General features: G+C 72.0%; 82 protein-coding genes, 1 pseudogene and 1 riboswitch (2 of these 84 cut by a window edge). Of the genes and pseudogenes, 65 read left to right on the top strand and 18 right to left on the bottom strand.

The window, feature by feature from the left end; all coding sequences use genetic code 11:
- The 8 genes in view from cas7g to WMF19_RS01495 are tightly spaced (at most 58 nt apart) and all read left to right on the top strand, a layout consistent with a single transcriptional unit that may run on beyond the window.
- Positions 1 to 920: the 3' portion of a type I-G CRISPR-associated RAMP protein Csb1/Cas7g gene (cas7g, locus tag WMF19_RS01530; protein ID WP_437897444.1), read on the top strand. 358 nt of this gene lie to the left of the window's left edge; only the last 920 of its 1,278 coding nucleotides appear in the window; its start codon lies beyond the left edge, outside the window; its stop codon occupies positions 918 to 920.
- On the top strand, positions 920 to 2,611 hold the full coding sequence (gene csb2, locus WMF19_RS01525) for a type I-G CRISPR-associated protein Csb2 (RefSeq protein WP_437897443.1): 1,692 nt from the start codon (positions 920 to 922) through the stop codon (positions 2,609 to 2,611). The genes cas7g and csb2 overlap by 1 nt, the downstream gene beginning before the upstream one ends.
- Positions 2,604 to 5,606 (top strand): type I-G CRISPR-associated helicase/endonuclease Cas3g, encoded by a 3,003-nt coding sequence (cas3g, locus tag WMF19_RS01520; protein WP_437897442.1) that lies wholly within the window; start codon positions 2,604 to 2,606, stop codon positions 5,604 to 5,606. Before csb2 ends, cas3g begins: the two co-directional genes overlap by 8 nt.
- Positions 5,603 to 6,556, top strand: coding sequence for a type I-G CRISPR-associated protein, Cas3-extension family (locus WMF19_RS01515; protein ID WP_437897441.1), 954 nt, complete (start codon positions 5,603 to 5,605; stop codon positions 6,554 to 6,556). The genes cas3g and WMF19_RS01515 overlap by 4 nt, the downstream gene beginning before the upstream one ends.
- A 58-nt stretch (positions 6,557 to 6,614) precedes the next feature.
- Entirely contained in the window at positions 6,615 to 7,361 is a 747-nt protein-coding gene (locus tag WMF19_RS01510) for a radical SAM protein (protein ID WP_437897439.1), read from the top strand.
- Positions 7,358 to 8,434, top strand: coding sequence for a radical SAM protein (locus WMF19_RS01505; protein WP_437897438.1), 1,077 nt, complete (start codon positions 7,358 to 7,360; stop codon positions 8,432 to 8,434). The genes WMF19_RS01510 and WMF19_RS01505 overlap by 4 nt, the downstream gene beginning before the upstream one ends.
- A complete protein-coding gene (locus WMF19_RS01500; protein WP_437897437.1) occupies positions 8,431 to 9,423 on the top strand; it encodes a class I SAM-dependent methyltransferase in 993 nt (330 codons plus the stop codon). The genes WMF19_RS01505 and WMF19_RS01500 overlap by 4 nt, the downstream gene beginning before the upstream one ends.
- Before the next feature lie 11 nt (positions 9,424 to 9,434).
- Positions 9,435 to 10,040, top strand: coding sequence for an AAA family ATPase (locus WMF19_RS01495; RefSeq protein WP_437897436.1), 606 nt, complete (start codon positions 9,435 to 9,437; stop codon positions 10,038 to 10,040).
- A 40-nt stretch (positions 10,041 to 10,080) separates the two neighbouring features.
- On the opposite strand, the gene dnaX is transcribed toward WMF19_RS01495, so the two are convergent.
- The gene (dnaX, locus tag WMF19_RS01490) at positions 10,081 to 12,486 is read right to left on the bottom strand and encodes a DNA polymerase III subunit gamma/tau (protein ID WP_437897434.1); all 2,406 of its coding nucleotides are present in this window, start codon (positions 12,484 to 12,486) and stop codon (positions 10,081 to 10,083) included.
- Between the two features lie 395 nt (positions 12,487 to 12,881).
- On the opposite strand from dnaX, the gene WMF19_RS01485 reads away from it, so the two are divergent.
- From WMF19_RS01485 to WMF19_RS01470, 4 genes are all read left to right on the top strand, one after another.
- Complete coding sequence (locus tag WMF19_RS01485; RefSeq protein ID WP_272097344.1) at positions 12,882 to 13,205, top strand: YbaB/EbfC family nucleoid-associated protein; 324 nt, start codon at positions 12,882 to 12,884, stop codon at positions 13,203 to 13,205.
- Positions 13,202 to 13,918, top strand: a complete 717-nt coding sequence (recR, locus tag WMF19_RS01480) for a recombination mediator RecR (protein ID WP_272097343.1) — start codon at positions 13,202 to 13,204, stop codon at positions 13,916 to 13,918. The genes WMF19_RS01485 and recR overlap by 4 nt, the downstream gene beginning before the upstream one ends.
- Before the next feature lie 96 nt (positions 13,919 to 14,014).
- Positions 14,015 to 14,401 carry a RidA family protein gene (locus WMF19_RS01475; RefSeq protein ID WP_437897433.1) on the top strand — a complete coding sequence of 129 codons (387 nt, stop codon included), beginning with the start codon at positions 14,015 to 14,017 and terminating at the stop codon, positions 14,399 to 14,401.
- A 54-nt stretch (positions 14,402 to 14,455) separates the two neighbouring features.
- Entirely contained in the window at positions 14,456 to 16,753 is a 2,298-nt protein-coding gene (locus tag WMF19_RS01470) for a hypothetical protein (protein WP_437897432.1), read from the top strand.
- A gap of 113 nt (positions 16,754 to 16,866) precedes the next feature.
- On the opposite strand, the gene WMF19_RS01465 is transcribed toward WMF19_RS01470, so the two are convergent.
- The 3 genes from WMF19_RS01465 to WMF19_RS01455 form a co-directional block, all read right to left on the bottom strand.
- The gene (locus WMF19_RS01465; RefSeq protein WP_437897431.1) at positions 16,867 to 17,700 is read right to left on the bottom strand and encodes a hypothetical protein; all 834 of its coding nucleotides are present in this window, start codon (positions 17,698 to 17,700) and stop codon (positions 16,867 to 16,869) included.
- A gap of 151 nt (positions 17,701 to 17,851) precedes the next feature.
- Positions 17,852 to 18,844, bottom strand: coding sequence for an aminotransferase class IV (locus tag WMF19_RS01460; protein ID WP_437897430.1), 993 nt, complete (start codon positions 18,842 to 18,844; stop codon positions 17,852 to 17,854).
- A 14-nt stretch (positions 18,845 to 18,858) separates the two neighbouring features.
- Complete coding sequence (locus WMF19_RS01455) at positions 18,859 to 30,012, bottom strand: tetratricopeptide repeat protein (protein WP_437897429.1); 11,154 nt, start codon at positions 30,010 to 30,012, stop codon at positions 18,859 to 18,861.
- Between the two features lie 316 nt (positions 30,013 to 30,328).
- On the opposite strand from WMF19_RS01455, the gene WMF19_RS01450 reads away from it, so the two are divergent.
- Positions 30,329 to 31,219, top strand: a complete 891-nt coding sequence (locus WMF19_RS01450) for a 3-hydroxyacyl-CoA dehydrogenase family protein (protein WP_437897428.1) — start codon at positions 30,329 to 30,331, stop codon at positions 31,217 to 31,219.
- A 326-nt stretch (positions 31,220 to 31,545) separates the two neighbouring features.
- Here WMF19_RS01450 and WMF19_RS01445 read toward each other — a convergent pair whose 3' ends face one another.
- Together WMF19_RS01445 and WMF19_RS01440 are read right to left on the bottom strand one after the other, a co-directional pair.
- On the bottom strand, positions 31,546 to 31,929 hold the full coding sequence (locus WMF19_RS01445) for a nucleotidyl transferase AbiEii/AbiGii toxin family protein (protein WP_437901586.1): 384 nt from the start codon (positions 31,927 to 31,929) through the stop codon (positions 31,546 to 31,548).
- Positions 31,817 to 32,227: a DUF6922 domain-containing protein gene (locus WMF19_RS01440; protein ID WP_437897427.1), complete on the bottom strand. Its 411-nt coding sequence runs from the start codon at positions 32,225 to 32,227 to the stop codon at positions 31,817 to 31,819. The genes WMF19_RS01445 and WMF19_RS01440 overlap by 113 nt, the downstream gene beginning before the upstream one ends.
- A gap of 98 nt (positions 32,228 to 32,325) precedes the next feature.
- On the opposite strand from WMF19_RS01440, the gene WMF19_RS01435 reads away from it, so the two are divergent.
- The 21 genes and pseudogenes from WMF19_RS01435 (at position 32,326) to WMF19_RS01335 (ending at position 54,277) form a co-directional block, all read left to right on the top strand.
- Positions 32,326 to 33,147: an enoyl-CoA hydratase/isomerase family protein gene (locus tag WMF19_RS01435; RefSeq protein ID WP_272097335.1), complete on the top strand. Its 822-nt coding sequence runs from the start codon at positions 32,326 to 32,328 to the stop codon at positions 33,145 to 33,147.
- A gap of 1,187 nt (positions 33,148 to 34,334) precedes the next feature.
- Positions 34,335 to 34,542: riboswitch (cobalamin riboswitch) on the top strand.
- Between the two features lie 98 nt (positions 34,543 to 34,640).
- Complete coding sequence (locus WMF19_RS01430; protein WP_437901781.1) at positions 34,641 to 35,354, top strand: energy-coupling factor ABC transporter permease; 714 nt, start codon at positions 34,641 to 34,643, stop codon at positions 35,352 to 35,354.
- A 23-nt stretch (positions 35,355 to 35,377) separates the two neighbouring features.
- Entirely contained in the window at positions 35,378 to 35,701 is a 324-nt protein-coding gene (locus WMF19_RS01425) for a hypothetical protein (protein ID WP_437897426.1), read from the top strand.
- On the top strand, positions 35,691 to 36,440 hold the full coding sequence (locus WMF19_RS01420; RefSeq protein WP_437897425.1) for a CbiQ family ECF transporter T component: 750 nt from the start codon (positions 35,691 to 35,693) through the stop codon (positions 36,438 to 36,440). The genes WMF19_RS01425 and WMF19_RS01420 overlap by 11 nt, the downstream gene beginning before the upstream one ends.
- The gene (locus WMF19_RS01415) at positions 36,437 to 37,264 is read left to right on the top strand and encodes an ATP-binding cassette domain-containing protein (RefSeq protein ID WP_437897424.1); all 828 of its coding nucleotides are present in this window, start codon (positions 36,437 to 36,439) and stop codon (positions 37,262 to 37,264) included. Before WMF19_RS01420 ends, WMF19_RS01415 begins: the two co-directional genes overlap by 4 nt.
- Entirely contained in the window at positions 37,240 to 38,427 is a 1,188-nt protein-coding gene (locus WMF19_RS01410) for a CbiX/SirB N-terminal domain-containing protein (RefSeq protein ID WP_437897423.1), read from the top strand. The genes WMF19_RS01415 and WMF19_RS01410 overlap by 25 nt, the downstream gene beginning before the upstream one ends.
- Before the next feature lie 213 nt (positions 38,428 to 38,640).
- Positions 38,641 to 39,342, top strand: coding sequence for a TetR/AcrR family transcriptional regulator (locus tag WMF19_RS01405; RefSeq protein WP_437897422.1), 702 nt, complete (start codon positions 38,641 to 38,643; stop codon positions 39,340 to 39,342).
- Positions 39,339 to 40,076: an ABC transporter ATP-binding protein gene (locus tag WMF19_RS01400; RefSeq protein ID WP_437897421.1), complete on the top strand. Its 738-nt coding sequence runs from the start codon at positions 39,339 to 39,341 to the stop codon at positions 40,074 to 40,076. Before WMF19_RS01405 ends, WMF19_RS01400 begins: the two co-directional genes overlap by 4 nt.
- Positions 40,073 to 40,840, top strand: a complete 768-nt coding sequence (locus WMF19_RS01395) for a hypothetical protein (protein WP_437897420.1) — start codon at positions 40,073 to 40,075, stop codon at positions 40,838 to 40,840. Before WMF19_RS01400 ends, WMF19_RS01395 begins: the two co-directional genes overlap by 4 nt.
- Positions 40,837 to 41,643 carry a hypothetical protein gene (locus tag WMF19_RS01390; protein WP_437897419.1) on the top strand — a complete coding sequence of 269 codons (807 nt, stop codon included), beginning with the start codon at positions 40,837 to 40,839 and terminating at the stop codon, positions 41,641 to 41,643. The genes WMF19_RS01395 and WMF19_RS01390 overlap by 4 nt, the downstream gene beginning before the upstream one ends.
- Positions 41,644 to 41,776: 133 nt before the next feature.
- Positions 41,777 to 42,151 carry a DUF3209 family protein gene (locus WMF19_RS01385; protein WP_012232878.1) on the top strand — a complete coding sequence of 125 codons (375 nt, stop codon included), beginning with the start codon at positions 41,777 to 41,779 and terminating at the stop codon, positions 42,149 to 42,151.
- A gap of 67 nt (positions 42,152 to 42,218) precedes the next feature.
- Complete coding sequence (locus WMF19_RS01380; protein WP_437897418.1) at positions 42,219 to 42,956, top strand: FAD-dependent oxidoreductase; 738 nt, start codon at positions 42,219 to 42,221, stop codon at positions 42,954 to 42,956.
- A gap of 100 nt (positions 42,957 to 43,056) precedes the next feature.
- Positions 43,057 to 46,986, top strand: coding sequence for a phosphoribosylformylglycinamidine synthase (purL, locus tag WMF19_RS01375; protein WP_437897417.1), 3,930 nt, complete (start codon positions 43,057 to 43,059; stop codon positions 46,984 to 46,986).
- A gap of 134 nt (positions 46,987 to 47,120) precedes the next feature.
- Complete coding sequence (locus tag WMF19_RS01370) at positions 47,121 to 48,257, top strand: cobalt-precorrin-5B (C(1))-methyltransferase (RefSeq protein WP_437897416.1); 1,137 nt, start codon at positions 47,121 to 47,123, stop codon at positions 48,255 to 48,257.
- A 20-nt stretch (positions 48,258 to 48,277) separates the two neighbouring features.
- Entirely contained in the window at positions 48,278 to 48,973 is a 696-nt protein-coding gene (locus WMF19_RS01365; RefSeq protein ID WP_437901780.1) for a precorrin-8X methylmutase, read from the top strand.
- The gene (cbiE, locus tag WMF19_RS01360) at positions 48,970 to 50,298 is read left to right on the top strand and encodes a precorrin-6y C5,15-methyltransferase (decarboxylating) subunit CbiE (RefSeq protein WP_437897415.1); all 1,329 of its coding nucleotides are present in this window, start codon (positions 48,970 to 48,972) and stop codon (positions 50,296 to 50,298) included. Before WMF19_RS01365 ends, cbiE begins: the two co-directional genes overlap by 4 nt.
- Positions 50,295 to 51,095 (top strand): precorrin-2 C(20)-methyltransferase, encoded by an 801-nt coding sequence (cobI, locus tag WMF19_RS01355; protein WP_437897414.1) that lies wholly within the window; start codon positions 50,295 to 50,297, stop codon positions 51,093 to 51,095. Before cbiE ends, cobI begins: the two co-directional genes overlap by 4 nt.
- Positions 51,092 to 52,231, top strand: coding sequence for a cobalt-precorrin 5A hydrolase (locus WMF19_RS01350; RefSeq protein WP_437897413.1), 1,140 nt, complete (start codon positions 51,092 to 51,094; stop codon positions 52,229 to 52,231). The genes cobI and WMF19_RS01350 overlap by 4 nt, the downstream gene beginning before the upstream one ends.
- Positions 52,224 to 53,495: pseudogene (cobJ, locus tag WMF19_RS01345) on the top strand (precorrin-3B C(17)-methyltransferase). The gene WMF19_RS01350 and the pseudogene cobJ overlap by 8 nt, the downstream one beginning before the upstream one ends.
- 225 nt (positions 53,496 to 53,720) lie before the next feature.
- Positions 53,721 to 53,951, top strand: coding sequence for a hypothetical protein (locus WMF19_RS01340; RefSeq protein ID WP_437897412.1), 231 nt, complete (start codon positions 53,721 to 53,723; stop codon positions 53,949 to 53,951).
- Positions 53,948 to 54,277: a type II toxin-antitoxin system RelE/ParE family toxin gene (locus WMF19_RS01335; protein WP_437897411.1), complete on the top strand. Its 330-nt coding sequence runs from the start codon at positions 53,948 to 53,950 to the stop codon at positions 54,275 to 54,277. The genes WMF19_RS01340 and WMF19_RS01335 overlap by 4 nt, the downstream gene beginning before the upstream one ends.
- Positions 54,278 to 54,526: 249 nt before the next feature.
- Here the strand turns inward: WMF19_RS01335 and WMF19_RS01330 are convergent, their stop codons facing one another.
- From WMF19_RS01330 to WMF19_RS01290, 9 genes are all read right to left on the bottom strand, one after another.
- Entirely contained in the window at positions 54,527 to 56,752 is a 2,226-nt protein-coding gene (locus WMF19_RS01330) for a TOMM precursor leader peptide-binding protein (protein WP_437897410.1), read from the bottom strand.
- A 146-nt stretch (positions 56,753 to 56,898) separates the two neighbouring features.
- On the bottom strand, positions 56,899 to 58,053 hold the full coding sequence (locus WMF19_RS01325; protein ID WP_437897409.1) for an amidohydrolase family protein: 1,155 nt from the start codon (positions 58,051 to 58,053) through the stop codon (positions 56,899 to 56,901).
- Positions 58,054 to 58,130: 77 nt separating this feature from the next.
- A complete protein-coding gene (locus WMF19_RS01320) occupies positions 58,131 to 59,081 on the bottom strand; it encodes a BMA_0021/BMA_0022 family TOMM bacteriocin (RefSeq protein ID WP_437897408.1) in 951 nt (316 codons plus the stop codon).
- 123 nt (positions 59,082 to 59,204) lie between these two features.
- Entirely contained in the window at positions 59,205 to 60,596 is a 1,392-nt protein-coding gene (locus WMF19_RS01315) for a TfuA-like protein (RefSeq protein WP_437897407.1), read from the bottom strand.
- Positions 60,593 to 61,816 carry a YcaO-like family protein gene (locus WMF19_RS01310; RefSeq protein ID WP_437897406.1) on the bottom strand — a complete coding sequence of 408 codons (1,224 nt, stop codon included), beginning with the start codon at positions 61,814 to 61,816 and terminating at the stop codon, positions 60,593 to 60,595. Before WMF19_RS01310 ends, WMF19_RS01315 begins: the two co-directional genes overlap by 4 nt.
- Before the next feature lie 46 nt (positions 61,817 to 61,862).
- Positions 61,863 to 62,282, bottom strand: coding sequence for a hypothetical protein (locus WMF19_RS01305; RefSeq protein WP_437897405.1), 420 nt, complete (start codon positions 62,280 to 62,282; stop codon positions 61,863 to 61,865).
- 14 nt (positions 62,283 to 62,296) lie between these two features.
- On the bottom strand, positions 62,297 to 66,472 hold the full coding sequence (locus WMF19_RS01300; protein WP_437897404.1) for a TOMM system kinase/cyclase fusion protein: 4,176 nt from the start codon (positions 66,470 to 66,472) through the stop codon (positions 62,297 to 62,299).
- A gap of 52 nt (positions 66,473 to 66,524) precedes the next feature.
- Positions 66,525 to 68,282, bottom strand: coding sequence for a sigma 54-interacting transcriptional regulator (locus WMF19_RS01295; protein ID WP_437897403.1), 1,758 nt, complete (start codon positions 68,280 to 68,282; stop codon positions 66,525 to 66,527).
- A 285-nt stretch (positions 68,283 to 68,567) separates the two neighbouring features.
- Positions 68,568 to 69,044, bottom strand: a complete 477-nt coding sequence (locus WMF19_RS01290; protein WP_437897402.1) for a GNAT family N-acetyltransferase — start codon at positions 69,042 to 69,044, stop codon at positions 68,568 to 68,570.
- Between the two features lie 176 nt (positions 69,045 to 69,220).
- Here WMF19_RS01290 and WMF19_RS01285 point away from each other — a divergent pair, with 176 nt between their 5' ends.
- From WMF19_RS01285 to WMF19_RS01270, 4 genes are all read left to right on the top strand, one after another.
- Positions 69,221 to 70,198 carry an AraC family transcriptional regulator ligand-binding domain-containing protein gene (locus WMF19_RS01285; RefSeq protein ID WP_437897400.1) on the top strand — a complete coding sequence of 326 codons (978 nt, stop codon included), beginning with the start codon at positions 69,221 to 69,223 and terminating at the stop codon, positions 70,196 to 70,198.
- Positions 70,199 to 70,331: 133 nt separating this feature from the next.
- A complete protein-coding gene (locus WMF19_RS01280) occupies positions 70,332 to 71,402 on the top strand; it encodes a BPSS1187 family protein (RefSeq protein WP_437897399.1) in 1,071 nt (356 codons plus the stop codon).
- Positions 71,403 to 71,491: 89 nt separating this feature from the next.
- Positions 71,492 to 73,384: an FG-GAP repeat domain-containing protein gene (locus WMF19_RS01275; RefSeq protein WP_437897398.1), complete on the top strand. Its 1,893-nt coding sequence runs from the start codon at positions 71,492 to 71,494 to the stop codon at positions 73,382 to 73,384.
- Positions 73,385 to 73,494: 110 nt separating this feature from the next.
- Entirely contained in the window at positions 73,495 to 73,983 is a 489-nt protein-coding gene (locus WMF19_RS01270; protein WP_437897397.1) for a hypothetical protein, read from the top strand.
- A gap of 207 nt (positions 73,984 to 74,190) precedes the next feature.
- On the opposite strand, the gene WMF19_RS01265 is transcribed toward WMF19_RS01270, so the two are convergent.
- Positions 74,191 to 77,100: a protein kinase domain-containing protein gene (locus tag WMF19_RS01265; protein ID WP_437897396.1), complete on the bottom strand. Its 2,910-nt coding sequence runs from the start codon at positions 77,098 to 77,100 to the stop codon at positions 74,191 to 74,193.
- Between the two features lie 34 nt (positions 77,101 to 77,134).
- Entirely contained in the window at positions 77,135 to 78,985 is a 1,851-nt protein-coding gene (locus WMF19_RS01260; protein WP_437897395.1) for a hypothetical protein, read from the bottom strand.
- Positions 78,986 to 79,618: 633 nt separating this feature from the next.
- On the opposite strand from WMF19_RS01260, the gene WMF19_RS01255 reads away from it, so the two are divergent.
- The 24 genes from WMF19_RS01255 to WMF19_RS01140 all read left to right on the top strand — a co-directional run bounded on the left by WMF19_RS01255 (position 79,619) and on the right by WMF19_RS01140 (position 109,980).
- The gene (locus tag WMF19_RS01255) at positions 79,619 to 80,509 is read left to right on the top strand and encodes a calcium-binding EGF-like domain-containing protein (protein ID WP_437897394.1); all 891 of its coding nucleotides are present in this window, start codon (positions 79,619 to 79,621) and stop codon (positions 80,507 to 80,509) included.
- Positions 80,510 to 80,845: 336 nt separating this feature from the next.
- Entirely contained in the window at positions 80,846 to 81,640 is a 795-nt protein-coding gene (cobM, locus tag WMF19_RS01250) for a precorrin-4 C(11)-methyltransferase (protein WP_437897393.1), read from the top strand.
- A complete protein-coding gene (gene cobO, locus WMF19_RS01245) occupies positions 81,637 to 82,209 on the top strand; it encodes a cob(I)yrinic acid a,c-diamide adenosyltransferase (protein WP_437897391.1) in 573 nt (190 codons plus the stop codon). Before cobM ends, cobO begins: the two co-directional genes overlap by 4 nt.
- Positions 82,209 to 83,684 carry a cobyrinate a,c-diamide synthase gene (locus WMF19_RS01240; protein ID WP_437897390.1) on the top strand — a complete coding sequence of 492 codons (1,476 nt, stop codon included), beginning with the start codon at positions 82,209 to 82,211 and terminating at the stop codon, positions 83,682 to 83,684. The genes cobO and WMF19_RS01240 overlap by 1 nt, the downstream gene beginning before the upstream one ends.
- A complete protein-coding gene (gene cobU, locus WMF19_RS01235) occupies positions 83,681 to 84,277 on the top strand; it encodes a bifunctional adenosylcobinamide kinase/adenosylcobinamide-phosphate guanylyltransferase (protein WP_437897388.1) in 597 nt (198 codons plus the stop codon). The genes WMF19_RS01240 and cobU overlap by 4 nt, the downstream gene beginning before the upstream one ends.
- Positions 84,274 to 85,212 (top strand): adenosylcobinamide-phosphate synthase CbiB, encoded by a 939-nt coding sequence (gene cbiB, locus WMF19_RS01230; protein WP_437897387.1) that lies wholly within the window; start codon positions 84,274 to 84,276, stop codon positions 85,210 to 85,212. The genes cobU and cbiB overlap by 4 nt, the downstream gene beginning before the upstream one ends.
- Positions 85,209 to 86,771 (top strand): cobyric acid synthase, encoded by a 1,563-nt coding sequence (locus tag WMF19_RS01225; RefSeq protein ID WP_437897386.1) that lies wholly within the window; start codon positions 85,209 to 85,211, stop codon positions 86,769 to 86,771. Before cbiB ends, WMF19_RS01225 begins: the two co-directional genes overlap by 4 nt.
- A gap of 85 nt (positions 86,772 to 86,856) precedes the next feature.
- Complete coding sequence (locus tag WMF19_RS01220; protein ID WP_437897385.1) at positions 86,857 to 89,040, top strand: DUF362 domain-containing protein; 2,184 nt, start codon at positions 86,857 to 86,859, stop codon at positions 89,038 to 89,040.
- A gap of 223 nt (positions 89,041 to 89,263) precedes the next feature.
- The gene (locus tag WMF19_RS01215) at positions 89,264 to 90,955 is read left to right on the top strand and encodes an AMP-binding protein (protein ID WP_437897384.1); all 1,692 of its coding nucleotides are present in this window, start codon (positions 89,264 to 89,266) and stop codon (positions 90,953 to 90,955) included.
- A 96-nt stretch (positions 90,956 to 91,051) separates the two neighbouring features.
- Entirely contained in the window at positions 91,052 to 92,758 is a 1,707-nt protein-coding gene (locus tag WMF19_RS01210) for a DUF4135 domain-containing protein (RefSeq protein WP_437897383.1), read from the top strand.
- 66 nt (positions 92,759 to 92,824) lie between these two features.
- Complete coding sequence (locus tag WMF19_RS01205) at positions 92,825 to 93,214, top strand: DUF4280 domain-containing protein (RefSeq protein ID WP_272097284.1); 390 nt, start codon at positions 92,825 to 92,827, stop codon at positions 93,212 to 93,214.
- 3 nt (positions 93,215 to 93,217) lie between these two features.
- Positions 93,218 to 94,204 carry a type VI secretion system protein IglI family protein gene (locus tag WMF19_RS01200; RefSeq protein WP_437897382.1) on the top strand — a complete coding sequence of 329 codons (987 nt, stop codon included), beginning with the start codon at positions 93,218 to 93,220 and terminating at the stop codon, positions 94,202 to 94,204.
- A 6-nt stretch (positions 94,205 to 94,210) separates the two neighbouring features.
- Positions 94,211 to 95,101, top strand: coding sequence for a hypothetical protein (locus tag WMF19_RS01195; RefSeq protein ID WP_437897381.1), 891 nt, complete (start codon positions 94,211 to 94,213; stop codon positions 95,099 to 95,101).
- Between the two features lie 139 nt (positions 95,102 to 95,240).
- Positions 95,241 to 98,531 (top strand): type VI secretion system contractile sheath large subunit, encoded by a 3,291-nt coding sequence (gene tssC, locus WMF19_RS01190; RefSeq protein WP_437897380.1) that lies wholly within the window; start codon positions 95,241 to 95,243, stop codon positions 98,529 to 98,531.
- A gap of 33 nt (positions 98,532 to 98,564) precedes the next feature.
- The gene (locus tag WMF19_RS01185; RefSeq protein ID WP_272097280.1) at positions 98,565 to 99,134 is read left to right on the top strand and encodes a hypothetical protein; all 570 of its coding nucleotides are present in this window, start codon (positions 98,565 to 98,567) and stop codon (positions 99,132 to 99,134) included.
- A gap of 11 nt (positions 99,135 to 99,145) precedes the next feature.
- The gene (gene tssK / locus WMF19_RS01180) at positions 99,146 to 100,549 is read left to right on the top strand and encodes a type VI secretion system baseplate subunit TssK (RefSeq protein ID WP_437897379.1); all 1,404 of its coding nucleotides are present in this window, start codon (positions 99,146 to 99,148) and stop codon (positions 100,547 to 100,549) included.
- 9 nt (positions 100,550 to 100,558) lie between these two features.
- Positions 100,559 to 100,954, top strand: a complete 396-nt coding sequence (locus tag WMF19_RS01175) for a GPW/gp25 family protein (RefSeq protein ID WP_437327063.1) — start codon at positions 100,559 to 100,561, stop codon at positions 100,952 to 100,954.
- Positions 100,951 to 102,594 carry a hypothetical protein gene (locus tag WMF19_RS01170; protein ID WP_437897378.1) on the top strand — a complete coding sequence of 548 codons (1,644 nt, stop codon included), beginning with the start codon at positions 100,951 to 100,953 and terminating at the stop codon, positions 102,592 to 102,594. The genes WMF19_RS01175 and WMF19_RS01170 overlap by 4 nt, the downstream gene beginning before the upstream one ends.
- Before the next feature lie 2 nt (positions 102,595 to 102,596).
- Entirely contained in the window at positions 102,597 to 103,175 is a 579-nt protein-coding gene (locus tag WMF19_RS01165) for a hypothetical protein (protein ID WP_437590296.1), read from the top strand.
- A gap of 12 nt (positions 103,176 to 103,187) precedes the next feature.
- On the top strand, positions 103,188 to 104,801 hold the full coding sequence (locus WMF19_RS01160) for a type VI secretion system baseplate subunit TssF (RefSeq protein WP_437897377.1): 1,614 nt from the start codon (positions 103,188 to 103,190) through the stop codon (positions 104,799 to 104,801).
- On the top strand, positions 104,798 to 105,451 hold the full coding sequence (locus WMF19_RS01155; protein WP_437897376.1) for a hypothetical protein: 654 nt from the start codon (positions 104,798 to 104,800) through the stop codon (positions 105,449 to 105,451). The genes WMF19_RS01160 and WMF19_RS01155 overlap by 4 nt, the downstream gene beginning before the upstream one ends.
- Before the next feature lie 83 nt (positions 105,452 to 105,534).
- On the top strand, positions 105,535 to 105,795 hold the full coding sequence (locus WMF19_RS01150; RefSeq protein WP_272097272.1) for a hypothetical protein: 261 nt from the start codon (positions 105,535 to 105,537) through the stop codon (positions 105,793 to 105,795).
- 6 nt (positions 105,796 to 105,801) lie between these two features.
- Positions 105,802 to 109,464 carry a hypothetical protein gene (locus WMF19_RS01145; RefSeq protein WP_437897375.1) on the top strand — a complete coding sequence of 1,221 codons (3,663 nt, stop codon included), beginning with the start codon at positions 105,802 to 105,804 and terminating at the stop codon, positions 109,462 to 109,464.
- Between the two features lie 105 nt (positions 109,465 to 109,569).
- Positions 109,570 to 109,980, top strand: coding sequence for a hypothetical protein (locus tag WMF19_RS01140; RefSeq protein ID WP_437762123.1), 411 nt, complete (start codon positions 109,570 to 109,572; stop codon positions 109,978 to 109,980).
- A 59-nt stretch (positions 109,981 to 110,039) separates the two neighbouring features.
- Here WMF19_RS01140 and WMF19_RS01135 read toward each other — a convergent pair whose 3' ends face one another.
- A complete protein-coding gene (locus tag WMF19_RS01135; RefSeq protein ID WP_437897374.1) occupies positions 110,040 to 110,885 on the bottom strand; it encodes a hypothetical protein in 846 nt (281 codons plus the stop codon).
- Between the two features lie 189 nt (positions 110,886 to 111,074).
- Between WMF19_RS01135 and WMF19_RS01130 the strand changes: the two genes are divergently transcribed.
- The 3 genes from WMF19_RS01130 to WMF19_RS01120 all read left to right on the top strand — a co-directional run.
- Positions 111,075 to 111,713: a regulatory protein RecX gene (locus tag WMF19_RS01130; protein WP_437798355.1), complete on the top strand. Its 639-nt coding sequence runs from the start codon at positions 111,075 to 111,077 to the stop codon at positions 111,711 to 111,713.
- Between the two features lie 123 nt (positions 111,714 to 111,836).
- Positions 111,837 to 115,292: an ATP-binding protein gene (locus WMF19_RS01125; protein WP_437897373.1), complete on the top strand. Its 3,456-nt coding sequence runs from the start codon at positions 111,837 to 111,839 to the stop codon at positions 115,290 to 115,292.
- Between the two features lie 46 nt (positions 115,293 to 115,338).
- On the top strand, positions 115,339 to 115,343 hold the 5' end (the start) of the coding sequence (locus tag WMF19_RS01120) for a GAF domain-containing protein (protein ID WP_437897372.1). Its footprint extends 412 nt past the window's final position; the window shows 5 of its 417 coding nt (coding positions 1–5); it begins with the start codon at positions 115,339 to 115,341; its stop codon lies beyond the right edge, outside the window.

The raw sequence follows: 115,343 nt of genomic DNA, 5'->3' as shown, positions 1-115,343 counted from the left end.
GCATCGCCGACGCGCTCCTCCGCGACAGCGTGCTGGGCGGCATCCCGTTCCGCCACACGAATGTGGGCAAGGACGTCACCGACGCGCGCCCCACACACGCGACGGCCATGTTCAAGTACTGCCCGACAGCCCTCATCTTCGGCGTGTGGGACAGCACCGGGCCCAAAGGCGGACACGGCGCCAAGTTCCAGCGCTGCCTCGTCTCAGAGATCGTCGGAATCGACGTCACGACCGGCGTCAAGACGGCCAGCCGCATCGATCCCGCCGCCATCGAGAAGAAGGCAGGACCGGTGTTCAAGCACAAGGACCCGAGTCAGGACTGGACCATCGACCCGAAGGAGGCCAAGCTCGCCAACGGCGGCAAGCCCGTCGAGTTCTCTCGCAGCGGCGGCGAGGACAAAAAGGGCTCTCCGTCGGCCATCAACCACGGCAACATCGCGCCGAGCATCGACGCGGCGGCGGGCGGCGTCACGATGAGCCACGCCGTGCAGACCACCGTGCTCTCGCTCGGTGCCCTCCGCCGCCTGCGCTTCCAGACCACCTGCTCGGGCAAGCGCATCCCCGCCGAGCAACGCGACGCGGCCGAGACAGCGGCGCGCACCGCCCTCGCCGCGCTGGCCCTCGCCGCCGTCGTCTACCAGCGCGACCAAGGTTACGATCTCCGCTCACGCTCGACTCTCGTCGCGGAAGAGCCCCTCGTCTTCGAGCTCGTCGGCCGCACCGGCGGCGAACCGGTGCGCTTCTCCCTCTCGCGGGACAAGGCCGCGGCCCTTCTCAAGGACGCCGAGCAGAGGGCGCGGAAGCTCGGCCTGGGCTGGGATCCGACGCCCGTCACGCTCACGCCGGCGCCGAAGCTCGCAAGCCTCATCCGGAAGAGCCGCGAGTTGGCAGCGAGCGGCGAGGCCGAGGACAAGGGCTGATGCTCGCGATCGAGGTCGTCCTGCTGACCGGCCGCTATGTGGCGACCGCCGCCGACGACCGCGGCCGGGCCGAGTGGCCGCCGCACCCGGCGCGGCTCTTCTCGGCCCTCGCCGCGGCCCACTTCGAGGCGCTCGATCCATCGAAAGAGGAGCGCGCCACGCTGGAGTGGCTGGAGCGGCAAGGACCGCCCGAAATCGCGGCCCCCGAAGCCGCCGCGCGGGAGGTCGTGACCGTGTTCGTGCCGGTGAACGACACGTGCGTGGTCGACTCGCTCGACGACGAAATGCTCCTCGTGCGCGAGGCACGCGTGGAGCTCGACGTGACACGGGCGGAGGGCGGAAAGTCGCTCAGCGCCGCCGAAAAGAAGCTCGGCAGGGCCGAGGCGCGCTTCCTCGAGGCTGCGCGCAAGGCGCTCGCCCCCGTCCCGGCCGGCAAGGAAGGGAAAGAGGGGCCGGCGAGGGCAGCGTCAATCCTGCCCGAGCGACGGACGCGGCAGCCGCGCACCTTCCCGTCGAGCGCGCCCGCCGAGATGAATCCCGCCGCCGCGCGCATCGTCTTCGCGTGGCCGAACGCGAGGCACTCGCCGGAGCAGCGCGCGGCGCTCGACGCGCTCGCCGCGCGCGTGACGCGGCTCGGGCACTCCTCGTCGCTCGTGTCCGTCCGCGTGCACGACGATCGCCCCGAACCGACCTGGATCCCGGACGACGCCGGCCCGGGGCGCGCCGGCGACGAAGCGGTGCTCCGCGTCGTCGGGCCGGGCCAGCTCGCGGCCTTGTGCGAGACGTTCGAGCTCCAAGCCGACACGCCCGGACGGGTCATGCCCGCCTCGTTCCAGCGCTACGTCAGGCCACGCGCGGCCGGCACCGTCGCCTCGCCGGTGACCCTCTTCGGCGACGGGTGGGTCGTCCTGCGCCGGATCGCCGGCCCGCGCCTCCCCTCGGTCCGGGCTGTCGACGTCGCCAGGACGGTGCGCAAGGCCATGATGGCGGCGTACGGCCCCGGTGCGCCCGAGATCCTCTCGGGGCACCGCGCGTCCGGCAAGCCGAGCGAGCGCCCCCACCTCGCGTACGTCCCGCTGCCGTTCGTCGGCAGCGAGCACGCCGACGGCACGATTCTCGGCGTCGCGCTGGTCCTGCCGCGGGACGCGACGCGCGACGAGCGGGTCGCCGTCTACCGCGCGCTGGACGCCTGGGAGCGGGGAGCGCGCGACGGCGACGAGGAGACGCCGCGGCTGCCGGTCCACCTGGGCAGGATAGGCAAGCTCGTCCTCGCGCGGCTCGAAGAGCAGGTGTCCCCGTCGACGCTGAGGCCCGCGACCTGGTGCGCCGAAGCCACATTCTGGGCCAGCGCCACGCCGATCGCGCTCGATCGCAACCCGGGCGATCTCGGCGCGCGAGATCCGCAGAAGGAAGCCGCCGCCTATGCCGAGGCCGAGGCAACGCTCGCCGTCGCGTGCGAGCGGATCGGGCTGCCGCGGCCGTCGCGCGTGACGGTCCTGCCAGCAGCGCCCCTCGCGGGCGCTGACAAGGTCCGGCGGTTCCCGCCGTTCCTTGCAGGCAAGCCGCCCGTGCAGCGCGTGCTGGTACACGCGACGCTCACGTTCGACACGCCTGTGAGCGGGCCCATCCTGCTCGGTGCCGGGCGCTATTTCGGCCTTGGCCTGTTCCGGCCCCTGGGGGGACATGGCTGAGCTCTCGCTGAAGGATTTCGGTGCGTACTTTGAGGCGATCCACGGCACGACGCCGTTCCGATGGCAGAAGAGGCTGCTCGCCGAGGTCGTGCGCGATGGGCGCTGGCCCGCGTTGCTCGAACTGCCGACGGGCACGGGCAAGACAGCGGTGATCGACATCGCGCTCTTTCACCTCTCGCTCGACGCCGAGTCGCCGCCGGCGCGCCGCAAAGCTCCCCGGCGCATCCTGATGGCCGTGGATCGGCGGACGGTGGTCGATCACGCCTCCGAGCGCGCGAGGACGATTGCCGATGCCTTGGCCCGTGCGCGGACTGGCGTCCTCCGAACCGTGGCCGATCGGCTCCGGGCGCTCGCGGGACTGCGCAGGGACGAGGCGCCGCTCGCGCTCGCGCAGCTCCGCGGCGGCATGCCGCGCGACGACGCGTGGGCACGAAGGCCCGATCAGGCGCTCGTGGTCGTCTCGACCGTCGACCAAGTCGGCTCCCGGCTGCTCTTCCGCGGCTACGGCGTGAGCGACGTCATGCGTCCGATCCACGCGGGGCTGCTCGGCAACGACACGCTCCTGCTGCTCGACGAGGTGCACCTCGCCCAGCCGTTCCGCGAGACGCTGCTCTCGGTACGCCGGTACCGCACGTGGGCGAGCAGCAAGCTGCCGGCGAGCCGCGACTTGCCCAATCGCTGGCAGTTCGTCGAGCTGTCGGCCACGCCAGGCAGCAGGTCGACCATCCCGGAAGGCGAGCGCGTGTTCAGACTGAACGATGCCGATCTCCGCGACAAGCAACTCGCCAGGCGAATCCGGGCGAAAAAGCCGATCACCCTCGAGGAGGTGAAGGTGAACGGCGGGGAGGACGCGAGGCGAGCGGCCTTCGCCGAGGCATGCGCCGAGCATGCGCTCCGCTTCGCGGCGCCGGGACGCGTCGTGGGCATCATCGTCAACCGCGTCGCCACGGCGCGCGAGGCGGCCGCGGCGATCCGGAAGCGGACTGGCGGCAGCATCGATCCCTTCCTGGTCACAGGCCGCATGCGCCCCCTTGATCGGGACGATCTCGACGCCCGGCTCCGCCCCCTCGTGCGCTCGGGCCGCACGCGCAACGCGTCCGCGGCCCCGGTGGTCCTCGTCGCAACGCAATGCATCGAGGCGGGCGCCGACTTCGATCTCGACGTGATCGTGACCGAGTGCGCCTCGCTCGACGCGCTCCGGCAGCGCTTCGGCCGGCTCAACCGTCTCGGCGACATCACGGACGCGCGCGGGGTGGTGCTGGTGCGCTCGGACGCGCTCGCCGAAGATCACGTCGATCCGGTCTATGGCACCGCGCTCGCCGAGACGTGGACGTGGCTCGGCAAAGCAGCGCGCGATTTCGGCATCCAGGCGATGACGGCGGTGCTGCCCACCGGGAAGAAATTCGACAGGCTGCTCTCGCCCAGGGCGCACGCGCCCGTGATGCTCCCGGCGCACCTCGACGCGTGGGTGCAGACGAGACCAAGCCCCAAGGTCGATCCCGACGTCTCGCTGTGGCTCCACGGGATCGATCAACAGCATGCACCCGAGGTGCAGATCGTCTGGCGCGCCGATCTGACCGGAGCGCTGCTCGCGCAGGCGGCACGAGACGAGGACGCACGCGAGGCCGTGCTGAAGCGCGTCGAGGCGTGCGCGCCGGTCGGGCTCGAGGCGATCTCGATCCCCATCTATGCGGCGCGCGCGTGGCTCCAGGGCGGCGCGGCGCCCGATCTCGCCGACGTCGAGGGGCGCGCGGCCGGAGGAGAAGACGACGGGGAGCCTCGGAGCCGACGGCTCGCGCTCCTCTGGAAGGGTGACGAGAGCCGTGTCATCGGGCCCAGCGAGCTCTGCCCTGGCAGCACGATCGTCGTCCCGAGCACGTATGGCGGCCTCGCCGCCGACACCTGGGATCCTTCGTCCCACGCGCCCGTCTCGGACCTGGGCGATCGCGCCCGATGGCAGCAAACGGGGCGTCCGACGCTGCGGCTGCACCCGGACATCCTGCGACAGCACGCTGAGCTTGTCGGTCCTGGATGGCCGAAGATCCCCGTCCCGATCGTGAACGAGGATGCCGACGATCGCGCGGCCATCGACGCGTGGCTTGCGGAGATGAGCGCGGCGACGGTGCTGGCATCGTGGCTCGGCCGGGCGCTCAAGGCTCTCGCAGCGAAGGGCAGGAGGCGCCCTGCGCTGGTGCAGTTCGATACCGTGGCTCTGGCGGGCGAGGACGGAGAGCAGCGAGCCGAGCCGGGCTATTTCGCGCTCATCGGTCGCGTCCGCACGACCGACGAGGGGCCAGGCGACGTAACGACCGAGGAGGACACCTCATCGTACACGGGCGTCGAGGTGACGCTGCGGGAGCACCTCGGAGGCGTCGCGTCCTGGGCCAGGCGGTTCGCCAAGCAGTGCGGGCTCCCGCCCGAGGTCGTGCACGACGTCGCACTGGCGGCGCGCTGGCACGACGCCGGGAAGGTCGATCGGCGATTCCAGCAGATGCTCCACGGGGGCAGCGAGCATCGGGCGGCGGTGGCGCCGGAGCCGCTCGCCAAGAGCGCGCTCCTCGCCGCGGATCGCGCCGCGCGGGCCCACGCGCTCGCGCGCTCCGGATATCCGCCAGGAGCCCGTCACGAGCTCTCGTCCGTGGCGCTCCTGGAAACGAAGGAGGGCGCGCTGCTGCTCCGCAAAGCCGTTGACCGCGATTTGGTTCTGCATCTTATCGCCTCGCACCACGGCTGGTGCCGTCCGTTTGCGCCGGTCGTCGTGGACTCCGAGCCCGTCGAGCTCGTCCTGGACGCCGGGGACACGGTCGTGAGCGGTGCCTTCAGCAACCACGGCCTCGCGCGGCTCGACTCAGGTATCGCCGAGCGGTTCTGGCGGCTCGTGGAGCGCTACGGCTGGTTCGGCCTAGCGTGGCTCGAGGCGATCTTGCGGCTCGCGGATCACCGGCGGAGCGAAGAAGAGCAGCACGGCGATATCGGGACGAGGGACGAGCGATGATCGAGCTCCTGCTGACCGGACTGGACGGGAAGAACCCGCTGGCGTTCCTGGCGGCACTCGGTGTGCTCAACGCCCTCGCCGACCGGGCGAAGAACGGGATACCGGAGCCCAGGCTGGTCTGGCGCGCCGGCGGCACGTACCGACCGGCGATCGTGGGGGGGCTCGATCGCGGCGGGTTGCTCGACACGCTCGTACAGGACCTGGAGAGCTTCCGTGGAGAAGCCGCGATCGAACGGCTGCGCTATCGCAAGGACGGCGGCGGGGCCAAGGCGCACGACCTCAAGCCCCCTCCGCGCGAGTTTGCGAAGTACCTGAGCGACCTGGTGAGCGACGAACTGGTGAGCGACAAACTGCGGCGAAGCCTCGCCTTCGCCGCCGCGTTCGCGACGGATGTCGCGGTGGACAACAAAGGCAACACGAAGCCGACAGCGCTCCACTTCACCGCGGGCCGGCAGCAGTTCCTCGGGATGGTGAGCGAGCTCCTCCGAGGCGTGCGCGCTGAGGATCTAGAAGAGGCCCTGTTCGGGCCGTGGAAGTACGAGCGGCCGCTCCCGGTGTTCCAGTGGGACAACACGTCGGCGCGCGATTATGCGCTGCGCGCGAGCGATCCCTCGAAAGAGAAGAAGCTCGGCGTGCCCGGCGCGGACTGGCTCGCGTTCCGGGGCCTGCCGTTCATCCGGGTCGCTCCCGTGGGCGACCGGATCGTGACGACAGGATGCAGCGGCGAGTGGAAGACAGGCGCATTCCGATGGCCGATTTGGACGGTGCCGCTCTCACGCTCCGTGATCGGCTCTGTCTTGACGTCACCAGAGGTCTTCGAAGTGAATCCGAGCGTCCTGCGCGCCCGCGGCATCGCCATCGTGTTCGAGGCCGCGATTCGGCGGAGCGATCAGGGCGGTTACGGGAGCTTCGCCTCGGCGCGCATGGCGCGCCCGGCGCGGGGCAGCTGATCCGAGGATCTCCTTCATCCCCTCCCCACCCCGCCGTATCCTCCTCGCAGGAGGCTCCATGCCGACCGCGACGCGCCCCCAGAACGCCACGCTCACGGGAACGCTGCCGCTCGACCGCCCCACGGCGGAGCGGCCGCACCGGCTCTACGTGGCCACCTCGAACCACTGCAACCGCTCCTGCCCGTGGTGCTGCACCTGCTCGTCGCCCCGGGGGCAGACCTTCCTCGCCCTCGACCGCTACCTCGCGAGCTTCCCGGCCGAGGGCTTCTTCGAGGTGCAGCTCGAGGGCGGTGAGCCCACGATCCACCCGCACTTCGACGAGATGGTCCGCCTCGCCCGCGCCGAGCCCCGCTGCGCGCGCGTGGTCGTCGTGACCAACGGCGTCGAGATCCCGCGTGATCCGGCCGGCCTCGACGCATGGCTCCAGAAGCTCGGCGAGCCCGCCACGATCAAGCTCTCGGTGAACCACCACCTCCTCGAGAACGACGGCGACCTGCTCGCCCTCGCGCGCGCCCTGCGCGAGCGCCTCTCCGCGCTCGGCGGCGATCGCCAGCTCGTCCTGAATGTCCGGCTGCGCAAGACCGAGCCCGACGGCGACGCATGGGTCGTCGAGGCGGTGCGCGACGCGGGACTCATCGAGCTCGCCAACGTGTTCCACCTGCAACGCTATGGCTTCGCGCAGAAGCGCGACGACTGGGACGAGCCCTTCCTCGTCGGGACCCACTTCACGATGCTCAACCCGGACGGCAGCGCCTTCGGCCCAGACCTCATGGCGCGCTCCGACGCGATGAGGAGGCTACCGTGAGCGCCCGCCCCTTCCGCGAGGAATGGCGCCGCCTGAAGAGCCGCGCCTTCGATCTCAAGGGCAACAGCACGGCCGGCGACACGGTGCGCTTCGACCTCTGGGGCCGGCCAGTCGAGGTCTATCGCAACGCGAATTTCTCCATCTACAGCCGTCAGCCCTGCAACGCGAAATGCCACTTCTGCGTCGAGGAGCTGAGGCCAGCGTCGCGCGGGCGCAGCCTGTCCGTGCAGAAGACCGTCGAGGACGACGACGGGCGCTATTTCGATGCCATGGCGGCGTCCCTGGAAGCGCTCCGGCCGCTCGATCCGACGGTCTCGGTGACCGGCGGCGAGCCGAGCCACGATCCGCGATTGCCCCGCATCCTCGCGCTCGGGCAGGCCCACCGGGGCCGCAAGCGGACGCTCACAACGAACGGCTCGGGGCTGCTCCAGCAGCGCGAAGGAATGCGGGTGATCGACTGGATCGTCGACACCGGTATCCAGCACCTCAACATCAGCCGCGCCCACCCCGATCACGACAGGAACGCACGGCTGATGGTGATGAAGGACGGCCTCCGCGCCGACGAGCTGCGCAGCGTCGTGGCGGCGGCGACGGCGGGCGGCACCCGGGTGCGCCTCTCCTGCGTGCTCCTCGACGGGCAGATCGACGCCGTCGAGCCCATCGTGGATTACCTGCGCTTCGCCCGGTCGCTCGGCGTGGACAACGTGATCTTCCGGCAGCTGATGAAGACCGACCCGACAGCGGTGGTCGAGAACCACGTCGTCAAATACAGCGATCGCGCGCGCGTCCGGCTCGAGCCGCTCCTCGACGCGCTGAGCGCCGACGCACGGTTCTCGTTCGAGCGGCAGATCGTGGGCTATTACTACTATGTCGAGGTGTTCCGCTTCGAGGACATGGATGTCGTCTTCGAGGAGGCCGACCTCGCCCAGCTCGAGGAGACGAAGCGCTCGGGCCCGGGCATCGTCCACGAGCTCATCTTCCACCCCAACGCGAGGCTCGCCTCCACCTGGCAACCCTGGGACGGCGTCCTCGGCCCTCCCCCTTCGATGCGCGCCTCGCTGCCCACGTCATGACACCGCTCATCATCCCCCTTCCTTACATCGGCCGGAACCTGCTCTTCCTCGAGGAGGTACTGGACGAGCTCGCGGGGCACGGCACTCCTCACCCTCTCCTGTTCCGCGCGAGCGAGGCGGACAAGCTGACTCGCCTCCTCGAGCACGGCACCGACCGCGCCGGATACCCCGGAGAGAGGGCCTGGACCGACGGCCCGGATCAAGGGCGGCCGATTCGGCACGAAGACGTGATCTTCGCGACGAACGCCGATGAGATCCGGAGAGGGGAGCGGGAGCCCGAGCGGTCCACGTCGCTCAAGAAATTCGCCGTGATCGAGCGGCCCCTGTTCATCGCGCACGACGCCCGCTGCTTCGTCAAGCTGTGCGACCGGCAGTACGAGTACCGCGATCCGGCGCAGAAGCTAGCGGCGCTGCTCGCGCTGTTCCCGGTGAACCGGGTCGCGCCCATCCAGGGCTGGTTCTCCGAGGAGGACGGCCTCGCCTACCGCGCGCTGGTGCGCCCCATCCGGGGAGGCGCGATGGTCGAGGTGGGCTCGTGGAAGGGGCTCTCCACGGCGTACGTCGGGCGGCTCGCCGCAAAGAATGGAGTCGCGCTCCATTGCGTCGACACCTGGGGAGGCTCGAGCGACCAGTACGCCGACAGGTATCGCGCCATGCTCGCGGCGGAGGACGTGCCGGGCGCGTTCAGGGCGAACATGGCGGCGCTCGGGATCCAGCCGAACGTCCTCCGGATGGCGTCCACGGACGCGGCCGCGCGCTTCGCCGACGCCAGCCTGGATCTCGTGTTCCTCGACGGCTCGCACGATCGCGCGGCCGTGCTCGCCGATCTCGAGGCGTGGTGGCCCAGGCTCAAGCCGGGCGCCGTCCTTGCAGGCCATGACCACAACGAGGATCACGCGGGCGTCATGGAGGCCGTCGCTCACTTCATGTCCCGCGCCGGGCGAGCGATCGAGCGCAACGCTGGCTCGGTGTGGTGGGCGCGGCGCTAGGTGGGATGGCGATGAGCAAACCTCTCTTCGTGGCGACAGGGGCCTATTCGTGCGGCAAGACCACGACGCTCCGTCACCTCGCGTCCACGCGGGGCTACCGCGTGCACGGCGAGGCGCACCGGCGCGTGCTCGACGAGCTCGGCGCGCGCACCCACGGCCACGCGCCGGACGCGCCGTTTCGCCCGATCGACACACCGGAGCATCTCTGTCCGATGTGCCGAAAGCGAGAGTTCGCCGCGCGGGTGCTGGAGACCCAGAAGGCGATCGAGGCGGACGCGCGGGAGGGAGACTGGCTGGAGCGCGGGTACCTCGATCCGGTCGAGTACTACCTGCGCACGAGCGGAGAGGCGGAGTATCCCTGGCCGGAAGGCGAGCCCGCGTTCGAGCGTTATGCGCTGGTGTTCCTGTTCGCCGTGATGCCGGAGCTCCAGGAGCCGCGCTGGGGCAAGAGCGGAGAGGCGCGCGCCGCCGAGGCGGAGCGGATCAACCAGCGGCTCGGCGCGCTCTACCGCGCGGCGGGCTTCGAGGTGATCGACGTCGGCCCTGGCACGGTGGAGGAGCGGGCGGAGCTCCTGGCGAGCCGCGCGCGGCTCATCGGTGCCGCGCACCACGCCTGACTCGGCGCGCCAGGGCGCATGGCGCGCCGGCCCGGGGCCCTCACCCCTCTGCGAAGTCCTGAGCGAGCCGCACGTCCTTGAGCTCCGCGCCGAGCAGCTCGATCGCGGCCGTGACGAGCGGGTGGTCGGCCACGGCGCGCTTGGCAGCATCGATGCGGGCCTTGCGCTCGGCGGTCTCGACCTGGGCGAGCGACGGGCCGGCGCTGCCGCGGGTGATCGTCTCGAAGACCAGCTCGACGGGGGCGCCGAAGTGGGAGCCGAGGACGCGGGCGAGCAGCTCGCGGGACACCGGCTCGGTGGCCTGGCCGGCCAAAAACGAGTTCGCCTCGTAGCCGAGGGCGACGCGGGTCGGCGTGAGCTCCAGCACCGCCGCGTGCTCGAGGACGGAGGCGAGCGCCGGCCGCTGCACCCTGACCGCGGCGATCACCGCGCGCCAGGTGGCGAGGTCCTCGGCGCTCATCGCTGGCGGCGGCGGCACGCTCGACGCTGGCGCCGGGGTCTGCGCCGCGGGCGGCGCGCTCGACGCCGGCGCCGGGGTCTGCGCCGAGGGCGGCGCGCTCGACCTCGGCGTAAAGCTGGGCGCCACGAACGGCGGCGCGCTCTGCGGAACGGAGTACAACGCGCCACGCGGCGACGGTGGCGGAGCGCTGTCGGCGCGGTACGCGGGTGCGGCTGCGCCGCTCGCATACGGCGGCGCCTTCGCGAAGGCCGGCGCGGCGCCGCCGCTCGCGAAGCTGGTCGCGGCGCCGTGCACGCCCGGCGCGCCGTTCACGAACGGGACGACGTTGGCAGCCGACGCGCCGCTCGCCGCGACAGCGCCGTTCGCCGCCATGCCGCCGTGCGCTCGCGCCACCCCGCTCCCGCCCGGCGCGCCATAGACAGCCGCCGCACCGTTCGCCCTCGCCACGCCGTTCGCCGCCGCCACGCCGTTCGCCGCCGCGCCGTTCACCGCCGCCACGCCATTCGCCGGCGCCGCGCCAGTCGGTCTCCCCGCCATGCCCGCGCCCGCTGCGCCGCTCGCGAAGGCGACGCCGTTCGCCGGTGCGCCGGTGGCGGCCGCACCGTTCGCTCTCACCACGCCGTTCGCCGCCGCCGCGCCGTTCAACGCCGGCGCGTCGTTCGCCCTCGCCGCGCCGACCGCCGCAGCGCCCGACGCGCGCGCGTCCTCGGGCGCAGCCTCGGCCGAAGCCGCCCCGCGCCGGGGCGCAGGCGCTCCGCCGGACGGCGCGCCGGGCCGCTGCGGCCCGCGCTCCGGCGCGCCGCCGCCGCCACCCCCGCCGCCGCCTCCGCCGTTCAGGCGCCGCTCGAGATCGCCAAGGCGGCGCAGCAGCTCGTCGATCGGCAGGAGCGGCGGCCTCCGGGCGAGCCGGACGAGCGCCATCTCGAACGAGGCGCGCGGCTGGCCGCTCCGGGCGATGTCGTCGAACGCGCGCGAGAAGCCCTGGTGCAGCCGCGTGAGATCGTCCGCGTCCGCCCGCGCCGCGAGCGCGCGCGTGTCGGCGATCTCCTCGTCCGCGAGATCCAGGAGCGGCGCCGGATCCTCGCAGACCTTGGCCACCACGAGATCGCGCAGGTGCGCGAGGAAATCGCGGGCCACGTGGGGCAGATCGTACCCCTCCTGCGCGAGCTCGCCGACGATGCGCACGCACGCCGCCGGGTCGCCGTCCACGAGCGCGCCCGCGAGCCGGTGCAGCACGACGCGGTCGGCGACGCCGAGCACCTTCGCCACCCCCTCGGCCGTGATGCGATCGCCGCTCGTCCCCACCCACGCGATCACCTGGTCGAGCAGGCTCATCGCGTCGCGCATGCTCCCCGCCGCCTCCCGCGCGAGCGCGCTGAGCGCCGGGTCGTCGGCGGGGATCTTCTCCTGATCGAGCACCCAGCGGAGCCGCGCCGCGATCGCCTGCGCCCCGATGAGCTTGAAGTCGTAGCGCTGGCACCGGCTCAGGATCGTGACCGGGACCTTGTGCACCTCCGTCGTCGCGAAGATGAACTTCACGTGCGGCGGCGGCTCCTCGAGCGTCTTCAAGAACGCGTTCCACGCCGCGTTCGAGAGCATGTGGACCTCGTCCACGATGAAGATCTTGAACCGGTCGCGCGCCGGCCGGTACGGCAGGCTCTCCTGGAGCTTGCGCACCTCGTCGACGCCGTTGTAGCTCGCGCCGTCGATCTCCTGGACGTCGACGTCCGCGCCGATCGTGATCTCGGCGCACGGCGCGCACGTCTGGCAGGGCGTCGCCGTCGGGCCGCGGACGCAGTTCAGCGCCTTCGCGAGGATGCGGGCGCTCGTCGTCTTGCCGACCCCGCGGACGCCCGTGAAGAGGAACGCGTGGGCGACGCGATCCCGCGCGATGGCGTTGGCGAGCGTCGTGGAGACGTGCTCCTGTCCGACGAGATCCTCGAAGGACTGCGGGCGCCATTTCCGCGCGAGGACGACGTAGCTCATACGCTGCTCGACTAGCACCTTCTCGCGGGCGCGTCGCCGCAGCTGTGGCCGGTACGGAAGTCGCCCTGCATTCCGGAGAGTCTGCCAGAATTGCCGCACAAAATGCACCCCGCCCGCGCCGGGGCTGGAACCGGCCGGAACCAGCCGGAACCGCGCCACCGCACGCGCCAAGGAGGCCCTGGAGAGCGCGCCAACGAGCCCCCTGAAGAGCCGGAGGAGCCCGCTCGCGGCGGGCGGCCCCGGAGGGCGGCGCCCGTGGTGCCGCCGCGCGCTGCGTCGAACGGCCGCGCGCTGCGTCGGCGGGCCGCGCGTCCAGCGCCCCACCTCGCCCCCCGTTCCCCTCCCCTTCACGGTTGCGGCGCGGCGCGGTTCACGGCATAGACGCCGATCTGAATATGCAATTTCGCGGCGGAATGAACGAGCTGGTTCGCCAGGCGGCGCGCGTGCAGCGCAAGATCGACCAGGTGAAGGGCGAGCTGAAGGACCGCGAGGTGAGCGCGACCGCCGCCGGCGACAAGGTCACCGTCGTGGTCTCCTGCGAGGGCAAGCTGCGCCGGATCGAGGTCGACCCCGCCTTCCTCGCGAGCGAGGGCCTGGAGATGGCGCTCGACGCCATCGTGGCCGCATCGAACTCGGCGCTCGACGCGGCCGACAAGCTCGTCGAGACCGAGATCACCAAGGTGACCGGCGGCGTCAAGCTCCCCGGCATGCACACTTGACGGCGTTGCGTTCCCCGGCGTCGCTCCCCGGCTCCTCGAAGGTCCCGAACGGCGACCGGGGCGCGCCCTCGGCCGGCTTCCGGAGCGCGCCCGGCGGCCTGCCCGGCCGGCTGTCTCGGGTCGCCCAGCTGCTCGCGCGCCTGCCGGGCGTCGGCGAGAAGACCGCGCAGCGCTTCGCCCTCTTCCTCGTGACCGCCGGCGAGGATACCGCGCGCGACCTGGGCGGCGAGCTCGTCGAGCTCTGCGATCACATCAGGCCGTGCATCCGGTGCGGCCACATCGCCGAGCTCGACGACGACGGCCGGGCGCTCTGCGCCATTTGCCTGGATACGCGGCGCGACGGCGCGCTCCTGTGCGTTGTCGCGCGCGTCCAGGACCTCCTGGCGATCGAGCGGAGCGGGGCGATGCGCGGGCGGTATTTCGTGCTCGGCCGGCTCCTCTCGCCGCTCGAGGGGGTCGGCGCCGAGGAGCTGCCGCTCGAGGCGCTCCGGGCGCGCGTGCGCGATCCCGAGCAGCCGGTGAGGGAAGTGCTGGTCGCCACCCCGCCTTCCGTCGATGGAGAGGCGACCGCGCTCCTGCTCGCGCGGGAGCTCGGCGCGATGGGGATCCAGGTCACGCGGATCGCCAGCGGCGTGCCGCACGGGGGAGATCTGGAGTTCGCCGACCAGGTGACGCTGGGGCGAGCCATCGAAGGCCGGAAGAGCTTCGGCTAACAGGAAACGCGAGAATCGGCCCCAGCCCATGAAAGCGAGGGCCGGGGCGGGCGGGCGTTCTTCACGCCGAAGCGCTCACGAACTTCAGAGGTCGACATGTCCAAAATCACCATCACATCCGACCGGGCCCCACGCGCCATCGGCCCCTACTCGCAGGCCGTCAAGGCCGGAGATCTCGTGTTCTGCAGCGGCCAGATCCCCATCGATCCCGCGACGGGCGAGCTCGTCGCCGGGGGGATCGAGGAGCAGACGGCCCAGGTGATCAAGAACCTGACCGAGGTGCTGTCCGCGGCCGGCGCGAGCTGGAGCGACGTGGTGAAGACCACGATCTACCTGACGGACCTCGCGGATTTCGCCATCGTCAACCAGGTGTACGGAGCAGCCGTCGGCGGCGTGCTGCCCGCACGGGCGACGGTGCAGGTGGCGGCGCTGCCCAAGGGCGCCGCCGTCGAGATCGAAGCTGTTGCCCATCTTTCGCGATAATCGGGGAGCCGCGGCCGCGGTCCCCATCTCCAATATGTCCCCGGGAGCCTCGACATGAGCACAAAGAACGAGAGCGAGAGCACGGAGCGGACCGCCAGCGCAGTTCCCGAATCTGCGCGCGAGGGCGCCCCCGATGCAGAGAGCGGAGACAAGCCGCGCGCGCGGAGGGTCGTCCGCTCGGCGAGCACGTCCGTCGGCGCGAGCGGCGCGAGCGGCGTGAGCGGCGTGAAACGACCCGACGAGCCCTCCGAGGGCGCGCCGGCGCAGCCCGCAGGCGAGGCGCCGCGTCCCTCGTCGAAGGCCGCCGCAAAGGAACCGCAGGGCTCGCTGCTGGACCTCATCGCGCCGCGCAAGCGGCCGGCGCTCGCGGACGCGCCGCCGCCGCCGACGACCGAGGACGCCGCGCCGCCGCCGGCCGCCGCGCCGCGGGTGGTGCGCGACTACCGCGCGCCCAGGCCCGAGCGGCCCGCCGCGGCCTCCGGCGGGCCCAGGCCCGACCGCGGGCCCAGGCCCGATCGCGGCCCGCGCCCTGACCGTGGACCCAGGCCCGACCGCGGGCCGCGCCCCGACCGCGGGCCCAGGCCCGACCGTGGACCCAGGCCCGAGCGGGCCCCTGGAGCGGCGCAGGTGGCAGGCGCAGAGCAGGGCGCGCAGGGCGCGAGGCCCGACCGCGGGCCGCGCCCCGACCGCCCCTGGTCCGACCGCGGGCCCAGGCCCGACCGTGGACCGCGCCCCGACCGTGGACCGCGCCCCGACCGCGGGCCGAGGCCCGACCGCGGCTTCTCGGCGCGGCCGGCCGCGGAAGGCGGGCGGCCGCAGGGCCCCGGGGGCGCCGAAGGACGAGCGCCCGCCGCGGCGAAGCAGCAGCAGAGCGACCGGATGGTGACCGTGGTCGGCCAGGGCGCGGCCGCGACGGTCGTGACGGGCAAGAACGCCCGGCAGCCGCAGGGCCCGGGCAAGCCGGCGCACCTCCTCTTCGCGCTGCCGGCGGCCAAGGCGAAGCCGGTCGCGACCGCGGACAAGCCGGCGCTCACGGCGCGCGAGGCGCTCGGCGCGCGCACCGCGAAGGCCCAGCAGGCCGCGGCCACCTCGAAGAGCAAGGCCGAGAGCGGCGCCCGCCCCGAAGGCAGCCCGAGCGCCGGGGCGACGAAGGTCGACTTCGACGCCGAGGTGCTCGCGGCGGGCTGGGATCGGGCGCTCGAGGCGCTGAAGTCGGCGGGCGACGCCGCGCCGGCGCTCGTCGACGCCTGGCTCGGCGCCTCCAACGCCGAGGCGATCGCGGCGGCCGCCGAGTCGGAGGACGCCTCCGGCGCGGCGCGCAAGGCGGCGCGGCGCGCGCTCAACGTGCTCAAGTCGCGCGGGGCGACGATCCCGACGCGCCCGCGCGTGGTGCGGCTCGCGGAGGAGCGCGCCGAGGTGGTCGAGGCGACGCTCATCCCGCCCGACTCGAGCGGGACCGAGGCCATCGCGATCACGAGCCGTGACACAAGCGGCCGCTACCGGATCGCCGAGGTGATCGTGCGCGACTCGGTCGGCGTGCTGCACGCCGGCGCGGGGTGGCTCAGCGGCTCGCAGATCAAGGAGGGCCGCGCGCGCGCGTACGAGAACCTGGGGACGGCGCCCGTGCCGGTCTCGCTGGAGTGGGCGCGCCACCGGATCGCGGCCGCGAAGCGGCAGAACGCTGTGTCGGGGCAGGTCGTGCCGCTCGGGTTCGAGGGATGTCGCGATCTCATCGAGCCCGCGCCGGACGCCGAGCCGAGGCACCCGGTAGCGGACCTCGAAGAGAGCCTGACGGACGAGCTGGTGACGGCGCAGATCGCCGGCTCCGCCGCGCTGCACGACGAGCCTGAGTTCCGGCACTGGCTGCCCTCGCGGCCGGCGCTCGACGAGCTCCTGCAGAAGGTCGGCCAGCGGCTCGGGGCCGCCGGGATGCGCGATCCCGGGCTGGTGAACACGGCCCTGCGGGAGGAGATCGATCTCGCGACCGACCGGTTCTTCTCGCCCGAGGTGCGCGGGCAGCTCGCGACGCGGATCCGGAGCAGCGCCGTGTCGCTGCGGGCGCGCAGGGGCGACGCGGCGGCCACCACCGCCCTCGCCGTCGCGCGCGCCATCAAGGAGGCCGGGCTGATCACCTCGCCGCCGCGGGAGATCCCGTTCCTCGCGGCCTTCTTCCAGAAGGCGCTCGGCGTGCTCGCGCAGCAGGGCGGCGGACAGCTGCGGATCCCGGTCCCGGCCGGCGCCGTCCCGCCTGCGCCCGCTGCGGGCGGCGAGGAGCCCGCCGAGGGCTCGGGCGCCACGGCGCAGGGCGCCGAGGGTTCGGGCGCCGAGGCCCAGCCGTCGACCGGCACGTGATCGAGAGCGCCGGCGTCGCCGGCGCGCCGGCGACGCGAAGCCGGTGACCCAGAGACCAGGAGGCGAGCCCGGGGCGACCCGGCGCTCGCCTCTCGGCTTTTGTCCCGGCGGAGCTACTTCACCGCGATGGTGACGTCGCCGTTCTCGGTGAACAGCTCGAGCAGGCCGCCCTCGCCGTCACCCATCGTGTACGACGTCGCGCTGCCCTCGCCGGCCGTGGCCCACGTCGAGGGGATGCCCTGCTCCACGACGTCGCCGTTGAGCGTCTGCGCGGTCATCGTCCCGTCCACCCCGGCCGGCACCGAGAGCTCGATCGCGCCGTTGCCGGAGCTGATCGCGCCATCGGAGCTGCTCCACGCGTCGAGGTCGACGAAGACGTGGCCGTTGTCGGTGGCCACGTCGATCGCGCCGCGCGCGCCGACCACGTCGATGCTGCCGTTGTCGCTCACCACGGTGGTGCCGCGGGACGGGGCGCCGTCCAGGTTGACCTCGACGCCGCCGTTGTCCTGCTCGACGCGGAGCCCGCCGTCGAACTCGGCGGGCAGGACGACCTGGATGTCGGCGCCCAGCCCTCCCCACCCGCCCGAGACGCGTCGCGTCGAGATCACGACGTCGCCGTCGGTGATCGCGGAGAGCTCGAGGTCGTTCTCGATCTCCTCCACCGCGATCTGGTTCTCGTCCTTCTTGCGCATCGTGAACGGGGAGAAGCTGACCTCGACCGCGCTCACGTCCCCGATACGGACCTCGACGTCCCCGTTCTCGCTCACGATGCGGACGCTCTGGGTCGGTAGGTAGTCGACCCGCGCCTTCTCCTTGGTGCCCTCGTAGCGCACGAGGGTCTCGGCGGTGATGGAGTTGTCGTCGATGGTCAGGGCACATCCGGCCGTCGCTACGGCGGACACGGCGCACACAAGGAAACAGGCGATTCGGAGCGAGCGATTCATCATGGATTCCTCTCGGGCAGATTGTACGGCGGGCGAGTTGCGAGCCCCATCCGACCCGCGCAGGGAACGTGCCGGCCCGTTCCTTGGACGCGCGCTCCGAGCGGCACGTCATGGATCGCAAGATTTCGACGCCGTCGAGCCGGCCGCGGCGGGCTCAGGGCGCCTCCCACGGGAGAGGAATCGCACCAGCACCTACCCGCTTGCGGAAAGCGGCATGCAGCGCCCGGGTCTTCGGGCCGGGGACACCCGCGCCGATCGTGTGGGCGTCCACGCGGACGACGGGAACGATCTCGCGGAGGCTCGAGGTGATGAACACCTCCTCGGCGGCGAGGAGCCGGGCCATCGTGACCGGCTCGCAGCACACCGGCATGCCGACCTCGCCCGCGACGTGGATCACGTGGGCCCGGGTGATGCCGACGAGGATCCCTGCCTCCTTGGGCGGCGTGATCAGCAGGTGCCCCGGGTCCTCCGCGCCCTCGTGCGCCGCGGGCCGCCGCTCGACGAGGAAGACATTGGACGTCGTGCCCTCGACGACATGACCTGACGGGTCGAGGATCAGCGCCTCGTGCGCCCCGGCGGCCCGCGCCTCGCGCAGGGCGAGCAGGCTCTCCAGGTAGTTCGAGACCTTGGCGCCGGGCGCCGCGTCGCCGGCCCGCTGGGTGCGGATCGTGATGGCCGAGATCCCCCCACGGTAGAGCGCGCCCGGCAGCGGCTTCAGCGGCTCGACGAGGATGACGCGGAGGGGCGCGCCCGCGAGCGAGGGATCGAGCCCGAGCGGGCCGCTGCCGCGCGTCAGCATCACGCGGATGTAGCTCTCGAGCGGCGCGGCCGGGCTGCCGGCGGAAGCCGAGCCCGGAGCCTCCGCCGAGCCCGCCGCGGCCCCGGCGCTCCCGGCCGCCGTCGCTGCCCGGAGCAGCGCGACGACCTCACGGCCGAGCTCGTCGCGCGGGATCGGCAGGGCGATCGCGATCCGCTCGGCCGAGCGCTCGAGGCGGACGAGGTGCTCTTCCAGAGCGAACGGCTCGCCGCCGTAGGTGCGGATGGTCTCGAAGACGCTATCGCCGTAGAGGAAGCCGCGGTCGTAGACCGAGACCCGGGCCTCCTCCGGCCGGTGGATCACACCATCGATGCTGACTAGCCGCGTCACGCGGCGAGATTACGTCACTTCTTGAGCTGCGCCAGGAGCTCCTTCGCCGGGGCGAAGTCGCGCTCGTTGTCGAGCGCGCGCTCCAGCATCTGGATCGCCTTCTTGTCGTCGTTCTGACGATGGCTGATCACGCCGAGGTAATAGAAGACCTCGCCCTTGCTGATCGGCGCGCCCTCGTCGAGCTTCTGGAGGAGCAGGGCGCGGAAGGTCTTCTGCGCGCGATCGATGTGCGCCGCCTTCGCCGCGTCGTCGCCCGACTCCGACAGATCGAGCGCCAGCACGCCGAGGTCGCGGAGGATGGCGATCGAGCCCGGATCGATCTTGAAGGCGATGTCGAGCTCGGCGAGCGCCCGCTCCCGCTGCCCCTCGGCCAGGTAGGCCTTGGCGAGGCGGTGGTGGATCGCGGCGAGATCCTTCGAGCGGCGGCCGCCGTAGGACTCGACGATCTGCTGGAGCGCCTCGGCGGCCTTCTGGCCGCGGCCCGAGGCGCTGTACGCGTCGCACAGCGCGAGCAGGAGCTCGCGGTCGCCCGGCACGAGCTCGGTGGCCTTGACCAGGAGGTCCGCCGCGCGGCCGGGATCGTTCCGCTTCGCCAGGTGGATGCCGGCCGCCTTGCGGTAGAGCGCCACCTTCTCGGCCGGCTGCGCGGCCGCCTCGGCGTCGCCCGTGATGAGATCGGCGAGCTCGGTGAAGGCCTGCTGCTTCTCGTAGAGGGCGAGGAGCTGCTTCCTGATCTCCTGCGCCGACCCGTCCGCCGCGAGCCCCCGCTCGAGCACGCGCCGGACCGCGCCCTCGTCGCCGAGGGACCGGTGCAGATCCGCGAGCCGGAGCGCCGTGGCCACCGCCTCCGCGGCGCGGGCGTCCTCGAGGATCACCTCGAGCCGCTGCGCCGCCTCGGCCTTCTCCCCGCGCTGCTCGTGCAGGCGCGCCAGCGCGAGGAGCGCGCCGTGGTGGCGCGGCTCGCGCTCGAGGACCGCGCGGTAGGTCTCGATCGCCCGCGCCGTGTCGTTCAGCCGCGCCTCGTAGACCTCGCCGAGGCGAACGCTGTACGAGAGCTCCGCCGCGACGTCGCCGCGGTCCTTGGCGCGCTCGATCTGCGTGACGAACAGGTCCGACAGCTCCTGATCGCGGCCGGTCTTCTCGAGCAGCTGCGCGAGCAGGACCGTCGCCTTCTCGTTGTCGGGCTGCTCGTCGAGCACCGCGCGCAGGTGCTCGGTCGCCTCGCTCACCGCGTCGAGCCGCGAGAGGCAGATCTCCGCGCTCTCGAGGCGCAGCGCCGAGCGGGCCTCGGGCGACTCGGCCAGGTCGGTGAGCCGCTCGAGCAGCGCGAGGAGCTCCTTGTGCTTGCCGGCCTTCGCGTAGAGCTCGCGCAGCGCCGTCGCGGCGCGCGCGTCGCCCGGATCCGCCTCGAAGAGCGTCTCGTAGAGCTCGATCGCCGCCGCGTCGTCGCCGAGCCGCTCGCGCGCGACCGCCGCGGCGGCGTGCCGCGCGTCGCGGATGCGCTCGGCCTCGGCGTAGAGCTCGGACTGGCGCACGAGCAGCCGGAAGACCTCCTTGTGGTCGCCCGCCTCCTCCCGCACCTTCGTGAGCTCGGCGAGCGCCCAGGTGTCCCCCTCGTCCGCGGCGATCATCTCGCGCAGGATCGCCTCGACGAGCTCGCGGTCGCCCAGCGCGCGCTCCGCCAGCTCCTTCGCCTCGCGGCGCAGCTCGCCCGCGCTCCCTTCCATGCCGTCGAGGGCGGCGATCCGGCGCAGCGTGCCGATGAGGTCGCGCTCGCGCCCCGGCGCCCGCTGCAGCTCCTCGATCGACCGCAGGATGTGCTCGCTCGTGGGATCGTGCGTGAGCGCCGCCTCGTACGCCGCCTCGGCGGCCTTGGCGTCGCCCACCTTGTTCTTCTGCCACTCGGCGATGCGCATCCAGAGGTCGCGCGCCGTGTCGCCGTCGAGCTCGGTCCCGGCCCGCACCGCCCGCTCCAGGGCGGAGGCGGCGCTGGCCCAGCCGCCCGTCAGCGGGGCCAAACGCTCGATCTCGCCGAGCACGTCCGGGTCCGACGGGTCGTCGGCGAGCGCCTTCTCGAGGGTCTCCAGCGCGGCCCTCGGGTCGTTCGAGCGCACCTCGAGCACCTTCGCCAGGTCGAGGCGCATGCGGATCCGCTCCGCGCCGCCCGGCGCGAAGCGGATGCGCTTCTCGTAGAGGCGCGCCAGCGCGGCGTTGTCGCCCCGCGTCCGGTAGACGCCCTCGAGCGCCTCGGCCGCCTCGTCGAAGAGCGCCGGGTCCTCGGTGAGCGCCTCGAGCGCGCCGCTCGCCCGCTCGTGATCGACCGCGCGATCGAGCGCCTGCCGCAGGGTGTTCAGGCCCTGGGGCTTGTCGCCGAACGACCCGATCTGGATCACCGCGAGCCGGTAGAAGAGATCCGCCTGGTCGCGATCGCCGGGCGTGACCGCGACGCGGCGCTCGAGCACGTCCGCGAGCGCCCGCTCGTCGCCGAGACGGCCGTAGAGCCGGTCCAGCGCCTCGAGGAGCTCGGGCGTGTCGCCCGCGTGCTCGACCGCCTTCGCGTAGGCCTGCGCGCTGCGCCGGTCGTCGCCGAGCTTCTCCTCGGCGATGCGGCCGATCCGCAGGAACAGGTCCTTCGCGATCGTCGCGTCGAACGTCGCCGCGGCCCGCTGCGCGAGCGCGTCGCAGTAGCGGCCGAAGCCGTCCGTGCGCTCCGCGAGCCGCTCGATCTCGCCGTGGAGCGACGCGTCGTCCGGCGCGTCCTCCAGCGCGCGGAGCAGCGCCTGCTCCGCCTCGAGCGGGCGCCCGAGCTGGACGTCCTGCACGAGGGCGATCGCCCGGAGGGTCGCGGCCCGATCGGCCGGCTCGGTCTGCGCGCGAAGGCGCAGCTCGAGCGCGGCCGCGAGCTCCTCGTGGCGGCCGGCCGCGCGGAGGACGGGCTCGAGCACCTCGGCGGCGTCGAGCCGCAGCTCCTCCCGGCCCTCGCCGATGGCGCGGACCGCCTGGATCGCGTGGTCGTTCACCGCATCCTCGTCGAGGACGAGCCGGTACTGCTCGATCGCGTCGCTCGGGCTCTCGAGCTCCCCCGCGTAGAGGTCGCCGATCGCCGTCCGCAGCTTGATGCGCGCGCCCCTGTCCGCGGCCGCGCTCGCCTGGAGCATCAGGTTCGACAGGAGCTCGTCCCACATCCGCTCGGCCCGGTAGAGCCGCTCCAGCGAGGACAGCACCGCGGGATCGCCCTGCTTCGCCTCGAGCGCCGCGTTGAGCGCCGCGATCGCGTCGCGCGGGCTCGAGAGATCGCGCTCGTAGCGCTCGGCGGCGCGCACGTTGAGGTCGTAGCGCAGCTCCTCCTCGTCGGGGCCCGCGAGCTCGACGCGCCGGCCGTAGAGCTCGACGAGGCGGCTCGCGGCGCCGCGCGGCTCGTGCAGCTCGATGAGGGCGTCGATCGTCATCGCGCTCTCCGGATCGAGCTCGAGCGCCCGCTCGTACGCCTGGATGGCGCCCTCCGTGTCCTCGAGCATCTCGAGCTTGGTCTCGGCGATGCGCCGGCAGATCGAGGCGTTCTCCTCGTCCGACGCCATCTCGCTCTTCTTCTCGAGGACGGAGATGAGCGTGTCCCAGTCGCTGAGCAGCACGGCCAGGGTGTCCATCTGCTCGAGCGGCTCGGGATCGCTCGGGTCGAGCGCGGACAGGCGCGCGTAGGCGCGGAGCGCCCGGCGCGGGTCGTCGATGCGCGTGTCGTAGACCTTGGCCAGCGACGAGAGCAGCTCGCGCTTCGTGAGCTCGTCCGACGTGGTGGTCACCCCGGCCTCGAGGCTCTCCGCGAGCTCCTCCCAGGCGCCGAGCTGCTCGGCGAGCCGCTCGAGCTCGCCGCGCGTCTCGCCGTCGTCCGGATCGAGGCCGAACGCCGTCCGCGTCGCGTCGAAGGCGCGCAGCTCGTCGTTGCCGCGCGTCTCCCAGAGCTTCGCCGTCTCCCGGAGCACCGCGACCTTCTCGCGCGCGTCCGAGGCGAGGCCGAACCGCTCGTCGTTCAGCCGGACGAGCTGCCGCCAGTCGTCCGCCCCCTCGTAGAGCGGCCCGAGGATCTCGACGACCCGCGCCTTGTGCTGCGGGTCCTGGATGAGCGCCTCGAGCGCCCGGATCGCCTCGGCGTGCGAGGGCACCTCGCCGACGATCGCCTCGAGCTGATCGATCGCGCCCGAGGTGTCCTCGAGCCGCGTGCGCAGGAGCTGCGCGAGCGCCAGCCGGTAGGGCGCCGCCCGCTCGCCGTTCGGGGCCGCCTCGGCCCGGCGCAGGTAGAGGTCGGCGAGGTCCCGCGGCCTGTCGAGCTCGCGGTAGAGCTCCGTCAGCGCGTCGAGCGCCCGGGCGTCGTTCTCGTCGACGTCGAGCGCCGCGCGGTACGTCTCGATCGCGAGCGCGGGCTCGCGGAGCTCCGTCCGCTCCAGGCGCGCGATCGTGTGGAGGGCGTCGAGCCGATCCTCGTCCTTCCGGTAGTCGAGCGCCGCGCGGTAGAGCTGGATGCGCTCGGCGTGGCGCCCTTCCTTGACGAGCAGCCCGTCGATCGCGTCGAACAGCTCGCGCGAGTCCGGCTCGAACTCGTGCGCGCGCCGGTACCACCGCAGCGCGTCGGCCACGTCGCCGAGCTGGGCGTAGAGCTCGCCGGTGCGCCGGCTGAGCTTCGCGCTCGACGCGTCGTCCGAGGTGAGCTCCCCGAGCTCCGCCGCGTAGATCTCCGCGAGCCGCCGCTCCGCGCTCGCCACCTTCGCGAGCCGCTCGAGCTCCGCCCAGACGCCCTCGTCGGTGAGGTCCTCGTGGAGGAGCTTCGCCACCGTCTCCAGCGCCGCGCGGTAATCCTCGAGCTGCTCCTCGTGCAGCGTCGCGAGCCGCTGCAGCAGATCGCGGCGCTCGACCGGGTCCTGGCTCGCGGCGAGGCGCGCGTCGAGCGCGATCTTCACCCGGTTCCAGTCCGCCCGGCGCAGGTACACCGGCTCGAGCATCTCCCCGGCGCGCGCCCGGTGCTCCGCCTCGGCCGAGCCCTCGAGGATCGCCTCGAGCAGCGAGACCGCGCCCTCGTGCGCCGGATCGATGAGCAGCGCCTCGGAGAGCTCGTCGAACGCGCGCTGCAGGTCCTCGGTGTGCCGGTGCGCGACGAGCGCGATCTTGACGTGCAGCTCGGCGAGGTCGCCGGCGCGCACGTCGAGCTGCCGCTCGTAGAGCCGGATGAGGTCCTGGAAGCGCCCCGCCTCGCGGTAGAGGCCGTCCAGCGCCGCGATCGCGTCCGGGTGGAGCGCGATGTCGAGGATCGTCTCGTAGGTCGCGATCGCGCCGGCCTGGTCCCCGAGCGGGCCCCGCTCGAGCTCGGCGATCCGGAAGAGCAGCCCCGTCTTCTCCTCGTCGCTCTCGGCGTGCTCGACCCGGAGCTTCAGGATCTCGAGCAGCCGCCCGGCGTCGCGCGCCTCGCCGTAGAGCTCCTCCAGCGCGATCATCGCCCGCCGGTCGTCCCCGCGGGCCTCGAGCGCCTTCTTGTACTGCTCGACCGCGAGCTCGCGGTCGTCGAGCTTGTGCCGCGCGAGCTCGCCGACCCGCAGCCGCACGTTCTGCTGCACGTCGCCGTCGAGGATGTCCGGCGCGATGCGCTGGAACAGCTCGCACACCTCGGACCAGCGCCCGGTCGCCTCGCCGAGCCGCTCGACCGTGGCGATCCACGTCGTCACCTCGGGCTCGCCCGCCGCCTCCCGCACGCCGCGGAGCGCGTAGCCGAACGCCCGCGACGTGTCGCCGAGCGGCCCCTCCGCGGTGCGGAGCGACTTCTGCAGGGTGGCGAGCCGCTCGCTCGGGAGATCCGAGGTCTCGACCTTGATCTCCAGGACCCGGAGCAGGCGCTCGGCGTCGCCGTCCGCCTCGTAGAGCGGCTCGAGCGTCTCGGCGGCGTCGCGCCGCGCGTCCTCCCGCTCGAGCATCGCCTCGAGCGCCGCGCGGCAGCGCGCGTTCGATGGGTCGAGCGAGAGCGCCTGGCGGTACGCCTCGAGCGCCCCCGTCGCGTCGGCCTGGTGCAGCCGCCGCACGTCGCCGAGCCGGGCCAAGAGGTCGAGCCGGGCGGGCGTCTCCACCGCGAGGGACAGGTCCACCTCGAGCGTCTCGGCGAGATCGACCCAGCGCTCGTCGAGCTCGTAGAGCTCCTCGAGGGCCGCGAGCGTCGGGCGCTCGGGGCCGAACTCGTCGAGCACCGCGCGCCACGCGTTGATCGCCTCGGGCACGTCGGCGAGCTTCTGCGCGAGCGTCTCGGCCGCCTTGGTCATCGCGCGCCGCCGCTCCTCCGGCTCCGTCGTCGACTGCTCCCGCGCCCGGAGCACGGAGACGAGCTCCCGCCACTGCGACGTCCGCTCGTAGAGCCGCTCGAGCGCCGCGAGCGCCGCCACGTCGGCGCCGTCGTCGCCGAGCCGCGCCTGCCAGGCCTCGATCGCCTTGGCCGGGTCGTCCAGCACCGTCTCGTGCAGCGTCCCGATGCGCTCGTAGAGCGACCGCCGCGTCTCGACGTTCTCCTCGAGGCGCACCTCGATCGCGAGCACGCCCGCGAGCGCCTGGTGCTGCTCCTTCGCCGCGTAGATGCGGCCGAGCGCCTGCGCCGCCGGGATCACCAGCGTCGGATCGGTCGGATCGATGGCGAGCACGCGCCGGTAGACTTTCTCGGCCCGGTCGGCGTCGCCGAGGAGGTCCTCGCAGATCCTCGCGACTTCCATCAGGATTTCGCCGCGGATGGTGGCCGTGCCGCACGCGTCCGCGGCCGCCGTGAGCACCTCGGCGACCTGCTCGTGCTCGCCGAGGCGCCGGCCGATCTCGATGAGCCGCTCGCGCGCCGCGAGGTCCTCCGGCTCGAGCGGCAGGAGCTCCGACAGGCTGGCGAACGCGCCGGCGTCGTCCCGGAGCCGCTCGTCCTGGAGCACGCTGACCCGCCGGAGCAGCTCGCGCCGCTCCGACTCGGTCTCGGCGCCCTGGCGACGGATCTCGAGGACCCGCACGAGCTGCCGGATCTCGTCCCGCGCCTCGTACACCGCCTCGAGCACGCGCGCCGCCCGGAGCCGGAGCGCCCCGATGTCGAGCAGCCGCTCGACGAGCTCGCGCGCCTTCGGGTCGTTCTGGCGGATCCGCAGCACGTCCTCGAGGTGCCCGAGCGACCCCTCGGGCTCGTGCAGCCGGTCGAGGTAGATGCTGCCGAGCGACAGCTTGATCTCGACGCTCTCGGCCTCGGTCGCCGTCTTCAGGCGCTGCTCGAGGAGCGCCGCGAGGTCGCGGAAGCGGCCCTCGCGCTCGTAGAGCTTCTCGAGCGAGTCGAGCGCCGCCGTGTAGAACGGATCGAGCTCGAGGATGCGCTCGTAGTAGCCGATCGCCTTGGCCGCATCGCCGATGATCTCCTCGGCGATGAGCGCCACCTCGTTGAGCAGCTCGATGCGCTCGCTCTGGTCCGTCGTGCCCTTCGCGGCGCGGTCGTAGAGCTCCTCGAGCTCGCCCCACCGCTCGGCCGCCGTCAGGATCTGCTTCAGCCGCTCGAACGCGCGGTGGTTGTTCGGGTCGAGGCTCAGCACCCGCTCCAGGTAGGGCTTCGCGCCCTCCGGGTCGCCGAGCTGCTCGTCGTGGAGGCTCGCCGCGCGCTCGCAGAGCTCGACCTCCACGGAGCTGCCGAGCACCTTGTCGCCCTCGGTGCGGCCCGCGACGAGGTGCACGCGGTACGCCTCCGCGAGGTCGGTCGGGCGGCCGGCGCGCCGCGACAGCTCGGCGGCGCGGTCCCAGAGCTCGATGTCGTCCGAGAACTCGTGCAGCGCCCTGAGGAGCGCGTCGAACGCCGTCCCGGCCGCGTGGAGCTTCGCCTCCTCGACGCTCGCGAGCGTGAGGTAGAGCTCCCGCCGCCGCGCCGGATCCCGCTCCGACTCGAGGATGACCCGGAGCGCCATGGCCTCGCGCCGGTGGTTGCCCGTCTCCGCGTACTCGACGGCGAGCACCTTGGCCGCGCGCACGCGCGTCTCCGGCCGCTCGACGAGCCGCGAGAGGACGGCGATCGCGTCCGGGTCGTGCGCCGACAGATCGAGCGCGCGCACCGCCGCCTCGAAGGCGTCCGCCGGCCGATCCAGCCGGTCCAGGTAGAGCGTCGCGAGCTCGATCTCGCGGCGCGCCCGCTCGTCGCCCTCGCTGACGTCGCGGTGCGTGGCCACGATCACGGACGCCGCCTCGTACTCGCCCGCGGCGTTCAGGAGGCGCGAGAGCACCCGCAGCGCGTTGATGCGCCCGGGCGTCAGCGCGATGACCTTGCGCAGCAGCTCGATCGCCTTCGCCGGGTCGCCGAAGACCTCCTCCTCGAGCGTCGCCCACTCCTCGAGGATCTCGGCGCGATCCTCGCCCCCGACCTGGCTCGCCCTGAGCTCGAACAGCCACCGCAGATCGGCCTGCCGCTCGTTCGCCCGGAGGAGCGCGTCGAGCGCCCGCACCGTGTCGTCGTCGGACGGATCGTCCTCGACGAGCCCGCGGTAGACGGTCACCGCCTCGTCGAGCTTGCCCATCTCGCGCGCGTACACCTCGGCGAGCTTCAGCCGCAGCGTGCGCTGCACGTCGGTCGCGAGGTCCTCCGCCGTCCGGAGCCGGCCCTCGACCGCCTCGACGAACGGCCCCCACGAGCCCGCCGCCCGCGACCAGGCCTCGAGCAGGTCGAGCCCCTCGTCGTCCGGCTTCAGCTCGTAGGCGCGGCGCGCGTAGCCGAGCGCGCTCGGCTTGTCCGAGAGCGGCCCGCCCGTCACCGCCGCGAGCTTGCGCAGCATGCCGACCTGCGCCTCGGCGTCGTCCGTCGCGTCGAGGAGGATCTCGTAGAGCGCCGGCAGCCGGGCCCACTTCTCCTCCTCCTCGTAGATCGGCACGAGCGCCGCCGCGGCGCGCGCGTCCTTCGGCGAGACGCTGAGCACGCGCTCGTACGAGCGCGCCGCGCGCTCGGGCGCCTTCAGCTGCTCCTCGAAGATCCGGGCCGCGCGGAAGGAGATGTCGAGCTTCGTGGCCGGGTCGGTCGCCTTGTCCGCCGCGCCCGAGAGGAAGTCGACGAGGCCCTCCCAGTCGTTCTGCGAGGCGTAGAGCTCCTCGAGCCCGTCCCAGTCGCCCGCGGCGAAGTACGCGTCGCGCAGGACGCGGAGCGCGCGCGCGTGCCCCGGCGAGAGCGTGAGCACGCGCCGCCACGTCCGCGCCGCCTGGGCCGGATCCTTGAGGCGCTCGGCGTACACGGCCCCGAGCTTCTGCAGCGAGACGAGGCGAGCCGCGTCGTCGGCCGCGAGGTCGACGCGGCGCTCGAGCACCTCGGCGACCGTGGCGAAGTCCTTCTCGCGCTCGGCCTGCTTCTCCAGCGCGTCGAGCACCCCGGGGGCGCTCGGGTCGAGCTCGAGGATCCGCTTCTGCAGCGCGATCGCGTCCGCGCCGCGGTCGAGCCGCTCGGCGGCGAGCTTGGCCATCTCGCCGAGGAGCTCGATCTTCGCGGCGCCCTCGGCGCCCTCGAGCTTGCGCTCGTAGAGCGAGTAGAGCTGCGGCCAGGCGCGCCGCTTCAGGTACAGCTCGCGGAGCTTCTGCTGCGCCTCCTCGTCGATCGGCTCGACCGTGAGCAGCGCCTCGTACGCCGCGATGGCGTTCTGGACGTTGGAGAACTGGTCGAACCAGCGCCGCGCGACAGCGCGGTAGAGCCCCGCCTTCTCGGCGGGGCTCTCTGTCAGCTCGGCGAGGCGCTGCTGGTACGAGAGCAGGTCGCGCCAGCGCCCGAGCGACTCGTAGATGCGGGTCAGCTCCCGCACGGCGTCGACGTCCTTGTCGTCGAGCTGCACGATCTGGGTGAGGACCGTGACGAGGGCCGCGTCGTTCTTGGCGCGATCGCGGTAGATCGCGGCGATCTCGCGGAGCACCGCGACCCTGCCGGCGACGTCGTCGGCGGGCGTGCGCTCCAGGTCCTGCCGGTGGAGCTCGACGAGGGCGTTGTACCCCTCGGTCTGCAGGTAGAGGCGCTTCAGGGCGTCGCGCGCCTGGCGGTTCTCCGGGTCGGTCCGGAGCACGGACTTGTACTGCTCGATCGCCTTGGCGGCGTTCTCCTGCGACTCGGCGAGCCGCGCGAGCTCCGTGGCGATGGCGCGCTTCTCGGGGCCGTCGGGAACGGCGCGCTGCGCGTCCGTGAGGATCGTCGTGAGCCGCGGCTTGTCGCCGCGCTGCTCGAGGACCTCGCGGTAGAAGTTGAGCATCCCGGCGTGCGCCGGGTCGGCGCGGCGCACGCGGTCGAAATAGGGCTCGGCCGCCTGGGGCTGGCCGCGCATGCGCCAGTGGACCATGGCGATCTGCACGAGCATGCCGAGCTCCTCGCCGGGCTTCACGCCGCCGCTGCGGAGCTGGTCCTCGTAGAGGGCGACGAGGCGATCCCAGTCGCCCGCGGCGGAGTAGGCCTCGGTCAGGAACGAGAGCGCCTCGGGCTGGCCGGGCGAGAGGTCGAGCAGCTCCTCGTACGCCGCGACAGCGCGGGCCGGATCGCTCAGGCGGGCCTTGATGGTGCGCGCCGCGCGGACGGCCGCCGCGATGCGGTCCTCCTTGAGCTGGGCCTCGCCCTTGACGATCGACTGGACGCGGACGACGGCGTCCCAGTCCCCCGCGGAGGAGAAGGCGATCTCGGCGAGGTTGGCCGCGCGGAGGTTCTTCGGGTCGAGCTTCAGGGCGAGCTCGATGAGCTCGGCCACCCGCTCGCCGAGCTCGGCGCGGCCGTAGCGGTAGCCGATGTCGGCGGCGCTCGTGTAGAGCGCGCTCTTGAAGGCGCCGTCGGTCGCGCCCTCGGCCTCGGCCACGTACCGGTCCACGAGGTCGCGCCACCGCTCGCGCTTCGAGGCGTCGGTCTCGAGCGCCTCGGCCGCGGCGTCGTCGTCGGGGCGCAGCTCGAGCAGCCGCTTGTAGGCGGCCGCCGCGCGGTCGACGTCGATGAGCTCCTCGTGGTAGACGCGGGCGAGCTCGGCCTGCATCGCGGGCTCGACGGCGCTGCCTGCGGCGAGGGCGATCTCCAGCTCGAGGAGGCGGGCCACGGCCTGCCATTCCTTCCGCTGCTCGTGCCGCCCGCGCGCCGCGCCGAGCAGGCGCTCGACGTCCCCGGGGCCCGCGCCGTTGTTCGGAGCAGTCACGGCCTCCGCGAGCTCGTTCCAGGCTGCCTCGTTTTCGGGCTCATCCTGCAGACGCCCAAGGGCCATCCGAATCGTCTCAACGCTCATCGTATCTCCGCGGACCTCGCGAATTCGGTCCGGTCCGTTCACGGGCCGGGCGAAGATAGCCGGGCGGACGATGCGGTTTCAAGGTTCCTCGCCCCCGCGGGCCTGGAAGGTGGGGCGGAGCTTTCGCGCGCTTCTGCTTCTGTGGCGCGGGGACGTCCGAGCGGGCGGGCCGTCGGGCCGCGGCGAGGGCGGTTCACCGCGGTCTCGGGTTCGGCTATCAACCGCGGGCATGGAAGCTACGACGATCAAGCGCTTCGGGGTGATCGGCGCGGGCCAGATGGGGCGAGGCATCGCCCAGGTCGCCGCGGCCGCGGGCCTCGAGGTGGTCCTGTGCGACGTCTCGAGGGCGCTGGCGGAGTCGGGCAAGGCCCAGATCGCCGCCATTCTCGCGAAGCAGGTGGAGAAGGGCAAGCTGGCCGCGGAGGCGCGGGAGGCGCTCCTCGGCCGGGTCGCGGTGGCCGACGGGATCGCGGGGCTGGCCGGGGTCGACCTGGCCGTGGAGGCGGTGACCGAGAACTTCGAGGTGAAGAGCGGGATCTTCAAGCTCGCCGACGCGGCGCTGCCGAAGGGGGCGATCCTGGCGTCGAACACGTCGTCGATCTCGATCACGCGGCTGGCGGCGGTGACCGGGCGGCCTGAGCTGGTCATCGGGATGCACTTCATGAACCCGGTGCCGCTGATGAAGCTCGTCGAGCTCGTCCGTGGGGTCCAGACGTCGGACGCGACGTACGAGGCCGTCCGGGCGCTCTCGGTGGAGCTCGGCAAGACGGTGATCACCTCGAAGGACCAGCCCGGGTTCATCGTGAACCGGATGCTGATCCCGTTCCTCAACGAGGCGTGCTTCGCGCTCCAGGAGGGGCTGTCCACGCCGGAGGACATCGACGCGGGGGCGCGGCTCGGGCTGAACCACCCGATGGGGCCGCTCGAGCTCGCCGATTTGATCGGGCTCGATACGGTGCTGTCGATCGCGGAGGTGCTGCACCGGGAGTTCGGGGACTCGAAGTACCGGGCGGCGACGCTGCTCCGGAACCTGGTGGCGGCGGGGTGGTACGGGAAGAAGAGCGGGCGGGGGTTCTACGTGTACGACGAGAAGGGGCAGAAGAGCGGGCGGGCGGTGTAGGCGGCTGCCACGGAGCCAGGGAGGGAGGGGGCGCCGCGCGGGGGGCCGGCGGGGGCCCCTCCCACGAACTCGCGCCTTTTGGGGGGCTATGGCCGGCTGAACGGCGGGGCCGATCCGGGAGGGCATCGCAAGGAGCGGGCCGGCGCTCGGGTTCGTGGGGCCCTACCCCGCCGGCCCCCCGCGCGGCGCCCCCTCCCTCCCTGGCTCTCTCCAGGCGGAGATGAGGGGGTGGAGCGACGGATTTGGTCCGCGATGGGAACACCGGCTCGGAGGACGGGCGGTCTGCCCGACTCGCTATGATCGCACGCTGGCATGCGGCAGGGCCGTCATGTCGCGCGCACCCACGCGACAAGATCGGATCGGATCTGCGTCCACCGCTCCTCCGTCATCCCTGCCGGCATCGGTTCCGCCTCGGCGTCGGCGAAGTACGCCAGGCTGCGCACCACGTGGCCAACATCCTCGGTTGCATATTTCCTCGCGTACGCATCGAGCGCCTGCCCCACACTCCGCCCTCGTGACGTGAGCAGCGCGTGGAGGTCCCAGAAATCCCGGCGCGCCCCGCGCCCCGCGATCGCCGACAGCTTCATGCACTCCAGATCATCGAGCGACGCGACCGGGAGAGGGATCCCGGATAGACACTCGGGCGGTCCCAGCAGCGGATAGCAATACCGCAGGATGCTCGCCGGAACCCCTCCAACCTCCAGGTACAACCCCCGCCCACGTCGGCCGCGCTCCTCCACGGGGGATCGGCAGATCGATGCCAGCGATGACCGCCCAGTACGCAAGCTCCCGCGGAGCAAGCCGGTGCCCCTTCCGGCGCAAAAAGTCGGCGAGCGCCTCCGCCGAGTACGCCTGCCTCAGCCACCGCATCGCCGCCCATCCGCCCCGGCTCATCACCCGCTCCATGACGTAGTCGCGGTGCCGCTCCAGATCGATGGCGTCCGGGTCCGTGTCCCAGAACAGGCGCGTGACGTCCTCTGGAAATCGCTCGCTCGTCGGCTCGGCCACGGGCTCAGCATAGCAGGCCCGAGAGGACACGGAATGACGCCTTCGCGGGCGCACGGCAGGCGCTTCCCCCCGGCGCGGCGCGCTGCTAACCACGCTCCATGACCGCTCAAGAACAGCAGCCGGGGGCCCGCGGTACGCTCCAGTTCGTCGCCGTCGAGCGCGCAGGTCACGTCGCCACCGTGACCATCCAGCGGCCCGACAAACTCAACGCCCTGAACCCCGCCGTCCTCGGCGAGCTCACCGCGGCCTTCCGCGACCTCCTCACGCCCGCCGAGGGCAACGAGGTGCGCGCGGCGGTGCTGACCGGCGCCGGCAAGGCGTTCGTCGCCGGCGCGGACATCGCGGAGATGGCGACCATGAACAGCATCGCCGCGAAGCGGTTCGCCGACGCAGGCCACCGACTGGCCGAGCTCATCGAGACTGCCCCCTTCCCCGTGATCGCCGCCGTCAACGGCTTCGCGCTGGGCGGCGGCTGCGAGCTCGCCCTCGCCTGCGACTTCATCTACGCCGCCGAAGGCGCCAAGCTCGGCCAGCCCGAGGTGAACCTGGGCGTCATCCCGGGGTTCGGCGGGACCCAGCGGCTGCTGCGACGGGTCGGGCCCGGACGCGCGCGCGAGCTCGTCTATTCAGGAGACATGATCACCGCGCAGCAGGCGCTGTCGATCGGGCTCGTCAACGCCGTCTTCCCGGCGACCGAGCTCCTCGCGCGCGCCCACGAGACCGCCCTCAAGATCGCCTCGCGCGGCCCGCTCGCCGTCGCCGCCGCCAAGCGCGTCCTCCTGCGCGGCGAGAGCCTCGACCTCGCCGCCGCCAACGAGCTGGAAGCCCAGGCATTCGCGGCGCTCTTCGGCAGCGAAGATCAACAGCTCGGAATGAAAGCGTTCCTGGCGAAATCGCAGGCCACGTTCACGGGAAAGTGACGCCTCGGAAGGCGCGAACCGCGCGCTCGAGGGCAAAAAAATACCGCGCATCACGCTGGAGGGGGGCCCAGAATGACCGCGGCAGGGACACCGCGCCGGAGTCCTGAACGTCCGCCACGGTGCTAAGAAAAAAGACCGCATGCGCTCCGGGCTGGGGGGTCCGCGCCGGTGCGCATGCGGTAGTCAGATTGTGGCATCCGCATGCGCGTTGTCGATAACAAAGTGCAGCGCCTGCACGCCGGGCGAGCAGAGCGCTCCAGACGCGAAGGCAGCCAGGCGGGCGCGCGCCCCACACACACCAGCTCTGCAGGAATTCACGTTCGAGCCGGGCATACCCCTCCACTGGAGACAGCGCTCGGCGCAGCGTTCATTTCGCATTCCGAGACGAGCGAACACGAGATCCCCCATCTCTTCAATAAGAGACGCCACGACGCGGCGGGCCGCACACCTGCTCCCGAGTAAAGAGCCAGGACGAATAAAGCACACTACGGAAGGAACGCGCCGGCGCGTGTGTTCAAGCGCACGAGAGCCCCTGCGTGGGCGCAGGCCGCGATACGCGCAGCGCCCGCGCGGCGACAAAGTAAACAGGTTTTATCTAAGGAGGACATAATTCAGGACGTGCGCTCGACGACTCTTCGCCTGATGCGTCTGGGTCAATTTCTCGGCCTCGGCCATCGCATGACAGGGCCTGGATCGCTCGCCGGCGCGCCCATGCCTCCTTGATGAGGGCGGCGACGGGCGCGCGGCGCGCCTCGGCAGCGATGGCCGCGTGCACCGCTGCAGGCCCCGAGGGCGGGGTGTCCGCCAGCGCAGGCATCACCGCCGCACCGACGCCGCAGACGAGGGCGCTCGCGGCGGACCGCTGCGGGACGGAGCGCGCCAGGTGGAAGCGCGCCCCCCAGATCGATGCACCGGGTCGACGCACCCGGGTTCGCCCGGTCCGCGCACCCCGGTTCGCCCGGTTCGCGCACCCGGGGTGCTCGCCCGGCTGCGGGGTGCTCGCCCGGCTCGCGCGATCGTGTCGCCAGGACGCGCGGGCCGACGCGCGCAAGGCGGAGCCGACGCGCGCTCGACGATCAGCTCGTCTGACACGCGAGGCCCCGTGCAGCGTCCGCTGGGCACCTCCGCCGCGATCGGGGCGCGACGTCCTTGACGCCGGGCACGAAACGGGATTACCGAGCACCGGCCTGACAATCCATTCCTCGGGTGCCCTCCGGGGCATAACAGGGAAGCCGGTGCAAAACCGGCGCGGTCCCGCCACCGTGAGTGGGGAGCTGCCTCCGAAGACCACTGGGCCTCATTGAAAGAGGCCTGGGAAGGTGGACGCAGCGCTGGGAGCTCGATCAGCTCCCTGAACCCATGAGCCGGGAGACCTACCCGAGCCTCCCACGAGGTGCAGCTTGCGCACGTCTTCGTGGCGTTCGGGTGCGGACTTCACCCGGAGCGCCGAAATCGGTCTTCACGGCCGCGCTTTGTCGATAGCCGCCGTGTCCCTGGGGACGCTCCTCGCGCCCCGGCCCGCGGCCGCGATGCACCTCGCGGAAGGCGTCCTGCCGCTCGGCTGGTGCGCCGCCTGGAACGCGCTCGCCCTGCCCTTCGTCGCGATCGCCCTCCACCTGCTCCGGCGCCGCACCCAGCAGGACGCCTTCTACAAGCCGTTCGTCGGCCTCATCGCCGCCGCCGTCTTCGCGATCTCGTGCATGCCCGTGCCGGTGCCGACCGCCGGGACCTGCTCCCACCCGTGCGGCACAGGGCTCGCGGCGGTGCTCATCGGCCCCTGGATGACCGTCCTCGTCACCGTGGTGGCGCTCCTTATCCAGGCCCTCTTCCTCGCGCACGGCGGCCTCACCACGCTGGGCGCCGACGTCGCGTCGATGGGCATCGCGGGCGCCTTCACCGGCTACTTCGTCTTCCATCTCGCGCGGCGCTGCGGCGCGAACCTCTGGGTCGCGGGCTTCCTGGCGGGCGTGACGTCGGACTGGGCGACGTACGCCACCACGGCGCTCGCGCTCGCGCTCGGGCTATCGGGCGAGGGATCGGTGACCTCCATGTTCACGGGCGTCGCCCTCGCCTTCGTCCCCACCCAGCTGCCGCTCGGCCTGCTCGAGGGCGTCATGACCGCGGGGGCGCTCGCCTTCCTGCGCACCCGGCGGCCCGACATCCTGGACCGGCTCCAGGTCGTCCGGCTCGCCCCGGGGGCATCGTGACGCGGCGGCTCGGACAGCGCCCCATGTCAGCGCTGCTCGCGCGGCGCGCGTGCGTAGCCTGCGAGCGCGCGCTCCAGCTCGCCCCTGCCCTCTGGCTCGCCGCCTGCCGCAACGCTTCCTGGGACGGCGTCGACGAGGCCGTGGTCCGCCGCGTCGCCGAGGACGCAGGGCGCCACGAGACGGGGCCGCTGTTCGCGGGCCTCGAGGGCGACCTCCTGCTGTTCGCGTTCCTCTGGGCCGGGCTCCTCGCCGGCTTCGCCCTCGGCTATTTCTCGCGCGTGCTCTTCGTCGAGCGCGCGGACGCGCCCGCGGGCAAGGCCGGCGGCGAAGGCCTGCGTGCGGACTGATCCCCCCGCGCGGCTCCGCGACGTGGACGCCCGGCTCCGCCTCGGGGCCGCCGTGGCGGCGTGCTGCGTCGCCGCGGGCGCGCGTTCGCCCGTCACGCCGGCCGCGCTGCTCCTCCTCGCGTGCATGGCCCTCCGCCTCCAGGGCACGCCGGCGCGCGCGGTCCTCCGTGCCGCCGCGCCCGCCGCGTGGATCGGAGCGGTCGCGGCGGCGCTGGCGCTCGCGCTCACGCCGGGGGCGCCGCTCCTCCCCGGCGCGCCGTTCCCTGTCGACGCGATCACGGCCGAGGGGGCGCGCCGCGCCGTGGCCATCGGCGCGCGCGTCCTCGCGGCGGCCGCGGTGCTCCGGTGGCTCGCCGGCGCAGCCGCGCCCGCCGAGATCGAGGCGGCGCTCGCAGGGCTCGGCGTCCCCGCGGCCCTCGTCGAGCTGCTCGCGCTGACGCGGCGCTTCGCCGGCGTGCTCCAGCGCGCGGCCGACAGCGCGTGGAGCGCCGCCGCGCTCCGCGGCGGGTTCACACGCCCCGGCGCCGCCGCGCGCTCGGCCGGCGCCGTCGCGGGCGTCGTGGCGCTCCGGACGCTGGAGCGCTCCGAGAGCGCCGCGCTCGCGATGCAGCTCCGCGGCTACAAGGGGAAGCTCCCCGTGGCGGACCGAAGGGCGAGCGCGCCCGCCGCGAACCTCGCGTTCGCCGCCGCCGCCATCGCGGCCCTCGGGCTCAGCGTCGCCGCGGGAGAGGCCGGATGATCGCGATCGCGCTGCGCGCCCCCCGGATCGGCTACCGGCGCGGCGAGCCCGTGCTGCGCGACGTGCGCCTCGACGTCGCCGAGGGCGAGTCCGTGGCGGTGCTCGGCGGCAACGGCGCCGGCAAGACCGCGCTGCTCCGGACGCTCGTCGGGCTCCTCCCGGCGCCCGGCGGCGGCGTCGAGATCGCGGGCCGCCGCGTGGGCTCGCCCTCGGACGCCGTCGCCGCGGGCGCCGCGCTCGTGCTCCAGGACCCGGACGACCAGCTGCTCGGCGCGACGCTCCTCGACGACGTCCTGTTCGGCCCGAGGAACCTCGGCCTGCCCGCGCCCGAGGCGCGGCGCCGCGCCGAGGAGGCGCTCGCCGCCGTGCAGATCGCCCACCTCGCCGATCGGGCCATCGAGGCGCTGAGCTTCGGCGAGCGCAAGCGCGCGTGCATCGCCGGGATGCTGGCGATGCGGCCGCGGGTGCTGCTGCTCGACGAGCCGACCGCGGGGCTCGACCCGGAGGGCGAGCTCGCCCTGTGCCAGACGCTGCGCGCGCTCTCCGAGCAGCAGGGGACCACGCTGGTCACCGCGACGCACGCGGTGGATCTCGTGCCGCTCTTCGCAACGCGCGCCGTCCTGCTCGGCGACGGCCAGGTCCTCGCGGACGGGCCGCCGCGGGAGGTGTTCGCGCGGGGGGAGCTCCTCGCGCGGGCGCGGGTGCGGCGGCCGTGGGTCGCCGAGCTCTGGACCCGGATGAGGCCTGTGCCGCCGCAGGGCGGCGCAGGGCTCCCGCTCACCCTGGAGGAGGCGCTCGCGTGCATGACGACGGTCTCCTGCTGATCGGCCACGGCAGCCGCGACGCCGCGTCGAACGCCGAGTTCGAGGCGATCGTGGCCGATTACGCCGCGGCGCGGCCCGAGATCGCCGTGCAGCACGGCTACATCGAGCTCGCGACGCCGCACCTCGCCGACGCGCTTACGGCGCTCGCGGCGCGGGCGTCGCGGGTGGCGGTCGTGCCGCTCTTCCTGTTCGCCGCGGGGCACGTGAAGAACGACATCCCGCTCGCGCTCGAGCGGGCGCGGGCCGCGCACCCGGGCGTGCGCTTCTCGGCGGCGCGGCCGCTCGGCGTGCACCCGGCGCTCGCGCAGATCGCGTTCGAGCGCGCCGCGACCGCGCTGCCGGCCGACCCGGCGGCGCGGGCCCGGTCGGCGCTCGTCGTCGTGGGGCGCGGGTCGAGCGACCCGGACGCGAACGGCGATTTCTGCAAGACGGCGCGCCTCATCGGCGAGGGCCGCGGGCTCCAGCTCGTCGAGCCGACCTTCATCGGCGTCACCCGGCCCTCGGTCGAGGAGACGCTGGAGCGGGTCGCGCGGCACCGGCCGGAGCGCGTCGTGGTGGTCCCCTACTTCCTCTTCGCCGGGCGGCTCATGACGAAGCTCGCCGAGCAGGTCGACCGCTTCTCGTCGACGTACCCGTGGATCCGGGCGTCGCTCGCGCCGCACCTCGGCCGGTCGAGCGCGCTCGAGCGGCTGATCGACGAGCGCGCGCGCCAGGCGTTCGCCGGCGAGGCGCCGCTCCCCTGCGACACGTGCATGTACCGCACCGCGCTGCCGGGGCTCGCCCGGGAGGTCGGCGGGCTCAAGGCGATGCTCTACAGCGTGCGCCACACGCTCACGCACACGCAGGCGTCGAACCATCCGCACGCCCACCGCTCGCTGCGCAAGCACGTGCTCGTCTGCGGCAACGCCGACTGCGTGGACCGCGGCAGCCTGGCGCTGCTCGAGTCGGTGCGCCGCCTCGTGAAGCAGGCCGGCCAGCAGCAGCAGATCCGCGTGACGAGGACGTCGTGCATGGGGCGCTGCGGCGAGGGGCCGACGGTCGCCGTCTACCCCGACGGGGTCTGGTACCGCGGCGTCCGCGAGGAGGACGCGAAGGACCTCGTCGAGGAGCACCTGCTCGGCGACCGGCTGGTGGCCCGGCTCGTCGACGACATCATGCAGTGAGGCGCGGCGCCGGCCGCCGCCCGCTGGTGGCCCGGCTCGTCGACGACATCATGCAGTGAGGCGCGGCCGGGCGCCGCCCTCGAGCATGAATCGCCGACGCGCGGAGCCTCCCCCGCAGCCCGCGCGCCACCTCGGCCGTCGTGTTCCCTGCCCACGTCCCACGCCAGGGCCGCCCGAGTTGACTCATATGTCCAATTCAGTCATATGAGTTCTGTGCCCGTCCGCCGCCCCGACAGACCCCGCGACCCTGCGCGGCGCACCAGGATCCTCGACGCCGCCAAGCGCCACTTCGTCGAGCGCGGCTTCAAGGGCACCAACCTCGACGCCGTCGCCGCCGAGGCCGGCTGCGCAAAGGGCGCCCTCTACCTCGAGTTCGCCGACAAGGAGTCCCTCCTGCGCGAGGTGGTAGAGCAAGCGTTCGCCACGATCCGCGCGCGCTTCGCCGCCGAGGTGCTCGGCCTGGAATCCCCGCTCGATCGCCTCGTCGCGACCCTCCGCTTCGCTTACCGACAGCAGGCAGCCGAGCCGCTCTTCGGCAAGCTCCTCCGCGAGGATCCGGACCTCCGCGCGCTCCGCCCGCTCGACGACGCCGCGAGCGCTGCCGCCGCGAAGGCGCAGATCGCCCAGATCAACGGCTGGGTCGACGAGGGCATCGCGCGCGGCGAGATCCGGCCCGACGTCGATCGCGACGCGATCCCCTTCGTCCTCGGCGTGCTGCGCTTCGCGCCCCAGCACCTCGGGCTGATCACGTCGTTCGGCGCCTTCGCCGGCGAGCGCACGCTCGACGCCATCGCCGACATCTTTCGCGCCGGCCTGGCCGCGCGTCCAGCGGCGGCCTCTACGGAGACGACCTCCACGACGGCGATTCCTACGCAGCAGCGCGCGACCGCGTCGCGCACGAGGAGCAAGCGATGAACCAGGCGATCGAGGTGAACGCGCTCGGCAAGCGCTTCGCGAAGGTCACGGCCGTCGACGGCGTGAGCTTCAGCGTCGCGGCCGGCGAGATCTTCGGCTTCATGGGGCACAACGGCGCCGGCAAGACCACGACGCTGCGCATGCTCCTCGGCCTGACCCGGCCCACCGCGGGCACCGCGCGCGTGCTCGGGCGCGACGTCGTCAGCGAGACGCTCGAGGTCCGGCGAAACGCGGGTTACCTGCCCGCGTCGTACTCGCTGCCCCCCGACATGACGGCGCGCGGCTTCCTCCACTACATCGCCGCGATGTTCGCGCTGCCCAGCGACGTCGCGGCCGCGCGCGCCGGCGCCCTCCTGCGCCGCTTCGGGCTCGAGCGCGAGGCGGACCGCCCCCTGCGCGGCTTCTCCACCGGCATGGCCCAGAAGGTCGGCATCGCCCAGGCGCTGATCAACGAGCCCTCGGTGCTCCTGCTCGACGAGCCGACGTCGGGCCTCGATCCCCTCGGCCGCCACGAGCTCCTCGAGGTGCTCCGCGCGCTCGCGCGCGAGCGCGGCGTCACCATCGTGTTCTCGTCGCACATCCTCTCCGACGTCGAGGCCCTCTGCCGGCGCGTCGCGGTGATGCACCGCTCGCGCCTCGTCGCCTGCGACGAGGTCGAGCGCCTCAAGGAAGCGCACGGGGCGCGCACCATGGACGATCTCTACCTCGCGCTCGTGCGCAGGGAGGCCGCGTGATCCGCCTCCTCTGGCTCGACTATCTCACGACGCTCCGCGAGCGGAAGACCTGGCTCTGCGTCGCGATGCTCGTCTACGCGCTGGTCGCGATCCCCGTCTTGCTCGCGCGGCCGCCCGATCACGTGCGCGCCGCGATCGCCGCGTGGTTCGGCGACGCCGCTCCGTTCCAGGTCTTCATGTACGTGTGGATCGACCTGACGATGAACAAGGTGATCGCGTTCATCCCCGTGGTGCTCGCCAGCGGCGTCGTGCTCCGCGAGCGCGACACCGGCGTGCTGCCGCTCCTCGCCAGCAAGCCGCTCTCGATCCCTCGCTACTTCGTGCTCCGCGCGCTCAGCGCGTGCGCGGTGATGGTGACCCTGCACGTCGCGACCCAGCTCGCCGGCGCCGCCTACTTCACGGCGCGCGTCCCCGGCTTCCGCCCCGGCCCCTTCCTCGGCGCGATGTCGCTCCACGCCTTCGCGGCGCTCTTCGCGACCGCGCTCTGCGCCGCGATCGCCGCGTGGGTGAGGCACCGCGGCGCCTCGGCCCTGATCGGGTTCGCCACGCTCGGGGGCCTCGTGGGCCTCTCGCTCATCGGCTTCTATCAGCCCGCCTGGCGGAGCCTCTCCCTCGCGAACCCGATCGCCCTCGGCGCGCTCGGCCTCGGGAGCCTCGACCGCCTCGGCCCCGCCGTGCTCGGCCCCCCGATGCTCGCGCTCGCCGCGCTCACCGCCCTCACCATCGCGGTCGGCGCCGCGGGCGTCCGGAGGATGGAAGCATGACCTCGACGACCGCCCCCGCCGCGGGCTCGCTCCGCGGATACTTCGCGCTCGAGGCGCGCCGCGCCCCGCGCCGTACCTCGCTCGTCGCGGCGGCCGCCGGCGTGCTCGTGGTGCTCGGCAGCCACGCGCTGATCGTGCGCCTGCCGGCGCAGGTCATCCGCTTCCTCGAGCAGGCCTTCGCGATCGAGGGGATGGCCGCCGTGCTCCTCATCAACGATCTCCTCGCCGCCTACTTCGTCGCGTACTTCGTCGCCCTGGCGGGCCTCGTCGACGCGACGGTCACGGCGCGAGAGGAGCATCGCCTCGAGCTCCTGCTCGCCAAGCCGATCCGCGCCCGGGTCTTCCTCGCCGCGCGCACGGCGCCCTCGCTGCTCGCCGGGGCCGGGGCGGGCGTGGTGGTCGCGGCCTCCACCGCGCTCGCCGTGGCGCCGCACATCGGCGCGAGCGACATGATCAGCGCGGCGGGCGCGCTCGGCGCCGGCCTCTTCCTCGTCGCGCTCTCGATCGCGCTGCTCTCGGCGCTCCTGCCGCTCCTGGTGCGGATGCGGGACGGCTTCCACGCGCTCCTGGTCGCGTCGGGCGCGTGGATCGCGCCGCTGATGCCCACGGCGGCGTTCATCTACCGGCCCGACGCGTTCGAGGCGCACGCGGGGCTCAGGGAGGCGACGGTGCTCGCGTCGCTGCTCTGGAGCGACGCCACCTCGGCCTGGCTCGGCCCGGTCGCGCTGGCGATCGCTCTCCCGCTCGCCGCGATCTCCATCGCCGCCTCGGGCGTGCTCCTCGAGCGCACCGACGCGCTCTGAGTCCGACGTGGGCCGCGGGGAGCGGGCGGCCCTCGTCCGCTCTCACGCGGTGGCGCGTGCGTCGCTTCTCCCCGCCTTCGTCTTTCCGCCCTCTCTCCTAGCTGGTACGAGGGCCCGATAGAAGGGAACCGATATGGCCTGTCACGAGATCGCCGCGCTCCGCCTTGGGCTCATGAACATCCTGGGCATCGATGATCCCGCCGAGCGCACGCACGAGCTCGCCGAGCTCGGCGCCGCGGCCGCCGAGCCAGGGCCGGTCTCGGCGATGCTGCGCGCCGGGGACCTGAAGAACCTCTCGCGCCTCTTCGAGGGGTCGCTCGTGGAGCTCCAGGAGAAGGTCGCCAAGACCCCCGCCGGCGACCCGAAGCTGCCTTATCTGCGCTCGCTCCTCATCCTGACGAAGCAGGTCGAGCTCGATCTGCGCGCCCAGGTCGACGGGCTCGGCCGGCTCTACCGGGAGCTCGAGGAGATGCACGACTTCGTGCACGAGATCTACCCGGCCGAGTGAAGCGCGCCCCTCACCGGAGGGAGCCCATCGCGCGTGATTGCGACCGCGCGGAGACAGGAGCGACGTCATGGCAACACAAGGCAACCCGAAGATCAGGATCGCCCACGCAACGCCGCTCGGCGACGCCGCGCGGCTGCTCCGGCTCGAGCGCGTCGACGGCGCGGAGATCGGCTTCGCCGGCGGGCAGTACGTGATCATCAACACCGGCGTCACCCTGCCCGGCGGCAGGCTCGCGAAGCGCGCCTACTCGCTGCTCTCCAGCGACGCCGAGCAGCGCGCCGTCGAGATCGCGGTGAAGCGCATCGGCGCCGGGCCGGGGTCGAACGTGCTCAACGACATCGCCGTCGGCGCCGAGCTCGAGTGGAGCGGCCCCTGGGGCAAGCTGCGGCTCGCGCCGGGCTTCTCCGGCCGCGCGCTCGTGATCGCCACCGATACCGGCATCACCGCCGCCCTCGGAATCGCGCGCAGCGCTGCCGCCGCCGGCGCGGCGCAGCTCGACCTGCTCTGGCTCGTCGAGCCGGCCGAGACCTTCGCCTCCGAGCCGTTCGTCCGCGAGCGCCTCCCCGCCGCCGTTCGCCTCACGGTCGCCCGCGACCTCCTCCCGATCGGCCACCCCGAGCGGCCAGCGCGCGCGTGCGCACTCGTGGACGGGCAGCTCGCGGCCGGGCCGTACGACGCCGTGCTCTGCGCGGGCGACGGCGCGGTCCTCTACCCGCTCCGCGACCACCTAGTCTCGCTCGGCGCGCCGGAGGGGAGCGTGCTCCTGGAGAGCTTCTTCAACAACCCTGCGAAGAAGTCTTTGTAATCGTTCGGGATTTTGCGAGGGGTGGCGGGGACACCGGGCCCCAGCCCCGTGGCTGCCCGTTTCGGTTGAATCGGCTGTAACCATGGGCCAAATGCCCGCCATGGCTGCCTTCCGACACGTCCGCGGCGCGCGCGCTCTCTCTCCGTTTCGTACCGACAAGCGCCTGACCGAGCTGAAGCAGCGGGTGCCCGAGGTGGTCGGGCTGGGGAGCCGCTGGATCTACTTCGTGCACTCGCGGGCCTCGCTCGACGAGCGCGGCGAGCACGTGCTGTCGCATCTCTTGGACGACGACGCGCTGGCGCACGGCGGGGGCGGGACGGGCGAGGACGAAGGTCAGCTCGTGCTGGTGGTGCCGCGCTTCGGCACCCTCTCGCCCTGGAGCTCGAAGGCGACCGACATCGCCTGGGTGGCGGGGCTCGCGGCGGTGCAGCGGATCGAGCGGGGCATCGCCTACCACGTGCGGGCGTCCCGGCCGCTGACCGGCGAGGAGCTGACGCGCGCGGCGGGGGCGCTGCACGATCGGATGACCGAGTCGGTCGCCTTCGACCTGGCGGCCGGGCAGGCGCTCTTTCGCGACGAAAAGCCGCGGCCCCTCGCTCGCGTGCCGCTGTCGCGCGAGGGGCGGCTTTCGCTGACGCGCGCCAACAAGGAGCTCGGCTTGGCCCTGGCGGAGGACGAGATCGACTACCTGCTGGCCGCGTTCACGGAGCTGAGGCGGGATCCGAGCGACGTCGAGCTGATGATGTTCGCGCAGGCCAACAGCGAGCACTGTCGGCACAAGATCTTCAAGGCCGACTGGGTGATCGACGGCGAGGCGCAGGGGCTCTCGCTGTTCAAGATGATCCAGAACACCTTCGCGGTGACGCCGCACCATGTCCTGTCGGCGTACAGCGACAACGCGGCGGTCATGGAGGGGCTCGACGCCGAGCGCTTCTTTCCACAGCCGGGGGCCGGCGCGCTGTACGAGGCGCGGCGCGAGCCGGCGCACGTGCTGATGAAGGTGGAGACCCACAACCATCCCACGGCCATTTCGCCGCATCCCGGCGCTTCGACGGGCAGCGGCGGCGAGATCCGTGATGAGGGCGCCACGGGGCGAGGCGCGAAGCCCAAGGCCGGGCTCACCGGTTTTTCGGTGTCGAACCTGCGCATTCCCGGCTTCGAGCAGCCGTGGGAAGCCGAGTCGATCGGCAAGCCCGATCGCATCGTCTCGGCGCTCGACATCATGATCGACGGGCCGCTCGGCGGCGCCGCCTTCAACAACGAGTTCGGGCGTCCTGCCCTGGCCGGCTACTTCCGGACCTTCGAGCAGAAGGTGCCGGGCGACAGCAGCGGGGCCTCCAGCGTGCGCGGCTATCACAAGCCCATCATGCTGGCGGGCGGGCTCGGCAATGTGCGGCCCGAGCTGGCGCTGAAGAAGACCTTCCCGGCCGGGGCGCCCATCGTCGTGCTCGGCGGGCCGGCCATGTTGATCGGCCTGGGCGGCGGCGCGGCGTCGTCGATGGCCTCGGGCTCGTCGTCCGCCGATCTGGATTTCGCCTCGGTGCAGCGGGACAACCCGGAGATGCAGCGGCGCTGCCAGGAGGTCATCGATCGCTGCAACGCCCTGGGCGCCGGTTCGCCCATCCTCAGCATCCACGACGTGGGCGCGGGCGGACTGTCGAACGCCTTGCCCGAGCTCGTGCACGACGCGGGCGTGGGAGGGCGCTTCGAGCTGCGCCGAGTGCCCTCGGTCGAGCCCGGCATGTCGCCGCTCGAGATCTGGTGCAACGAGGCGCAGGAGCGCTACGTGCTGGCTCTGGACGGCTCGCGCCTGGAGATCTTCGAGGAGATCTGCCGGCGCGAGCGCTGTCCCTACGCCGTGGTCGGTCACTCGACGACGCAGAAAGATCTGGTGCTCGACGACGCCGAGCTCGAGGACCAGCCGATCGACATGCCGCTGTCGGTCTTGCTCGGCAAGCCGCCCAAGATGACGCGCGACGTCCGCCGCCTGCCCTCGCCCAGACAGGCGCTCGACGCCGCCAAGCTGCCGCTGCGCGAGGCGGTCTATCGCCTGCTGCGGCTGCCCACGGTGGCCGACAAGTCCTTCCTCATCACCATCGGCGACCGCACCATCACCGGCCTCGTGCACCGCGATCAGATGGTCGGGCCCTGGCAGGTGGCCGTGGCCGATGCAGCGGTGACGCTGACCGACTACACGGGTTACGGCGGCGAGGCCATGGCCATGGGCGAGCGCGCCCCGCTCGCCGTGCTCGACGCCGCGGCCTCGGCGCGCATGGCCGTGGGCGAGGCGCTGACCAACCTGGCATCGGCTCCGATCGAGAGCCTCGAGCGCGTGAAATTGTCGGCGAACTGGATGGCAGCGGCCGGAGCCCCCGGTGAGGACGCCAAGCTCTATGAAGCCGTGAAGGCGGTGGGCCTCGAGCTGTGCCCGGCGCTCGGTCTCGCCATCCCCGTCGGCAAGGACAGCATGTCGATGCGCACGGTCTGGGACGGCGGCCAGAAGAGCGTCGTCTCTCCCATCTCGCTCATCGTCTCGGCCTTCGCCCGTGTGCCGGACGTGCGCGGCGCGCTCACGCCCCAGCTCCGCACCGACGTCGGGGACACCGTGCTCGTGGCCGTCGACCTGGGACGCGGCAAGAATCGCCTGGGCCTCTCGGCGTTCGCCACCGTCAGCGAGCAAGTGGGCGACAGCGTGCCGGACGTCGACTCGCCGGCCGATCTGCGCGCCTTCTTCGAGACCGTGCAGAGCCTGCGGCAGCGGGGGCTGGTGCTCGCCTACCACGATCGCTCGGACGGCGGCCTGTTCGTCACCTGGGCCGAGATGAGCTTCGCCGGCCGCGTCGGCGCGGAGCTGTCGCTCGATGCGCTGGCGGCGAACAGCTCGCTTCCGGCCGCTCAGGCTGCAGCCCTGTTCTCGGAAGAGCTGGGCGCGCTCATGCAGGTGCGTGCCCAGGACGCGCCCGAGGTCATCTCGGCCTTCGCCCGCGCCGGTCTCGAGGGAGCGGCGCACGTCGTCGGCAAGCTCCGCAGCGACGATCGACTGGTGGTGACCGCGGGCGGCCAGGCCGTGCTCGACGAGCCGCGCGTGGACTTGCGCCGCGCCTGGTCCGAGACCAGCTACCGCATGCGAGCGCTGCGCGACAATCCCGAGAAGGCCCGCGAGGAGTTCGACGCGCTCCTCGACGCCGGGGATCCGGGCATCTCGCCGCATCTGCCCTTCGACGTCGAACGATCGCTGGCTCGCCCGCTGATCGAAGCCGCCAGCGAACGGCCCAAGGTGGCCATCTTGCGCGAGCAGGGCGTCAACGGTCAGATCGAGATGGCCGCCGCCTTCCACCGCGCCGGCTTCGCCGCCCACGACGTGCACATGAGCGATCTGATGAGCGGCGCCGTGTCGCTCGAGAGCTTCCGCGGCCTGGCCGCCTGCGGCGGTTTTTCCTACGGCGACGTGCTCGGCGCCGGCATGGGTTGGGCCCGCTCGGCGCTCTTTCACAGCAAGACGCGCGAGGCGCTGTCGGCCTTCTTCACGCGACCGAACACCTTCGCCCTCGGCATCTGCAACGGCTGCCAGATGATGGCCGGCCTCAAGGACATCATCCCCGGTGCCCAGCGCTGGCCGCGCTTCGTCAAGAACCGTTCCGAACAGTTCGAGGCCCGCCTCGCCCAGGTCGAAATCCTGGAGAGCCCCTCGGTGCTGCTGCGCGGCCTGGTGGGCGCGCGCCTGCCCGTGGCCGTGGCCCACGGCGAGGGCTATGCCCACTTCGCCAGCGACGCCGATCGCCGCGCGGCGCGTGTGGCGGCCCGCTGGGTGGACGGCCGCGGTCAGGTCGCCACGCGCTACCCCGCCAACCCCAACGGCTCGCCCGACGGCATCACCGGCCTCACCACCGACGACGGCCGTGTGACGATCCTCATGCCGCACCCCGAGCGCATCTTCCGCGCCGTGCAGCACAGCTGGGCTCCCCCCGAGTGGTCGGAACGCGGCCCCTGGCTGCGCCTCTTCGAGAGCGCGCGGGCGTTCGTGGGCTGAGGGTCTCTCCTGGAGTTTCGCGCCGACCGACCAGGAGGGCAGGAAATCGTCACGCCGCCCGAGGGCGGCGCGCGCCTCGAAAGCTTCTCCCACAACGCCGCGCGAAAATCGTTGTAGTCGTTCCGGCACCTGCGATGGCAGAGCTCCGGCCGAGAGACCCGAAAGGTCAGCGCGAGGGGTTCACGACGGGCGCGTGCGCGGCCGCCGCGGCCAAGGCGGCCGCGCGCGTGCTCGCGCGCGGCGCGGCGGTCGACGCCATCGAGACCACCCTGCCGAACGGGCAGAAGGTCACCTTCCCGCTGAAGCGCTGCGATCGCGACGGGCCGCGCGCCACGTGCAGCGTCATCAAGGACGCCGGCGACGATCCCGACTGCACCCACGGCGCCGAGCTCGTCGCCGAGGTCGAGCTCCGCCGCGAGCCGGGCGTCGAGATCCGCGGCGGCGCGGGGGTCGCGGTCGTCACCAAGCCGGGGCTCGGGCTGCCCGTCGGCGCGCCGGCCGTGAACCCCGTGCCGCGCCGGAACATCACCGAGATGGTCCTCGAGGAGCTCGAGGGCTCGGGCTTCGCCGGGGCCACGGTCACCCTCAGCGTCCCCCAGGGCGAGGAGATGGCGAAGCAGACCATCAACGCGCGGCTCGGGCTCATCGGCGGCATCTCCATCCTCGGGACGAGCGGGATCGTGAAGCCGTACTCGACCGCCGCCTTCCGCGCGAGCGTCGTGCAGGCGATCGACGTCGCCGCCGAGCGCGGCATCGCGGCGCTGGCGCTGACGACCGGCGGCAAATCCGAGGCGTACGCGATGAAGCTCTACCCGGAGCTCCCGGAGGAGGCGTTCATCCAGGTGGGCGACTTCATCGGCACGGGCGTCCGCCACGCCGCGCGGCGGCGGATCGCCCGCGCGATCATCGTCGGCATGATCGGCAAGCTCTCGAAGATGGCCGACGGCAAGATGATGACGCACGCCGCCGGCTCGGAGGTGAGCATGGAGCTGCTCGCGCAGATCGCCGAGGAGCTCGGCGCGCGGCCCGAGATCGCCGCGGAGATCCGGCAGGCGAACACCGCGCGGCACGTGCTCGAGCTGTGCCAGCGCGAGGGGCTCACCGGCGTGCCCGGGGGGATCTGCCGGCGCGTCGTCGAGCACACCTCGCGTCACGCGGGCGGCGCCCTCGAGGTGCACGCCTGCCTCGTCGATTTCAACGGGGCGCTGCTCGGCCGATATCCGGCCGGCGACGCCGGTGCCAGCGGTGCGGAGAGAGCGGAGGAGCCATGAGCGGTGATGAGGTGCGCGCGGTGAACGACATGCGGCAGATGACCGCGCTCGGGCGGCGCATCGAGGACAGGAGCTTCGCGATCATCGACGAGGAGGTCGGCGCGCACGGCTTCCCCGAGGCCGAGTGGCAGGTCGTCCGCCGCGTGATCCACGCGACGGCGGACTTCGAGTTCTCGTCGCTCATGCGGCTCCACCCCGAGGCGATCGCGCGGGGCATCGCGGCGCTCCGGGGCGGCGCGCCGGTCCTCGTCGACGTGAAGATGATCGGCGTCGGCCTGAACGAGCAGCGGCTCGCGTCCTACGGCTGCGCGATCCACTGCTTCATCTCGGACGACGACGTCATCCAGGCCGCGTCCGCGGCAGGCTCGACCCGCGCGATCGAGTCGATGCGCAAGGCGCACCGGCTCGAGCTCCTGGACGGCGCGATCGTCGCCATCGGCAACGCGCCGACGGCGCTGCTCGAGGTCGTGCGCCTCGCCCGCGAGGAGGGCGCGCGGCCTGCGCTCGTGATCGGCGTGCCAGTCGGCTTCGTGTCGGCGGCCGAGTCCAAGGAGGCCCTGATCGAGTCCGGGCTCCCCTCCATCGTGGCGCGCGGCCGCAAGGGCGGCAGCCCCATCGCCGTCGCGATCGTCCACGCGCTGCTGCTCCTGTCGGCGGAACCGGCGAGTTCGACGGGATCCGCCGGCTCGGCCGAGCCGGCCAAGGTGGCGCGATGAGCGCGCGCCGCGCCGTCACCATTGTCGGCATCGGCGACGACGGGTGCGCCAGCCTGTCGAGCCGCGCCGCGTCCGCGGTCGCCCGCGCCGAGGTGCTCGTGGGGGGCGAGCGGCACCTCGAGTTCTTCCCGCAGTTCCGCGGCGAGAAGATCGCCCTCAAGGGCGGCCTGTCCGCGGCGCTCGACCGCGTGGACGCCCTGTCCGCCGAGCAGAACGTGTGCATCCTCGCCTCGGGCGACCCGCTGTTCTTCGGCGTCGGCGCGCTCGTCGTCCGGAAGCTCGGCGGCGAGCACGTCGAGATCATCCCGAGCCTGAGCTCGGTCCAGTGGGCGTTCGCGCGCACCGGGATCGCCTGGGACGACGCCGCGTTCGTCTCGGTCCACGGGCGCTCCCCCGAGGGGTTCGCGACGCGCCTCCGCCGGCTCTCGAAGGTGGCGGTGCTGACCGACGGGGAGAACAGCCCGGCCCGCCTCGCGGCGCGGCTCCTCGAGCACGGCGACGCCGGCTGGAAGGCGTGGGTCTGCGAGAGCCTCGCGGGCGCCGGCGAGCGCGTGCGCGCGTTCGACCTCGCCGCGCTCGCCGCCTGCGAGGACATCGGCCCCCTGAACGTGCTCCTGCTCGTGCGGAGCGACCCCGCGTGGCGCCCGCCGCCGGCCGTCCCCTACCTGCACGAGGACGCGTTCGCGAAGCGCATGCCGAAGAACGGCCTCATCACGAAGCGCGAGGTGCGCATGCTCTCGATCGCGTCGATGGCGATCCGCCCCGACGCGGTCGTCTGGGACGTCGGCGCCGGCTCGGGGTCGGTCTCGATCGAGGCGGCGATGCTCTGCCCCCTCGGCCGGGTCTATGCGATCGAGGTCGACGCGGAGGGCGTGGAGATCTGCCGCGACAACGTCCGCACGCACGGGGTCGACAACGTGCGCGTCGTCGCGGGCCGCGCGCCCGAGGCGCTGGCGGCGCTCGAGGACCCGGACGCTGTGTTCGTCGGAGGGAGCAAGGGGTGCATGGAGGAGATCGTCACGGTGGCGCTCGATCGGCTGCGTCCTGGCGGCCGGCTCGTGGTCAACGCCATCACGATGGAGAACGTCGCCGAGACGTACCGCGCGCTGCGGGCGCGGGGGCTCGACCCCGAGGTCACGCTGCTCTCGGTCTCGCGCGGCGTCCCGCTCGCGCGCTACGTGCGGTACGAGGCGCTGAACCCGATCCACATCTTCGCCGCGACGAAGCCGGCGAAGGCGCAGGAAGCCGTGGAAGCTGCGGACGGCGCGGGGCCGGCCCGGCCCGCGCCATCCGGTACGCCGCGGTCCACCTCGGAGGCGTCATGAGCGGCCTCGGCAAGCTCTACGGCGTTGGCGTCGGCCCCGGCGCGCCGGACCTGCTCACGCTGCGCGCCGTGCGCGTGCTGCAGGAGGCCGACGTGCTCGCGCTCCCCCGCAGCTCGGACTTCGGCGCCTCGATGGCCTACCGGATCCTCGAGCCCGTCGTCGGCAAGCAGCGGGACAAGGAGCGGCTGCTCCTCACCTTCCCCATGAGCAAGGACCCGGATCGCGTCCGCCCGTACGTGGACGCGGCCGTCGAGACGATCGGCGAGCGGCTCTCGCGCGGCCTCACCGTCGCGTTCGCCACCGAGGGGGATCCGTCGCTCTTCAGCACCTTCGTCTATGTGCGCCGCGAGGCGCTCCGCCGCTTCCCTGGGCTCGGGGTCGAGGTCGTCCCCGGCGTCACCTCGGTCACGGCGGTCCCTGCCGTGAGCGGGCTCGCGCTCGCCGACGGGCAGGAGCGCATCGCCATCCTGCCCGCCACCTACGGCGTCGACGATCTGACCGACGTCCTCCGGCGCTTCGACACCGTGGTCCTGATGAAGATCGGCTCGGAGATGCCGAAGGTGACCGAGGCGCTCACGCGCGCTGGCCTCCTCGATCGGGCGGTGTTCGTGTCCAAGGCGACGATGCCCGAGCAGCGGATCGTCCGCGACCTCCGGGCCGCGCAGGGCGAGCGGGGCGACTGCTTCGCCATGGTCGTTGTCACGCGCGGGGAGCGGAGCGGGCTGCTCGTCGGGGAGGCCCCGGCCTCGCCGCCGGGCGGCTTCGACAAGGCTGTTAACGAACCGGAGGCCCCATGACCGCCGAGCGCAAGCCGTACGCCATCTACGCCATCACGCGGCACGGGATCTCCATCGCGCGCAAGCTCATCGAGGGGCTGCCGGGCGCGGATCTCTACGTGTCGCAGAAGCTGTTCGACGGGGCGCCGACGGGGGCGAAGCCGCTGCCGCTGCCGATGGGGCCGCTCCTGACCGAGGCGTTCACGGCCTACGACTGCCATGTCTTCGTGATCAGCGTCGGCGCGGTCGTGCGCATGATCGCGCCGCTGCTCAAGAACAAGAAGGTCGATCCTGCGGTCGTGTGCGTCGACGACACGGCGCGCTTCTCGATCTGCGTGCTCTCCGGGCACGTCGGGCGGGGCAACGCGTTCACCGAGAAGGTGGCCGGACTGCTCGGCGCGCAGCCGGTGGTGACAACGGCCTCCGACGCGCTCGGGACGCTGACGGTCGACATCCTCGGCCGGGACCTCGGGTGGACCCTTGACGATCCCGACCGCAACGTGACGCGCGGCTGCGCCGCCGTCGTGAACGCCGCGCCGGTGCTGTTCGTCCAGGAGACCGGCGAGCCCTCGTTCTGGCCCGAGGCGACGCCGCTGCCGCCGGGCGTGCGCTACGCGACGTCGCTCGACGGCGTGGACCCCGGCGCGTGGGAGATCCTGCTCGTCGCGAGCGACCGCGATCTCGCCCGCTCGCACCCCGGCATCGTCGAGCGCGCCGTCGTCTACAGGCCGAAGAGCCTTGTGCTCGGCATCGGCTGCGATCGCGGCGCGCCGCTCGACATGGTGGAGCGCGGCGTCGACCGGCTGCTCGAGGAGCACGGGCTGTCGGCGAGATCGGTGAAGGCGCTGGCGACGATCGACAAGAAGGCCGACGAGGAGGCGCTGCTCGTGCTGTCGGCGCGGCGGGGGTGGCCGCTCGTCACGTTCACGCCCGAGGAGCTCGACGCGACCGAGGGCATCGAGAACCCGTCGGAGACGGTGAAGAAGCACGTCGGCGCCCGGGGCGTCGCCGAGCCGGCCGCGCTGCGGGCGGCGGGGGCCGCGAGGCTGCTCGTGCCGAAGCGGGCGTACACCGAGGAGGGCGTTGGGCGGTCCATGACGCTCGCGGTGGCGCGCGTCCCGTTCGCGAAGCGCAACGTGGAGGAGAGCCATGGGTGACAGCAAAGGAGTCCTGTCGATCGTCGGGATCGGCCCTGGCGCCGAGGAGCACGCGTCCCGCGCCGCCCTCGAGGCGATCGCGGCCTCGGACCTCATCGTCGGGTACACGACCTACATCCGGCTTGTGAAGCACCTGATCGAGGGCAAGGAGGTGATCAAGACCGGCATGACCGAGGAGATCGGCCGGGCCCGCGCCGCGGTGGAGCGGGCCCGGGACGGGGCGCGCGTGGCGATCATCTCGTCGGGCGACGCGGGCGTTTACGGCATGGCCGGGCTCGTCTTCCAGGTGCTGGAGGAGATCGGCTGGAAGCGCGGCGAGTCGCCGGAGCTCCGCCTCGTGCCGGGGATGACGGCGCTCAACGCGTGCGCGTCGCTCGTCGGCGCGCCGCTCGGCCACGACTTCTGCGCCATCTCGCTCTCCGACCTCCTGACCCCCTGGCCCGTGATCGAGCGGCGGCTCGAGGCCGCCGCCGCGGCCGACTTCGTCATCGGCCTTTACAATCCGGCGAGCGGTCGGCGCACGCGCCAGATCGTGCGGGCCCAGGAGATCATCCGCCAGCACCGCGCGGGCACGACGCCGGTCGCGCTGGTGAAGAGCGCTTACCGCAAGCTGGAGAGCGCGGTGCTCACCGATCTCGACCATTTCCTCGAGTACGAGATCGGGATGCTGACGACGGTGCTCGTCGGGTCGACCAACACCTTCATGTTCGAGGGGTACATGGTCACTCCGCGCGGGTATACCAACAAGTACACATGGGATGGAGCCGCGCTCCCCGGCCAGACGCCGGGGCGTTCGCTCGTGCTCTCGGACGAGAGCGGCACTGCGGAGGAGGTCTAGATGGCACGCGTAGGGAGGCTGGGCGGCGCGATCCTCGCCGAGACCCAGGGGGCGTATTACCTCATCGGCAACACGAAGGCGCCGTGCGACTTCCGCGCGGCGGGGTTCGAGCCGCCGGACGAGGCCAGTCTCGTGAAGGGGTCCTATGTCCGGCTCAAGCCGCTGCGCGACGCGAGCGAGATCGAGGTGGCTCCGCCGGTGCTGCTGCTCGACGTCGAGGGCGAGGAGCTCGCGAAGAAGCTCGTCCATCGCTTCGTGATCGACCGGAATGGCTCGGTGAGCGAGCGGCTGTGGCGGCTCGTCTACAGCCACGACGATCCGCTCGACGACGCCGATGCGCCGGTCGAGCGCGACGCGCGCTGGCTGGGCGGGATCCCTGAGCCGATCTGGCAGCTCGTGCGCGACAACGTGCTGCGCTGCCTGTAGTCCGATCTGGCACGGCGAGCGCGCTCAGGCAGCTCGCGCGGACGTCCGGGTGTTCGAGGCGACCCGCACGTTGGCCGCGCAGCGACACCCGGGAAGCGGTGCGTCCCACGCCCGGGCTCCTGCGGCATCAAGGACGCTGCTGCTCCTTGGTGCACCATGGCCACAACGGCGGGATGCCGCTGCTCCTTGGTGCAACAAGGCGATGACGGCGCTACGCTTCGCGACGTGCAAGCGCTGAAAGCCCGCGTCCAGAACGGTCGCATCGTCGTCGACGAGCCCACGGATCTGCCGGAGGGCATGGTGCTCGATCTCGTCATCGCTGATCCGGGCGACGAGCTCGACGACGAGGAGCGCGCAGAGTTGCACGCGGCCCTCGAGGAGGGGCTCGCTGAGATGCGAACAGGGGCAGGCATCGAGGCCGACGCGCTGCTCGCCGAACTGCGGGCGCGCGGGTGAAAGTCCGATTCCTGGGGAGATCGGCCGAGCAGGCGCGCGCGGTGGATGCCTGGTGGCGCGAGAACCGTCACGCGGCGCCGTCGCTGTTCGCCGACGAGCTCGCCGCAGCGCTCCGCATGCTCCGGCGTACGCCGGAGATGGGAGCCCCCTACGGCCCCAAGGCGAAGGATGGAGTGCGGCGTGTCTTGCTGTCGCGAACGCAGTACTATGTATATTACGCGGTCGAACCGGAGGCGCGCCTCATCGGAGTGCTCGCTGTCTGGAGCTGCCTGCGCGGCAAGCCGCCCAGCTTGGGTCACGTGAAGGATGTGAAGAAGAACCGCTGAGGCGGAGAGCTCTCCCTCCAGCGAGCTCGGCTCGTGATCAACATCATTGCGACGCTGCTCGCCCTGAGCGAGGCGCGACGCGCCGAGCCTCCTTCCTTGGCAAACGCTGGGCGATTCCGAGACAGGCGGTGCCGTTGTGGCTCTCCGTCGAGCCGCACGGGCTATCCCGGAGGATCGTTCGCAGCGCTTCATCGCCGAGCGCGACGCGCTGGGCCATCATGTCATCTCGCCTGCGCAGCTCCTCGGCAGCTAGACGAACAGAGGGATCGGGTTGAGCTCGCTCTCCGCGAGCGGGCGGGCGAGCCACCCGAGCGCGCACGGCACCTCATAGAGCCTCCCCGGGCCGAATCGAGGCCAGAAATGGCGTAGCCCCGGGACGATCACCTGGACCACGGGCAAGCCGATGTCGGGGCGGGTCTTGTCCACAGCGACGAGCTCCAGGCCCGCCTCGTCGAGGCGACCGAGGCATTGCTCGATGTCGGCGCGCAGATCGGCGCCGCCGATCCGGGGAAGGTGCTCGGCCGCGACCCGGGGGAGATCGGGGCCGGGGAAGAGATGCGCGCTGTCAGGCAGCCGCTCGAGGTCCCACGGCGCCCGGCGCGCCGCGCCGGGATCGAAGAGCTGGTTCAGCTCGGTGAGCGATCGCAGCACGGCCAGGCGCGGGTCGAGGTGGCAGCCGAACCCGATGCTGAATCGATCCTCCCGGGCCTCGTGGGCGAGCGCAACGCAGGTCGGGATACCGAGGTCGTGCGTCAGATCGAGCACCCATACGGCCCAGCCGAGACGGGCGTAGTCTGCCTGGAGGGCTTCGAAGTACGGGTCCCCGAAGCTGTCGAGTTCGATGGCCGGGCGCGCGACCCGGTTGTACCACCAGACCGCGGCGGCATCGCGCTCCACGAGCTCGAGCAGGGCCTGCAGCACGGCCTCTTCGAGGCAGGTGCCGGCCGCGACGCCGTTGCTGCAGGGGCCGCAGAACGAGGTGCCGCTCTCGGCCGGGGCCTCGGCGTAGCAGTAGGCCAGCGGGACATAGCGCCGCTCGCGCTTGCTCAGCGACCAGGCCGGGGTCCAGTCGATCCTGGTGCCGGCATCGAGCGGCTCGGGTACCCACTGGCGGCGATCCGCTGCCCGCGCGTTGAGGTGAGCGCGCTCGCGGTACTGCGCCTCGCTGAAGTTCAGCAGATCGCCGAGCGAGAGCGCCGCCGGGCCGAGCTCGGCCTCGCTCGCGCGGACGCGCGCCTCGTCCCCCTGGTAGACGCCGCTGTATCGCTCGAGCGCCTCGCAGAGCGCGCTCACCCTGGCCTGGTCCGCGCTGCGCCCCTTGCCGGCGCAGGCCTTGTCGAAGACGTTGGTGCGCGGGACGTCCTCCCGGGGGCAGGCCAGGTAGCCGGACGCGTACACGGCGCGGAGCTCGGTGTCCCGTCCCGGCGTCGGCACGAGGTACGTCACGGCTCCGGTGATCGGACTGACGAGGTGTTGATAGCGCTCGTAGGTCCGCCGCGGGGTCTGCCGGCGATATCCACCATCCTCGTAATGGGCCTTCTCCACCGGCTGCAGTTCGATCGGGCGCTCGCCGACGGCCGCCATCCCCGCGGGATCGCCGCACACCGGGCACTGCGGTCTCCGGACGACCGCGTGCGCGGTGATCTCGAACGTGGCCAGGTCGAGGGCGAGCACCCGGGAACCGAGCGCGTGGGGAGAGCTCGTCTCCTCCCTGGCGAGCGCGCGGGCGATGGCCGAGGCGCCGAGCCCGCAAGCGGTCCGTACGCTCGCCTCGGTGGCCGCCCTGGGGGGAGGGACGTGGCCCTCGTGCCCCCGGCGGCGGCGAACAAGCTCCTCGACCGGGCGGTTCTGGCGGATCCAGAACGCCAGGCAGTCCCAGCAGGGGCCGGCGCCGGGCTCGAAGACGGGCCCGATGAGCGGCTGGACGCCGGCAGGCTTGATCAGGAACCAGCGCGCTCCTTCACGCAGCGCGCGGCGGTTGATCGAGGCCAGCTCGGGCTGCAGATAGTCGTCGGCCACGACCACCTGCACCGCCGCCTCGCCGTCGATCCGCACGCCTGCCTGTTCGAGCGCCTCGGTCATCCACACGGCGGGAGCGGCTTCGCCGACGGCCAGGACCGACACCGGGGTCCGGCTCAGGGCCTCGGCGGCCGCCTTGCCGTCGAGACCCACCCCGCGCCAGAACGCCGCGTGCTCGGGGGGGAGCTCCGGCGCTGCGGGGACCAGGTAGCCACGCGCCGCGAGCCGGCTCAGGGCATACAGGGTCTCGGGCTCGGAGAACCGATCGCGCGCGGCGCGCAGGATCTCGTCGACCGTGCGCCGGCCGTCGACGAGCACGGCCACCTCGGCGGCGCAGGCGCCGGAGACGACGAAGCGCTCGCGCTCGCCGATCAGGAAGACCACGCCCGCATCCATGCGCTCGACGCGCAGGGTGGGCTTGAACGCCAGTACCTGGCTCAGCTCCAGAGGATCCATCGTCGTTCCTGGTTCCTGGTTTCACCCGCCGATGAGCAAGTGCAAGTGGCGCGCTCGAGGAGAGCGACCGCTGGATGGCCGGGGATCGCCTCGCTCGCAAGACCCGTCAGAATCCGGGCGGACTGGCGTCGCACGCGGGCGTTCCACTACATCCCCATGAGGCCGCAAGGGCTCTCCCAGAGGATCGCCCGCAGCGCTTCATCGCCGAGCGCGCCCCGCAGCGCCATCACCTCGTCGACCATCCCGGGCCCGTGGTCGAGGTGGGGGAAATCGGTCCCGAACATCATCCGCGTCGCGCCGATCTCCCTTACCACCCGGTCGAGCATCGCCTCGCCGGGCTCGAGCGCGATCCAGCACTGCCGCTGGAAGTACTCCGAGGGAGGCCGGCGCACCCGGCCGCGCACCTCGCCGCGCATCTGCGCGTATTCGACGTGGTCGAGCCGCCAGAGCCAGTAAGGCAGAAAGCCGCACCCCGCCTCGAGCAGGCCCACCCGCAGCGTCGGGTGGGCCTCGAGCACACCGCCCTCGATCAGCGAGAGCAGCGCCATCATCGCCTCCATCGGGTGAGAGCACGCGTGCTGGCCGAACCGCGTCTCGAAGCGATCGGCCCCCGCCGTGGCGACGCGCGCGTGCGTGCCCTCGTGGAGGAGCACGGTGACACCGTGGTGCGCGCACGCCGCCCAGAACCGCGCGTGGGCCGGAGCGCTCAGCGTGCGGCCCTGTACCGGGTTCGGCCGGAGCACCACGGCGCGCGCGCCGTCGCGCGCCACCTGCTCCAGATCGCCCGCCATCGTCTCCGGATCGTGGCGCGAGAGCAGCGCAGGGCCGAGGAGCCTGTCCGGCGCGCTCGCGCAGAAGTCGCCCAGCCATCGATTGTAGGCGCTGGCGTAGGCGCGCAAGCGCTCGGCGTCGATTGCGTCGTCGTGGACGAGATAGGACGCGTACGTCGGAAGCAGGACGGCGACGTCGACCCCGGTCGCGTCCATCTCGGCGAGGTGCCCGTCAGGCCTCTCCGAGGCGGCGAGGAGCTCGCGGCGGCGCTCGGCGGCGAGCCCGAGCTCGATGTAGGCCGCCTCGGAGATACGCAGGATCGGCTCGCCGTTCACGCAGAGGATGGGGGGCGTGGGCAGGAGCGCGTGCTCGCCCAGGCGGCTCATCCGCCTGGCCAGCGACTCGGGCGGCCTGAAGGGCGCGAGCCGAGGAGCATACGCCCGCATCGCTGCCGGCAGGTACTCCGCCCATAACGCGACGGGCTCGGAGACGTGACGATCCACATCCAGGATCCGGAAGCCATCTCTCATACGCAGCTCCTCGGGCGGCTCTCAGCACCTGACCCAGCTCCAGAGGATCCATCCTCGGTCCTGGTCTCGTCCCCCGATCAGCAGCAGCAAGTGAACGGGTACGCTGCTCCCGTCGCGTTGTATGCGGCAAGCGCGATGGGCTCGGAGTCCACGTTGCTCGGCTTCGTGGGCAAGTAGAGCTTGAGCGTATGAGGCTGGAGCGAATCCCAGTACGATTGATGGTCCTTGTCGGGTGGAGATCCCGGCGGATGCCACCGGGCCGCGCCGTCCTCCTCGACGCGCAGGCTCATCGTCCAAGGTAGCCTGTAACCTCGGATGGTTCGCAGCGCCGATGCGAGGTCGTTCTTGAGCGCCCGTCTGAATTCCTCGTCGCTCCAGGCTTTGGCCACCGCCGCGAGCAGCACGACGTTGAGCTCGGCGAACGAGCTGTCGTCGGGAACGAAGCCCCCCGCAGGAGGGCCGCTGTGGAGGCCGACGCGCTCTTGGCCCGCCTGTTCGCCCTCATGACAGCACCCCACGGGCTCCCGCCCTCGTTCGGGGCGACCGACGTGCTGCACCCCGTGGTCCGCCCGGATGTTGAGCCCGCCCCCTTTGTCCTGAGGGCGTGCATGAACCCCGTGCTGATCGTACTCCCGGATCCATTGATCGCTGAACAGCGACGGGCGCTGCTTGTAATAATCCCCGAGCGCCCTCGAGTAGTCCTCCGGACGGAGGTCTTCCAGCAGACCATCGTACCCTGGACGAGCTGCGGAACGCTTGGGCGCGAGCGGCAGGCGCAGCGTCAAGCAGTCGAGCAGGTCGCTGGGCCAGACCCACTCATCGTGGATCCACCTGAAGTCCTCGTCGGCTCGTGCGATCTGAAGCTCGCACGTCCTTGGCCATGGCCAGATATAGCCAAATCGATCCTTGAGCACGGAAGTGGGGTCGTCCCCGGTCAACTCCTTGCCAAAACCGTTCGGATCGGCCCATGCCTCTGCGATCGCGCGCAGGTACGTCGAGCGAAACTCCATCAATTGGTTCGTGCTCATGAGCTCCTCTTTGCTTGACCGTCGTTCGCGATTCTTACAGGCGGGGGACAGCGCGAGACAGCGCGATCCGTCAAGAAAAAGCGTTAGATGCAGCACATCTTCGACCGGCTCTGCACCCATCCCTCAAGGCCCGTCGTCGGCATCGGCGTCGGAAGGGCGGATGTCAGGTGTTCGGCGGAGCCTCGTGCACCAGCGCTCGATCAGCACCGATCGGAGCAACGCTTCTACGCTCGCAAAGCCGAAGCGCGCGGCGTAGGTCTCCAGATCCTCGGGAACCGGCTTGCCGAGCCGCTCGGTGAAATACCACCGCCACAACGCGTCCGTGTCGCTCACGCCGCTGCCCGCCAGATCCAGGGCGTCCAGCCCCTCACCCGCCATCACGGCCTGCTTGGCGCGAGCCTGCTCCTCGAGACGCCCGTAGCAGCCCATTGCGCGTAGCTGGTCGACGAGGTGACGGCGGACCTCCGGCTCGCACACGGCGGCCGTCCAGCGGAGCTTCGCTTCCCGTGCCATCATGTCGGCGAAGGACTTGGCGTCGAGCCCCTGCTCGCCGAGCCACGTGCGGGTCGAGGGCCCGGTGTACAGCCCTCGCTCGCGTCGGAACTCCATGGCCGTGCGTTCGAGGTGCCCGGGGCCGACCTTCACCCCGTTGCGCTCCGCCGCCTCCTCGGCGAGGCCGCGCAGCAGGGCGCCCTGGATCGCGAGGGTGTAGAGCGGCTCGTCCCCGAGCAGGCGCAGTTCGTCGAGCAGGGCCTCGACGTCCGCGCCGGGATCGAGCTCGAGCCGGGCCGCGCGCATGCGATCGAGGGCCCGCTCCCAGACGTCGGTACGCTGGAAGATGAAGCCGGGCTCCAGCGGTCCTCGATGCATGGCGCGCGCGGCCTGCATGGCCTCGATCATGGCGAGCGCGTCGAGGCGCTTCTGGTCCACGCGCCCGGCGGGTAGCCACCGCTTCAGCGCGTCGAGCATGTGCGGGGCCTCCTGCGCGGCTCGGGCCGCCTGGAGCACCGCTGGCCAGGTGCGATCAGGGTAGAACAGGGCTCCAGAGATGGCGACGAGCCGCTCGGCGAGCGCCGGATCGCAGATCTTCGCCTCGACGGCGGCGCCGAGCGTCGCACGGATATTGACGAGGGCCTCCGATGTGCACCGATAGCCGTGCTCGGCGGATGCGTGCGCGACCGCGACTTCGTCGTCGGCGACGAGCGCGCCCGAACGGTATTGCTCGAAGATCCGGCCCACGCCGACCATGCCGAAGTCGGCCAGCTCGGCGGCTCGGAGCGCGCCCATGCTCGACGCCCCGAACACATGGACGCCCTGGGACATCGCCCAGAGGATCTCCTTGTGCCAGACCGACGGGACGTGCTCGAAGAAGCCGTCCACGATGCCAATCCCCCACGGTCGCTCGCGCGCGGCCCGGTAGACGTCTCCCTGGGCGACGGGCGGCAAGACCCGCAGCTCGGGGAGCCCGGGCACCTCCGCGGGCGGCAGGCTGGGCCCGGTGAACAGGACAATCACGACGACACCGCCTGCGCGCGCGGTCCAGGCGTGTACCCAGGGGCATCCCACATGCTTTCCAGCCCGGGCACGACGACGCGGACGACGGGCAGTCCGAGCTCAGGCCGCGTGAGATCCACGACCGCGACCTGGCGGAGCCCTGCGCTGCGCAGCGCCGCGAGCACCGCGGCGAGATCCTCGTCGAAGCGCTCGCTGAACCCGTCGCTCGCGGCGCCGAAGGAGCGCCACCGCCCCTCGAACCGCTCGATCTCCGAGCGCGCCGCGGCGATCCGCGGCGGCGACCGAAACAGCTCGTACGCGGCCCGGTCGACGTCGTCGCGCGCTCCGGCGATGGCGGTCAAACGGCTCTGGGCGGCCTCGGTCAGGGCGCGCGCCAGGGCGACGGCGCGAGAGCGGTGGCACCCCTGACCGCCGCTCACGTACAGGACGCGGCCCGGGTGAGGCACGCGGTCGACGATCTCCGCCACGAAGACCGGCAGCCCTAGTTCGCTGCTCGCGTCCCACACGCCCACCGCGAGTTCGGCTCGATCGAAGCGGGCCAGCACATCGCGGCAGATCGGATCATCCACGGTGTCGAGACCCAGGCGCGTCTGCGCGCGGCGCGCCGGCCCGGCAGCGCGCCACAGCGCCACGGCGTCGCGCTCGATGACCTCGTAGAGCCCGTGGAGCACGGCCTCGAGCCGGTGGTTGCCCGAGGCGAGCCCCGTCGACGTGGTCAAGAAGCACCCGCTGCCGGGCGGCAGCGGCACGGTGTAGTCGGAGTGGACCACCTCGAGCGGCACCCACAGCGGACCGCCGCTCATGACGTCTTCGCCCTCGATCCAGAGCATCTTGTGATGAGGGTGGAAGGAGCCTATCGAGAGCCGCGGCAGCCCGGCAAGGTCGACGAGGCGGTGCCGCGCCGCGAGCTCCGCGGCGGTGCAGAAGAGGAGCGGCTGCAGGATGTGCTCGGCGTGCCACTGCTCGATGGCCTCCATCAGCCCGGACGCGCGCGCGGCGTCGATATCGAGCCCTTTTCCCTGCGAGACCGACACGGATCGGGAGTTGGGTCGGCACACCATCACCACCGGGATCCCGACGGCGTCCAGCCCGGTGACGTCGGCGACCCGGGTGATCCCCATGGCGCGCGTCATCGGGAGCACCCGCTCGACGGTCTCCGCCGGGCTGACCAGGCGGTGCGTGCCCCGGAGAAAGGTCTTGTGCGTGGAGGGCCGGGTCATGCCGTCAGGATCTCGCAGGGAGCGGCGCGGGCTCAGGCGCCCCGGGCTACCGGCGCCTGAAGCCGGTCAGGTTGACCAGGTAGGTGCCGCAGAAATCCGAGGGCACCGGTACTTTCGGTGCTTTCTCGCGTCCCACCCGCGCGTCCATATCCACCAGCTGCTGGGGATCCGCCTCGTACGCCACGTGTCCTATCTGCGCGCCCATATCCACCAGATCGTTGCACCACGATTGTACTGAATCTGCTGGCCTACGATAGCGCTTCTTCGTCAACGCGTCCGATGGCACCTCATAGTACAGGGTCTCGGTGCCCTCTTTGTTCTGCACAGCGAGGATCATCGTGAAACCCCAACATTGCTCATCCAGCGCATCCTTATCACCTCTCGTGTCCTCCTTTGCTGCGCCGGTCGTGCTCTTGTCGTCCGTCGCCCCCTTCTGCGCCGCGCTGGTTGCATTCTCATCCTTCATCGTATCCTCCTCTGTCACGTTGGTGGCCGTCCTGAGCCCCTCGGGCCCTCGCCGGCGCTCGGCTGGCCTGCGCCCGCAAACAGCAGCGAGTCGGCCTCGCGAGCATCCGGAATGTCGGTGATGCCCGACCGGAGCCGGCGGAGCCGCTCGATGTCGTCGAGCGCCACGCGCCCTTCAGCCCTGCGCAGGCGAACGAGAGCCACCTGCGCGCGCAGCGCGAAGAGCCGGGCCGTCTGCGCCTCGGCCATGTCCCTCGCGCTCGCGAACGCGGCCTCCGCCTGCCCTGGGTCTCCGCTGGCCCGCCACACCTCCCCGAGCAGCCGGTAGAGCTCCGGATGGTAGCAGCGCTCCTGTGTCGTGAACGTCTCGCCGAGCGCCTCGTCGAGCGCCTCGCGGGCGCCCTCGACGGCGCCGGCGGCCAGACAGGCGTCGGCGAGGTGCGTGGCGTAAAAGGTCGTGACCATGCCCGAGCCCATTCGCCGCCAGCGCGCGATGGCGCCTCGGACGCGCTCGAGTCCCTGCTCCGCCTGTCCCGAATGGACCATGGCCCAACCCCCCAGCGCGTCGGCGAGCACCGTGAACGCGGGGAATCCATGGTCGACGGCGACCTTCCCCAGCGCGTCGGCGTACCTCTTCGTGTCGGCCACCTCGCGCCTGAGGTGGTGGATCCACGCGCCGATCTGGTAGGCAATGGCGATGGTGAAGGGGTGCTCCGTCGCTTCCGCCGCGGCGATCGCGTCCTCGTAGATCCGCACCGCGCCGTCCGGCTCGCCGCAAATACACGCGCTCATGGCGTGGGTCACGCGCACGACGATGCTCGGATTCCAGCCATAACGCGCCATGTAGACGGGCAGCTCTGCCGGCTGGTAGAGCTCGATGACACGCCGGTGGTGAGCCTCGCCCTCGGTGTGGTCTCCCAGCCACGTGGTCACGTTCGCCAGGATGAGCGACGCCTGCGTCAGGGCGACGACGTCATTCGTGTCCTCCGCCAGCTTCGCGCACTGGGTCGCGATGTCCCGGGCCGCCGTGAGATCGCCGCGGAACAGCGTGAACATGGCCATGCCGTGCAGCGCCTGGCTCCCCCGCTCCCGCTCGCCGGTCTGCGTGGCGAGCTCGACGGCTCGATCGTAAATGCTCTTGACCTCGGGCGCCGACCAGCCCTTCGTCGTGAGCAGCGCCGGCATGATGATACCGTTCAGCCCGAGCTCCATCTCGGCTCGCTCGTGCTCCTGCGCGATGGCCGGCAACCACGCGATGGCCTGCCTGGCCCCGGTGATCGCCTCCACGTACGCCGACCGAGCCAGCGCCGCTTGCGCCGCCTTCTGCGCGTAGCCCACGGCCTCCCGCTTCTGCTCCGCCGCCGCGTGATGGTGCGCGAGCAGATCCGGCCGGGTCCGGACCACCTCCGGAAACCCCTCCTCCAGCGTCTTCGCGATGCGCGCGTGGCTGCGCTGCCGCGCGACGGTCGACAGCGACTCGTACGCCGCGTCCCGCACCAGCGCGTGCTTGAAGCTCCCCACCGCCTCCTTGCCCCGCCGCCTGCGCAGCACGATCCCCGCGCTCATCAAGCGCTCCAGATCCTCTGCCACCGCCGCCGGGCCGAGCGGGCTCGCGGCCGAGAGCACCTTGACGCTGAACTCCCGGCCCATCGCCGCCGCGAGCTGGGCCGTCTGCTTGGCGCGCGAAAGCCGATCCAGCCGCGCCGTGAGCAGCGCCCGCAGCGTCCCCGGGATCGCCGCGCCCGAGAGCGGCCGGGTCAGCTCGTAACGATCCTCCCGCTCCACCAGGAGCTGCGCATCGACCATCATCCGGAGCAGCTCCTCCGCGAAGAGCGGCACCCCGTCCGCGCGGTCCGCCACCTGCTCGATCACGGCGGGAGGCAGCGCCTTGTGGCCCGAGAGCCCGGTGAGCATCTCCTCCATGTGCGGGCGCTCCAGGCGGCTCAGAGGGAGCAGCAGCATGTCGGCCGTCGAGAACGACGGTGAGAACTCCGGGCGAGCCGTCATGATGACGCACATGGGGACCGCGGGCGCCTCGCGAACGAGCTGCTCGAGGAACTCCATCGTGGTGGGGTCGGCCCAATGCAAATCTTCCGCCACCAGGAGGACGGGCCGCTCGTCGGCGATCGCGAGGAGCAGCGACGCCACGGCCTGGAGCGTCAGCGCCTTGTGCCGCTGCGCCGAGACGTCGAGCGGGGCGTACGGTTCGCCGAGAGGCAGGGAGAAGAGCGGCGCGAAGAGCGGCATGGCCTCGGCCGGCGTGAAGCCGTGGCCGGCGAGCTCCCGCTCGATCCGCGCGATCTTGGCGCCCGCGTCGGGCTCCTGATCGAGCCCGAGCGTGCGCTCGAGCAGGTCGACCACCGGACGGAGGGGGCTGGTTTGCGTGTCGGGCGAGCACCGCGCCTCGAGAAAGGTGTGGGCCTCGCGCGCCAGCCCTTCGCGCAGCGCGCGCGCCAGCCGGCTCTTGCCGATGCCGGGCTCGCCCGTGATGAGGATCGACTGGCCCGCCCCCTCGCACGCGCGGCGCCACCGCTCCACGAGGAGCCCGAGCTCCGGAGCCCGGCCGGAGAGCGGCGCCCTCGAGCCGTCGGGGGTCGGCCAGCTCGCCGCGGGGCCGTGCTCCTGCCGGAGGCGGTAGGTCTCCACCGGCGCCGCGATCCCGTCGATGGATCGGCCTCCTTCGCTCTCGAGGTCGAAGGAGGCGCGCAGCAACGCTTGCGACGCGGCGCTGACCGCCACGGCTCCCGGCGGCGCCAGCGAGGCGAGCCGCGCGGCGAGCCGCGGGGTGGCGCCGGTGACGAGGCACGCGCCGTCGAGGTCCCCGAGATTCCCGTCGACGACGAGGCCGGTGTGGAGGCCGACGCTCACGTCGATTTGCGCGCCCGGCGCGGCGCTGCGCGGGTCCTCGGCATGCGCGGCGCCGGCCATCGCCAGCGCAGCGCGGGCAGCGCGCCTGGCGTCGTCCTCCGCCGCGCTGGGGTAGCCGAAGTAGACGAGCAGATCGTCGCCGAACGCCGCGGCCACGTACCCCCCGTGGCGGCGCCCGATGTCCGCGCACAGGGCGAGCGCCGCGCGCAGGGGGTCGTCCAGCCGCTCGACGTCGACGACGTCGACGACGTCGAGCGCCTGCGCGACGGCCGCGCGCGCCCTCAGGTGACAGCAGAGCGCCGTCAGCTGCCGGCGCTCGCCGTCGAGCGCGGGCGGAGCGGGCCCCCTCCGCCGGTCGAGCTGCGTGGCGACCATCGCGATCGAGGACGGAGGCCGCGTGTCCCCGCCGGCCGGGCCGCCGGCGCCGAGCATCGCCTCGCGCGAGAGCCCGCGCAGGTTGCAGGCCTCGAGCGCCTCGAAGAGCCCACGGGCGGTCACCTCGCGCGCGCCTTCGTCCTTGCGGAGAGCACGGGCGAGCAGGTCGCCCAGGGGGTGGCGCTCGAGCGCGGCGGGGATCGGGACGGGATCGGGGCCGAGCAGCCGGTAGAAGATCTCGGCCTCCGTGCCGCCGTACGCCGGCTTGCCCGTGAGGCACTCGAGGAACACGAGGCCCCACGAGAACAGATCCGCGCGCGGCGAAGCCTCGGCGCCGCGCCACTGCTCCGGCGCCCCGTAGCCGGGCGTGCCGAGCGCGTCGTGGCTGCCGGTCAGCCGCGTGGATCGCCCGTCGTCGAGCGCGGCGCCGATCCCGAAGTCGAGCACCAGCGCGTTGCGGCGGGCGCCCGTGGGGATGACCATGATGTTGCTGGGCTTGAGGTCGCGGTGGACGACGCTCGCTGCGTGGGCGCAGGCGAGGGCGTCGAGCACCTGGAGCATCAGGTGCCGCGCCTCGGGCGGCGCGAGCGCGCCCTCTCGCTCGAGCAGGGCGGCGAGGTCGTCGCCAGGAGCGAAGGCGAACGCGGCGTAGAGGGTCCCATCTTCTGCCTGCCCCGCGTCGACGAGCTGGACGATGTTGGGGTGGTGGAGCTGGGCGCAGAGCCGCGTCTCGCGCAGGAAGCGCGAGATCCGCCTGTCGGCCTGCGCGGCGCCCCCCTGCCCGGCGAGGCGCAGGATCTTCAGGGCGATCGGCTGCCCGGTGGTGAGCTGGCGGGCCTTGTGCACAACGCCGAAGCCGCCCTCGCCGAGCTTCGCCAGGATCTCGTAACGCCCGTCGAACGTGGCGCCTGGTGCGAGCGCGGCACCGTCTGCGACATAGCACTGCATGCTCGATCTCGTGGTCGCTGGAGGCGCTCGGAGGAGCGCCGGCAGCGCTCCCTCACGGCTCCTTGTCGGCGTCGAGCACCGCGAGGAGATCCGGATCGACCTCACCTCCAAGCAGGTCCAGGATCTCGCGCACCCGCGAGAGCTCGCGCAGCAGCGTCCGATGGTGGTTGCGGTTCTTGAGCAGCATCTCCTGGCCGAGCAGCGTGAAGGCGTGGTCACGGTTGCCCGTCCGCTGCACCGCCGCGCCGAGGACCATGCCGCGAAACGCGTCGGTCAGATCGAGCGGGAGCGGGGCGCTGCCGCCCCGGCGTCGCTCGGCCTCGTTCACGAAGCTGAGCGCCGCCCGCCAGAGCAGCTTGGTCAGCGCGCTCGGCTCGGCGTCGCTGTCGAAGGTGAGCGCGCGCTCGACGTGGCGCCGCTGGATCACCAGATCGCCGCCGAGGCCGCTCTGCCCGGCGAGCTGGAGCGCGTAAGCGCGCCGGACGATGTTGTCGAGCTGCCGCAGGTTGCCCGGCCAGGGCGCGGACACGAGGAGCTTCATGGCCTCGGGCTCGAAGCGCGCCGCACCCTTGCCGTCGGCCTCCTGATGGCGCCGGTTCAGCATGAAGTCGGCCCAACGCGGGAGCTCGTCGAGCCGCTCGGCGAGCGGGAGCAGCCGCACCGGCAGGACGTTGATGCGGTAGTACAGGTCCTCGCGGAAGCGGCCGGCGCGCACGGCGGCGCGCAGATCGGCGTTGGTGCCGACGAGGAGGCGCGCGTCGGCGCGGCGCTCCCCCGCCCCGTCATCGCCCAGCATCCGGTAAGCGCGCTCCTCGATGAAGCGCAGGAGGCCCGCCTGGGCCTTGAGCGAGAGCTTGTCGATCTCGTCGAGGAAGAGCGTGCCCTTCGCGGCGCGGGCGACAGCGCCTGGGTTGTCCTTGACCGCCCCGGTAAAGGCGCCCCGCTTCCAGCCGAACAGCTCGGCCATCTGCAGATCCTCGGGCACCCCGAGGAGGTCCAGCGATTCGAAGGGCTGGCCCCGGCGCTGCGAGTGCTCGTGGCACCAGCGCGCAAGCCTCGATTTCCCGGCGCCGGTCGGGCCGGTGATCAGGATGGTGTCGTCCCGCGGGGCGAAGGCGCGGAGCAGCTCGACGAGGTGCGCGGTGCTCTGACCGACGACCGGCAGGAACTCGTCCGGGCTCGCCGGCTCGTCCGAGCGGAGCGGCAGCGCGCGGGCGGCGATGAAGGCCCCGGCGATGCTGGCGAGGATCGCCAGCTCCTCGTGGCACTCCGCCCAGGGGAGCTCGAGCCCGACGGCCCCCCTGCAGCTCACCTCGATCGTGATCATGCCGTCGACGCTGCCGCCCGGCGCGCGCAGCGGGACGACATGGACGTGGGTCGCGTCGCGACCGAGCATCCGCTCGCGTGTCGCGTCGCCGGGCATGCCGGCCGCCTCTGGCGGGTAGCGGAGCGCCATCGCGCCGTCCGGCATCCAGGAGCGGAGCGAAGCGCGCTGGACGTCGATCGAGACCGAACAGCGGTGCTTCTCGATCCAGCTCCAGACGCTGCCGGAGGTGAGATAGCCGGTCCCTTCGATGCGCGCGCCGCTCGGGCGGTCGATGCCGAAGAGGCGCTGGTAGCTGTCCTCGGGACGAAAGTGGACGACGCCGCGCAGGATCCGAGCGCGGCTGGCGAACGGGCTGTCGGCGAGCGCCTCTTCGACGCAGGTGAACATGGCCTGGAGGACCGCCGTGGCAGCTTCGTCGAAGTACGTGGCCGACACGAGGCGGGGGACGAGGGAGATGAAGCGCTCGTCACGGGATGCGGTCACGGTAGGCAGGAAAGCAGGAGAACCGGGAGGGGTCCAGGTGGAACGAACAGGCTCGCGTCTCCCGCGGACGCAGTGCGTCCGGGCGGGACGCGAGCCCCCTCTTTCCTCGAAGGCCGTGGCAGCGCCGGCGTCCTGCCGGAGGGACCACGGGAGCGGCCGCCGGTCCGAAAGCCGGACGCACCATAACGCGGCCGAATGCCATGCGTGGATGCCATCCAATGCGGCCGGCGCAATGCAAATAGGAGCGTCGGCGCTGGAGCCAGAAGACGCCAGCTCCTGCAGGCGTCAGCTCGTCTTCTCGAGCGGGCGTGAGAAGACGAGCACCGGGAGCCCGCTCACCGGCACCACGCTCTCGTCCACCAGCGTGAAGCCGTGCTTGCGGTAGAACGCGGCGTTGCGCGGCTGCTCGGTGCGCAGAACGCAGGTCGTCCACCGCTCCGAGAGCACCGCGAGGGTGCGCTGGAGCAGCCGGCCCCCGTGTCCGCGCCCGGCCAGCGACGGCTCGACGCCCAGCGTGCCGAGGTAGACGCTGCCTTGCCCGAGAAAGGGGCGAACGCGGGCCATCGCGGCGTCTTCGTGCGCCGACAGCCGCCACCACACCGCCGGCGGAGCGACGAGCATCACCTGCCACATGCCGCTGCGGACGACGTCTCCGAGGCCCATGCCCGCGTGCGCGGGAGGCTTCCAGTCCACCGAGCCGACCCCGGGCTCGAACAGCCGCCCGCCGTGCCGGTCCGCGTGCGCCAGCATCGCTCCGAACACCGTGGTCATCGTTTGCGGTCGCCGGGCGGGGTCGGGCTCCGCCCAGGAGATGAAAGGATCTTCGTGAAACGCCCTGGCCAGTATCTGCGCAGCAGTCATGCGCCCACCATGCATTCGGCCGTTTGTCCACGCGCGCCAGTCGTTTGTCTTCGTGCGCCACGTGGTACCCTCGCGGCGTGCCCGTCGTCGCCGCCACCGCAAAGGCCATCTCCGAGGCGCTGGGTCGCTTCGGGGTCGATGTTCCGCGGCTGAAGATCGGCCCCATCCACGACGACCTGGCGCTCGCGACGTTGTGGGCCCGGGCGATCGCGCGCACGGGCCGGCGGACCCTCCCGCTCGAGGTGGGGCTGACGATGCCGCTGGGCACGATGGGCGTGGTGGACTACCTCGGGGCGTCTTCGGCGACGGTGGGGGCGGCGCTCACGGTGGCCCAGCGGGTCTTCCCGCTCGTCGCGCCCGGCGTCCAGTTGCTCCTCGAGCGGCTGCGGAGCGGCGTGCGGCGCGTGGTCATCGTCAACCAGCCGCCCTTCCCGGGGCAGCTCGAGAGCGACCTGCTGGTGCTCGGCGTCGTGCTGGCGCGGATGCGAGCGCTGGCGAGCCGGTCGCTCGAGATGCCGTGGCTCGATCTGGCCGAACCCAGCCCCGAGCCGCGCGCGCGGTGGGTCGAGCTGCTCGGCGTGGCCCGTTTGCGGTTCGGCGCGCGGCGCACCGCGCTGCACTTCTCGTCGGGCGACTGGGCCACGCCGCTGCGCAGCGCTGACCCGCGGCTGCTGGCGACCCTCGAGGCCACGGTGGGGGCCGAGCAGCGCACCAGCGACGCGCTGCTCGTGGCCGTGCGCGCCCTTGCGCTGCGGCGCCTGCCCGACACGCCGCCCCTCGGCGAGGTGGCCTCGGCGCTGGGGCTCAGCGTGCGCTCGCTGCAGCGCAAACTCTCGCTGAGCCGCACCTCGTTCGTGGAAGTGCTGGACGAGGTACGCCGCGATCGCGCGGAGCAGCTGCTGGACGAAGGGGTGCTGACGCTCGGCGAGATCGCCGCCCGTGTGGGGTTCGCCGAGCCGGCCTCCTTCACGCGCGCGTGGCGGCGCTGGCGCGGAGAGGCCCCGTCACGGAGCCGCCGCCACGGATCGGCGCTCACGCCGCGGCGAGGCCGGTGAAGCGCCCGGGGTTCGTCGTGGGAGAGCGCGTATCTCACCAGCTCGGCGAACGCGACGGCGCCCTGCGAGACCGCCGTCGCCAGCCGGCTCGTCCACCGCGGTGCGCCGGAGGTGATCTGGTAACGTCTCGAGCATGCGAATTACGGCGTGGATCGGTTGCGCCTGGTGGACGCTCGGGTGCATGGCGTGCGGCGGCTCGTCGAGCGACGGCGGCCCCCCGGGCGCTGGCGGCGGAGCAGCCACGGGCACCGCGACCACCGGGACCGGCGGCGCCGCCGCGACCTCCGGGGTCGGTGGCTCTGCGGGCGGCGCGAACGGCACGGGCGGCGCGAACGGCGCGGGCGGCGCGGGCGGCGCGCCGCGCGAGCTGCACGTGGATACGAGCTCACCCGAGCTCAGCGAGATCCGGTTCAAGCCCAGCGAGCTCGATCCAGAGGTCTCCGACCGCGACCTGGAGCAGGTGGCCCTCCTCGACACTCGGGTCGCGCGGTTCGCGGGCAAGCTCGTCGTCACGCTGTCGGGGAGCAGCCAGCCTCCTGGCCCGCTCGACCTCACCCGCTTCGTCGCCGCGCGCGGCTTTCACGCGTTCGCGGTCGCCTACAAGAACGACTACGACATCGTTCAAAATGATCCGGACACGTTCGGCGACGCGCGGCTCGAGGCGTTCGACGGTCAGGACCACACCGCGCTCATCGAGGTGACGAGGGCCGACAGCATCGAAGCGCGGCTGGCGAAGGCGCTCGCGCACCTGAAAGAGGTCCACCCGCGAGGCGACTGGGGCTACTTCCTCGAAGACGACGGGAGCCCGCGCTGGTCGGTCATCATCTTCAGCGGCCACTCGCACGGCGCGAGCTCGGCCGCCCGCATCGGCAAGGTCGTCCGGCTCGACCGGGTGGTGTCGCTGGCCGGGCCGCGCGACACGAACCCGGTGAGCGCCACCTGGCTCTCGGAGCCGTCGGCGACGCCCGTGGATCGCATGTTCGGATTGACCGGCGAGCGCGATGAGCAGCACCCGGATCACCTCAAAGCATTCGACCTCATCGGCCTCCCGGGCGAGCTCGTGGAGGTCGACGTCCCGGGCGCGGCGCCGCCGTACGGCGGGTCGCACCGGCTCGCGCTCAAGGACGGCGACCACGGAGCCGCCGGTAATTGCGGCGCGCACGTCGCCGTCTGCGAGGCGATGTTCGGCTTGCCGCTGCCGTGATGTCGCGCGACACCGTCCTGCGCCGCCTGTAGTCTCGACCGGATCGCTTTTCCCGCGGCGACCGCGGGCGTGACGATCGGAGGTCGAACGTGAAACGGTCTTTCCTCGCCCTCGCGGCGGCGTTGCTCGCGGTGGGTTGCTCGGCGAAGTCGAGGACGTTCTCCGGCGAAGAGCCCCAGGGCGGGGGCGGGAACGGCGGCGGCGGCAGAAACGACGGCGGCGGCGACGCGGGCACCGGCGGCAGAAACGACGGCGGCGGCGATGCGGGCACCGGCGGCGGGCCGCTGTGCGCCGGCGTGGACTGCAGCCACCTCGACAGCCGCTGCATGCGCGGCGTGTGCATCGAGGGCGAATGCTTCGCCGAGCCGCGACGAGCGGGGACCGAGTGCGCGGCCGCGGCCGGCGAGTGCGACGCGGCCGACACGTGCGACGGCGCGGGCGAGTGCGTCGCGAACCAGGCGCCGGAGGGCGCGGCGTGCACGGGGTGCCCGAGCGGGACGTGCAGCGGCTGCGCGATGGGGGTGTGCACCGATGGGCCTGCGGTCGTCTCCTGCGGCCTCCGCTTCACCGATGTGACCGCGGCCTCGGGCCTGCCGGCGACGACAGGCAGCTCGGTCGTCGCGTGGCTCGACGTCGAGAACGACGGCGATCCCGACGTGTTCCTGCGCGGCAGCGGCCTGTACATCAACAACGGCGCGGGCGTGTTCACGGAGGGGGCCGCCGCGCGCGGCATCAGGGATGTCGGCACCACCTCCGAGCAGTACCCGGTGATCGCCGCCGACTTCGACAACGACGGCGACATGGACATCTTCGTCGCCAACGACACCCGCTACGGCACGATCCCGAACCGGCTCTATCGCAACGACGGCAGCGGCACGTTCATGAACGTCGCGCTCTCGGCCAACCTCGAGTTCGCGACGACGACGCCCGGCCCGGCGGTGTGGATCGATCACGATCGCGACAACGACCTCGATCTGTTCTTCGGCTCGGAGTTCGGCACGTCCGGCATGTTCCGGAACGACGGAGCCCTCCCGTTCGCCGATGACAGCGCGCGGTTCAGCACCTTCCTCCAGGGCGACAGCGCGGCGTGGGCCGATCCAGACGCCGACGGCGACCTCGACCTCTACGTGGCCACCGGCTCGACGGGAAACGGTAACCGCTTCTTCCGCTTCACGTCGCCGAGCTGGACCGACGTCGCGACGTCGGCCGGGCTCGAGGACACGCCGACGGCCAGCTCCCGCTGGGGCGGCGCGACCTGGATCGATATCGACGCCGACGGCGACCTCGATCTCCTCTCGGTGCGCGACGGGGACGCGGACGATCTGCTCTATTACAATGCCGGCGCGGGCGCGCCGTTCTCCGCCGCCGCGGCGGCGAGCGTCGGGCTCGGAGACGGATCGTTCATGAGCGCGAGCGTGTGGGCCGACTGGGACCAGGACGGCGACCTCGACGCGTACGTGGGCGACACGCTCTACCGCAACGACGCGGGCACGTTCGCGGCCGCCGGCGCCTCGCTCGGGATCGCCGCGCAGCAGGTCGGCTCGTTCGCGGACATCGACGGCGACGGCGACCTCGACCTCCTCACCACGAGCTTCGGGGGAACGGCGCTCTACCGCCGTGACGTGACTGGCATGCCGTGCCGCGCGCCGGGCTATGCGGTCGTCCGCGTGCTGACCGATCGGGACGGCAATGCGACCGACGCGAACGTGAGGGAAGATCGCGACGCGATCGGCGCGCGCGTCGACGTGGATCTCGACGGAGACGGGGACTTTCGCGCGGGCGGCTATGCCGGGGCGGATCGCGTGGCGACCTACCTCGTGGGCGCCGGCCAGTGGGGCAACCGGCAGCAGAGCCAGCTCCCGCTGATCATCGGGATGGGGGCCGCGGCGTCGGTCGATATCCGCGTGACGTTCCCCGACGGCTCGGTGGTAATACGCAACGACGTCGCCTCGGGCGCGCGCATCACGATCAACGATGTCTGACGAAGGTGGTGAGCGAGATCGGCGCCATCTGGCGTGGCGGGTGGACCCGTGCAGTCCGGTCTGCGCGGTGCTTACGTGGTAGCGTTCTCCGGTGGGGCGGTCAGGCGGCCATGTACACGATCGATCTGGAGAAGCCGATCTGGCATCGCAACGACAAGAACCGCGTCTGGGCAGACGCGTTCCTGAGCGCGTTCGGCGAGTTCGTTGAGGAGGCCATCGATCATGAGGCGGCAGCTCAGGACGTCGCCGGCGACGAGGGCATGAGCGTGGCCGACTACCTGGCACGCGGGATCGGAATCACGGTGGAGCGCCCAGGCTGCGCCCTCTGGATCACCGTCTCCTTCTGGAAGAACGTCGTCACGATCGCAGTCCCGAACCATCCACCGGGCGATGTCGACGCTGCAATCGACGAGCTCGAGCCGTACATCGCCTTCTTTGTCCAACGCGGGTTCAAGGCGCTCAACCCCGATACGGGTCATCCGCTCGATCAGGGAGCGATGCGAGAGAAGCTCGCTGCCGGGTACCGGCGGAGGCAGGGAATGCTCGACACCGTTGCGGCGCTCGTCAGCGGCGAGGTCCCCGGCAAGCTGGCGCCCTGACGAGCGCGAGCTCTGGACATGACCGTGGACGGCGAATTCCGCGCGGCACGAAGCCCACCAGGGATCCGCATCGCGAGCGGAGAGAGAATTCAACGCAAAGCCGCCAAGAGCGCAAAGGCGCAACGGTATACAAATCTATTCTTTTTTGCGCCTTTGCGCCTTTGCGCCTTTGCGTTAAATTCTCTTTCAGCTCCCTGCCGGGCGGAACTAACGCCGCGCCCGCAGCGCGCCGAGCCGCGCTCGCGCCTGCTCCGCGGAGATGGATCGCGGGCGCGCCTTGCCCCAGCGCTCGAGGACGGCCTCGTACGCCGCCGCGGCGCCGCGCAGATCGCCTGTCGCCTCCAGGGCCATGCCCAGATAAAGCCGCGCCTCCGTGGTCGAGAACGGGTCGGCCAGGGCCGCGCAGGAGCGCGCAACGCGCGTCAGCGGCCCGATCGCCTCCTGCCCCTTCCCCGCGAGCGCGTAGACCTTGCCGATCCGCAGATCGAGCAGGAGCCACCGGCCGCTCTCCGACGGGAGCGGCTGGTCGAGCGGCATCGTCTCGAACGCCGCCGCCGCGTCGGCCGCGGTCTCCACGCCGGCCGCGTACGCCTCGGTCCAGAGCAGCCAGCGGTGCTCCGGCTTGATCTCCTGCGCCGCGGCGCGCCACTTCGACTGGACCCGCTCCACCCACGCCGAGCGCGCCGCGTCGTACGCCTCCTGCGTCATCGACGCTGCCCGGAGGCTGTACGGCAAGAACGCGATGGTCCAGTCGGCCGTTGTCGCCGGCTCGGACCAGGCGCTCATCCGGCGGAGGAAATCGTCCGCCACCCGCCCGGCCTCCCGCGGCAACCCCATCTCACGGTAGAGCTCCGCCAGCTTGAGGGCCGGGCTCGCGTGCGCGTCCTGATCGTTCCTGCCGGCGACCTCGCGCTGCCACGCGCGGGCGTGCTCCACCGCCAGCTCGAAATCGCCGTCCAGGACCGCGAGCGAGATCCGATCGAGCAGCTCCTTCGCCCTCCGCTCGCCCTCGGGGATCGCCGCCCACCCCTGCTCCAGCGCCACGAGCACGCTCTCGCGCGGCGCGCCCCGCGCGTGGAGCGCCAGCGCCAGGTGCCGGTGCGCCGGCGCCGCCTTCGGATCGATCGAGAGCCACCGGCGCGCGTGCTCCTCCACTTGCTGGCAATCGCCCTGGCGATGGAGGAGGCGGACCCGGTTCGCGAGGCAGAGCGTCGCGCCGGGGGCCGTCTCGGCGCAGGCCTGGTAGGCGGCGAGCTCCGCCGCGACGTCTCCCTTCATCCCGAGCGACTCTCCCTTGAGCCCCCACGCGAGCACGTGGCCCCGGTCCAGGGCGAGCGCCCGATCGTAGGCCTCGACGGCGGCGTCGAACCGGAGCTGCGCGAACCTCGCCGCGCCCAGGTACACGAGGAGCTCCGGATCGGCCGGGAACCTCGCGACCGCGGCCTCGAGCCGCCGCTCCCACGACACGGCGTCGGAGGGCTGGCGCACGTACGGCTCGGCCGCGTCGAGCAGCGCCATGTCGCGCTCGCCGAGGGCCGCCCTGTGCAGGAGCGCGAGCTGGAAGTGCTCGCGCGCCACGGCCGGCCTCTGTCGAAACGTCCAGATCGCCACGCGCAGGTGGCCGGCGCCGAGGCCACGATCCAGCGCCACGGCGCGCTCCATCGTGCGCGCGGCCACGTCCGGCGCGCCGTCACGGTAGGCCTGCAGCGCCTCCTGGTAGAGCGCCGCAGCCTCCGGGTTGGTCGAGGCGGGGCGCGGCGGCTCCGGGGCGGCGACTGCCGCGCCGCTCGGCTGGGGCGGCGGCTCCGGGGGGCGCCGGAGCACCGCGACCGCGGCGCCGGCGACCGCCGAGGCCGCGAGCGCGAGCGCGACGAGCCCGCGCCGAGCCGGGCGCGCGCGCTCGTTGGGTGCATTCCGCACCACGACGGCCTCGCCCGACGCGGCCCCGTGATCCGGCCGCGGCGCGGGCTCCGCACCGGCAGCCGCGGGCGGCGCGCCACCAGGGCGCTGCGACGCCGGGTCGGTCCGGTGCGGCACGGTCGGCTCGAAGCCGATCCCCGCGGGCGCGCCCGCGTGCTCGGCGCCTGGCGCAGGGCTGCGTCGTGCGTTGGCCCCCTCGACCTGGGTCTCAGCCTCTCGCGCCGCGGGCGGCGAGCGCGGCGGGAGGCTGGGCAGCTCGCCCTCGAGCCCCTCGGCGGCGATCAGCGCGCGCCAGAACGCGCCGGCGTCCGGGTACCGGTCGCGCGGAGAGACGCTGAGCGCCCGCGAGAGCACGCGCTCGATCGCGTCCGGCGCCGAGACGCCGCGCGCCCGCAGCGTGGGGCGCAGCGCAGGATCGACGACCACCGAATAGAGCTCGACGATCCCCTCCCCCTCCAGCGCCCGAGCGCCCGTCACGAGCTCCACGAAGACGAGCGCGAGCGCGAAGACATCGGTCCATGGCCCTGTCGCGCCCCGCTGCTTGTCGAACTGCTCCGGCGCGCCGTAGCGGGGCGTGAACACCGACGGCCCCTCCGCGGTGCTCGCGAGCGCCGCGGTGCGCGAGCGCTGATCGCCGATGATCTTGGCGATGCCGAAATCGAGGACCTTGAGCGTCCTCGCGCCCCCCGCCTCGGCGAGGAAGAGGTTCTCCGGCTTGACGTCGCGGTGCGCGATGTTCTGCTCGTGCGCCACCGCGAGGGCGCGCGCCGCGGGGTCGAGCAGGAGAATCGCCTCCCGGCGGGACAGGGTGCCGCCGCCCCCGGCGCGCAGGCGCTCGAGGTGGCCGGCGAGCGTCTCGCCGTCCAGCCACTCGAGCACGAGATAGGGCACGCGACCGCCGTCCTGGGTCGTGAAGGCGCCGATGTCGAGCGCCTGGACGATGCCGGGCGAGAGGCGCGAGAGCTGGAGCAGGAGCCGCCCCTCGTCGCGCAGCCGTCGAACGAAATCCTGCTGCGCCTCGGGCGAGAGCTCGTCGGGCAGCTTGAGGCACTTGATCGCGACGGGCGCGTCGAACCCCTCGTGCACGCCGCGATAGACCACGCCGAACCCGCCGGCGCCGACGGCGGAGAGGACACGGTATTTGCCGTCGATCGTGGTCCCGCAGAGCCGAAATACGTCGCGCTGGGCGCCGGACATCGGCGGAAGTATACGCCATCTCCGGAGGACAGACTCAGGGCGACTCGGGCTTCGCCATGGCGGCCCTTAGCCGGCCGCAGGCGTCCACGAACCCGGTCGAGAGGATCTGGTCGAGGTGCCAGAAGTTCCTCTGCCGCTCGTGCTCGTAGAACCGGGCGATCGTCACCAGGAGCAGGTCCACGCACAACGCCGGGTCGCGCCAGGCGAGCTCCGTCCGCGGCCCACTCCGCGACCCGCTCCGCGGCCCGCCCGCGCACGACGCGGCGAGCGTCTGCTCGAGCACCGCGGCGACCAGCGTGAGCTGCAGGACCATGCGGCGGCATGCGCTCGCGCGGATCCCTCCGCCCTTGACAGCCACCGGCCGCAGCGTGTCGTCGAACGCCGTCGCGAACTCGCGCCATAGCAGCGCGCCCGCCTGATCCACCGCCTCCTTGAGCCCCGCAGCCGGAACGCGCGGCGAGAGCGCGTCGACGAGGCGGGCGCGCGCCCCCTCGTCCTCGGCCAGCGCGCGGTACGGCTTCGACCAGCGGGCGACCTGGCGGCGAACGTCGCCCACCGTCAGATCGAGCTTGAGCCCTGTGATGGGGAGCAGCGACGCATCCGGCAGCTTCAGGGAAGGCCTGTGCCACGCGTACTTGCTCTCCATGAAGTCGGCGAGCATCTCGGCGATGCCGTTGCTCGCGGCCACCTGGAGTCGCGCCCTGATGTCGGCCTCGGCGAACCGGAGCAGCGCCGCCTCGTCGAGCTCGGTGCGGCCCCCCCGCTCGACGAAGGCCGAGGCGATGCCGGGGCCGACAGCGCCGGGAAAGATGGTGTCGAGCGCGAGGGGCTCCTCGAGCCGCGGCAGCACCGCGTACTCCCACTCGAACTCGGCCAGCGCCTCCTGCCACGCGTGGCCCCAGGCGTCATGAACCACGTAGTCTTCGACCTCCGGCGTCCGGAGGACCATCACCATGGTCGCGAGGGTCTGCGTGACGACCTCCGTCGGGACCGAGGCCGCGTCCGCGAGGGAGCGCGCGAGCGCCGGATCGATGGCCGCGCGATCGAAGTAGCCGAACGCAGGAAAACGCGCCGTCGCCGCGGTGTTCGTGTCGTCGCACCGGGCGATGAAGGCGGAGATGGCGCGCCGCTCCTCCTCCGGCCGCTCGTCCCAGCCAGGCACCTCGAGCCGCGGCGCCTCGGCGGAGCCCGCCGCTCCGGGCGAGCCGGTCACCGGCGCCGAGGCGCGGATGCAGAGGAAGATCGCGGTCGACGTCATGAGCAGATCCACGTCGCCCGGACGCCACGGTAACGGGCCGTAGATCGCGCTCATGAGCTCGGCGCACGCGGCGGGCGACGCGCCCCCCTTCGCGGCGAGCTGCGAGGCGATCGCCTTCGTGATCGCGTGCTTCACCGCGAGGTTGGAGGTCATATGATCCATCGCGGCCTCGACCTGCGCGAGCTCCGCCTCCTCCCACCCGAGCGCTTCTCGCAGCGCCCGCCGGACGAGCGGGATCCCCTCGCTGCCCTGCGGCAGATCGAGCGGGAAATCGAGGAGCGGACGCGACGCGACAGTGTCGATGAGCGGCGCGGAGCTGCTGCCGGCGAACCGGAGCCAGAGCAGCACCGCCTCGGTGAACCAGGCCCGGAAGGACGCGCTCGCCGCGTGGAACTCGTCCGGGGTCGGCTCGCTCAGGGCGTCGATGCCGCGCATCAGCCGATCGTGAAGATCGCGCCCCCTCGCCTCCCGCTCCTCGCGGCTTCCCTTCGTCGCGTCCTGCAGCTCCTCGATGTCGGCGAGCAGATCGAGCGTGGGTCCCCACGCGGCCGGGAGCGTCGGCTCTAAGAGGGCTGCCGCGCACAGGATGGGCGCCGAGGGCTGAGACCCGGTGTTCTTCTGGTCCATGGCCTTTCCTTGAAGAGGGGAGCGACCTCCCATCGCATCACAGGCGCATGCCCTGAGCAAGGCCCCGGACCAGCGGGTCCCAGGGAGAAGACGGAGCCTTCCGGCACACATCGCAGGTTCGTGTCCTCGGGCCTGCGATGAGTCTCTCGGGCCTCCGCGCCGAGCGTCAAGAGGTCGTGCGCACCGACAGGCGAGCTGGAGTCGATCAGCGCTCCCACGGGGTCTCCGGCAGCATCGGCTGGATCGATCGCGCGCGAACGATGGTGCCTGTCCAGAAACGGCAGCGACCTGTCCACGAACGGCAAGACAAGCGCGCGGCCGGGCTCGTCGCTGTTGCATCCTCGCCTGAACCTATGGTGGAAGCTCGCTCCGCCATCGAACTCGGCAGGGTCGCCGCGGTCGGCCACGGCGGTGCGTCGTGGTCTCCGCAGGTGAGGCACTCAGGCAGCAGCAGGCGGCGCGCGACTGGACTTCGGCGACGGGAACCGGCGGCGCGCACACACCGAATGCCATGCAGGGGCCTGCGTCAACATCCTCTCCGAAAGCGCCGATTCGACACTGGCATCTAACTTGAATAGGCCGCCCGACCCTTCTCCAGCCATCGCAAGCACAACCTTGAAAGGATGACCCCGCATGCGGTCTCTTACAGGCTCACTTCTCCACTCTCTGACGATCCCGGCTCTCTCCATCCTGCTGCTCGCGGGCTGTACCAGCGCCGGCCCCTCCACGGCCGACGGCGACGAAAGCGGGGAGGCCACCGACCCCTGCGCCTCGGCCCCCTGCCAGAACAGCGGCGCCTGCGCCGCGGCCGAGAGCGGTTACACCTGCGCGTGCGCGCCCGGCTGGACGGGGCCGAGCTGCGAGACCAACATCGACGAATGCGCGCCGAGCCCCTGCGTCCACGGCACGTGCAACGATCAGGTCGACGGGTACACCTGCGCGTGCGCGCCCGGCTGGACGGGGCCGAGCTGCGAGACCAACATCGATGAATGCGCGCCGAGCCCCTGCGTCCACGGCACGTGCAACGATCAGGTCGACGGGTACACCTGCGCGTGCGCGCCCGGCTGGACGGGGGCGAGCTGCGAGACGCCCGTCTGCGTCCCCACCACCTGCGCCGCTGAGGGAGCGACCTGCGGCTCGATCGCCGATGGCTGCGGCGAGATGCTCGACTGCAGCTCGTGCGGGTCGGGCTTCACCTGCGAGAGCAACACCTGCCAGCCCACGGGGCCGGCGTGCCCGTGTGATGGCATGGCCGGGTGGGGTCCCCCTGCCCCCCCCGTCCAGTGCATCAACTACTCGGGTTCCATGGGCCCCGGCAGCATCTACTACTATCTGAAGAGCAACGACAATGGCCACGAGGGCCCCTTCGTCGAGTTCGCTGTCAACGGCCAGTTTGGCCCGGAGCCCGACCAGTGCGGATACGTGTCGGTGGCCAACACCATCACCTCCATGCCCCTCACCAGCCAAGCTGAGGCGGACGCCTGCATACAGAGCTTCCTGAGCTTCGCCGGCGACTGCCCCTGAGCTAGGCGACGGCCCAGGGCGGCGTCTGCAGAGGCTCGCCGTTGCCCCGTTACGGCTCCGGCGAGACGGTGAATCAAGGAGAAACCAGGGGCTAGGTCTACAGCCGCAGATGGGCCGCAAGCGCGGCTGTAGTACCAGCGTTCCTTGAGGTCGCAAAGGGCCCGGACGAACCGCGGTCGAGCATCGCCCACCAGCGCCAGGGCGTCGCGCATCGCGTCCGCCTTACCCGAGGTCGCCTCACCCCCTGGCGTCCGCTGCGCGATCGCTCTAGCGTCGCGCCGCGCGCCCGCGGTCCCTTCCGGGATCGCCGGCGCACGAAGCAAGGAAAGAACCCTCATGCGCGTCTACATCATCGGCGCCGGCCCGGGCGATCCCGGGCTCATCACGGTCCGCGGCGCCGAGCTCGTCGCCCGCTGCCCCGTCGTCATGTACACGGGCTCCCTCGTCCCCCGGGAGATCGTCGCGTCCGCGCGGCCGGACGCCCGGGTCATCGACTCCTCCGGCATGACCCTCGACCAGATCGTGGAGGTCTTCGTCGAGGCCAGGGACGCAGGGCACGACGTGGCGCGCGTCCACACGGGCGATCCCGTCCTCTTCGGGTCGACGGCCGAGCAGATGCGCCGCATGGATGCGCTCGGGATACCGTACGAGATCGTCCCCGGCGTCTCGTCCTTCACCGCGGCGGCCGCGGCGCTCGGGCGCGAGCTCACGCTGCCCGAGCTCTCGCAGACCGTCATCCTGACGCGCGCCGAGGGGCGCACGCCGGTGCCGCCCGCCGAGCGGCTCGAGGATCTCGCCCGCCACCAGGCGACCCTGTGCCTGTTCCTGAGCATCACCCTGCTCAAGGACGTGACCGCGGCGCTCATCCCGGCCTACGGCGCGGATTGCCCGGTCGCTGTCGTCCACAAGGCGAGCTGCCCCGATCAGAAGATCGTGAGAGGCACGCTCGCCGACATCCGGGAGAAGGTGCGGGCCGAGGGCATCAAGACCCAGTCGATGATCCTGGTCGGCCGGGTGCTCACGGCCACGGATTTCGCCGACTCGCGGCTCTATGATCCGGAGTTCAGCCACCGCTTCCGCAAGGCCGAGAAGAAGCTCCTCGTCCCTGGCACGACCGAGGAGGACTCGTGAGCGCGGAGGAGAGCGCCGGGACGGGCGCGGCGGCCGCCGCGGCGGCCACCGGTCGAAAGGGGCTCATCATCGTCTATACGGGCCACGGCAAGGGCAAGACGACGGCCGCGCTCGGCATGGTGTTCCGCGCGCTCGGCCGGGGCATGCGCGTCGCGGTCGTGCAGTTCATCAAGGGCAAGTGGAAGACGGGAGAGCGGCTGTTCGCCGAGACGCTCCCCAACCTGACGTTCCTCGTCATGGGGCGCGGCTTCACCTGGGAGAGCGACGACCTCTCGCGCGACAAGGCGGCCGCGCGCGCCGCCTTCCAGGAGGCCGCGGCGCTCATCGCGGGCGGCGAGCAGGACATCGTTGTGCTCGACGAGATCACGTATGCGCTCCATTACGGCTTCATCGCCGAGGACGAGCTGCTCGCGGCGCTGCGCGCGAGGCCCGCGCACGTGCACGTCGTGATCACCGGCAGGAACGCGCCCGACGCGCTCCTCGCGCTCGCCGACCTGGTGACGGAGATGAGATCGGTGAAGCACCCGTTCGAGCAGGGGCAAAAGGCCCAGATCGGAGTCGATTTCTGATGTCCCGGGCCATCCCCCGGCTCGTCGTCGCCGGCACGGCGAGCGGCGTCGGCAAGACGACCGCCACGGTGGCGATCGCGCGCGCGCTCCGCGCCCGCGGCCTCCAGGTCGCGCTGTTCAAGTGCGGCCCCGACTACCTGGATCCGACGTACCACGCCCGCGCCGTGGCCGGGACATCGCACAACCTCGACGGCTGGATGATGGGCCGGGACGCGGTCCTTTCGACGTTCGCGGCGGAGGCCGCCGGCGCCGACGTCGCGCTGATCGAGGGGGTGATGGGGCTGTTCGACGGGGCGAGCCCGACCGGGGAGGAGGGCTCGACCGCCGAGATCGCGAAATGGCTCGAGGCGCCGGTCGCGCTCGTTGTCGACGCGTCCGGGATGGCCCGCAGCGTCGCGGCGCTCGTCCAGGGCTTCGCCGGCTTCGATCCGGCGCTGCGCGTCGCCGCTGTCGTGTGCAACCAGGTCGGCAGCCGCGGCCACCTCGACATTCTCCGACAGGCGCAGGTGAACCGGTCGCTGCCGGTCGTCGGCGGCCTGCCGCGGGACGAGGCGCAGCGCTTCCCCGAGCGCCACCTCGGCCTGCGCACGGCCGACGAGGCCGCGCTCCCCGAGGAGCGCCTCGACCACTGGGGCGCGCAGGCCGAGGCGTGGATCGGGCTCGACGCGCTGCTCGAGATCGCGCGCGCGGCGCCGCCCTTGCCGGCGGCCGACGCGGCCGCGACGCCCGGCGCAGCCGCTGCCACCGGCGCACAGCGCGGCCGGGCGCGCATCGGCGTGGCGTTCGACGAGGCCTTCCACTTCTACTACGCGGGCAACCTGCGCCGCCTCGAGGCCGCGGGAGCCGAGCTCGTGCGGTTCTCGCCGATCCGCGACGCGCGCTTGCCCGACGTCGACGCGCTCTACCTCGGGGGCGGCTACCCCGAGGTGCACGCAGAGCGCCTGGCCGACAACGCGGCCCTGCGCGACGAGATCCGCGCGTTCGCCGGCCGCGGAGGCCCGATCTACGCCGAGTGCGGCGGGCTCATGTACCTGACCGAGGCGATCCGCACGCTGGACGGGCGCGCGCACGCGATGGTCGGGCTCGTGCCCGCGGAGGCCGTGATGTGCGAGAAGCTGCAGGCGCTCGGGTACGTGGAGGTCGAGACGCAGGCGCGCACGATCCTTGGCGGCGCGGGGCTCCGGTTCCGCGGGCACCAGTTCCGCTACTCCGAGCTCCGCCCGTCGCAGCCCGCGACGACGGCGCCTGCCGAGCCGCCGCCCACGCAGGCGCCGGCGCCGCCCGAACACGCGCCCTTGCCGATCGAGCACGCCTACTCCGTGCGGCGCCGGCGCGGCGGCCAGGTCACGCGCGAGGGGTACCAGGCAGGGAGCGTCCTCGCCTCGTACGTGCACGCCCACTGGGCCTCGAACCCGATCGTCCCCGAGGGCCTCGTCGCGAGCGCGGCCGCGCACCGGAAGGAGCGCGCGCGATGAGCGAGAGCGGCCAGGGCACGGCGCCGCGCCGGGTCGCCCTCATCGGCGGCGGCGTGCGCTCCGGCAAGAGCGCGTTCGCGCTCTCCCTCGCGCGCTCGCTCGGCGAGCGCCGCGCCTTCATCGCGACGGCCAAGCCGTTCGACGACGAGATGCGGGCGCGCATCGACGCGCACGTCCGCGAGCGAGGCGGCGCGTTCCTCACCGTGGAGGAGCCGATCGCGCTCCCCGAGCGCATCGCCTCGCTGTCCGGCGTCGACGTCATCGTCGTCGACTGCCTCACGCTCTGGCTGTCGAACCTGCTGCTCCGCGACGAGACCGAGGGCCGCGCGCTCGGGCCCATCGAGGAGCGCATCGAGGCGCTCGCCGCCGCCGTCGAGTCGGCGGCGCCGCACGTCGTCCTCGTCTCGAACGAGGTCGGCATGGGCGTGGTCCCGGAGAGCCGGCTCGGCCGGGCGTTCCGCGACCTCGCGGGGCGCGCGCACCAGCGGCTCGGCCGCTCGGCCAGCGAGCTCTACGTGGCCGTGATGGGCGCGATCCTGCGCCTGCGCCCCGGCCCTGTCGCGCTCGTCAGCGGCGGCGAGGACGCGCGATGACGGCAGCCGCCGCGCTGCTCGCCGCGGTCGCGCTCGACCTCGCCTGCGGCGAGCCCCCCGCCGCCATCCACCCCGTCGTGTGGATGGGCTCCGCGATCCAGGCCCTGAAGCGCGCCGCGCCCACGGGCGGCCGCGCCGCCGAGCTCCTCTGGGGCGCGCTCATGGCCCTCGCCGTCCCCTGCCTCTTCGCGGCGCTGGGCGCCGGCGTCGCGGCGCTGCTCGCCCCGCACCCCGTCCTCGCGCTCGCTTTGTCAGGTCTCCTGCTGAAGCCCACCTTCGCGCTCCGCGCGCTCCGCGACGCGGCCTTCGACGTGCGCGACGCCCTCGAAGCGGGCGATCTCCTCGCGGCCCGCGGCGCGCTGCGCAGCCTCTGCAGCCGCGACCCGTCGGAGCTCGACGAGCCCGCGCTCGTCGCCGCGTCGGTCGAGTCGGTCGCGGAGAACGCGTCGGACAGCTTCGTCGCGCCGCTCTTCTATTTCGCCCTCTTCGGGCTCCCCGGCGCGCTCTTCTACCGCGCGGTGAACACGCTCGACGCGATGGTCGGCTACCACGGCCGCTACGAGTACCTCGGCAAGGCCTCGGCGCGGCTCGACGACGCGCTGAACTTCGTGCCGGCGCGGCTCACCGCGCTCCTCCTGCTCGCCGCCGGGTGGCTCCGCGGCGCCGACGCGCGCCGCGGCCTCGCCGTGCTCCTGCGCGACGGCGGCCTCACCGAGAGCCCGAACGCCGGCCGGCCCATGGCGGCGATGGCCGGGCTGCTCCGGGTCGAGCTCGAGAAGCGCGGCCACTACCGCCTCGGCGACCCCGTGGAGCCGCTCCGGCGGGGTCTCATCGACGAGGCCTGCCGTATCGTGCTGCTCGCGGCGCTGCTCTTCGCCGGGCTCGCGGCGGCCCTGCTGGCGGCGGCATCCTTTGGACAGGAGCTCTTCCGATGACGGCGCTCACGGTGATGGTTCAGGGCACGGCGTCCTCGGTCGGCAAGAGCCTCCTCTGCACGGCGCTCTGCCGCATCTTCCAGCGGCGGGGCCTCCGAGTCGCGCCGTTCAAGTCGCAGAACATGGCGCTGAACTCGTTCGCGACCCTGGACGGCGGCGAGATCGGAAGGGCGCAGGCGGTGCAGGCCGAGGCGGCGCGCGTCGCGCCGACGGTCGACATGAACCCGGTGCTGCTCAAGCCCGAGGGCGACTCGCGCTCTCAGGTGGTCGTGCTCGGCAAGCCGATCGGCAGCCTGCACGCGCGCGACTACTTCGCGTACCGCGGGGAGCTCAAGGACATCATCGCCCGCTCGCTCGGGCGGCTCCGCGAGGCGCACGACGTCGTGGTGATCGAGGGGGCGGGCAGCCCCGCGGAGATCAACCTGAAGGACCGCGACATCGTGAACATGCACGTCGCGCGCGTCGCCGACGCGCCGGTGCTCCTCGCCGGCGACATCGACCGAGGCGGCGTGTTCGCGGCGCTGGTCGGCACGATGGCGCTGCTCGAGCCCGACGAGCGCGCGCGCGTGGCCGCGTTCGTCATCAACAAGTTCCGCGGCGACCTCAAGCTGCTGGAGCCGGGGCTCGACATGCTGACGGCGCGGACGGGCGTCCCGGTGCTCGGCGTGGTGCCTTATCTGAAGCAGCTGCGCATCGCGGACGAGGACTCTGTGTCGCTGGAGGGCCGGCGGCGGCGGGGGCCGGCGGGCCCGGGGCAGCTCGACATCGCGGTGGTCCGGCTGCCGCGGATATCGAATTACGACGACGTGGAGCCGCTGGAGCACGAGCCCGGCGTGGTGGTGCGGTTCATCGAGCGGCCGGACGAGATCGGCGATGCGGACCTCGTGCTGCTCCCCGGGACGAAGAGCACGATGGCCGATCTCGCGTGGCTGCGCGCGAGCGGCCTGGCGGAGGCGATCGCGGCGCGCGCCCGGCAGGGCGGCTGGACGCTCGGGATCTGCGGCGGCTGCCAGATGCTCGGCGGGGCGATCGAGGATCCGGAAGGCGTCGAGTCGGCCGAGCCGGCGGCGCGTGGGCTGGGGCTGCTCGATGTGTTGACGCGGTTCGAGCGGACCAAGACAGTGGCGCAGGTGCGGGCGCGGCTCGCGGGCGGCTCGTTCCTGGGGGCGGCGGGCGTGGCCACCGCGGGAGAGGCCGAGAGCGAGGGCGCGGGAGAGCTGACCGGCTACGAGATCCACATGGGCCGTGTGGAGCGGGTGGGCGGCGCGGCCGCGGCGTTCGCGATCGGGTCGCGGGGCGGCAAGGCCGAGGCGGCGCTCGACGGGGCCGTGTCGGCGGACGGCGCCGTGGTGGGCACGATGATCCACGGGATCCTCGACAACGACGGGCTCAGGCGGTCGCTCCTCGCGGCCCTGCGCGAGCGGAGGGGGCTCCCCAGGGCCGCGGGCGAGCCGGCGATACCGAGCCGGCACGAAGAGTACGACCGGCTCGCCACGGCGGTCGAGGCGAGCCTCGACCGGGCGCTGCTCGACCGCATCGTGGGGCTCGACCGGCGCTGAGCGGCGCCCGAAGAGGCACACTCCGCTGACGTGAAGGGTTCTTCCTTCTCGCCGCCGTCGTTTCGCCCCATCGTGCTCGGCGAGCATGGAGACGACACGGGCGACCCACGACCGCCGGGCGCGGCGTTCTTCCCTCGCGATCGCGGCGCTCGCGGCGCTGCTCGCCGCCCTCGCGGGCTGCGGCGACCGGCGGCGGGAACCAGGCGGGCCGCCCGGCGACGGCGGACCCACCGCCGCGGCGCCGCCAGCCGACGCGGCGACGTCCTCACCCGCGCCGGCGCCGACCGCTTCCTCGTTCGCCGCCGCCTCCGCGCACCCGGCCGTCCCGACCGCCGTCCCGAGCGCGTCGAGCGACGTGGTCGCGGGCGCGTCGCAGCGCTACGAGGCCGGGCCCTCGGTGATCGCGTCGGACAGCATCGACGGCGCCGCTCTCAGGAAGCGGCACGTCGAGCGCATCAAGGCCGACGACTCGGCCGTGACCGTGCTCCGCGGCCAGGGTCCCCTGGAGCTCGGCAAGCGCATCTGCGAGGCGGTGGTGCCGAAGCGCCCCGCGGCGACTCCCGTGCTCCTCAAGCCGAACATCTGCGGGTTCGACAGCGTGAAGGACCCGGCGAAGTCCAAGGGCGACGACGGCGTGACCGGCCGGATCACCCAGCCGGAGTTCGTGCGAGGCGTCGTCCAGTGCCTCAAGGCGCGCGGGCACACGAAGATCACGATCGCCGAGGGATGCGGCCACTCGCACAAGTTCTGGAAGGACCTCGCGCAGCGCACCGGCTACGAGGCGATGGCCGCGGAGGAGGGCGCCGCGCTCGTCGCGATGGACGACGACGGGGTCTACGACGTCGCCGGGGACAGGCCCGGAAAGCCCCTCGCCATCCGCGGCGTCCAGGCGACCCACGTCCCGACGCTGCTCATGCCGAAGGTGCTGGCAGAGCACCTCGACCACGGGCTCTTCCTGTCGCTCCCCCGGCTCAAGATGCACCGGTACGCGGTCATCTCCGTCGGCATCAAGGGCATGCAGGGCACGGTCATGCTGTCGGACAGCGCGCCTGCCTACAAGCAGAAGTGGCGGATGCACAGGGAGCTCAAGGAGTACCTGGACACGAAGGCCGCCGGCCAGGAAGACAGGGCTCTTTACCTGTCGTCGCTTCGCGTCTTCGCCGAGCGGATGGTCGACGTGCTCGAGGTATCGGCGCCGGACGCGGTGCTCGGCGACGGCGCGCCGGCGATGGGCGGAGACGGCTTCCAGGTCCTGCAGCCCACGGCGGAGATGGTGGCGATCGGCGGCACGAACCCGGTGCGGGTCGACCGAGTGGCAGCGGAGCTCCTCGGCGTGTGGAACAGCCCCGCGCTCGCGCGCGAGCTCGGCGGCCACAGGACCTCGCCGCTCATCGACGCCGCGGCGAAGCGCTTCGGGCTGGATCTCACGGCGACCGCGATCACGGGAGACGGGGCAGACCTCCTGAAGAGCCCGAGGCCCGTCCACTACAAGGCGATGGCGCCCTTCCGGCTCGACTGGGAGCCCGGGCAGGCGCCCTTGCCCGGCGGGCCCGCGAAGGGGCTCGTTCCCGCGCCGCCGGCCTCGCAGAAGGCGCCCGGCGGTGAGCAGGGCGGCGGGCCGGACGGAGGCCCCGCAAAGCCGGAGGCGCACGCGTCGCCGCTGCCGCCGGGGGAGCAGATCGTGCTCGACGGGAAGGCCGACGACGCGGCATGGAGCCGCGCGAAGGCCGTGCAGTGGGACACCGACTATGCCGGCAAGCGCACCGGGTTCACCACGCGGGCGCGCTTCCTCTGGTCGAAACAGGGGCTCCACGCGCTCTTCGAGCTCTCGAACACGGGGCTCAACACGGATCGCTCGAAGCCCGTCGACGAGGAGCGAAAGGGACTTTACAAAGAGGACTGCATCGAGCTCTTCCTGACGCCGGCCGCGGGCTCGCCAAGGCGGTATTTCGAGGTGGAGATAGGGCCGTTCGGCCATTTCTTCGATATCGCGATCGACCGCGACGCGCGCCAGGAAGACACGGCGTGGTCGAGCGGCGCGACGATCGCGACGAGCCAGGACGCGCAGGCGCGCACCGCCGTCATCGAGGCGCTGCTGGCGGCGCCGGGGATCGTGGGCGCGCTCGCCCCGAACGCGCGTCTGCCCATGAACCTGTACCGGATGGAGGGCAAGGATCCGCGGCAGTACCTCGCGTGGAGCCCGCCCCGCACGAGCAAGCCGAACTTCCATGTCCCCGAGGCGTTTGGAACGCTCGCGATCGATCCCTGAGCCGGACAGGCGCTAGAGCGACAAACGGGTTGAAGCTGCACGCAGACGGCGAGAAGTTGAGCCGCCAAGACGCCAAAATTTCATTGTTTTCTTGGCGTCTTTTGGCGTCTTGGCGGTTCATTTCTCTGGTTTCCAAGCTGATCGGTGTTCTGGAGCAGTCGCTGTTCACGGGAGAAGCTCCGCGGATTTGACCCGACAGCGCCTCCTCGGTTACGAGCGCAGGATGCCGATCGATCTCGCCGCCCTGCTCCGCTCGGTCGAGCTGCGCCGCGAGGACGAGACCACGGATCCCGGGCCGCTCTCGGCCACGTGGGAGGACCCCGCGGCGTTCCGGCGCGCCCTCTTCGCCTTCGCCGCGGAGCGGACTGGCACGCTCAAGAGCCGCGCTGGAACAGCCTATGACGTCTACGCCGACGCCGTGCTGCGACACGCCGCCTCGGACAGGATCGCCTTCGTCGAGGTGCCGAGTCGAGGGGCGCCGGGGCGGCTCCGCTTCTCCGAGCTCCACGCGCGGGCCTCCGCGCTCGCGGCGGCGTGGACGCCCCTCGGCGTCAAGCCAGGCGCCGCGATCGCGATCGTCCTCCCGCCCGGCGTGGCCGGCGTCGTGGCGCTCGCCGCCGCGCTGTACGCCGGTGCGTGCGTCTCCTGGATAACGCCGAAGGGCGATCTCGCGCTCGCAGCCGCCATGGATGCGCTCGCGCCGGCCCACGTCGTGCTCGATCCGAAGGCGCCCGCGAAGGTGGGCGAGAAGCTCGCGAAGAAGGCGCTCCCGATCGCGGCCCCTCCGCGCGCCCCCGCCGTGGGCCCGCACGCCTACGCCCCGAAGGAGCCGTGCCTCGGCGCGCTCTCCCCCCTCCGCGCGCCCTTCGGGACAGCCACCCTCGTCCCCGCGGAGACCGTGGTTTCGCGCGCCCTCTCGGACGCGATGCTTGTCCATCGCCTCGCGCCCGGAGAGCGGCTGTCGGCGCCGGGGTTCCACCACGAACAGGCCTTCTTGCCCATGGTGCTGTCGGCGTGGCTCGCGGGCGCTGCGTACGTCTCCGTCCCCCTCGCCACCTTCCAGTCGACCCCCGCCGCCCTCGACGCGGAGGGCGTCAACGTGCTCGGCCTCTCCGCGTCCGCCACCGCGGCGCTGCGCGCCTCGCCCCGCGCGTGGCCTGGCTCGCTCAAGGCGCTGTTCCGCGACGTGGGGGAGCCGCTCGACTGGATGGAGACGCGCGCCGCGCTCGCCGGAAACAACCTCGGCAAGCTGCCCCTCTCCAACCTGCTGATCGACACGGCCGCGGGGGGCACCGTGCTGTTCTCGGCGCGGCGCCCCCAGGGGATCAACGCCAAGGCGCTGCCTTCTCCCGGGGTGCCGTGGGACCTCTTCGATCCCGCCACGAAGAAGCCCACGACCGGCGACGCCGGCCTGTTCGTGCGGCGCGGCGACAAACCGGACAAGGACGGCTATTTCCTGCTCGCCCGCGTCGCGTCGGAGTACCTGTGGGGCAGCACGCTCACCCCTCGAAGGTCAGCGCGGGTGTTTCCAGGAGAGGCCCTGTCGCTCGCGGTGAGCGAGCTGCCTTTCTGCGAGGGCGCGGCCGTTGTGCCCTTGCCGGGCGCGGCCGCGCGCGGCGACACGCGGTTCGTGCTGTGCGTGTTCATCGGCGCACGGCAGAGCGAGCCGAGCTTCACCGACGCGATCGACAAGCTCGTCCGCGAGCGCCTCGGGCCAGACTACACCCCGGACGCGGTGGAGCTCTTCCCTCTGTATGGACGCGGAAAAGGCAAGAAGGTCGACCCGGAGTGGTGCGCTTCGAACTACCGCGCCGGCCGCCTCCACGCGCGCGCCGCGAACCCGGGCGTCGCCGCGCTCGTGGAGCTGCGGCGGCGGCTGACCTCACCGCCGCCTCGTGGTGAGACCGGCGGATGAGCCTCGGGCCGCGGCCTGCTCGGGCGGGAATCACCTCCGACGTGCGGCGAATTTTGTGTTCGCCGGCATGACGGGTACGTTCGCGCTCGGTGGCCCGTGTACGATAACGAGATCACGCAGGCGCTGAACCAAGGGCTCCAGCTCATCGGCACACAGGGAGCGTCCCTCGCGCCCTTGAACAACGCCGATAGCGCCCGCCCTTACATCGAGAGCGCGCTGCGGTCCATCGTCTCGGATCTCGATTGGCACCTCGGCGCGGACGGCATGCGAGCGATGATGGCGCCCCTCATCGCCTCGGGCCTCCTCGACCACGCGGTGCGCGACCTCTTCGGCCCGTGCCGGACCGCCGCGATGCTGTACGCGCGCGGCGAGTGGAGCGTCGTCAGCTCCCTCCGGACGGTCCGCACGCGCGGTCTCCTCACGACCACGACCAGCATCGGCCGGAGCCTCTTCACCAACCTGGTGTACAGCCTCCCGGCCACCGTCGCCGACCGGGTCGACGCGCTCATCAAGCTCGTCAGGCGGTCCTATATCGAGTTCGGGGTCGAGATCGTCACTCGCCTGCACCGCGACAGAGCCCTCCTCGCGAACCTGTTCGGCGTGGGAGGGGGCGTGGCCGCGATCGAGATCCAGGGGAGCGACCCGCACGTCTGCGCGCGCCGCGTGGTGATCGTGAGGTACGGCAACGGCGTGCGCGTCGTCTACAAGCCCACCGACCTCACGTTCCAGCTCATGCTGATGGGGTCGCCGCAGTCCTTCGCGGCGTGCGCGCAAGGCCACCCCCGCGTGGCCAACTTCAGGAGCCTGTTCGACACGTTGAACATGGGCTTGCCGCTGCTCCACATCGGCGCGCCGAAGCACAACGCCGGCTATGGATACATGGAGTTCAAGCCCCGCGCGCAGGCGATGACCGAGCAGCAGGCGAGCAGGTACTTCCACGGGATGGGCAAGCTCATCGCCGTCGCCAACGCCTTCGGGATCACCGATCTCCACCAGGAGAACGTGATGGCCACCGTGAACGGGCCCTTCCTGATCGACGCGGAGATGGGCTTCTCGCTCGCTCCGAACGCCGCGCCGGCGAATACCCTCATCTCGCACACCAAGCTGGAAGCGGCGCTCGGGGCGAGGCCGCCGGGGACCACCCAGGCGGGCGGCATGTTCGCCCCGGATCACGACCCCAACACCGGATGGGAGGCCCAGTCGGTATCGCTCCCCGGCGGAGGAGGCCACGCGAACTCCGGGGCGGCCACCGCGAACGGCGGGGGCGTCCGGAACGCGAGGACGTACGCCCTCTTCATCGCCCTCGGCATCGTGGACGGCGTGGACGGCGTGGCCGCCGCGTTCAACCACGCGAGCAACTGGCTCATGCAACAGTTCGATCGGGTCAACCCGCTGGCGCGCGTGATCCTCACCACCTCGACCATGGTCCGCCAGCACGTGAACGGCGTCACGGAGTACTTGCGAGGCACGCTGATCGACGAGCCCACCGCGATCAACGGCAATTTCATGAACTGGACGGAGTGGTACGGGGGCGCCTTCAACGCGGTGCCCGCCGCGTTCTTTCCGCCTCGCGACAAGGCGGTCATGTACGATCCTCGGCCCAAGATCGGCGTCACGACCGCGGCCGCCGCGGTCGCCGGGGTCCACGTCTCCAGCACCCAGGAAGTCCGTATCCGGCTCGCCACGACGCACATGGGCGGCGCCATCGCCCGCACGAAGGCGGATCTCCAGACAGCGCTCGAAGCGGAGCTGCAGATCCCCCGGCGCCTCCAGCATCCAGAGAGAGTGCGCCAGTTCCTCTGATCCCGAAAACTTCACTCCTCCCCTCGCCTCGGGCATGCTCGCGCTCCTGCGAGAGGAGCGCCTTCCATGTCCGGTCCCCAGGTCGTCGCCGGCGCGACCATGATGTGCAGCTTCGGGCTCGCCCCCTCGACGCTCGCCGTGCTCCCCGTGAAGGGCGTGCTCGCGAGCGCGCCCTCCGCGAACATCGCCGACATGGCGGCGATAGCGACCATCCCCCCGTTCGGCGCCTGCACCTCGCTCGCCAATCCCACCGTCGCCTCGGCCACCTCGGCCGCGCTGGGCGTGCTCACGCCCATGCCGTGCGTGCCGGTCCCGGCCGGGACGTGGCTGCCGGGCAACACCAAGGTGATGATCAAAGGGCCGCCGGCCACGGACGTCTCCTGCAAGCTCATGTGCTCCTGGGGCGGGGTCATCCAGGTGCTCAATCCAGGGCAATTCAAGGTGATGGACGTCTGACGCATGCTCGACCCCGCGCTCCTCGAAAAGGCGCTCTCGGGCGGCGGGAAGGACGCCGAGGACGGCCGTCTGCCCGCGCTCGAGAGCGCCATGGCGAACGACCCGATCACCGGCGCGGATGTGGCCAGGAGCGCCCTCGAAAAAGGGGTGACCGACGTGCGCGTGATCACCGCGTATGCGCTCGGCCTGTTCGCGGAGCAGGGGCCCCAGGTGCTCGCGCCGATCTTCACCTCCCTCCGGAAGGCCGTCGCCGAGCGGTGGAGCGCGCTGCGCCCCGCGGAGCGCAAGGAGCGGACGGTCGATGGGGCGTATTCGACGCTCTTCAGGACGATCGTCCAGCACATCGACGTCCATGAGAAGATGAAGGACGCGACCTTCAAGCAGTGGAGCCGCGCCGACCACGACGCCGTCGGCGGGCCCGCGCTCCTCGCCTCGGCCGCGCTGCGAGAGGCCATCACCGAGGCGCTCCCGGCGCCGCGCTCGACGGACTCGCTCTCCGAGCTGGAGGCGCGCGTGAGGACACACTTCGATAAGGTCGCCGCGCCCGCCAGGCCGGCCCCGCGGCCCGAGCCCCCGCCCGAGCCGATGGCCGACGTCGCGCCGGAGGCTCCCGAGGACGACCCGGCTCCCGCCTCGGAGACAGTGCCCGCTCGCTCCTCCTTCCCGCGAGCGCCGGACACCTCTGCTCCTTCGGGCACGCTGCGCATCTCTCCGGCGTTCGCGCACCTCCTCCGGAAGCTCGAGGCCTTCAGCATGCTGGTCGAGAGCGGGCAATATCCGAAGGCGGCCGTCATCGCGGACGACCTCCGCCGCACCCTCAAGAGCTTCGATCCCAAGGTGTTTTTCCCCGACGTCTTCGTGCCCTATTTCCAGGCGCTCTCCTCGCACATCGACGAGATCGCGCCCTGCTGGGAAGAGATGGGCAGTCCGCGGTGGGAGGCGCTGGAGCAGCTCTACCAGGTGGACCTGGACGCCTTCATGGACGGGTGACCGGCGGTGGCCGCGCCCGGATTGCCCGCCTCCTCCGACCCGCCGGACGCGCCGCCCGCGGGAGAGCTGGAGTCGGCCCTCGCGAAGCACGCGCGGCGATTCGAGCCCTGGGCGCTCTACCGGCTCGTCCAGCGCCTCTTTCCGGGCCGCCCCATCCACCTCCGGGGCCGCTCGTCCGCCGCCCCGCAGCCCTCGGCCGTGGACTCCATCGGATTCGGCCCCGCCGGAGTGACCATCACGCTGAACCTGGGCCTCCGGTCGGCCACGTCGGCGCTCCCGTCGTATTTCCGGGAGCTGGAGGCCGATCCGCTGCTCGGGCCGCCCCTCTTCACGCTGATCGAGCACATCGACGCGGCGCTCCTCCGCGACAGGCTCGAAGCCCTGGACCCCGGCTCGAGCGGCTGGCTCGCTCCGGCGGGGCGGTACCTCGGCGAGAGGCTGCGGCAGATCTCGCGGCTCGCGACCCCCTCGGGGCTGCATTGGCTCTTTTCGCGGGCATTCCCCGAATTTCAGGTCTCCGTCCGGAGAGGGATGTTCACCGAGAGGCTCGCCGCGATGGCGGCCGAGCTCGGGCGGGCGGCGCTCGGCTCGGCCATGCTCGGCGGCACCGTGCGCTCCCCGACGTGGGGGTTCGACGTCGTGCTCCTCAAGACGTCGAACGACACGTGGACCGAAAATGACTGGCCCGTCGAGGTGATGCGCCGGCTGGAAAACACGGTATGGCGCGGGCTCGACCCCACCGAGGCGCTCCTCCGCATCTGGCTCGTCGATCCGGACGGGCGCGCGGCGCTCCGGCTCGGCGACGGCAGGGTGGGAGTGGAGCCCCTCGTCGTGGCCTCGCGGCCCGAAGTGCGCCTGATCTTCGAGGGTCGCGCGCCGCGCTCGCGCGGCGATTGAAGCGAGGCGAACCGGGGCTGCACCGCGCTTCTTTGGCCCTGGCCGCTGGACCGTGAAATGCTGGCCATATCGCGCTGGAAGGCGGTCAGGCTCGTGATGCCTGCTCCGCGGTGTGAGAGCCCGCGCCCAGGAGAAGATCGTGAGCAATCAATTTCCCTATCCTTTCCCAGAACGGTTCCGTTCCCGGCTGATGCTCCGCTACAGGACGCGCATCAGCGGGACGGAGGCGCAGAAGAAGCTGCCCTTCCGGCTGCTCGTGCTCGGCAACTTCACCGGGGACCACGCTCACGCCGAAGGTGAGTACGCAAACCGGGTCTCCCACCTCCCTTCCCTCTACGACAGGCCCATTCGCTCGTACGTCTTCGGCGTGCTGGGCGCCAGGGTGGACAAGTTCATGGGGGAGCTGCTCCCCTATGTGAAGCTCGAGCCGTGGCTCGCCACCGACCTGCCCGGGACCATCACGAACCTCCAGCTCACCGGCGCTCTCCCCGCCAGCAAGGCGTCCGAGGGAACGCCGGAGAGCGTGCAAGTGAAGCTCTCCGGCTCGGCGAGCTTCGCGAGCACCGAGGACCAGAACGGCCTCTGCAAGGTGGCCGGCAAGCTCTCCTTCGGCGCGCAGGTCGAGCTCGTCGCCGACAGCCTGCCCACGATGATCGACGCGGGCCTCGGCGGCGGCGGCAAGGTGCGCGGCCTGTTCACGATCCCGGCGCGGGACGAGCCCGTCGGCGTCGTCGCGGGCGTGGTCGAGACGGTCGGCAAGGGCGAGAGGGCCTTTAGAACGAGACTTTACGTCCAGAAATCCGAGCAGGACGAGAACAAGGTCGTGGCCACGCCGATCACGATGGATCAGTGGGCAGGCCTGGTCCCGGACGAGCAGAAGGGCTTCGCCGTGGACGCGGCGGCGGCCGTCGATCGAGCGACTCAGCAGGTCACGGACGCGGGCGCGCAGAAGACCGCCACCGACGCCCTGAGCATCGATGCCCTGCCGGACGCGGTGAAGACCGCGCTCGGCGCGACGACGCTGCAAGACGCGAAGGACGCCGCCGACGCCTCGGTGAAGGCTGCGGCCGCGGCCAAGGGCGCCGCGGACACAGCGAAGACCGCCACAGATGCCTCGGCGACCAAGGTCACCGCGCTCGACGGCAAGAGCGGCGCGGATCTGGACAAGGCCGCTGCCGACGCGGAGGCCGCGCTGCAGAAGGCCCGCGATCTGATCGATTTCGCGAAGTCGGCGGGCGGGGCCGCCAAGGACGCCGCCAGCGCCGCGAAGGCGGCCCACGACGCGCTCGCCGCCCTGATCGCCAAGGGGCAGAGCGCCACCGCCGCGGACGCCACCGACGCCAGGACCCAGGTCAGGAAGGACGTCGCCACAAGGGCCCAGGCCAGCGCCGAGGGCGTGAAGACGTCGTCGGACGCGCTGAACGCCGCCCCCCTCTCGCCGATCCCGCCGGTCGTGCCGAACGGCAAGATCCCTTTGAACGCCGAGCGCGTCCTGCCGTTCGACTCCATCGCGGCGTTCAATCCGGACACCATCGCGTCGAACATCCCGGAGCTGAACCGCCTCGGGATCATCAGCGAGCTGCTCGGATCGCTCAAGAGCGAGCTGCGCAACGTGCCCGCGCTCCGCGACACGATGCGCGCCGCCCTGGAGAACGACACGTCAGGCCTCCTCGCCCTGCAGGCCGCTCTGCAGCCCGGCTACCAGCAGCTCGCCATCGTGAAGCCCGCGGCGCCCCCCGCCGCGACGGCCGGCGGCTCGCCGGGCGCCCCGCCGGAGCTCCAGAGGGCGGTGCTCAGCGCGGTCGGCTCGTCCGTGGGAGAGACGGTCGACAAGAACGGGGCGCTGGCGCTCGTCAAGCTGCAGGGCCCGGCCCCCCAGAACGGCGCGCCCGTGCGCTATTCGAAGGTCGAGTTCCGCGATCACGACGTCACCGTGAGCGACGGCGCCAGGCTCATGAACGAGCTCGCCGCGCTCCTCCTCAACGTCGATATCGTGACGACCAAGCCGACCGGGCCTCTGGCGCCCGGCTCGAAGCTCAAGCTGTATTCCGGCAAGGGCGCCAACCTGAGCGAGCTCCTCGACGTCTGCTCGAAGCTCAGCGCCCAGGTGGATCGACAGCTCAGCGAATACCTGGACGATATCTACCACGCTCCCGGGTTCCAGGAGCTGGAGCGGAACTGGAAGGGGCTCGAAGATCTCTGCCAGTACGTCCAGCAGGAGAACATCGTGATCGATTTCCTGGACGTCACGCGCGAGGAGCTGCGCAACGACTTCCTGGATCACGACTCCGACATCTTCTCCAGCGCGCTCTTCCGCAAGGTCTACATCGAGGAGTACGACCGGTACGGCGGGGAGCCGTTCGCGACCATGCTCGGGCTCTACGAGTTCGAGGACGTGCGGGGCGACGGCGCCGACATCAGGTGGCTGCGCACCATGTCGAAGATCGCGGCGTCCGCGCACTGCCCGTTCCTCGCCTCGGCGAACAGCAAGTTCATCGGCAAGGACTCGATGCAGGACGTGGCCGATCTGGCCGATCTCGACGCCGTCCTGTCCAACCCGAAGTACGGCAAATGGGACGCCTTCCGCGACGAGGACTACGCCGCCTACATCGGCCTGATCCTGCCGCGGTACCTCGTCCGGACGCCGTGGGGCTCGACGGGAGAGCCCGAGCTCGGCAACGAGATCGCCTACGAAGAGACGGTGCACCCCGAGCGGCCGGGCGACGAGAACAACTTCCTCTGGGGCAACCCCGTGGTGCTGTTCGGCAAGAACCTCATCCGCTCGTACGCGACGAGCGAGTGGGCGCAGCACATCCGCGGCCCGAAGGGCGGCGGCAGGGTGGACGGCCTCACCGTCTTCTCGTACACGCGCAAGGACGACGAGATCGTCTACGGCACGAAGGCCATCGGGGTCGACGGCAAGGAGGAGTTCCTCCCGCCCGTCGAGATCGTGATCCCCGATTACCGAGAGTACCAGTTCGCGAGGAACGGGCTCATCGCGCTCGTGCACAAGAAGGGCGAGGCGGTCGCCACGTTCTTCAGCGCCCAGTCCGTGAAGAAGGGCAGGAACTTCCTCGAGGACGTCGCGACGAAGAACTCCTTCCTCGTCACGAACCTCGCGTACACCTACTCGATCACGATCATCGCGCACTACGTCAAGGCGATGGTGCGCGACTACATCGGGTCGACCGCCGACGGCGACTACATCCAGAAGTCGCTGGCCGAGTGGCTCTCCGGCTACGTCACCACCGTGACCAACCCGGACGATCTCACGCTCCGCTACTACCCCTTCAAGGCCACCTCGGTGACCGTCGAGCCGAAGCCCGGGCCGTTCGGCTGGTACAAGTCGGTCATCTCGGTCCTCCCGCACGTGCAGTTCGAGGGCATGGACGTCGAGCTGCGCCTCGAAGCCAGCCTGGGCGGCAAGTGATCCTGAAGCGATCCGAGGAAAGGACGAGCTGCCATGCCTGAATACAGAAGAAGCCTCGATATCTACCAGGGATACAACTACAAGAAGGACAAGCAGACCCCTGTCGGCTACCTGACCAAGATCAAGGTCGCCGGCACGGATCTCACGGTCGATCAGACCTGCAAGGACCCGACGAACCCCACCACGGATCTCAAGTGCGTGGCGGTGCTGAGCGGCGCCCTGTGGGAGACGGGCGTCACCGACGCGGTGTACCTCTCCGGCCAGGTCTCGGCGCCGAACCGGCAGACCCTCGCGAGCCTGATCATCAACAGCCTGACGAGCGTCGAGGTCGTGTACCAGTTCGCTGTGTACGACTACGACCCGGTCGCAAAGAAGTACTACCTCGCGTTCCACGCGAACCAGACCGACATGAACGGCCTGCTCGAGAAGCGCGGGGAGGACCTCAACGTCTCGGTCGCCGACGACGCCTCCACCGAGGTGCAGTCTCCGATCAACTACTCGTTCCAGATCGGGATCAAGCCGCAGCCCAGCGCGCAGACCCTCCACATCGCGACCGCCGACCAGAAGAACGTCGTCAAGTCCTGGGGCCTGGCCCTCGGCTGACGGGAGACGAGATGGAGAGCCTCGCCCGCGTCGACTGGCACCTCGGACAGATCCTCCGCCCGGAAGACTTCGAGTCTCTGGAGGAGTCCCTGTCCGAGGAATCTCGCGCGCGGGCCGAGGCTCCCGGGCTCCCGGCGTACGGCTGGCTCGAGCTGGAATGGGATCCCGGCGACCTCTCGCGCGGGATCCTGCGCCTCGAGAGGGCGACGGCCGCCATGCCCGGCGGGCCGATCGTCCGCTCCTCCGACAACCTCTCTCTCCCGGAGCCCGTGAAGCTCAAGGCCGCGGGCACGCCCGAGGTCGACGTGTACTTCCACGTGCTCCCCGCGGAGCCCGCCGAGGGCCAGCGGGCGGGCGCCGTGGGGACCCCCCGCATCACCCTCCGATCCGAGCTGTCGTTCAAGGAGGCGTCCGCGCGCGGCCGCTCGCTGCACGTGGGGCGCTTCGAGACCCGCGACGGAAAGGCGTTTTACGTCGCTCCGGCCGTCGTCCCACCCCTCCTCCGGCTCCGATCGACTCCCCATCTCCACGCGCGCCTCGTCGGGCTGCGAGACCGGCTCACCCGGTATTCCGACGAGCTGCGCAAGCACGTGGCCCAGGCCCGAAGGTCGGCCGGCCCCACGCAGGCCTTCCTGCGCGGGCGCGCCGAGGTGATGAAGGCCGTCGCCCTCCTCGACGACGCGCTCCTCGACGCTCCCCAGGGCGCCGAGAGCCGCTCGCACGCGCGCCTGCACCCGCATACAGTGCTCGCGGCGCTGCGGTCGCTCCTCGTGGAGCTCCACCTCGTGGAGGGCACGCTGCCCGACAGCCTCCTTCCGAGGTACGATCACGACAACCTCGGCGGCCTGTTCGGCGACTTGATCGACGCGATCGAGGCCCGGATCGACGGGCTGCCCCTCACGACGCCGACCATCCAGCTCGTCGAGTCGGAGGGCCGCTTCGTGGCGCAGGACATCCCCGAGGACGTGCTCGACGCGCCGGAGATCTACCTCGTGATCGAGCGCCCGACGCCGTACGGCGAGATGCCCCTGGAGCGGTACAACGTGCGCCTCGGCGAGCCGAGCCGGCTGCCATGGATCAACCAGCACTCCACGCGCGGTATCCGCCCCGCCCGGACGAGCGCCTCCCCCGCCGACTTCGGCGCTCGGTTCGACGTCTATGCGCTCCCGAAGCCCGACGGCAAGCAGCGGCAGCGCATGGAGGGGCACCGCGTCGACACGCAGCGCATGGAGCCGCACCGCGCGGACACGCAGCGCATGGAGCCGCACCGCGAGGGCGCCCAGCGCGTCGCCACGCCCGAAGAAGAGTGGAAGTACGTGCGCGCCAGCCGCGCCATCGGCTTCCTGCGCCCGAAGGAGCTGGAGGGCATCCGCGCCGCGCTCTACTGGACCTATCCGGCGAGCACGGCGCGCTGAGGGCGGACGATGGGCCTCCTGGGACGTCTGGCCGGTGAGCGCATGGAGCCCGCCCTGAAGTCGGTCGCGCGGAACCTCGCGACCGTGCTCAACGCGAAGAAGGGATATGCCGAGGCGGCGGAGGTCTTCGGCCTCGGCGACTACGAGGAGCACCTCGCGACGAACCCGCTCATCGAGGCCCTGGGCCGCGAGATGCTGAGGCTCATCGAGGACTACGAGCCGCGCGCCGAGAGGCCGGTGCTCACCTTCCTCGGCGCGGACAGCACCCTGTACGCGGCCTTCCAGCTCCAGTGCGAGGTCGAGGGGAGCCCCGCGGCCTTCTGGATCCGGATGCACACGATCCTGCGCTACGTGACCGTCGAGCCCATGGCCCCGGGGCCGGACGGAGGAAGGGCGCCCGCGTGAACGACCGCCTCGCCGCCACCCTGACGCTCACCTGCGGCGGCACGGCCCATACGATCCAGGGCGGCAACGTGCGCGCCTTCTCGCTCCGGCTCACGCCGTGGGGCGCCGAAGGAACGGTGGAGTTCGTCCTCCAGGACGACCAGACACGAGGCGGCCAGTACACGGACGGCGTGCTCGCCGACTTCCAGAAGCCCGATCTCGCCGAGGTGAGCCTCTCCGTCGCCGCGGTGCGCTCGGACGCGCAGAAGGACCCTACCATCCCGGCGATCGCGACGCGCGGCCTCGTCGTCGAGCGGAGCGTGACCGAGAAGATCCACGACAAGGGCTTCACGGAGCGGCCGGTGCTCTACCGCAGGTATCGGGTCCGCTTCGCGGACGCGGCGCGCGCCCTCTGGAGGCAGCACCACCCGACGCTTCTCACCGTGGACCAGTCGTTCCAGGACGTCCTCGACGCCAACAAGGGCGACAAGATCACGCTCTCCTACGACTGGGACACGCTGTCCGCCGCGGTGCCGATGGTGTTCTTCCACCTCCCCAGGGCCGCGGGCGCGAGCTTCTACGATCTCGTGACCTGGTACGTGAGCCACAAGGCGGGCGTCCTGACGTTCGATCACACGGCCGGGACCTACAAGCTCTCCAAGACCAAGGACGCCTCGGGGACGGCGGCGGTCCTGCCGCGCGAGGACGTCGTCGACTTGACCTGGGAGATCGCCGAGCCCGCGCGGTACGCCCCGCGGGTCCTGAACGTCTCGGCGGCGTCCCCGAAGCTCTCGGCGATCACGAACCAGGACGCCGCGACTGGCATCTACGAGGACGTGGTGATCTGCTCCGATGTCGCGCAGGAGGGCGACGATCGGGTGACCGCCGAGACAGCCCGCGCGCGCGCGCCCGCGACCCGGCTCACCCTCTCGTTCGCGCGGTTCCCCGCCGTGCCTGTCTCCCCGGGCAGCCTTGTCACCGTGTCGGCGAGCGGCGGGTTCCCGAGCTCCATCCGCACGCCCCCGGGCGACCTGCGCGTGCTCGAGCTCTCGATGTCGGCGCGCGCGCTCGACCAGGGCCCCGAGGCGGACTACGGCGACACCGCGACGGGGTTCGAGATCGAGCTCGGCCTCCTCCTCGAGGACCAGGACGACCCCTTCGTGTCCCTCCCGCCGTTCGCACCCCCGAAGTTCCCGGGTTACCTCGAAGGAAAGTGCGTGAGCGCGGTCGGCGAGGACACCGACGTCACCTACGAGATCACCGCGAACGAGACGACGTCCGTGGACGAGTACAAGGTCGAGATCCCGTCCTTCGAGAGCAAGCAGATCAAGGCGCCGTACATGTCGGCGCAGGCGACGGGCACCTTCTACCTGCCCGTCTACAAGCACGAGCGCGTGCGGCTCGCGTGCTTCTTCGATCGCGCGGAGATCGTCCGCGTCCTCGATCACCGGCCCGGCGCGCGGGTGCCGCAGGACGGCCAGGGGCAACACCTGCTCTTCGGGAAATCCGACAAGAGCAACACCTCGATGCTCCACGACTACCAGAGCGACAAACCCGTCCTCCGCGTGCTCCGCACGAACGAGAACGACACGGTGCTCCTGCGCCTCGAAGAGGGCAAGATGACCCTCAAGGTCGAGGAGACGGAAGGGGGGGGATCGTAGTCGTGGGCAAGCTGGTCTGCACCGTGGAGCTCGACAAGGTGGCGGGGATCACCGTCACGATCGAGAACAAGGACGATCAGATCACGCAGACCGTCGCCATGAACGGGACCTCGATCACGCTCACCGTGAAGGGATCCGACGCGACGAGCACGATCACGCAGACCTCGGCGAAGGTCAGCGTCTCGTGCAAGGAGTTCGAGGTGACGGCCTCCGAGACGATCACCATGAAGTCGACCAAGGCGTCCACCTACCAGAGCGACGACACGATGACCGTGAAGAGCGCGAAGGACATGACCCTCTCGTCGGACAAGGACATCTCGGCGACCGGCACCAACGTGAGCGTCACCGGCAACACGAAGATCGCCCTCTCCGGAGGCGGTCAGAGCACGGTGGATCTGACGTCCTCCGCGGCCAAGGTCGCGTCGATGGAGGTCGACGCCGCCGGGCAGACCAAGGTGAGCGTGTCCGGGGCGATGGTCCAGATCAAGGCCGACGCGACGCTCAACGCGGAGTCGACGGGCACGGCCACGTTCAAGGGCAGCCTCACCAACGTGCAAGGCCAGCTCGTGAACGTGGGCTGAGGGAGCGGCGACATGGACGAAGGACCCCAGTTTCGCGCCCTGTTCCACGAGGAGCTCGCGGCGCTCGATCACACCATCGAGAGCGGCGTCCGCAGGGGCGAGCTCGCGGCCGGGACGGACGATCCCGACGTGCGGAGGCTCATCGAGGCCATGGCGTTCTTCTCGGCGCGCACGCGCGCGTCCGCGAGCGCCGCGATGCGGGCGTCGATCATCCGCCTGGCCGGCGGCCTGCTCGACGATCTGTTCGCCCCGACGCCCGCCGCCGCGCTCCTCCAGGCGGACGGGTGGGGCCTCCTGGACGCGCCGATCGAGCTGCCCGAGGGCACGCAGATGCGGGTCGAGACCTATGACGGGCGGGCGTCGATCTTCTCGACGCGAGGCCCCCTGCCCGTGCGGCCGATAAGGATCCAGAAGGCCGAGATCGCGAGGAGCGCGCGCGGCGCAGAGCTGCGCGTCCACCTCGCGGCCAGGGTGCCGCAAAAGGGCCAGATCGAGCTCCCGTTCTTCGTCCGGCGGCACGGCGACTACAACGCCGGCGCCGAGCTGCACGAGGAGCTGCGCCGCCACTTCCTGGGCGCGGTCGCGACAAAGGACGACGGGCTCGACCTCGCCTGCGACGTGTCGTTCGAGGCGCCCGCGCCCGCGAGGCCGTGGGACAGCGGCGAGGGCGGCTCGCCGATCGACCGGATCCGCTCCTTCTTCCACGCCCCCGAGCAGGCCTTGCTCTTCCGCGTCTCCGTGCCGGCCGAAGGGCCCGCCCCCGAGCGGATGGCGCTGACGATCTCGCTCGGCGCGAGCTTCCCGGAGCACCTCTCGGTCACGGCCGACACGTTCGCGCTCTTCGTGGTGCCGATGCAGAACGCATGGAGCGATCTGGCCGAGCCGATCTCCGTGGACGGCACGAGCGACGCCCGGCAGGTCCGGCTGCTCCACTCGGCGCTCGAGGGGGTCGAGCCGGTGACGGTGCGCGGTATCTACAGGCCCGTCCAGAAGGTGCTGACGCCTGTCCCGCCGCGCTCGCTCTCGGGCGAGGAAGGGGACTCGTACGAGGTGCTCTTCCCCGAGGACGGCAGCGTGATGGTGCGCGTCTCCTCGCCCGACGCGGTGACCGCGCCGTGGATCGCGCAGGTCGACGCCGTCTGGTCGCAGCCCTCGCTCTGGCAGAACGCGCGCGGCCCGCTGACCGTGCGGCCGCAGCGCAAGAAGGCCCTCGACGGCCTTTCGCTCCGCGTGCTCGGCAACGTGCGGCCGCCCCTGCCGAGCCCCCTCGCCCTCTCGCCCGAGAAGGGGCTCGACGTGCTCGCGCTCAAGCAGAAACCCACGCTCGAAGCGCGCGACCTCCGGGCGCTCCTCACGCTCTTCGGCGCCTCCGGCGCGAGCCCGTTCGCCCGGTTTCCCGGCCGGATCGCCGGCCTCACCGCGTCGTTCGCGCCGGATCCGATCGGCGCGCGGGGCCCGCGAAAGAGGGTGTATCGCGTGGAGATGCAGCGGCCCGCGGCAGGGGAGGAGGCGCTCGCGCCCTGGTTCCACCGGCAGGTCTCGGCGCTGCTCGACGCGTGGAGCCCCGAGCCCGCGGACGTCGAGACGACCTCCCCGCGCGCCGGAGATCAGGAGATCTCGCCGTGACGCAGGTGGGCAGTCCATCCAGCCCGGCCGCGGCGCCCCGGGAGGACGGGGTGCTCCACCTCTTGCGCGAGGTGACGGCCGCGCACGCGAAGCTCGAGAAGATCATCGAGGACGCGTTCGACGCCGGCCCGGGCCTGCCCGATCTCGTCGTGCTCTCGACCGACATCTCCGACGAGCTGGACCACCTGCGAGGGCGGGTGTCCCGGAAGACGCGCGCGTCGCCCGAGAACGTGCTGCTGCCGCTCGTGTGCCTGTACGACGAGCGCGTGCTGCTCCGCGTCGCCCCGCTCGGCGGGAGCGAGGAGTGGCTGCGCGTGCAGCGGCGCGACTACGCGCCTCGCGAGGACGGAGGAGACCTGTTCTTCGAGGAGCTCGCGCCCCTCGTCGCGCGCGCCGAGCAGCTCGCGAATCAGCCCCCTTCGGACGAGCGCGATCGGGTCCTGTTGCTCCTGACCCTGTATCGATTCTGCCTCTCGGAGGGCTTCACCGGCGGCTACGCCGGCGCCCCCGATCTGCTCCGCGAGCGCACGGAGGAGGTGCAGAGCGCGCTGCGGCTCCTCGTGCCGCCGGCGCCCCGCGCCGCGCCCCTGGCGATTCCCCAGCCCCCTGAATCCTGGCTCGCGAGGTTGCGAAAGGCGCTCTCGCTCTGAGGGCGGATCGCCGCGGGTGAGGGCAGAGACAGCGCAGACGCCTTTTTTTTGTGGCCGCGCGCCGCCCGTGGTCAGATCCCCCCATGGAGCGCCTTGGCCCGGGGTCCGACGATGCCGCACCGGCGCCGCGCCCGTCCGCGCCGCCGGCGAAGGGCGGAGTCTCGCCCGAGCAGGCGCTCCTCGCCAGCGTCGAGGCCCGCCTCTCCGCCTCGCTCTCGAAGACGGCCGTCGCCGCCGTGCTCGCGCCGCTCCACGAAGCCGTGGCCCCGGGGGCGAAGGTCGACCCAGCGAAGCTCGTGGCCACCTTCGAGACCATCGAGGACCTGCTGGAAGCAGTGGGCTGAGCTGGGATGGATGTCGCGGGCGGCTCCGGCGTGGACGGGTGGTTCATCCTTGGGATCCTCGCGCTCGTCGTCGGCATCCTCTGCTTCGTCCTGCTCGCCGTGGGATGGGTCCGGAAGCGCCGCGCCGCCCAGGGAAAGAAGGCGGAGGACCTGGACCTCGCGGGCGCGTGGCGCAAGGCCGTCGCCGCGATGCCCCAGCGCGAGCGCGACGGCCCCGTGCTCGTCGTGCTCGGAGAGCGGCTGTCGGGGAAGACGACCCTCATCCGCGGAGCCCTGAAGCAGGGCGATCGGTACACGCCGGACGGCCGCGATCTGGACGTGTATTCAGGCAATGGACAGCGCGTCCAGGAGATCGCCTCGGACCTCCTGTTCGACCCGCGGCCCGAGGCCGAGGACGCGCTCCGCAAGCTCTGGAAGGGCGTGGCGCTCGATGCGCTCCGCGTGATCGTGGTGGTCAACGCGAGCTCGCTCTCGTGGAACGAGGCCGGGCTGCGCGATCTCGGCCGCGTGGCGCGGCGCAAGCTCGATATCCTCACCGATCTGCGCGGCTCGCCGGTGAACGTGCGCGTCGCGGTCACGCACTGCGACGCTCGCTCCGCCGGGTTCTCACCGCTCTGCGACATCCTCGAGGAGACCAACGCCCGCGGCCCGATCGCGCCGAGGGAGTCCGACGAGCTCCCCCCCGAGTGGCGCCGCGTGACGCCGCTCGGCGCCCGGACCACGAGGTTCCCCGAGCTCGTGGGCTTCGTCTCGTCGGAGGGCCCGGAGACGGTGCGGGCCCTCGCGCCGTTCTTCGAGTCGCTCCTCGCCTCGACGAAGGACGCGCCGATCGTCAACGGCGTGTTCCTCTCGGCCGCGACCGAGCTGGAGCCCTTCCGATCCACCGGCGACGCGCTGGCCGAGGATCCCGAGCTCGCGAGCAGCGACCGTCGAGCCCGGGAGCGCCGCTTCATCACGCGCGTGGGGCTCGCGCTGGCCGCAGCGCTTGCGCTCGGGGCGATCGTGTTCACGGCGCAGCGCGGCTCGGTCGAGCGCACCGCGAGCGCCGTCACGATCATGGCGGACGCGGTGAGCCACGGTGACAGGGTGTCGAGGACCGTCGAGGAGAGGGCCGCGGCCGAGGTGCTCCGGATGGACCGCTCGGCCTGGCTGTTCGAGTCGCGGCGCGCCGAGATCGAGGAGCAGTATCGGACCGCCGTCGAGGCGGGCATGCTGAATCCCAAGCTCCAGAGCACCGACCGCGCCTCGCGGATCCGCGCGCTCTCCGTGCTCGACGCGGGCAAGGAGGGCGACCCGCTGCGCGCGATCATCCAGAAAGACGAGGCCGCGTGGGCCGCCGCGCTCGGCATGTCGCCCCGGACCCTGAAGAGCTATCTGACCGTGAGCGACGGCGCGGGTCCGACCGAGAGGGAGCTCTCGAATCTGCCCGAGATCACCGCGTTGCCGCAGGGCTCTTCGCGCGCGGACTGGGCCTCTTTCTTCCGCCGCCTGTCGGACGTGCTGCACGGACAGCGCCTGCGGACCGAGCCCTTGAAGGAGCTCCAGGACAGCGCGGGGGATCTCGATCAGGCGGTCCGCGACGCCGCGGAGCAGACGGAGCTCGACGAGGCGGCGCGGATCCTCCAGGCGCGTCATCCGCACCAGAAGAACCTGTTCGGAAAGGGCACCACGAGCGACGCGGGCCCGTGGATGCAGGAGAACGCGGGCACGCTCCAGCACCTGCTCGCGGCCGTCCGGGGAGCCTCGCTCGACGGGCCGTCGGGCGCCGGCAAAGGCCTGCGGCAGGCCGTCCTGGACCTCCAGGTGATCGCCGTGCCGCCCGAGATCGTGGAGCCGAAAGCGAGCGAGGCAACGGCCGAGACGCAGGCTGACAATCTGCTCGATCGATTGAAGCAGCTCGTCGGGAGGGCCGCCCCTCCGGCGGCCGGCGTCGGCTCCGCCGCCGCTTCGGCGGCCGGGGTCGGCTCCGCCGCCCCCAGGTCGAGCGCCGCGCCGGCGGCCCCCGCCGCGCCCGCTTCGGCCTCGGCGAGCGCGTCCTCGACCGCGGCGGCCAGCGCCGAGCCGGAGGCGAAGAAGCCGCCTGTCTACACCGTGGTCCTCGACGCCCAGTCGTGGAGCTTCGACATGGGCCAGTGGGCCCAGGCCATCGTCGCCGGCCGCGCGCTCGTCTACCTCGACGCCCTGTTCGCGGACTCGTCCAGGCGATCGGTGCTGTTCCCCAAGGACGCGGCGTATCCCCCCGTGCTCCCGCAGCCCGGGCGCGGCGCGTCCACGTACATCGATGGCCTGGTCTCGCACGAGGCGTTCACGGCGGAGGTCGAGCCCGGCCTCGCGGGCTTCGAGGCCGCGCTCGCGAGCACGGGCCTCGACGTCTCGGAGCGCGAGATCTACCTGCGGCCCACGCGCTCGGCGGCGTCGAGCTACGGCGCGGGGCTGCGCGACGCGACGGACGCGTATTACAAGAGCTTCCAGCTCTCGCGAGGCGGCGCCTCCGCGCTCGCGGCGGACGTGGCCGACATGGTATCTCCGTCCTCGTTCTTCACCACCTTCCAGAAGCGCGTGGCAGATCAGGCGAGCGTCCCGGGATCGCCTGGGACGCTGCTCCGGCTCGTGGGGGACCCGGTCGCGGACTTCGGCCCGATCGCGCGGCTCCTGACGGGAGAGAACGGCAAGTATCCCGCGCTGGAGCCCTATTACAAGCTCCTCATCACGCTCGTCCCCTCGCTCTCGGACAGGGCCCCTCCGGCGCCGAAGAGGGACGCGCCGCTCGACGATCGCCTGGCCCCCATCGGCGCGCTCGCGCTCTCGGCCCTGCGCACCCCGGCGAAATCCCCCGACGCCGAGGTCGAGGCGTGGCTGAACGACGCGTCCATGACCGAGTCGCTCCGCCGGCCGTTTCGCCTCGCGGTGCAGCGGGCGCTCGCGCTCGGGAAGGCCGATCTCGACCGCGCGACGGCCGACGCGTACACGGCGGAGCTCCGCCCGTCCGTGACCCCGATCCTTGGGCGCTTCCCGTTCGACACGCGCTCGACGGTGGACGCGCAGGCGGCCGACGTGGAGGCGACGTTCGGGCCCAAGGGCACCTTCTTCGCATCGTTCGCGTCGCTGATCGGTCCGGTGTGCCGCGAGGGCCCGGCGGGCAGCTACACGCCCCTGGAGGTCCCCTCGGCCGGCGCGGTCGAGGTCCCGGCGGGGGCGCTCCGGCTCGCGTCGTGGGCGCAGGGCCTCCAGAAGATGCTCTTCGGGCCCGACGGCAAGCCGCAGCCCATCGCGTTCCGCGTCAAGGCCCCTCCCCTCTCGCCGGTCGAGCCCGAGCGCACGATCACCCTGGCTCTCCTGCAGTCGGGGACAGCCACCTTCTATGCGTTCAATCAGGCCCCTTCGTGGCAGCCTTTCCCGGTCGCGTGGTCGCCCGCAGGCGGCCAGGCCAACACATCGAGCGTGGGGATCCAGACCACGCCGACGGGCGGCGGCGAGCCCCGGATCCAGACCATCGACGTCGCGGCCTCGGACTTCTCCTTCTTCCACCTGATCCAGCGCGCCGAGGTCACGGGCTCGAAGGTCACCTGGAAGGCCTCGCCCGAGTCCCCCGGGGACCCGCGGAGGTACGCTGCGTTCCTGTTCGAGCCCAATCCCGCGGGGCTGCTCCGGGCGCCGTCCCTCGATTGAGCGCGGATCGCCGGGGAACCGCGGAGGACGGCGAGGAGGGGCAGGGCGTCGCGGGCGCTCGCCGGCAAAGTGGATTCCTTCGCGCGGTCACGGGATAATCGCCGCGTGCGACTGCCCTGCCTGCCCCTCCCCTTGCTCGCGGCCGCCCTCGCGGCGCCGGCGGTGCTCGGGTGCAAGTCGCAGGTGCAGTTCCACGTGCGCCCGGACGACGCGCTGAACGAGAACCGGCCCTGCTACCTCGTGGTCCGCAACGTCGACTCGAAGACGTACCTCGAAGAGACGTACCAGGCGGCCTCTCTCCAGGTGACGGCGCCGGACGACTCGGTGCTGGAGACAGCCGTGGTGTTCCCCGGCACGAAGAAGGAGATCTCGGTGTCGCCGCCCGCGAAGGGGATGGTGGCGCTCTATGTCTTCTTCTACCACCCGACGGGCGACTGGAAGGCGATCTTCCCCTCCTCCGAGGCGACGTACGACGTCGTGCTGGAGGGGAGTCGGCTGCGCGTCGAGAAGAGGTGATCCCGGGGCGGAGGCCAGCGGAGAGCGGGCTCGTGAACGGCGAGCGGGCGCCGTGGCCCTCAATCGTACGTCTTGCTGCCGCCCGTCGACGTGGAGCCCGTCTTCGTCGACCCCGTTGCGAAGGGCTCGTAAAGCGTGTCAATCTTGCTGGGGTCCGTCAGCCATTCGAGCTTCGTGTTCGGGTACTCGTTGGCGAGGACCTGTGTCATCAGCGGAGAGATGTCCGCCCGCCTCTTCAAGACCGCCTCTTTGTAGTTGTCCATTCCCCAGATGAACGAGTCGAGCACGCCGAAGTTGGGCTGTGCCTTCGGCTTCGAGGGAGCGAGCTTCAGAGCGAAGCTGCTCAGCGGGGCGACCTCGGTCTTCAGCTTGGCGACCAGGACGCAGTCGAAGATGAGCGCGGAGTGGCTGCCCGCCGCGCTCGCGTAGTCCTTGTGCCGGAACGTCCTCGTGGCCTGCTGGCCCTTCAGCGGCTTGTAGTACGCCGCGTTGTAGGCGAAGAAAGGATACGTGCTGTGCGGCGCTTCCCGCCCGGTGCGCAGGCGCGCGGGGGCCCCCACCTTGCCGCCGTCGATCGTGGCCAGCCCATCCCCGAAGGTGGTGAGGCGCTTTACGTCGAAAGAGTTCTTCTCCAGGACCGCACGATCGGTGCCGGGCACCCACAGGACCTGGATCATCATCAGGTATCCGAGCTTCTGGGGATAGGAGGCGATGTACTCGATCGACATGGTCGGCTTGTCGACCCCGACAGGCCGCCTGCCCGCCGCGTCCCACCACCACTGGTCGAGCTTCTCGGGCTCGGTCTGGTCCACTGCCAGCGCCCTCGTCGTCGGCATGTAGCCCACCACGACCCTGACATCGATGGTGTCGTTCAGCAGCTTATAGACGAGCCGTTGCCCGGGCATGGCGTCCTGTCTCCTCGCGAGCAGGAGACGCCAGCGCGCCCCGGCGTGTCAAATTCCGTGTCGACGGCTCCACCAGGCAGACGCGATCGTTCAGGTGAGGCGAGCCAGCAGGCGCCCTGCCGCGGCCGGGAGCAGGCGGGGTGAACAGGGGCTTGCGGCCCGCGCGGGGTGCGCCATCGTCCCTCGAGCATGCCGATCATCACGGGAATCGCCCCCTCGCCTGACAAGCCCGGCCACGTCGTCATCCTGGTGGATGGGGTCCCCTTCGCCACGGTGCCCGAGCAGGCCGCCGCCGGCCTGGCCCCCGGCCAGAGCAGCCCCGGGGCCGCGGCGGAGCCGCCCCGGAAGACCGCCGCGGGCGAGCAGAAGACCTACGAGAGGGCGCTGCGGCTCCTGTCGTTCCGTGCGCGATCGGCCAAGGAGCTGGAGAAGCGCCTGATCGAGAAGGGCGAGCCCAGGGAGCACGTGACGACCGCCATCGAGCGCCTCACCGCGAGCGGGCTGCTCGACGACGCGCGCTTCGCGGAGGCCAAGGCGCGCTCCGGCATCGTGGGCAAGCCCCGTTCGCGCCGCAGGATCGAGCAGGACCTCGCCCGCAAAGGCGTCTCGCGCGACGTGGCGGACGCGGCCATACGGCAGGTGATGGCCGACGAAGGAACGGACGAGTCCGCCGTGGCCGAGCGGGCGGCGCGCAAGAAGCTCCGCTCGCTCTCGGGGCTCGCTCCGGCGGAGCAGCGGCAGAAGCTCTACGCTTTCCTCGCGCGCCAGGGCTATTCGCCCGACGTGGCGCGCCGGGCGCTGCGCGCGGTGCTCGACGCGCCGCCGTGAACGGCGCCGCCGCGCCGGCCCCTCCGCGCCGGCCCCTCCGCGTGCGGTGGATCACCCGGGCGACCAAAACCCATCGTTTTTCTGCCCTTCTCCCGCCACCCACCGCACGCTACAAGGAGCCTTATGTCGCACGAGCTGGATGGCTCGCCGCCGGATCGCGCGGACGCTGGCGCGGTCCTGGCCGGGGGAGGAGAGATGGGCGCGCGCATGCGCGCGATCGACTGGTCGAAGACGCCGCTCGGCCCGGTCTCATCGTGGCCCCAGAGCCTCAAGACGTGCGTGCGCATCGTCCTGACGTCGCGCCAGCCGATGTTCGTCTGGTGGGGCGACTCGCTCATCAACCTCTACAACGACGCCTACAAGTCGATCGTCGGCGGCAAGCACCCCGAGGCGCTCGGGCAGCCCGCGTCCGTCGTGTGGCGCGAGATCTGGGGCCAGGTCGGGCCGCGCGCCGCGTCCGCGATGCGCCGCGACGAGGGCACCTACGACGAGGCGCTCCTCCTCATCATGGAGCGGAACGGCTACCAGGAGGAGACGTATTACACGTTCTCCTACAGCCCTGTGCCGAACGATCAGGGCGGCACGGGCGGGATCCTCTGCGCCAATACCGACGACACGCGGCGAATCATCGGAGAGCGGCAGCTCTCCCTCCTCCGCGACCTCGCGGCGCGGACCGCGCACGGGCGCTCGTGGGAAGAAGTGTGCGCGCGCAGCGCGAGCTCGCTCGCGACCAACGCGAAGGATCTCCCGTTCGCGCTACTCTACGTCGTCGACCCGGACCGGCGGCGCGTGCAGCTCGCGGGCAGCACGGGGTTCGAGCAGGGGCACGCCGCGGCCCCGGAGTCGCTCGCCCTCACGGACGAGTCGCCGTGGCCGCTCGCCACGGCGCTGCGGGAGCACGAGGCCTGCCGCGTCGTCGAGTTGCCGCCACACCTCCGGGATCTCCCGACCGGCGCGTGGAAAAAGCCGCCGACGCGGGCGGCCGTGCTCTCGATCTCCCCTTCGGGGGAGACGGGCCGCGCCGGGGTCCTGATCGTCGGGCTGAATCCATTCCGCCTCTTCGACGACGATTACCGAGGCTTCCTCCACCTCGTCGCCGGCCAGATCTCGGCCAGCATCGCGAACGCGCAGGCGTACGAGGAGGCGAAGCGGCGAGCGGAGGCCCTCGCCGAGCTCGATCGCGCGAAGACCACGTTTTTCAGCAACGTGAGCCACGAGTTCCGCACGCCCCTCACCCTGATGCTCGGGCCGCTCGAGGACGCCCTCGCGTCGGCGGAGCGGAGCCTGTCGGGCGCGGATCTCGAGACCGCGCACCGCAACGCGGGCCGGCTCCTCAAGCTGGTCAACGCGCTGCTCGACTTCTCGCGCATCGAGGCGGGCCGGATCCAGGCGTCCTACGCGCCGACCGATCTCTCCGCGCTGACCGCGGACCTCGCGAGCGCCTTCCGCTCGGCGATGGAGCGCGCGGGGCTCGCGTTCGAGGTGGACTGCCCGCCGATGCCCGAGCCCGTCTATGTCGATCACGACATGTGGGAGAAGATCGTGCTCAATCTCCTCTCGAACGCGCTCAAGTTCACGTTCGAAGGGACGGTCTCGATCTCGCTCCGCGCGCACGGCGAACGCGTCGAGCTCACCGTGCGGGACACCGGGACGGGCATCCCGGATCGGGAGCTCTCGCACCTGTTCAAGCGGTTCCATCGCGTCCAGGGCGCGCGCTCCCGCACCCACGAGGGGTCCGGGATCGGGCTCGCGCTCGTCCACGACCTCGTCCGCCTCCACGGCGGGGCCATCCACGTCACGAGCGAGGTCGCCGTGGGGACGTCGTTCACGGTCTCCCTGCCCCGCGGGACCGCGCACCTGCCGAAGGACCGCGTGAACGCCGCGCGGACGCTGCCGTCGACGACCACGGGCGCAGCGCCTTATGTGCAGGAGGCGCTCCGCTGGCTGCCCGGCGCGGAGGGCGGCTCGCCTCCCGGCGCGGAGGGCGGCTCGCCCCACGGCGCAGAGCGCAATCACGGCGTCGAGCGCCTCGCCCCGGCGGCGCGGACGTCGTCCGACGACGCCGCGCTCGCGGTCGGCCCGGCGGCGCGCGTCCTCCTTGCGGACGACAACGCCGATATGCGCGAGTACGTCGCGCGCGTGCTGCGCGAGCGCTGGACGGTCGAGGCCGTCGCCGATGGCGCCGAGGCGCTCGCGTCGGCTCGCCGCGACCCGCCGGATCTCGTGCTCACCGACGTCATGATGCCGAACCTCGACGGCTTCGGCCTGCTCCGCGCGCTGCGCGACGACGAGCGCACGAGGGGTGTCCCGGTCGTCATGCTCTCCGCGCGCGCCGGGGAGGAGTCGCGCGTCGAGGGGCTCGAGGCGGGCGCGGACGACTACCTCCCCAAGCCGTTCTCCGCGCGCGAGCTCGTCGCTCGCGTCGCCACGCACCTCCAGCTCGCCCGCCTGCGGACAGCGGCCGAGCGCGAGCGCGAGCGGCTGTACGACCTCTTCATGCAGGCGCCGGTCCCCATCGCGGTGTTCGCCGGCCCCGAGCACCGCTACGAGGTCGCGAACCCGCCGTACTGCGAGATGGTCGGCCGGCAGGACCTCGTCGGGAAGAGCGTGCGCGAGGTGTTCCCGGAGCTCGGCGAGCACGAGGCGATCGCCATGCTGGACCGCGCGCTCACGGCCGGCCAGCCGCAGCGCATGGCCGAGCTGACCATCCCCGTCCGGCGCGGCGGCGCGGTGAGCGAGGCTGTCTTCAACTACGTCGCTCAGCCCATCCGCGACCCCTCCGGCGCCGTCACGGGCGTCATGGTGGTCGCCTTCGAGATCACCGATCAGGTGCTCGCGCGGCGCCGGATCGAGCAGCTGAGCCAGCACCGAGAGGAGCTCATCGCCGCGCTCGCGAAGACGAACCAGGAGCTCGACCAGTTCGCCTACGTCGCCTCGCACGACCTCAAGGCGCCCCTCCGGGGGATCGCGAACCTGTCCGAGTGGATCGAGGAGTCGCTGGCGGGGAAGCTGGACGGCGAGACGCAGGAGCACATCCACCTCCTGCGCGGGCGCGTGCGCCGCCTCGAGGCGCTCATCGACGGGATCCTCCATTACTCGCGGGCAGGGCGCCTGCGCGGCAACGTGGTCGACGTCGACACCGGCCATCTGCTCGCGGAGGTCGTCGAGCTGCTCTCGCCGCCCCAGGGCGCCCGGGTCGACATCGCGCCCGGGATGCCGACGATCGCCGCGGAGCGCGTCCCGATGCAGCAGGTGTTCCAGAACCTCATCAGCAACGCCCTGAAGCACGCGCGCCGCAGCGACGCGCGCGTCGAGGTGACGTGTGAGGACACCGGCGCTTACCTCGAGTTCGCCGTGAGCGACAACGGGCCCGGCATCGCGCCCGAGTACCACGAGCGCATCTGGGATCTCTTTCATACGCTCGAGTCGCGCGACAAGGTGGAAGGCACCGGGATAGGGCTCTCCGTCGTGAAGAAGATCGTGCAGAGCCGCGGAGGGAGCGTGTCCGTCTCGTCGCGTCCCGGCGCAGGAGCCACCTTCGTCGTGCGCTGGCCCAAGCGGGTGAAGGACGAGGCCTGAGCGCCCCCGGGTTGACGCAGGCCACGCGACGGTCGAAGGTGCGGGCATGCA

Source organism: Sorangium sp. So ce124, from assembly GCF_051525235.1.
Classification (GTDB): domain Bacteria; phylum Myxococcota_A; class Polyangia; order Polyangiales; family Polyangiaceae; genus Sorangium; species Sorangium atrum.
This window is presented reverse-complemented; position numbering and strand designations above follow the sequence as displayed.

Bases quoted from the DNA above. Each gene is read 5' to 3' on its own strand.
- WMF19_RS01485 (WP_272097344.1), top strand. From the start codon at position 12,882: ATGCAATTTCGCGGCGGAATGAACGAGCTGGTTCGCCAGGCGGCGCGC.
- WMF19_RS01270 (WP_437897397.1), top strand. From the start codon at position 73,495: ATGTACACGATCGATCTGGAGAAGCCGATCTGGCATCGCAACGACAAG.
- WMF19_RS01240 (WP_437897390.1), top strand. From the start codon at position 82,209: ATGTCCCGGGCCATCCCCCGGCTCGTCGTCGCCGGCACGGCGAGCGGC.
- WMF19_RS01300 (WP_437897404.1), bottom strand. From the start codon at position 66,472: ATGCAGTGCTATGTCGCAGACGGTGCCGCGCTCGCACCAGGCGCCACG.
- WMF19_RS01205 (WP_272097284.1), top strand. From the start codon at position 92,825: ATGTCCGGTCCCCAGGTCGTCGCCGGCGCGACCATGATGTGCAGCTTC.
- WMF19_RS01385 (WP_012232878.1), top strand. From the start codon at position 41,777: ATGGCCTGTCACGAGATCGCCGCGCTCCGCCTTGGGCTCATGAACATC.
- WMF19_RS01280 (WP_437897399.1), top strand. From the start codon at position 70,332: ATGCGAATTACGGCGTGGATCGGTTGCGCCTGGTGGACGCTCGGGTGC.
- WMF19_RS01310 (WP_437897406.1), bottom strand. From the start codon at position 61,816: ATGACCCGGCCCTCCACGCACAAGACCTTTCTCCGGGGCACGCACCGC.
- WMF19_RS01225 (WP_437897386.1), top strand. From the start codon at position 85,209: ATGACGGCGCTCACGGTGATGGTTCAGGGCACGGCGTCCTCGGTCGGC.
- WMF19_RS01160 (WP_437897377.1), top strand. From the start codon at position 103,188: ATGGACGAAGGACCCCAGTTTCGCGCCCTGTTCCACGAGGAGCTCGCG.
- WMF19_RS01495 (WP_437897436.1), top strand. From the start codon at position 9,435: ATGAGCAAACCTCTCTTCGTGGCGACAGGGGCCTATTCGTGCGGCAAG.
- WMF19_RS01150 (WP_272097272.1), top strand. From the start codon at position 105,535: ATGGAGCGCCTTGGCCCGGGGTCCGACGATGCCGCACCGGCGCCGCGC.
- WMF19_RS01380 (WP_437897418.1), top strand. From the start codon at position 42,219: ATGGCAACACAAGGCAACCCGAAGATCAGGATCGCCCACGCAACGCCG.
- WMF19_RS01185 (WP_272097280.1), top strand. From the start codon at position 98,565: ATGCCTGAATACAGAAGAAGCCTCGATATCTACCAGGGATACAACTAC.
- WMF19_RS01450 (WP_437897428.1), top strand. From the start codon at position 30,329: ATGGAAGCTACGACGATCAAGCGCTTCGGGGTGATCGGCGCGGGCCAG.
- cobM (WP_437897393.1), top strand. From the start codon at position 80,846: ATGCGCGTCTACATCATCGGCGCCGGCCCGGGCGATCCCGGGCTCATC.
- WMF19_RS01370 (WP_437897416.1), top strand. From the start codon at position 47,121: ATGGCAGAGCTCCGGCCGAGAGACCCGAAAGGTCAGCGCGAGGGGTTC.
- WMF19_RS01175 (WP_437327063.1), top strand. From the start codon at position 100,559: ATGGGCCTCCTGGGACGTCTGGCCGGTGAGCGCATGGAGCCCGCCCTG.
- dnaX (WP_437897434.1), bottom strand. From the start codon at position 12,486: ATGAGCTACGTCGTCCTCGCGCGGAAATGGCGCCCGCAGTCCTTCGAG.
- WMF19_RS01220 (WP_437897385.1), top strand. From the start codon at position 86,857: ATGGAGACGACACGGGCGACCCACGACCGCCGGGCGCGGCGTTCTTCC.
- WMF19_RS01470 (WP_437897432.1), top strand. From the start codon at position 14,456: ATGAGCACAAAGAACGAGAGCGAGAGCACGGAGCGGACCGCCAGCGCA.
- WMF19_RS01415 (WP_437897424.1), top strand. From the start codon at position 36,437: ATGATCGCGATCGCGCTGCGCGCCCCCCGGATCGGCTACCGGCGCGGC.
- WMF19_RS01435 (WP_272097335.1), top strand. From the start codon at position 32,326: ATGACCGCTCAAGAACAGCAGCCGGGGGCCCGCGGTACGCTCCAGTTC.
- WMF19_RS01265 (WP_437897396.1), bottom strand. From the start codon at position 77,100: ATGTCCGGCGCCCAGCGCGACGTATTTCGGCTCTGCGGGACCACGATC.
- cas3g (WP_437897442.1), top strand. From the start codon at position 2,604: ATGGCTGAGCTCTCGCTGAAGGATTTCGGTGCGTACTTTGAGGCGATC.
- WMF19_RS01475 (WP_437897433.1), top strand. From the start codon at position 14,015: ATGTCCAAAATCACCATCACATCCGACCGGGCCCCACGCGCCATCGGC.
- WMF19_RS01350 (WP_437897413.1), top strand. From the start codon at position 51,092: ATGACCGCCGAGCGCAAGCCGTACGCCATCTACGCCATCACGCGGCAC.
- csb2 (WP_437897443.1), top strand. From the start codon at position 920: ATGCTCGCGATCGAGGTCGTCCTGCTGACCGGCCGCTATGTGGCGACC.
- WMF19_RS01515 (WP_437897441.1), top strand. From the start codon at position 5,603: ATGATCGAGCTCCTGCTGACCGGACTGGACGGGAAGAACCCGCTGGCG.
- tssK (WP_437897379.1), top strand. From the start codon at position 99,146: ATGGAGAGCCTCGCCCGCGTCGACTGGCACCTCGGACAGATCCTCCGC.
- cobU (WP_437897388.1), top strand. From the start codon at position 83,681: ATGAGCGAGAGCGGCCAGGGCACGGCGCCGCGCCGGGTCGCCCTCATC.
- WMF19_RS01145 (WP_437897375.1), top strand. From the start codon at position 105,802: ATGGATGTCGCGGGCGGCTCCGGCGTGGACGGGTGGTTCATCCTTGGG.
- WMF19_RS01325 (WP_437897409.1), bottom strand. From the start codon at position 58,053: ATGAGAGATGGCTTCCGGATCCTGGATGTGGATCGTCACGTCTCCGAG.
- WMF19_RS01255 (WP_437897394.1), top strand. From the start codon at position 79,619: ATGCGGTCTCTTACAGGCTCACTTCTCCACTCTCTGACGATCCCGGCT.
- cbiB (WP_437897387.1), top strand. From the start codon at position 84,274: ATGACGGCAGCCGCCGCGCTGCTCGCCGCGGTCGCGCTCGACCTCGCC.
- WMF19_RS01130 (WP_437798355.1), top strand. From the start codon at position 111,075: ATGCCGATCATCACGGGAATCGCCCCCTCGCCTGACAAGCCCGGCCAC.
- cobI (WP_437897414.1), top strand. From the start codon at position 50,295: ATGAGCGGCCTCGGCAAGCTCTACGGCGTTGGCGTCGGCCCCGGCGCG.
- WMF19_RS01305 (WP_437897405.1), bottom strand. From the start codon at position 62,282: ATGAAGGATGAGAATGCAACCAGCGCGGCGCAGAAGGGGGCGACGGAC.
- WMF19_RS01200 (WP_437897382.1), top strand. From the start codon at position 93,218: ATGCTCGACCCCGCGCTCCTCGAAAAGGCGCTCTCGGGCGGCGGGAAG.
- WMF19_RS01425 (WP_437897426.1), top strand. From the start codon at position 35,378: ATGTCAGCGCTGCTCGCGCGGCGCGCGTGCGTAGCCTGCGAGCGCGCG.
- WMF19_RS01320 (WP_437897408.1), bottom strand. From the start codon at position 59,081: ATGAGCACGAACCAATTGATGGAGTTTCGCTCGACGTACCTGCGCGCG.
- WMF19_RS01390 (WP_437897419.1), top strand. From the start codon at position 40,837: ATGACCTCGACGACCGCCCCCGCCGCGGGCTCGCTCCGCGGATACTTC.
- WMF19_RS01500 (WP_437897437.1), top strand. From the start codon at position 8,431: ATGACACCGCTCATCATCCCCCTTCCTTACATCGGCCGGAACCTGCTC.
- WMF19_RS01510 (WP_437897439.1), top strand. From the start codon at position 6,615: ATGCCGACCGCGACGCGCCCCCAGAACGCCACGCTCACGGGAACGCTG.
- WMF19_RS01465 (WP_437897431.1), bottom strand. From the start codon at position 17,700: ATGATGAATCGCTCGCTCCGAATCGCCTGTTTCCTTGTGTGCGCCGTG.
- WMF19_RS01400 (WP_437897421.1), top strand. From the start codon at position 39,339: ATGAACCAGGCGATCGAGGTGAACGCGCTCGGCAAGCGCTTCGCGAAG.
- purL (WP_437897417.1), top strand. From the start codon at position 43,057: ATGGCTGCCTTCCGACACGTCCGCGGCGCGCGCGCTCTCTCTCCGTTT.
- WMF19_RS01135 (WP_437897374.1), bottom strand. From the start codon at position 110,885: ATGCCCGGGCAACGGCTCGTCTATAAGCTGCTGAACGACACCATCGAT.
- WMF19_RS01215 (WP_437897384.1), top strand. From the start codon at position 89,264: ATGCCGATCGATCTCGCCGCCCTGCTCCGCTCGGTCGAGCTGCGCCGC.
- WMF19_RS01260 (WP_437897395.1), bottom strand. From the start codon at position 78,985: ATGGACCAGAAGAACACCGGGTCTCAGCCCTCGGCGCCCATCCTGTGC.
- cbiE (WP_437897415.1), top strand. From the start codon at position 48,970: ATGAGCGCGCGCCGCGCCGTCACCATTGTCGGCATCGGCGACGACGGG.
- WMF19_RS01330 (WP_437897410.1), bottom strand. From the start codon at position 56,752: ATGGATCCTCTGGAGCTGAGCCAGGTACTGGCGTTCAAGCCCACCCTG.
- WMF19_RS01125 (WP_437897373.1), top strand. From the start codon at position 111,837: ATGTCGCACGAGCTGGATGGCTCGCCGCCGGATCGCGCGGACGCTGGC.